This is a genomic window from Pseudomonas sp. HS6 (assembly GCF_023375815.1).
Taxonomy (GTDB): domain Bacteria; phylum Pseudomonadota; class Gammaproteobacteria; order Pseudomonadales; family Pseudomonadaceae; genus Aquipseudomonas.
Genome location: NZ_CP067412.1, coordinates 5,311,042 through 5,425,990, shown reverse-complemented (window position 1 = coordinate 5,425,990; position 114,949 = coordinate 5,311,042). Strand labels below are relative to the sequence as shown.

Here is a 114,949-nt window from a genome sequence, read left to right as displayed (position 1 = left end):
CGAAATACAGGAACAGCAGAATCAGCATCGAGGTCAGCCGCGCGTCCCACACCCACCACGAACCCCAGGTCGGCTTGCCCCAGATCGCCCCGGTGACCAGCGCCACGGCGGTCATCCACGCGCCGATCGGTGCGGCACATTGCAGGGCGACATCGGCCAGTTTCATCTTCCACACCAGCCCGACCACACCGCACACCGCCAGCATCACGTAGATCGACTGAGCGAGCATCGCGGCGGGTACGTGGATATAGATGATGCGAAAGCTGTTGCCTTGCTGATAGTCCGGCGGCGCGAAGGCCAGGCCCCAGACAACGCCAACGGTGATCAGCAACAACGCTGCGATGCTCAGCCACGGCAGAAACTTGCTGCTGATGCCGTAGAACCACTTGGGCGAGCCGAGCTTGTGAAACCAGGTCCAGTTCATACTGTTTCCATCACGGGTGCCGCTCATCGGTGTGAGCAGTCTCAGGGTCTTTGCTGGTTAAATTTTAACCAGACCTCATTATTCGCCGACGCTGATCTTCAGGCCAGCAGCTATTGCAAAAGGTGTCAGGGTTATTGCGAGGGCGGTCAGGCTACCAAGCCACAACAGATAACCCATCGCCGGCATGCCCTGCAACGCCGCCTGCAAGGCGCCACTGCCGAGGATCAACACCGGGATGTACAACGGCAGAATCAGCAGCGCCAGCAACAGGCCACCGCGTTTCAGACCGACCGTCAGCGCCGCGCCCACCGCGCCGAGCAAGCTCAGCACCGGTGTACCCAGCAACAACGAAAGCAGCAATACCGGCAGACACGCAGCCGGCAACCCGAGCATCAACGCCAGTAACGGCGAGAGCAAAACCAGTGCCAGCCCGGAAAAAAGCCAGTGTGCCAGCACCTTGGCCAAGACCAGAAGTGGCAGGGGGTGCGGCGAAAGGACCCACTGTTCAAGGGATCCGTCTTCGAAATCACTGCGGAAAAGCCCGTCCAGCGAGAGCAGGACCGACAATAGAGCCGCCACCCAGACTAACCCCGGGGACAAGTTTTGCAATACTTGAGTTTCCGGTCCGACGGCCAGCGGGAACAAAGCGATGACGATGGCGAAGAAAATCAGCGGATTGGCCAACTCCGCCGGGCGGCGGAACAGCAGTCGGGATTCACGGGCAACCAGCAGGCCGAACACACTCATACCGCCCAATTCCCCAAATTGATGTCGCGATAACCGGCCGGCATCCGGCTCAGCGTGTGGTGGGTAGTGAGCACCACTAAGCCTCCCCCCTCGCAGTGCCCGGCCAGATGATCTTCAAGCTGCGCCACGCCCTGTTTGTCCAGCGCGGTGAACGGTTCATCGAGAATCCACAATGGCGGGCTGTCGAGGTACAGGCGCGCCAACGCCACGCGTCGTTGCTGACCGGCGGACAGGCTGTGGCAGGGAACATCTTCGAAACCGCGCAATCCAACCGCCGCCAGTGCCTGCCAGATCGCGTCGCGTTCGGCGGGTTGATGCAGGGCGCAGAGCCAGGCGAGGTTTTCTTCCGGGGTGAGCAAGTCCTTGATTCCGGCGGCATGGCCGATCCACAGCAGGTTGCGCGCCAGCTCGCTGCGTTGCTCGCTCAGCGGTCTGCCGTTGAGCAGCACCTGACCGTCGGTCGGTTGCATCAGACCGGACAGCAAACGCAAGAGACTGGTCTTGCCGCTGCCGTTGGGACCGCTGATCTGCACCATATCGCCACTGGCCAGTCTCAATTCGAGATTTTCGAAGAGCAGCCTGAGATCACGCTCACACGCGAGGCCAACGGTTTGCAGGACAGGACTGGTCAAGGGTTCACGGGCCTTATACGGTTCAAGTCGGCTCTGGGGCGGCCGTTAAAGAGTTGCAGCATAAATGCAATGACGGCTCAATCCAGAGAGCTGCGTCAAACAATTGCTATGTTTTTTGAACGAACGGAAAGACGGGCGGCATTATACATGGCGTCTCCCGCTCTCCCGAGCGCATTTTCCTCAGGTTGTGTCCGCGTATGACAGGCGAAATGAACATCCTCCCGCTCCCGCCCACCACCCCGGCGACTGCTCGCCCGCAGGTAGGTGAGCTGCTGAAGCTGCTGACGCCGATGGACGGGCTGATTGCTGCCGGCCAGAGCGCCAAGGCCGAGGTGTTGTCGCTCAAACCGGCGGATCAGGCCTTTGAGGTGCTTCTGAAGGTCACTCTCGACAGCGGCCGTCAGACCACCGTGCAGGCGACCAGTCCCCTGCCGCTGCCGCAAGGCACCAACCTGGCCGTCACCCAGCCGTCGGCAGGCAATCTGGCGGTCACCGTGCAACAGGCCATCGCCACGGCTGTCGCCACCCTCACCCGCATCGACACCGCGCAATTGCCGGTCGGCACACTGCTGCAAGGCAAGGTACTGACGAATCAGGCGTTGCCGCAGGTGCCGGGGCAGCCGACAGTGTTCCGCTCGACGGTCAGCCTGCTAAACACGGTGTTGAGCGGCAGCACCCTGAGCCTCGACAGCCCGCAACCGCTGCGCATCGGCACCCTGCTGTCGGCGCTGGTACAGGATTCGCAAACCCTGAAATTCCTGCCGCTGAGCAATCGCCAGGAACAATTGGCGGTCAGCCAGCAACTGGTCAGCCAACAAAGCCGTCAGGGTTCGCTGGACGGTTTGCTGAAAATGCTCCAGAGCCTGCCGCCCGCCGACGATCAGACCTCCAGCGATCTGCGCGCTGCCGTGGACCGGCTGCTGGCCAACCTGCCGGACGTCGAGCAACTGACCACGCCCAAAGGCCTGGCCCAGGCCCTGCTCAACAGCGGCGCATTTCTCGAGGCCAAATTGCTGGCCGGGCAAAATCCGACCCTGACCCCAGACATGAAAGCCGATCTGCTCAAGCTGATCGCGCAACTCACACCCGGCCTGCCCGGCAATACCAACCTGAACGCCATCATCGCCGCCAACACCCTGGCCCAGGCGATGCCGAGCTTTGTGCGCAACGCCCTCGGCATGCTCGGTCAGGTTAGCGCCAAACCGTTGCCGAGCAGCTTCCCGCTGCCGGATCGGCTGCTGCAAAGCCTGGAAGGTGAAGGCGATCTGGAACACTTGCTGCGCCTGGCGGCCGCCGCTGTCTCGCGCCTGCAAAGCCATCAACTGTCGAGCCTGGAGCAGACCGGCGTCACCGACGACGGGCGTCTGCTCAGCACCTGGCAGCTGGAAATCCCGATGCGCAATATGCAGGACATCGTGCCGTTGCAGGTCAAGTTCCAACGCGAGGAAGCCCCGCAGGAAGAACAGAAGAATGACCGCCGAGATAGTGAACGCGAAACCAAACAGCAACTGTGGCGCGTCGATCTGGCGTTCGACATGGAACCGCTGGGGCCGATGCAGATTCAGGCGCAACTGATCAGTGGCAGCCTGTCGAGTCAGTTGTGGGCCGAACGGCCATTCACGGCAAGTCTGATCGAAAACAACCTGAGCGCCCTGCGCCAGCGCCTGCTGGATTCGGGCCTCAACGTCGGCGATCTTGATTGCCACCTCGGCACCCCGCCGCAAGGCAACCAAACCCGTCTCGAACACCGCTGGGTCGACGAAACCGCATGAACGATTCCACTGCTCCACGCCAGGCCATCGCCCTCAAGTACGACGGCAGCCACGCCCCGACCCTCACCGCCAAGGGCGACGAAGAACTGGCCGAAGAAATCCTGCGGATCGCCCGCGAGTGTGAAGTGCCGATCTACGAGAACGCCGAACTGGTGAAGTTGCTGGCGCGGATGGAACTGGGCGACAGCATTCCGCAGGAGCTGTACCTGACGATTGCCGAGATCATCGCGTTTGCCTGGAACCTCAAGGGCAAGTTCCCGGCGGGACAGGACCCGAATGCACCGATGGTCGAGAAGGACATCACCGAGCGCGGTGACGATTACTGAGGTTTCGAAGACGCCATCGCGGGCAAGCCCGCTCCCACAGGGATAGGTGGTGGACACAAAATCTGTGAACGCCACTAATCCTGTGGGAGCGGGCTTGCCCGCGATAGCGATCTGAGCCAGATCGCAAATATCAGTTCTTGTGCAACTTGCGCATCAACTCCGCCTCAGCCTGGGTCAACCCGCAGGACTGGGTCAGCTCATCGACACTCGCGCCCATCCCCACCAGTTTCGCCGCTTGAGCGAAAGACAGGCTGGAAGGATCGCGCTGTTCGAGCTGGGCGAGTTTGTCCGGAATCGGGCCAACGACCGCGCGCAACTCGTGCAGGGCTTCGCCCATGCGCACGTTGCCGTTCTGGTAATCGTCGACACGTTTGGCCAGATCCTTGATGCGCTGATCACGCAGCGCATCGCCCTCGGCCTGTTGCGCAGTGATGACTCGCTGCGCTTTGATGTACGCCAGAAACATCGCCAGCGTGCCTGCCCAGAAAAGGAACAGGACAATGACCGCTACCTCGAGAATCAATCAGATGTTCTCCAGTTCCGACCATTCTTCTTCGCTCATCATCTTGTCCAGCTCGACCAGAATCAGCAACTCGTTGTTCTTGTTGCACACGCCCTGGATGAACTTGGCCGACTCTTCGTTACCGACGTTCGGTGCGGTCTCGATTTCCGACTGACGCAGGTAAACCACTTCAGCGACGCTGTCGACCATGATACCCACAACCTGTTTGTCGGCTTCGATGATGACGATACGGGTGTTGTCGCTGATCTCGCCGCTCATCAGGCCGAAGCGCTGACGGGTGTCGATCACGGTCACCACGTTGCCGCGCAGGTTGATGATGCCCAGCACGTAGCTTGGCGCACCTGGAACCGGAGCGATTTCGGTGTAGCGCAAGACTTCCTGAACGCGCATCACGTTGATGCCGTAGGTTTCATTGTCCAGCTTGAAGGTTACCCATTGCAGGATCGGATCTTCGGAACCCTTTGCCGCCGTCGCCTTGTCGTTCATACCCTAGCCCCTCGAAATACCGCAATGGCGGTGTGTGTCTCGTGTGCCGGCATTGCATGCCGGCGTCTGTCTGTTATGTAAGCGTTATGTCGGTTTGTGGTTCGGCTTACTGCCGGACATGTGTTTTGCCCCACCGCTGGCGATCAACTCGGCCAGTGCGGAGACATCGAGCAAGGCGCACATGTGTTCAATCACCGTGCCGGCGAGCCATGGCCGCTGACCTCGGTGAGTCCTCCATTTGATTTCATTCGGATCCAGGCGCAACGAGCGGCTGACCTGATGCACCGCCAGCCCCCACTCGTAACCTTGTACCGAAATCACGTATTGCAGGCCCTGACGGAAGTCATCGCGATAGCGATCCGGCATGACCCAGCGTGCGGTGTCCAGCACCTTCAGGTTCCCCGCCTGGCTTGGCAGGATGCCGAGGAACCATTCCGGCTGACCGAACAGCGGTGTCAGCTCATGGCCGGCCAGCGAATAGATTGAGCCCAGGCACACCAGCGGCACCGCCAGGGTCAGGCCGGCGACATCGAACAGCAGGCATTCGAACGCTTCCGAGGCCCAGGCCGGGCGGCCATCAGTCTCTACCGGTGGCGGCGTGTTGCTCGGTGGCAGATGCACTTCCACGAGCGGCGCAACCAGTGCCTGCTCGACGACTTGTTCGACCGGAGCTGGCACTGGCGGCTCGACTGGAGTCGGCTCGGGTTGCGCTTGCAGAAGCTGGGTTTGCAGCAACGGCGCGAGGGTCGACACCACACGCACCGGCTCAGGTTCCTTGATCAGCGGTGCCGACGCTTTGGCCACCACAGCGGCGGGCGCTGCAACCGGGGCAACAGGCCGGGCGGCTTTCTGCGCATCGCGAGCCTGTTCTTCAAGCACCGCGGCCTGGAACTCATCGAGCTCGGCGGTGCTTTCAACCACCTCGACCGGTGCTTCGATTTCCTGCGGGATCTCTTCCGTCACATCCTCCAGCAAGCTGTCCAGATAGGACTGCAAAGCCAGTTGCGGACGCGAAGTCAGTTTGATCGGCCGATTCATGCTCAGGCCACCTGCGGAACGAGTTGTTGCGCCAGCAGATGCTTGAGCAGCGCGCGGTAGGCCAGCACACCACGGCTCTTGCCGTCGAATTGCGAAGGCGTGACACCGGCACGGCTGGCGTCGCGCAGACGCGTATCGACCGGGATATAACCCTGCCAGATCTCCTCGGGGAATTTGTCGCGCAGCACGCGCAAGGTGCCCATCGACGCCTGGGTGCGGCGATCGAACAGGGTCGGCACGATGCTGAACGGCAGCGCCTGTTTGCGCGAGCGGTTGATCATCGCCAGGGTGTTGACCATGCGCTCCAGGCCTTTGACGGCCAGGTGTTCGGTCTGCACCGGGATCACCAGTTGCTGGCTCGCGGCCAGGGCGTTGACCATCAGCACGCCGAGCAACGGCGGGCTGTCGATGATCGCGTAATCGAAGTCCTGCCACAGCTGCGCCAGACTCTTGGCGATCACCAGGCCCAGGCCACTCTGCCCCGGCGACTGGCGCTCGAGGGTGGCCAGCGCGGTGCTGGACGGCAGCAGGGAAATGCGTTCGTCGCTGGTCGACAGCAGCAACTGGCCCGGCAGGCCTTGCGGCACGCCACCCTTGTGCAGAAACAGGTCGTAGTTGCTGTGTTCCAGGCTGTCGGGGTCGTAACCGAAATAGCTGGTCATCGAGCCGTGCGGGTCGAGATCGACCACGACCACGCGTTTGCCCGCCTCTGCCAGCAAACCGGCTAAAGCGATGGAAGAAGTGGTTTTACCAACACCACCCTTTTGATTGGCGACTGCCCAGACTCTCATTCGGATTGTTCCTCCCGGCCGAGATGCTCGGCCGAGACATGGCTCAGCGTATTAATGCGGGCGACGGAGAATTGACGGCACTCTCGCGTCCCGGCGTCTTGACCGGGGTCGGTGCAGTTTGTGTGCCAGCACGCTTCAATGCGGCATCCGGTTGCGCATTGGCGGTTCCGGTGCCGGTGAGGCTGCGACGAACATCGAGATTGCGCGACACCACCAGCACCACGCGACGGTTCTTCGCCCGGCCTTCGGCCGTGGCGTTGTTGGCCACTGGCTGGAATTCGCCGTAGCCCACCGAGGCCAGGCGCCCAGGGTTGACACCCTGCATCGCCAGCATCCGCACGATGCTCGCCGAGCGCGCCGAGGACAGTTCCCAGTTGGTCGGGTACTGCGCGGTGCGGATCGGCTGGTCGTCGGTGAAGCCTTCGACGTGGATCGGGTTGTCGAACGGTTTGAGGATCGCCGCGACCTTGTCGATGATGTTGAACGCGATGTCGCTCGGCATCGCATCACCGCTGCCGAACAACAGGCTGGAGTTGAGTTCGATCTCGACCCACAGTTCGTTGCCGCGCACGGTCATCTGATTGGAGGAAATCAGGTCACCGAACGCGGCGCTGATGTCATCGGCGATGCTTTTCAGCGGATCACTGGCACCGGCGATGCCGGCATCGACCTGTTCGGCGTCCTTGACCAGCGGCTTGGCCGGGGTCACGGTCTTCGGCCGTTCATCGCCGATCGGGATCGGCTTGAGCGAGCGGTCGGAGTCGGTGAAGACCCCGATCAGCGCTTCGGAGATGACCTTGTACTTGCCTTCGTTGATCGACGAGATGGAGTACATCACCACGAAAAAAGCGAACAGCAAGGTGATGAAGTCGGCATAGGAAACCAGCCAGCGTTCATGGTTTACATGCTCTTCATGTTGGCGACGACGTGCCATGAGGTTAGTCCCTTAATCCATGAAGCCCTGAAGCTTCAACTCGATGGAGCGTGGGTTTTCACCTTCGGCGATCGACAAAATGCCTTCCAACAACATTTCGCGATAACGCGACTGCCGCAACGCGATTGACTTCAATTTGGCTGCCACCGGCAGCAGGATCAGGTTGGCACTGGCCACACCGTAAATGGTGGCGACGAACGCCACGGCGATGCCGCTGCCCAGTTGCGTCGGATCGGCCAGGTTGCCCATCACGTGGATCAGGCCCATCACCGCACCGATGATACCGATGGTCGGCGCGTAGCCGCCCATGCTTTCAAAAACCTTGGCGGCCTCGATGTCGCGGGCTTCCTGGGTGTAGAAATCCACTTCGAGGATGCTGCGGATCGCTTCCGGCTCGGCGCCGTCGACCAGCAGTTGCAGGCCTTTGCGCGAGTAGGCATCAGGCTCGGCATCCGCCACGCCTTCCAGACCCAGCAGGCCTTCCTTGCGGGCGGTGAGGCTCCAGTTGACCACGCGGTCGATGCCGCCGGCCAGATCGACACGCGGCGGAAAGAAAATCCAGGCGAGGATCTGCATGGCGCGCTTGAACGCGCTCATCGGAGATTGCAGCAGCGCGGCACCGATGGTGCCGCCCAGCACGATCAGCGCCGCCGGGCCGTTGGCCAGCGCGCCGAGGTGACCGCCTTCAAGGTAGTTGCCGCCAATGATGGCGACAAACGCCATGATGATCCCGATAAGGCTTAGAACATCCATCAGATACACGCCTCGACGATGTGCCTGCCGATATCGTCCAGGCCGTACACCGCATCCGCGAGGTCGGCTTTGACGATGGCCATCGGCATGCCGTAGATCACGCAGCTGGCTTCATCCTGAGCCCAGACCGTGCTGCCACCCTGCTTGAGCAGGCGTGCGCCTTCACGGCCATCGGCGCCCATGCCGGTCAACACGACCGCCAGAACTTTGTCGTTGTAGGACTTCGCCGCGGAACCGAAGGTGATGTCCACGCAAGGCTTGTAGTTCAGACGCTCATCGCCCGGCAGGATTTTCACCGCGCCACGGCCGTCGATCATCATCTGCTTGCCACCCGGTGCCAGCAGAGCCAGGCCCGGACGCAGGATGTCGCCATCCTCGGCTTCCTTGACGCTGATGCGGCAAAGCTTGTCCAGACGCTCGGCAAACGCTTTGGTGAAGGCTGCCGGCATGTGCTGGATCAACACGATCGGCGCCGGGAAGTTGGCCGGCAACTGGGTCAGGACCCGTTGCAGGGCAACCGGGCCGCCAGTCGACGTGCCGATAGCCACCAGCTTGTAGGCTTTGCGTTTTGGAGCCGCCGACGAAGCACTGGCCGCCGGAGCGCGAGCCGGTGCAGGCGCGGGTGCCGGACGAGCCGGAGCACTGTGGCTGCCAAAACTCGACGGCGCCGGCGCTGGAGTCGGCGCAGGTGCAGGTGCAGCGGCAGGCGCCGGCGCACTGTAGGCACTGAAACGACGGTTACTGCGCGAGATGCTGTGAACCTTCTCGCACAGCAGTTGCTTGACCTTCTCCGGATTGCGGGAGATGTCTTCGAAATTCTTCGGCAGGAAATCCACCGCGCCGGCATCCAGCGCATCCAGGGTTACCCGGGCGCCTTCATGGGTCAGCGAGGAGAACATCAACACCGGGGTCGGGCAGCGCTGCATGATGTGCCGCACTGCCGTGATGCCGTCCATCATCGGCATCTCGTAGTCCATGGTGATCACGTCCGGCTTGAGGGCCAGGGCCTGATCGATCGCCTCTTTACCGTTGGTTGCCGTACCGACAACCTGGATGCTCGGATCCGCTGAAAGAATTTCCGAGACGCGGCGGCGGAAAAAACCCGAATCGTCCACCACCAGGACTTTGACTGCCATAAACACTCCATTAGGTGCAGCGGGACGTTGTCGCCCCGCTGCCCCGGATTCAAATACGCCGTGCGGCGTAACGCTTGAGCATGCTTGGAACATCGAGAATCAGCGCAATGCGGCCGTCACCGGTAATGGTGGCGCCGGACATGCCCGGGGTTCCCTGCAGCATTTTGCCCAATGGCTTGATCACCACTTCTTCCTGGCCGACCAGCTGATCGACGACGAAGCCGATCCGCTGGGTGCCCACCGAAAGGATCACCACATGGCCTTCGCGCTGCTCTTCGTGAGCGGCGGAGCTGACCAGCCAGCGCTTGAGGTAGAACAATGGCAGCGCCTTGTCCCGCACGATCACCACTTCCTGGCCATCCACCACGTTGGTGGTCGACAGGTCGAGGTGGAAGATTTCGTTGACGTTCACCAGCGGGAACGCGAACGCCTGGTTGCCGAGCATCACCATCAGGGTCGGCATGATCGCCAGCGTCAGCGGCACCTTGATGACGATTTTCGAGCCGGCGCCCTTGGTCGAGTAGATGTTGATCGAACCGTTGAGCTGGGAAATCTTGGTCTTCACCACGTCCATGCCGACACCACGGCCGGACACGTCGGAGATCTCGGTCTTGGTCGAGAAACCCGGGGCGAAGATCAGGTTGTAGCATTCGGTGTCGCTCAGGCGATCGGCGGCATCCTTGTCCATCACACCGCGTTTCACGGCGATGGCACGCAGGACGTTCGGGTCCATGCCTTTGCCGTCGTCGGAGATCGACAGCAGGATGTGGTCGCCTTCCTGCTCGGCGGCCAGGATCACCTTGCCACCACGGGCCTTGCCCGACGCTTCGCGTTCTTCCGGCGACTCGATGCCGTGGTCGACCGCGTTGCGCACCAAGTGGACCAGCGGGTCGGCCAGTGCCTCGACGAGGTTCTTGTCGAGGTCGGTCTCTTCGCCCACCAGTTCCAGGTTGATCTCTTTCTTCAACTGACGCGCGAGGTCGCGAACCAGTCGAGGGAAGCGGCCGAAGACTTTCTTGATCGGCTGCATCCGGGTCTTCATCACCGCGGTCTGCAGGTCGGCGGTGACCACGTCGAGGTTCGACACAGCCTTCTGCATCGACTCGTCGCCGCTGTTCAGGCCCAGACGCACCAGACGGTTACGCACCAGCACCAGCTCGCCGACCATGTTCATGATTTCGTCGAGACGTGCAGTGTCTACGCGAACGGTGGTTTCGGCTTCGCTCGCCGGTTTTTCCGGTGGCGGCGTCGCCGGGGCACGGGCTGGAGCCGGTGCAGCAGCGGCGGCGGGCTTGGCCGGTTCGGCCTTAGGCTCAGGCGCTTTTGCAGCAGGTTTTGCCGCAGCGGCCGGGGCCTTGGCGGCAGGCGCTGCCACAGCAGAAGCATTGCCGGCCGTCACGACGGCACCGGTGGCGACGTCAGTGAACTTGCCTTTGCCATGCAGATCGTCGAGCAGCGATTCGAATTCGTGATCGCTGATCAAATCGCTACCGGCCGCAGCCGCTGCCGGAGCAGCCGATGCAGGCACCGAAGCGATCGCCGATTCCAGCGCATCGACGGCAAAGTTGCCCTTGCCGTGCAACTGATCGAGCAAGGCTTCGAATTCGTCGTCGGTGATGTCCGAGCTGTCGCCCGCCGCCGGAGCAGCAGGTGCAGCGGCAGCCGGTGCCACGGCGTCAGCCGCGAATTGGCCCTTGCCGTGCAACTGATCGAGCAGCGACTCGAATTCGGCGTCGGTGATTTCATCACTGGCCGCTTCGGTTGAAGCAGGCGCAGCGGCAGCCGCCGGGGCTTCGGCTTCGGCCTTGACGGCGTTCAGCGAGTCCAGCAACTGTTCAAATTCGTTATCGGTGATGTCGCCCGAATCGCCTTCGACGACCAGCTCTTCGATCATCTCGGCAACGGGTGAAGCCGGGGCTTCATCCGCCGATTGCGGTTCGGCCAGACGCGCCAGAGCGGCCAGCAGTTCCGGGGTTGCGGCAGTGATCGGGCTGCGATCGCGGACTTCAGTGAACATGCTGTTCACCGCGTCCAGCGCTTCGAGCACCACGTCCATCAGTTCTGCATCTACGCGACGCTCACCCTTGCGCAGGATGTCGAACACGTTCTCGGCGATGTGACAGCACTCCACCAGCTCATTGAGCTGAAGGAAGCCGGCGCCCCCTTTTACAGTGTGGAAACCGCGAAAAATTGCGTTGAGCAGATCTGCGTCATCCGGGCGGCTTTCCAGCTCGACCAGTTGTTCGGACAGTTGCTCAAGAATCTCGCCGGCCTCAACCAGGAAATCCTGAAGGATCTCTTCATCGGCGCCGAAGCTCATTAATGGGGTGCTCCTACAGGTCTAAAAACCCAAAAAACCTATAATTCCAAAACTCTAGAATCCAAGGCTGGATAACAAATCGTCCACATCGTCCTGACCGGACACAACGTCTTCTCGTTTATCGGCATGAATCTGCGGACCTTCACCCTGCGAGAGATGTTTTTGTGGATCTTTTTCAGCGAGCATCGCCGCACGGTCATGTTCGATGCCCGCAAAGCGGTCCACCTGACTGGCCATGAGCACGAGTTTGAGCAGATTGCTTTCGACTTCGGTGACCAGTTGGGTCACGCGCTTGATCACTTGACCGGTGAGGTCCTGGTAATCCTGGGCCAGCAGAATGTCGTTGAGGTTGCTCGACACTGCGCGGTTGTCCGTGCTGCTGCGTGTCAGAAAACCGTCGACCCGACGCGCCAGCTCGCGGAACTCTTCAGCCCCGACTTCACGGCGCATGAAGCGTCCCCAGTCGGCACTCAATGCCTGGGCTTCGTCAGCCAGGCCATTGACCACCGGCGTGGCGCTTTCCACCAGGTCCATGGTGCGGTTGGCCGCCGCCTCGGTCAGCTTGACCACATAGCCCAGACGCTCGGTCGCATCAGTGATCTGCGACACTTCCTCGGCCTGCGGCATATGCGGGTCGATCTGGAAGTTGACGATTGCACTGTGCAGTTCGCGCGTGAGCTTGCCCACTTCCTGGTACAGGCCACGGTCACGGGTCTGATTGAGCTCATGGATCAGTTGCACAGCGTCGCCGAACCTGCCTTTTTCAAGGCTTTCGACCAGTTCGACCGCGTGTTTTTTCAGAGTCGACTCGAAGTCGCCCTGTGAAGATTCGTTATGCTCCATAGCTCCCCCGCGCGTCATCAGCCGATGCGTTCGAAAATCTTCTCGATTTTTTCTTTCAGCGCCTGAGCCGTGAAAGGTTTGACCACGTAGCCGTTAACGCCGGCCTGGGCCGCTTCGATGATCTGCTCGCGCTTGGCTTCAGCAGTCACCATCAGCACTGGCAGGTGCTTGAGTTTTTCATCGGCGCGCACATGGCGCAGCAGGTCGATACCGGTCATGCCAGGCATGTTCCAGTCGGTCACCAGAAAGTCGATGCTGCCGCTGTTGAGTACCGGAATGGCAGTGGTGCCATCGTCGGCTTCAACGGTGTTGGTGAACCCGAGGTCACGCAACAGGTTCTTGATGATCCGCCGCATCGTTGAGAAGTCATCAACGATGAGGATTTTCATGTCTTTGTTCAATTCGACCTCCAAGCAGTCTTAAACGCGCCCAGCACCTGGACGCGCCATTTCAATCAATCCGGCAAAGCACTCGATGACTGTCTGGAGCACAACAGAGCAAGACCGGTGCCGTTCACCACCGCACCAGCCTCGTTCGCAGCGTCCCCACACTGCCTTCAGCGCGCTCGCCACTCCCCCAAACGCCCCCGCAAGCGGGCCGCGCACTGGCTGTGTAACTGGCTGACCCGCGATTCACTGACGCCAAGGACTTCACCGATTTCCTTGAGGTTCAGCTCTTCGTCGTAGTACAGCGCCAACACCAGTCGCTCACGCTCCGGCAAATTGGCAATCGCGTCCGCCAACGCAGCCTGGAAGCGCTCATCTTCCAGATCGCGCGACGGCTCAAGATGAGCACTGGCGCCATCCTCGTGCAGCCCTTCGTGTTCGCCGTCCTGCAGCAGGTCGTCGAAACTGAACAGTCGGCTGCCCAGGGTGTCGTTCAAAATCCCGTAGTAATCGTCGAGACTCAATTGGAGTTCGGCCGCAACCTCGTGATCTTTAGCGTCACGGCCGGTTTTAGCTTCAATCGAGCGAATCGCGTCGCTGACCATACGGGTGTTGCGGTGAACCGAGCGCGGTGCCCAGTCCCCCTTGCGTACTTCATCGAGCATGGCGCCGCGGATCCGGATGCCCGCGTACGTTTCGAAACTGGCGCCCTTGCTGGCGTCGTATTTGGTCGAGACTTCGAGCAGGCCGATCATTCCGGCCTGAATCAGGTCTTCGACCTGCACACTGGCCGGCAATCGCGCCAGCAAGTGATAGGCGATGCGTTTGACCAGTGGCGCGTAACGCTCGATCAGCTCGTACTGCGCGTCACGTGCCGACTTCTTGTAGAAATTCATACCGCTGGCGGTCATAGCACAGGTCCTGCCGTTTGCTGCACGAGGCGCTCGACGAAAAATTCGAGGTGGCCGCGCGGGTTGGCGGGCAGCGGCCAGGTGTCGACCTTCTGTGCGATCGCCTTGAACGCCAGTGCGCACTTGGAACGCGGGAAGGCTTCATAGACCGCACGCTGCTTCTGCACCGCCTTGCGCACGCTTTCGTCGTAAGGCACCGCGCCGACGTATTGTAGGGCGACGTCGAGGAAGCGATCCGTGACCTTGGTCAACTTGGCGAACAGATTGCGACCTTCCTGCGGGCTCTGGGCCATGTTGGCCAGGACACGGAAGCGGTTCATGCCGTAATCGCGGTTCAGCAGTTTGATCAGTGCGTAGGCGTCGGTGATCGAGGTCGGCTCGTCGCAGACCACCAGCAACACTTCTTGCGCCGCGCGAACGAAACTGACTACCGAGTCACCAATCCCCGCAGCGGTGTCGATCACCAGTACGTCGAGATTGTCGCCGATGTCGCTGAACGCCTGAATCAGACCGGCATGCTGGGCCGGGCTCAGGTGAACCATGCTCTGGGTGCCGGAAGCGGCCGGCACGATGCGGATCCCGCCGGGGCCTTGCAACAGCACGTCGCGCAGCTCGCAGCGGCCCTCGATCACATCGGCCAGGGTACGTTTGGGCGTGAGGCCCAGCAGAACGTCGACGTTCGCCAGACCCAGGTCGGCGTCCAGCAGCATGACCCGACGGCCAAGCTCTGCCAGCGCCAGGGACAAGTTCACTGACACGTTAGTCTTGCCGACGCCACCTTTGCCGCCGGTCACCGCGATCACCTGTACGGGATGCATGCTGCCCATGTTATTTCTTTACCTTGTCTTGCATAGACGGAGGCCACATTACTGGCTGCGCGTTCACAACCGGAACAATGCATGGCAGACCATCGATGTAGGTACAAAAACTGTTCATTACCTCAGCCAACCTGCTTGGTCGGACTGTGGTAGATATCAGCGAACATGTCAGCCATGGCTTCTTCGCTGGGTTCTTCCTGCATTTGCACGCTGACGGCGCGGCTGACCAATTGATGACGGCGCGGCAGATGCAGATCATCCGGAATCCGTGGGCCGTCGGTCAGGTAGGCGACCGGCAGTTCATGACTGATCGCCAGGCTCAGCACTTCGCCAAGGCTGGCCGTCTCATCCAGTTTAGTCAGGATGCACCCGGCGAGCCCGCAACGCTTGTAACTGTGATAAGCGGCGGTTAGAACCTGTTTCTGGCTGGTGGTTGCCAGTACCAGATAATTTTTCGACCGAACGCCACGACTGGCCAGGCTTTCCAGCTGCATGCGCAATGCCGGATCGCTGGCCTGCAGGCCGGCGGTATCGATCAGCACCACGCGTTTGCGCAGCAGTGGATCCAGCGCCTGCACCAGGGACTGGCCCGGATCGACGTGGGTCACCGACACATTGAGGATCCGGCCCAGGGTTTTCAACTGTTCCTGAGCACCGATGCGGAAACTGTCCATGCTCACCAGCGCAATGTTCTGCGCGCCGTACTTGAGCACGTAACGGGCAGCGAGCTTGGCCAAGGTGGTGGTCTTGCCCATTCCGGCCGGGCCGACCATGGCAATGATCCCGCCCTCTTCCAGTGGCTCGACTTCCGGTGTGGCAATCATCCGCGCCAGGTGCGCCAGCAGCATGCGCCAGGCCTGACGAGGCTCTTCGATATCGCTGGTCAGCGCCAGCAGGTCGCGGGACAACGGGCCGGACAAGCCGATGCGTTGCAGACGACGATAGAGGTTCGCTTGGGCCGGACGGCTGCCTTGCAGCTGATTCCAGGCCAGAGTGCCGAGCTGCACTTCCATCAGCTCGCGCAGGCTGTTGAGTTCGAAACGCATCGAATCCAGCGCACGCGGATCGACGCCAGCGGCAGCCGGCGCAGGTGCCGGGGCTGGACGGGCCGGAGCAGCGTAAGTCGGTTCTGTCAGAGGCTCGGCAGCCGTCAGCGGCAGGCCGGCGGTCAATGGCAGACCGGAGAACAACTGGCGATTGGTGTTGCCGTCGGCTTCACCACGCATGCTCAGCTCAGCCTGGGCGGTGACGATGCGCGACTGGGTCTTGCGCAGCTCGTCTTCGAGTTCCATGTTCGGAACCCGTGGCGCCAGCGCCGACAATTTGTAATCCAGCGCCGCCGTCAGCTCGACGCCGCCGGCAATGCGGCGGTTGCCAATGATGGCGGCATCAGCGCCCAGCTCATCACGAACCAGCTTCATGGCCTGACGCATATCGGCGGCGAAAAAACGCTTAACTTGCATAAACCACTACCTCAGCCGTTGGGCCCTACTGTCGCAACGATGGTCACTTGCTTGTTGTCCGGAATTTCCTGGTAGGCCAGCACGTGCAGTCCAGGGACTGCCAGGCGGCCAAAGCGCGAGAGCATCGCGCGAACCGGGCCTGCTACCAACAGGATCACCGGCTGACCTTGCATTTCCTGACGCTGCGCCGCTTCGATGAGCGAACGCTGCAGCTTCTCGGCCATGCTTGGCTCCAGCAGAACGCCCTCTTCCGAGCCTTGTCCTGCCTTCTGCAGACTATTGAGCAATATTTGTTCCAACCTTGGCTCCAGAGTGATAACTGGCAGCTCGGACTCAGTCCCTACAATGCTTTGGACGATGGCGCGCGATACGCCGACGCGCACGGCAGCCACCAGCGCGGCGGTATCTTGACTCTTCGCGGCATTGTTGGCGATGGCTTCGGCAATGCTGCGGATGTCGCGCACCGGCACGTGTTCGGCCAGCAGCGCTTGCAACACCTTGAGCAGTTGCGACAGCGACACCACACCCGGCACCAGCTCTTCAGCCAGTTTCGGCGAGCTCTTGGCCAGCAATTGCATGAGTTGCTGCACTTCTTCGTGGCCGATCAGCTCACTGGAGTGCTTGTACAGAATCTGGTTCAAGTGCGTGGCGACCACGGTACTGGCGTCCACCACGGTGTAACCGAGCGATTGTGCCTGGGCGCGCTGACTGACTTCGATCCACACCGCCTCCAGGCCGAAAGCCGGATCTTTGGCGGTAATGCCGTTGAGCGTGCCGTAGACCTGCCCCGGGTTGATCGCCAGTTCGCGATCCGGGTAGATCTCGGCTTCGGCCAGGATCACGCCCATCAGGGTCAGACGGTAGGCGCTCGGCGCCAGGTCGAGGTTGTCGCGAATGTGCACGGTCGGCATCAGGAAGCCCAGATCCTGCGAGAGCTTTTTGCGCACGCCCTTGATCCGCGCCAGCAATTGCCCGCCCTGGTTGCGGTCCACCAGCGGAATCAGGCGATAACCGACTTCCAGACCGATCATGTCGATTGGCGTCACGTCATCCCAGCCCAGCTCCTTGGTTTCCATGGCGCGGGCCGGCGATGGCAGCAGTTCCTGCTGACGCTGAACCTCTTGCAGCGCCTGCACCTTGGCGACGTTCTGCTTTTTCCAGAACAGGTACGCGCCGCCAGCAGCCAGGGCCGCCATGCTCAGGAAGGAGAAGTGCGGCATGCCCGGCACCAGGCCCATGACTGCCATCAGACCGGCCGCCACCGCCAGCGCCTTCGGCGAGGCGAACATCTGGCGATTGATCTGCTTGCCCATGTCTTCCGAACCGGAAGCACGGGTCACCATGATCGCAGCCGCTGTAGATAACAACAGTGATGGCAATTGCGCCACTAAACCGTCACCGATGGTCAGCAAGGCGTAAACCCGACCGGCATCGCCGAAGCTCATGTTGTGCTGGAAGATACCGACGGCCATGCCGCCGATCAGGTTGATGAACAGAATCAGCAGGCCGGCGATGGCGTCACCGCGAACGAACTTGCTGGCACCGTCCATCGAACCGTAAAACTCAGCCTCTTGGGCGACTTCGGAACGACGGGCCTTGGCCTGGTTCTGGTCGATCAGACCGGCGTTGAGGTCGGCGTCGATTGCCATTTGTTTGCCGGGCATCGCATCGAGGGTGAAACGCGCGCTCACCTCGGAAATCCGCCCGGCACCCTTGGTCACCACGACGAAGTTGATGATCATCAAAATCGCGAAGACCACGATACCGACCACGTAGTTACCGCCGATCACCACCTCACCGAAGGCCTGGATCACCTTACCGGCAGCGGCGTGGCCGTCCTGACCGTGGAGCATCACCACCCGCGTCGACGCCACGTTCAGCGCCAGTCGCAACAGCGTCGCCACCAGCAGGATCGTCGGGAACACCGCGAAATCCAGCGGCCGCAACGCGTACACGCAGACCAGCAGCACGACGATCGACAGGGCAATGTTGAAGGTGAAGAACACGTCGAGCAGGAACGGCGGCACCGGCAACATCATCATCGCCAGCATGACCAGCAGCAACAGCGGCACACCCAGATTGCCTCGACTGAGATCGGCAATGTTCGAGCGAGCACTGTTGATTAACTGAGAGCGATCCACCGGTTTTCCCCGTTCCTTTAAAGCAAACTTTTGACGCCCAGAGCGGACGCACGGCGGCTACTGCAAGAAGCCTTCCAACTTTTGCCAAGGCGGGAAATAGAGATTGTGATGAATGCACAAATGGGCGGCGCGCACGCCGTACGCCCGCCCCTGTTAAACGATGATTTCCGAGATGGAATCTCGGCAGTCAACCGGCAACCAGAATGTGCGCTGGAGTAATCGGACCAAAGGAAAGAGCTGCATTATCCAGATAGCGCGTGCCCCTGAACACGCTGCGACCACCGACATCGACAACATCTTCCTCCGTATACATCAGCACCACCATGGTGACAGGCGCGACATCAGTGGACTTCACATGACCTTCCATCAGATTCAACGCCCATTCGAAAAGTATGAATGGCAGGTCGCTGATTTCGATCGGAGGAGCCCCCGCATCCAGTCGAAAGTACTGCCGCGCTGTGATGCGCAACTGGTTGCCGACCACCGTGAACGAGGGTTTTCCATACCGTCGCTCTACGGGCCCGCCATCACTCGCCCACTGGTCCATGTAATAACCACGGTCGGTGAATAGAGCGAATAACGACGGGTTATTGCTGATATTACCGGCCGCACCAAAGAAGTAGTTGTAGGAGTAGTGATACGCAAACCCGCTCAGTTCAGGCCGGATCGCATTGATGGGATTATCCAGATAATTCGGAATGTACTGATTGGCCATGACCAGAAAATTGAGAAAGTCCAGCTTCAGGTCGAACGTCACCTCGTAGAAGATGGCCCGCTCTCCTGCGTCCCTTTCCAGCTTCCCTGAAACGAACTCAATTTCCATACCCGGCAGTTTTCGGTAAACGCGCCTTGTCATGTTCTATCCCCGATTTCAGTTGAATGAGTCATCAGACGCTGCGCTCGCAGAGTGCGAATAGGCAACGGCGCGAGTTCCGGGTTTATGAGGCGCCAGGGAACAACAGGCGTCTACTGTCAGAACTAACAGGTCGCGGGACCTTTCAGACCGACGGCGCCACTCGATCGTGTCTTTTAAACCTTGGCGTTTAAAAGACACCTCCAGACACGCCTTCGAGGCTACGCATCCTTGCGCCGCTGCCTACAGCTACGCCAGAATCGGCCGGCTTGTGCGCCTTGGGGTCGGGTTCTATTGTGGGTCGGTCGCTGACGAATCAGCGATCGGGTTTAGCGACTCGCTCAGATTAAAGGTGCACCAGCGTTCCAGGCTTCGTTGCGGATCTGTTTGTCTGCAATTTCGTTATGGTGGCTGTATGCGGGAGACCCTCGTGGTCTACCCGGGTGCCTTTGACCGGTTCGCTAACCCGCGTACGGCCGCCACCCTTCCTGTTTAGCGACTGGATTTGGCGGCTCCACCACAAAGGAGCTTCACTATGATCAAACCAACACCCAATCCACCCGAAACCGACCCTGCCACGCCCTACGAATCCCTCGATTCCAGAAAGCTTCACGAAGCCGCCGACCGCGCCCTCGATCACTATCTCTGCCCGCCCGGCTCCACGCCACCGCCCCGCAAAACCCGCCGAATGTTTGCCGTCACCGCAGACTTCAAAAACGAAGAACTGCTGGTCGAGCTCTGCGAAACCCTCGCTTCCGCCAGAACCATCGCCAATGACTTCGCCCACCTCATGCCCGCCTCGCAGCGCAGGACATTGATGGGCATCGGGCAACTGATCATGCTCGGGGAGCTGGCAGCGAATCGGGTGCTGAATAATCTGGAACTACCGCCGTCGCCGAACCCCGCGTAAAGGCTTAAGTGATGTGTCGCGGCAACTGACGCCTTCGCGGGCAAGCCCGCTCCCACAGGGATCGGTGGCGCGTGTACCGTCGAGGGCATAACGAAAAACCTGTGGGAGCGGCGGTGCGACGGTTCGACTTGCCCGCGAAGGCGGCCTCACAAGCAACACAGATCATCGGGCATAAAAAAACCGCCACCGGGTTCAACCGGAGGCGGTTTTTTTGCTTCGTCACAATCAGGAATCGCGCCGCAGATCCGGCGGAATCGGCAGGTCGTCCTTGAGCGGCTCCGGGAACTTGCCCTTGCCCGCGCGGTGCTGGCGGATCTGGTAGACGTAAGCCAACACCTGGGCGACCGCCAGATACAGGCCACCAGGGATCTCTTCTTCCAGCTCTGTGGAGTAGTAGATCGAACGCGCCAGGCCCGGCGATTCGAGCAGCATGACGTTGTTGGCCACGGCGATTTCGCGGATCTTCAGCGCCAGGAAGTCGCTGCCCTTGGCCAGCAGCATCGGCGCCCCGCCCTTCTCCGAGTCGTACTTGAGTGCTACGGCGTAGTGGGTCGGGTTAGTGATGACCACGTCGGCATCGGGAATGGCCGCCATCATCCGGCGCTGCGACATCTCGCGCTGGACCTGACGAATCCGCTGTTTGACCTCCGGCCGGCCTTCCTGGTCCTTGTGCTCGTCGCGCACTTCCTGCTTGGTCATCTTGAGCTTTTTCATGCTCTCCCAGAGCTGAACCGGGACGTCGACGGCCGCGATGATGATCAAACCGCACGCCATCCACAAAGTGCTCCAACCCACCAGTTGCAGGCTGTGAATGATCGCACGGTCCAACGGCTCATGGGCAATGCGCAGCAAGTCGTCGACATCGCCGGACAACACCACCAGCGCCACAGCCAGAATGATCAGAAATTTGGCCAGCGCCTTGAGCAGCTCGATCACCGCCTTCATGGAGAACATGCGCTTGAGACCCGCACCGGGGTTCATCCGACTGAACTTGGGCGCCATGGAACCCGCGGCAAACAGCCAGCCACCGAGCGCGATCGGCCCCAGAAACGCAGCCAGCAACAAGGTGATCATGATTGGCTGGATTGCCACCAGCGCAACCAGCCCGGAATTCATCAGGAACTTGCCCATGGAACCCTGATCCATGATCACTTCGCGCGACAGCGTGAAGTTCACACGCATGAGCTCCATCAAGTCCTGCGCCAACATGCCGCCGAAAATCAGCAGCGCACCGGACCCGGCGAGCATGATCGCCAGGGTGTTGAGTTCCTTGGAACGCGCAATCTCACCCTTTTCCCGGGAGTCCTTCTTGCGCTTCTCCGTGGGGTCTTCTGTTTTATCCTGACCGCTCTCGCTCTCAGCCATGACTCAGCGCGCCTTTGCCAGTTCGCGTAGCAGCTGCAAGGCTTCGACGGCCAGCGGCTGATACTGATTGAGAATGTCCGCCAGACCAACCCAGACAATGAACAGACCGAGCACCATGGTCAGCGGAAAGCCGATAGCGAAAATGTTCAGTTGTGGCGCAGCACGGGTCATGATGCCGAATGCGATGTTGACCACAAGCAGCGCAGTGACCGCCGGCAACACCAGCATCAATGCCGCGCCAAGCACCCAACCGAGCTTGCCGGCCAGCTCCCAGTAATGCGCGGTCATCAGACCCGCACCGACCGGCAGTGTAGTGAAGCTTTCCGTGAGGACTTCGAACACCACCAGATGGCCGTTCATGCCGAGGAACAACAGCGTCACCAGCATGGTGAAAAACTGCCCGATCACCGCCACCGACACGCCGTTGGTGGGGTCGATCATCGAGGCGAAGCCCATGCCCATCTGAATCGCAACGATCTGCCCCGCGACCACGAAAGCCTGGAAGAACAGCTGCAAGGAGAAGCCCAACACGGCGCCGACCAGGATCTGCTCGGCAATCAGCAGCAGACCGCTCAGATCCAGCGGACTGACGGCCGGCATCGGCGGCAGACTTGGCGCGATCACCACGGTGATCGCAAGGGCGAGGTAGAGACGGACGCGCTTGGGAACCAGCGTGGTGCCGAACACCGGCATCACCATCAGCATCGAGCCGATGCGAAACAGCGGCAACATGAACGTCGCCACCCAGGTGCTGATCTGCGTGTCGGTCAACTGAAGCAGCGACTGCATGACTCAGCCGATGACCAGCGGAATGTTTTTGTACAGCTGGATGATGTATTCCATGAAGGTCTGGATGATCCACGGACCGCCGACAATCAGGGTCACCAGCATCACCAGCAGACGCGGCAGAAAGCTCAGGGTCTGTTCGTTGATCTGCGTGGCGGCCTGGAACATCGACACCAGAAGGCCCACCAGCAGACTCGGAATCACCAGAATCGCGACCATCATCGTGGTCAGCCACAAGGCTTCGCGAAAAATGTCGACCGCTACTTCTGGCGTCATGGCGAAACACCTCCGAAACTGCTGGCCAGGGTGCCGATGATCAGCGCCCACCCATCCACCAGCACGAACAGCATGATCTTGAACGGCAGGGAAATGATCAGCGGCGACAGCATCATCATACCCATCGCCATCAGCACACTCGCCACGACCAGGTCGATGATGAGGAACGGAATGAAGATCATGAAGCCGATCTGGAACGCGGTTTTCAGTTCAGACGTAACGAAGGCCGGCACCAGGATGGTCAGCGGCGCCTGATCCGGCGTCGCAATATCGGTGCGCTTGGACAGGCGCATGAACAGCTCAAGATCGCTGGAGCGCGTCTGCGCGAGCATGAAGTCCTTGATCGGCACCTGAGCCTTTTCCACCGCTTGCTGGGCGGTGAGTTTCTCCGCCAGATACGGTTGCAGGGCGTCGTTGTTCACCCGGTCGAACACTGGCGCCATGATGAACATGGTCAGGAACAGCGCCATGCCGGTGAGGATCTGGTTCGACGGCGTCTGCTGCAGACCGAGTGCCTGTCGCAGGATCGAGAAGACGATGATGATCCGGGTGAAGCTGGTCATCAGAATGACGGCGGCCGGGATGAAGCTCAGCGCCGTCATGATCAGCAGGATCTGCAGGCTGACCGAATACTCCTGCGCACCGTTGGCGTTGGTGCCCAAGGTGATCGCCGGGATCGACAACGGATCGGCGGCGAACGCCAATGGCGCGGCCAACATCAAGGCCAGGGTCAAGACGATGCGCAACGCACCCATTACTTCGTATCCTTCTGATCCTTGCCGAGGATCTTCAACAGATGCTGGGCAAATTCCGGAGTCGCTTTTTCGGAGGTGGCCGGGACGTCCACCGGTTCCTTGAGTACGTGTAGCGCGGTGATCGTGCCGGGGCTGAGACCCAACAGGATCTGCTCGTTGCCGACCTGAACCAGCATCAGTCGGTCACGCGGACCGAGCGCGCGGGAACCGATCAGCTCGATCACCTGGCCCTTGCCCGCAGGGCCTGCCTGCTGCACCCGGCGCAACAGCCAGGCGAGGAAGAAGATCAACCCCAGCACCAGCAGCAGACCGAACACCAGCTGCGTCAATTGACCGGCGACGCCGCTGTTGACCGCAGGCGTCACCGCCGCAGCGGTGGCAGCGGTGGCAGCCGCCGGCTCGGCGGCCATCACGATCGATGGCAGCGCCAGCACCGAGGCCAGCAAAGAACCCAGAACCTTTTTCACTCAGCGCAGCTTCTTGATGCGTTCGCTTGGGCTGATCACGTCGGTCAGGCGGATGCCGAACTTTTCGTTGACCACAACCACTTCGCCGTGGGCGATGAGGGTTCCGTTGACCAGCACGTCCAGCGGCTCACCGGCCAGACGATCGAGCTCGATCACCGAACCCTGGTTGAGTTGCAGCAGGTTGCGGATGTTGATGTCGGTGCTGCCCACTTCCATCGAGATCGATACCGGAATGTCGAGGATCACGTCCAGGTTCGGACCGTCCAAAGTCACCGGATCGTTGTTCTTCGGCACGCTACCGAACTCTTCCATCGGCAGACGGTTGGAGTTCGAAACGCCAGCGTCGGCGGCCAGCAGTGCGTCGATTTCGGATTGGCCGTCGCCGGTTTCTTCCAGGGCTGCTGCCCATTCATCAGCCAGTGCCTGATCGTCCTGGGCGTTCATATCGTCGTTCATCATTTGTCCTCGGCGGGCAACAATTCAGTTAAATGCGTAAGGGGTGTTGCGCCGCTTCAGCGGCGCTCGATCGGCTCGATCACTTGCAACGCGAGGTTGCCTTTGTGCGAGCCCATCTTGACCTTGAAGGCCGGCACGCCGTTGGCGCGCATGATCATGTCTTCCGGCATCTCGACCGGGATCACATCACCCGGCTGCATGTGCAGGATGTCGCGCAGTTTCAACTGGCGGCGAGCCACGGTGGCACCGATCGGCACGTCGACATCGAGTACGTCCTGACGCAGGGCGTTGACCCAGCGTTCGTCCTGGTCGTCGAGGTCCGACTGGAAGCCGGCGTCGAGCATTTCGCGCACCGGCTCGATCATCGAGTACGGCATGGTCACGTGCAGGTCGCCGCCACCGCCGTCGAGTTCGATGTGGAACGTCGAGACCACGATCGCTTCGCTCGGGCCGACGATGTTGGCCATGGCCGGGTTCACTTCCGAGTTGATGTACTCGAAGTTGACTTCCATGATCGCCTGCCAGGCTTCTTTCAGATCGACGAACGCCTGCTCCAGCACCATGCGCACCACACGCAGTTCGGTCGGGGTGAATTCACGCCCTTCGATCTTGGCGTGACGGCCGTCGCCGCCGAAGAAGTTGTCCACCAGTTTGAACACCAGTTTGGCGTCGAGGATGAACAGCGCGGTGCCGCGCAGGGGTTTGATCTTGACCAGGTTCAGACTGGTCGGCACGTACAGCGAGTGCACGTATTCGCCGAACTTCATCACCTGCACGCCACCGACGGCAACGTCCGCCGAGCGGCGCAGCATGTTGAACATGCTGATGCGGGTGTAACGGGCAAAACGCTCGTTGATCATCTCAAGAGTCGGCATGCGTCCACGGACGATGCGATCCTGGCTGGTCAGGTCGTAGCTTTTGACACTGCCGGGTTCGGCAGCGTTATCGGTCTGTACCAGACCATCGTCGACGCCATGCAACAGCGCGTCGATTTCATCCTGGGACAGCAGATCCTGCACGGCCATGTCGTGTTCCTACTGCAGTACGAAATTAGTGAAAAGCAACTGTTCGATCACCACTTTGCCCAGCTCCTTCTGCGCCACTTCCTGGACGCTGGCCGTGGCCTTCTGGCGCAACATCTCCTGACCGACCGGCGTCGCCAATGTGGCGAAGTCCTGACCGGAGAAGAGCATCACCAGGTTGTTGCGGATCACCGGCATGTGCACTTTGAGCGCTTCAAGATCGGCCTGGTTGCGCGCCAGCATGGTGATACTCACCTGCATATAGCGCTGACGGCCGTTCTGGTTGTAGTTGGCCACGAAGGCTGGCGCCATCGGCTCGAAAATCGCCGGTTGCTTGCCGACCGGAGCGGTTTCCACTGCAGCCGCAGGCTTGCTCTGGGCGCTGTGCATGAAGAACCAGGTCGCCCCCACAGACGCGCCGATAGCCAGCAACAACCCCAGAACGATCGCAATGATCATCTTGAGTTTGCCTTTGGTTGCGGGGTCTTTTACTGCTGCTGCTTCGCTCTTCGCCATGCCAATAATCCGTCACTAATCGGGTTTTCACAGTCGCACGGCAAGGCAAGAGCAAGTGTTATGCCAGAAGTGTCGGTGGGGAGAACGAGAGGGAATCGCGAGTCGATGCAAAACCCTGTGGGAGCTGGCTTGCCAGCGATGGCGGCGGCACATTCAAAACCGATGTGTCAGATTAATCGCTATCGCTGGCAAGCCAGCTCCCACAGGTTTTAGGGTGCTACGTCAGGCGTAATAGTCGACGGCGCTGGAACCGATCACATGAGTGGTGGCGGCAGCCGATTCAGCCACGGCCGCAGGCGTCAACTCTTCTTCGGCCGAGTCCAGGCGACCGCCGGCGGCGCTGGTGCGACCACCCTGCTGGCCCTGCTGCGCCTGTTCCTGGCCTTGTCCCTGCCAGCCACGGTTCTGGTCGGCAACGTTGACATCGACCTGCCCCATGCCTTGCTGCGTGAACATGTCACGCAGACGATGCATCTGGCCGTCGAGCGCTTCGCGAACGCTCGGATGCGCGCTCATGAAGGTCACCTGAGTCTGCTGGTCCGGCACCATGTTCACCCGAATATCCAGGCGACCCAACTCGGCCGGCTGCAACTGGATATCGGCGGCCTTCAAGTTGTTGCTCGACAGGTACATGACGCGATTGACCACTTGCTCGGTCCAGCCGCTCTGATGCATGGCGATCGGCTGGTTCACCGGCACTGCGTTGGCAGTTTTCGGAGTGGCTGCTTGAGTCAGTGCCGCCAGACGGTTGGCGAAGTCATCCACGCGGGTATCGCTGGTGGAGGACTTCAGGTCTTTCAGACCTTCGTCGATCAAGCCACTGAAGGCCTTTTCGCCTCCCTGACTGGTGCTGTCCTTGTCAGCCTGCACATCCAGCATGCTGGCCATGCCGGCGGCGAAGGTCTGGGCCGAAGTCAGTTCGCCATCAGCCTGAGCCTGGGCCGGGGCAGCCTTGGGTTGCGACTGGCTGGACGCGGAGATGTGACCGCTCTGCTCCATCGCCATACGCACGGCCGGCAGAGAATCGAGCGGATCGGCCTCGGGATCGAAATCACTGTCGGCGGCAGGCGCCGCCGCAGTGGCGGCCGCCGGCAGTGCAGCCACCGCAGGAGCCTGAGTCTCAGGCTTCGCTGGCGTGTCGACGGCTGGCGCTGCCACCACCGGCGGCGTGACGACCGGCTGCACGACTTGCATCAGCGCCGGATCCAGTGCCGGGTCCGCAGGGACGGTATCGGTGGCTGGCGAGGCCGGTGTGTCGGACGCATCATCGCTGGCAACTTTGTCATCCGTGGCGGTCGACGACGAGGGGTCAGCGGGCAAAGCTTTGCCGCTATCGGCAACGGCCGACTCGGGAGCGGCAGACGAATCCTTGCCAGCGTCCTTGTTGCCGACACTGGAGGTGTCATTGTCGCGTGCAGGTTTCACCGAATTGTCGGTCGCAACGGAAGGCTTGTTCTGACCCTGATCGGCAAACACCTGCGCGAAGCTTGTAGCCTTGTCCCCGGGCTCCGTGGCCACCACTGACGATTTGGCAGAGGCGGCTTGCGCCTTGGCCTGGGCGGCAGTCTGAAGAAGAATGTTAGGGGTTGCAGGCATGGCACGGTCTCCGCTGCACTGGGATCGTAGGTACAGTTGAACGAGATGATTGCAAGTGCCGGGCCAGTTTCGTCCAACGCTGAATAAAAACGCCGGACGGTTGACTCAATGAGCGGGAGAACGCTGTCGTTCTGCCTCATAGACAGGGCGCACATCCGCAAACTCGTTATGGATGTCAGCCACCATTTTGATGATTTCGGACGGGCTCTTGTCTTTGGCGTGGTGCTCCAGCTCCTGACAAAGCTCGGCAAGACGGGTCGCCCCCATGTTGCTGCTACTGCCTTTGAAGCTATGGGCAACGGACGACAAGGCGTCTGCATCGGCGGTCTTTTGCAATTCACGCAGGCGCGCTTCGGAATCTGCCAGGAACGTATCCAGCAACTCCGGATAGCCATCCTCCATGACTTCTTGCAACGCATTCAGTACGTCGCGATCTACACAGGCATCAGTCACTTGTTCACTCCTTGATCAAGAATGCGCGGATTATGCCAGAGCCTTCCAAAAAAACTCCACGCGAGCACTGCGACCATCATCTGACCAGCTGGCATTTCTGGCCAATTGCCGGATCAGGCTGACGCCACGCCCCGACAGACGGACACCGTCGAGTGGCCGCTCCATCACCCGGGCCACGTCAAAACCTTTGCCACTGTCTTCGACACGAACGATCAGACAACCACCCTCGCCCTCGGGACGAACCTCCAGATGCACGCGCACATAGCCATCCTGCAAGGCATCGAGGCGAGTATTGCGTTGTTCATAGTAGCGGGCGAACCCCGAAGCGTCGCGCTTGAGACTGGAGTCAAGCCCCAGCACTCCATGCTCCAGCGCGTTGGAGTAAAGCTCGGCAAGCACGCTGTACAACGTGCCGCTCTGCGTTCGCAAGCCATGCACCTCAAGCAACAATTGCAACAGATAGGGCAACGGATTGAAGCGCCTGAGGGTGGCGCCTCGAAACTCGAAACTCACCGACCAGTCCAGCGGACACGACTGCCCGCTGTCTGAATACACCGGTGCCGACGGATTGACCTGCGCCATTTCCAGCAGGCTGACCTCGACCATGCTCACATCGTCACGGGCCTCGCCACGAAAATCCTGCAACGCCTGCTCAATCTCGGCGAACAGCCGATCCGGCTGGCGATTGTCGGCAAACACCCGTTGCAAGCGCTCGACACCGAACAACTGATCATCGGCATCACAGGTGTCGATCACGCCGTCGGACAGCAGGAACACACGGTCACCCACCGCCATCGACAGCACTTCGGTTTGATCGTCGAAAGCCTGCGGACTGAGCACACCCAGCGGCAAATGGCGCGCCGCAAGTGGCACCCGCTCGCCCGTGGCGATGCGATGCAGATAACCGTCGGGCATGCCGCCGTTCCAGATTTCCACGCTGCGGCGCTGAAAACTCAGGCAGAGCAACGTGGCGCAGCAGAACATGTCCACGGGCAGGATGCGCTTGAGCTTGGCGTTCATTTCCCGCAGCGTTTCAGCCAGCCCATAGCCCTTTGCGGTCATGCCGTAGAACACTTCCGCCAGGGGCATGGCTCCGACTGCCGCCGGCAGACCGTGCCCAGTGAAATCACCGAGCAACACATGCATGTCACCGGCTGGCGTGTAGGCCGCCAGCAACAGATCACCGTTGAACAGCGCATAGGGTGACTGCAGGTAACGGATGTTCGGCGCACTCAGGCAACCGGAATGCGCAACCTTGTCGAAAACCGCCTTGGCGACCCGTTGCTCGTTGAGCAGGTAATCGTGGTGCCGGGCAATCAGGTCGCGTTGCTCAAGCACTGTGGCTTGCAGGCGACGCAGGCGATCCATCGCCTTGATTTTGGCGGACAGAATCACCTGGTTGTAAGGCTTCGCCAGAAAATCGTCGCCACCCGCCTCCAGACATCGCACCAGCGCTTCACTCTCGGTCAGCGACGTGAGGAAAATGATCGGCACCAGGTTTTCACCTGCCAGCACCTTGATCTGCCGTGCCGCCTCGAAGCCATCCATGATCGGCATCATGGCATCCATCAACACCAGATGCGGTTGCTGACAGGCAAACACTTCGACCGCTTCAGCACCATTGGTGGCCGTCAGCACAGCATGCCCCTGACGGCGCACGATGGTCGACAACAGCAGCCGGTCGGCGGCGCTGTCCTCGGCGATCAGAATCGTCAGTGGTTCTTGCGGCTGCATGGCCGTCAACTGATGTCGAACAGTTTGTCGAAGTTGGAGATGGCGAGGATCTTGCGCACATCCGAATTGCTGTTGACCACCCGCACATCCGAGTCGTCGCCACCGGCGTGATCGCGCAGCAGAAGCAGCATTCCCAAAGCCGAACTGTCGAGATAGGTGGCATCCTTGAGATCCACCACGATGGAGTCGGGCTTTTTATTGAGTCGCTCGTAGGACTCGCGAAACTCCTGATGGCGCCCGAAATCGAACCGGCCCTTGATCGAAATCGTCAGCTTTTGACCATCCGGAGAGACTTCTGTAACGACTGACATGTACTGGCTTCCTTGTCATTGACGAACCTGTACAAGGTTTAGCACTTGCAAGGGTAAGGGGCAAGGCAGGAAGTCGCCGGAAACTGTCAGAGATCAACCCGTCAGTAGGCATCACGGCGCGGCAGGCGCTGGGACAGTTCATCCAACAGCTTCTGTTCGCGTTTGTCTTCGGCTCGCTGGGCTTCGTCACGGTAACGTTGTACAAGTTTGCGCAATCCTTCGACCCGAGCGAACGCCTGCTGCCAGGCGTCGCGGGCCTTGTCCAGATTGTTCTGGTGCCATTGCAGGCTTTGCCGCTGCTGATCGACGGCGGTGTCGAGTTGCGCCAGAAAGCCCTGAAAACCCAGCAGCCATTGCCCGGACACGCCCGTGCTGCCGCGCACGATCCATTGTTCGGAGTAATCCAGACGAAAGGCATGCAAGTCGGCGAGTTTGCTTTCGGCCACCTTCACCTGCCCCTGGAAATAACCCAGGCGCTGCACGGCGGTTTTCTCGGCTTTTTCGGCCATTTCCACCACCGGCGCCAGACGCGCGGCTCGGCTCAGGGCCATGGCCGGTTACCCGCCGGTCGCAGGGGCAAAAATCGTTTCGAGGTACGCCTCGCTTTCACCCAGGCTGATGCTGTCGTTCAGGCCCTGACGCAGGTATCTGACCAGTTGCGGCTGCAGATTGATGGCAAGGTCCGTCTCGCGGTCGCCGCCGGCAACATAGGCACCGACGCTGATCAGATCTCGACTCTGCTGATACCGCGACCACAACTGCTTGAAGTACTGCGCACGGGTCATGTGTTCCGGCGAGACCACCGCCGGCATCACCCGACTGATCGACGCTTCGATATCGATGGCCGGGTAATGACCTTCTTCGGCCAGACGCCGGGACAACACAATGTGCCCGTCGAGCACGCCTCGCGCCGAGTCTGCAATCGGGTCCTGCTGGTCATCGCCTTCGGACAGCACGGTATAAAACGCGGTGATCGAACCGCCGCCCTTCTCCGCGTTACCGGCGCGCTCCACCAGTTTCGGCAGCTTGGCGAACACCGAAGGCGGATAACCCTTGGTCGCCGGCGGCTCGCCGATGGCCAGGGCGATTTCCCGCTGGGCCTGGGCGAAACGGGTCAGGGAATCCATCAGCAACAGGACGTTCTTGCCCTTGTCGCGGAAATATTCGGCGATCCGCGTGCAGTACATCGCCGCGCGCAGACGCATCAGTGGCGCATCGTCCGCTGGCGACGCCACTACCACCGAACGCTTGAGGCCTTCTTCACCGAGGATGTGTTCGATGAACTCTTTAACTTCACGACCCCGCTCACCGATCAGGCCGACGACGATGATGTCGGCCTCGGTGAAGCGGGTCATCATGCCCAGCAGCACCGATTTACCGACACCGGTACCGGCGAACAGGCCCAGACGCTGACCGCGACCGACCGTCAACAAACCGTTGATGCAACGGATGCCGACGTCCAGCGGTTCGCTGATCGGATCACGGTTGAGCGGGTTGATGGTCGGGCCGTCCATCGGCACCCAGTCTTCGGCCTTCATGCCGCCCTTGCCGTCCAGCGCACGTCCGGCGCCGTCGAGCACGCGACCGAGCATGCTCATGCCCATTGGCAAGCGACCGGTGTCGGCCAGCGGCACCACACGGGCGCCCGGCGCAATACCGGCAACACTGCCGACCGGCATCAGGAAAACTTTGCTGCCGGAGAAACCCATGACTTCGGCTTCAACCTGCGACGGGTGATAGCTGTCGTCGTTGATCACCATGCAGCGGGTGCCCATGGCGGCGCGCAGACCTTCGGCTTCGAGGGTCAGGCCAACCATGCGCAGCAGGCGCCCTTCGAGGATCGGCGCAGCGGGAATTTCGGCGACTTCAGCGTAGGTGCTCAGGCGCTTGGCGAAACTGGTGCGTTCAAGGCGCATCGGGGGCGTCCGCGAGCGGCTCGTCGGTGACTGGTGCCGGCTTCGGCGCTTCCGGCAAGTCCAGGCTCAGGTCCGGTTCGGCCGGGTGCAGGGCTTGTTCGTGCAACTGATCGAAAAGCTTGGCCATGACCTGGCTGACGCGGGTTTCGATGCTCGCATCGATCCGGCTGTGTTCGGTTTCGACCCGGCAACCGCCCGGCAGCAGCGATTCGTCCTCGACGATGCGCCAGGTTTCCTCATGACGTTCGCGCAGGGCTTTGACCTGTTCGAAATCCTGCGGATTGACGTACAGCCGCACATTGCCCACGCCCAGCGGCAACAGCTTGAGGGCGTCGCGCATGACGTGTTCGATCTGTGTCGAATCGATGGCCAGTTCGCGCTGGATCACCTGTTTGGCGATGTGCTGCACGAGGTCGACCAGAGACTTTTCGATCTGGGTGTCTTGCTCGGCGATGGGCTCGAACAGGTTTGCCATCAACTGCTCAAGGCTGTTGACCTTGGCCGTCAGGGCGACGTCGGCTTCCTGACGCACCTTGAGGGTGGCGCTGTGGAAACCTTCTTTTTCGCCGATGGCGAAGCCCTCGTTGTAAGCCTCCTGACGGATGCTTTCGAGTTCTTCCAGGGTCAGTGGCTGGACTTCGTCCAGCGGCACTTCTTCCATCTCCGGCGGTTCGGGCTCCGGTTCCGGCTCGGGTTCCGGTGCCGGCGGATCGAAGCTTGGGATTGCCCAGGTTTCGAAACCGCGGACGTCTCGGGCACGGATCAGGTCCGTCACATCGTCGTCGTTCTTGCCCATGGTGTTAGATCATTTCCTCGCCGCCCTTGCCACCGAGCACGATTTCTCCGGCTTCGGCCATACGGCGGGCGATGGTGAGGATTTCCTTCTGCGCGGTTTCCACGTCGCTGACGCGCACCGGGCCTTTGGCCTCGAGGTCGTCGCGCAGCAGTTCGGCAGCACGTTTGGACATGTTCTTGAAAATCTTCTCCTTGACGCCTTCGTCCGAACCCTTGAGGGCCAGCACCAGTACATCGGAGGACACTTCGCGCAACAGCGCCTGGATACCGCGGTCGTCGACATCGGCCAGGTTGTTGAACACGAACATGAGGTCTTCGATCTGACCGGACAGGTCTTCGTCGACTTCGCGGATCGAGTCCATAAGCTGACCTTCGATCGAGCTGTCGAGGAAGTTCATGATGTCCGCCGCCCGCTTGATGCCACCCAGGGTGGTGCGCGAGGCGTTCGAGTTGCCGGAGAACTGCTTCTCGAGGATCTGGTTCAATTCTTTCAGCGCGGCCGGCTGCACAGTGTTCAACGACGAGACGCGCAGGATGATGTCCAGGCGCACCTTGTGGTCGAAGTTGCCCAGCACTTCACCGGCCTGATCCGGATCGAGGTACGCGACCACGATGGCCTGGATCTGCGGGTGCTCGTAGCGGATCACGTCGGCAACGGCGCGCGGTTCCATCCATTTCAGGCTGTCGAGGCCGCTGGTGTTGCCACCCAGCAGAATGCGGTCGATCAGGCCGTTGGCCTTGTCTTCACCCAGGGCCTGGGTGAGCATTTTGCGCACGTAGTCGTCGGAGCCGACGCCCAGGCTGGTCTGGTCGCCGACGATGTCGACGAACTCGCTCATGACCTGCTCGACCTGCTCACGGTGGACGTTGCCCATCTGGGCCATGGCCACGCCGACTCGCTGAACCTCTTTGGGGCCCATGTGGCGCAGCACTTGTGCGGCATCGGTCGAACCCAGGGACAGCAGCAGAATCGCGGCTTTATCGACCCGGGACAGTTTGGCGACGGCGGCTCGGTTATCACTCATCTGCGTTAATCCACTCTTTCACGACCTGGGCCACACGACCCGGGTCTTCTGCCACCAGACTCTTGATTGCGTTCAACTGAGCGTCATAGCCTTCGCTCGGGCTCGGCAGCAGGATGCTGGTCGGGCCGCCGAGGCTGACGCGATCGTTGGACAGTTCACCGTCCAGACCGCCCATGCCACCCAGCTCCACGTCACCGCCCAGACCGGCCAGTTCCTTGCCTTTGCCGCCACCGGTGATGTTGTTGAGCACCGGACGCAGCACGCCGAACACCAGCACCAGGATGAACAACACACCCAGCACTTGTTTGACGATGTCCCAGAACCATGGCTGGGAGTAGAACGGAATATCGGCAATCACTTCGCCGCGCTCGGCGGAGAACGGCATGTTGATCACGCTGACACTGTCGCCACGGCTGGCGTCGAAACCGACCGCGTCCTGCACCAGACGAGTGAAGCGCGCCAATTCGTCGGCGCTCCACGGCGCGCGGGTGGTTTCGCCGTTGGCCGGGTTGATCTTGACCTGATCGTCTACCACTACCGACACCGACAGGCGATTCAGGCGACCCTGCTGCTGTTTGGTGTGGCTGATGGAACGGTCGAGTTCGAAGTTCTTGGTGGATTGTTGACGCTTGTCTGCCGGGTACGGCGCGAGCATTGGCTGGCCGGTGGCCGGGTCCATGATCTGCTGACCGTTGGCGTCAACCAGCGGCTGGCCCGGTTGCACCATACTCGCCGGGGCGGCTGCGCCACCGGTGGTTTGTGGCGCCGAGGCTGGCGACGGCGGCTGGTTGCTCAGGGCACCCGGTACGCCTTGCGGGCCATTGCTGGCGGTACGCTGTTCATTGACCGACTGTTCGCTGCGTAGCGCCGGTTGATCCGGGTTGAACTGCTCGGCGGTCGATTCAACGGCACTGAAGTCCACGTCGGCCGACACTTCAGCCTTGTAGCGATCATTGCCCAGAACCGGTTGCAGAATATTGTGCACACGCTGGGTGAGCATGCTTTCCATGCGGCGGCTGTAATCGAACTGCTTGCCGGCCATGGTCATTTCAGAGTTTTCCGCCTGATCCGACAGCAGGTTGCCCTTCTGGTCGACGACGGTGATCTGCGACTTGCTCAGCTCGGGAACGGAAGTGGCCACCAGGTTGATGATGGCAACCACCTGACCCGGCTCCAGCGAACGGCCGGAGTACAACTCGACCAGTACGGAAGCACTTGGCTTGCGCTCGTCACGCACGAACACCGAACTCTTCGGGATCGCCAGGTGAACGCGAGCACCCTTGACGTTGTTCAGGGCGGAGATGGTGCGGGCCAGTTCGCCTTCGAGGCCGCGACGATAGCGAGTCGCTTCCATGAACTGGCTGGTGCCCAGACCCTGTTCCTTGTCGAGAATCTCGAAACCGATATTGCCGTCGCTGGGAGTGACACCAGCGGCCGCGAGTTTCAGTCGCGCACGGGACAGGTCATCGGCCTTGACCAGCAAGGCACCGGAATTCGGTTCAACGGTGTAGGGAATATCGGCGGAGGCCAGAGTGTCCATGACCTGCTTGGCGTCCATACCGGCAAGGCTGCCGTACAGAGGCCGGTAGTCCGGTTGCTGCGACCACAGCACCACGGCAAAGCCAATCGCCACGCTCGCAGCCAGGCCGACCAACAGGCCCACCTGACGCAGCATGGTCATCTCGGAGAGGTTTTCCAGGAAGGACAGGCCGAACAGCGGCGGTTTGCCGTCTATCGGGGTGGCCTTGGCCGGAACGTTATCGGCGACTGCTTCTGCCATGACTCAATCTCGTCCTTAAACCGGCATCTGCATGATGTCTTGATAAGCCTGAACCAGTTTGTTGCGCACCTGGGTCAGAGCCTGGAACGACACGCTGGCCTTCTGCGAGGAAATCATCACGTCCGTCAAATCGACGCCGCTCTTGCCGATTTCGAACGCGTTGGCCAATTGGCTCGAAGCCTGTTGGGTATCGTTCACTTTGTTGATGGCCTGACCGAGCATGTCGGAAAAGCTGCTGCCCGCCACTTCAGGGACGGCGGCAGTCGATTTCGGCTTCGACATGGCGTCCATTTGCATGGCCTTCATGTCCGTCATCAACCGATTAATTTCAATACCTTGGCTCATGGTCTACTCTCTTGGGCGGCCCGCAATTTTTTGACACTCACTCGGCGGGTACTCAGGTGTTAGCAACAACGGTGCCAGCTCACGGGCACCGCTTCGAGAAATGCGTTTTCAAACGTTTGCGCCATCCGTCAAGTGGCGAACAGATACCCTTCGACGTCCATCCCGGCATCGCGCATTTGCGCCAGTTTGTAGCGCAACGTACGCGGACTGATACCGAGTTTTTCGGCGGCTTCCTTGCGTCGCCCGCGCTCGGTGCGCAGGGTGTCGATGATCATCTGGAACTCGCGACGACGCAGGTCATCGCCCAGCGCCCCGGCCGAATCCGCCTCGATATCGACTTCACGAATGACTGGCGCAGTCGGCGCTGCCACCGGCAGTGGAGCAAACAGCGCAGGGCCCGAAAGGCAGAAATCCTGCGGCTGGATCAAGCCGCCCTGCTGCAGAATCAACGCCCGCTGAACCGCGTTATCCAGCTCGCGCACATTGCCCGGCCATGGATAACCGATCAGGCACGCCTGCGCCTCGGGCGAGAACTTCGCCATCGCATGCTTCATTTTATTGACGTGTTTGGCCAAAAGACGCTCGGCCAGCGGCAGGATGTCGGCGGTTCGCTCACGCAGCGGACGCCAGGCCAGCGGAAATACCGACAGGCGATAGAAAAGGTCTTCACGGAACCGCCCCGCCGCCACTTCGCCCGCCAGATCCCGGTTGGTGGTCGCGACCACGCGGATATCGAGGGTGATCGGCTTGCGTGCGCCGACCCGTTCCACCTCGCGCTCCTGCAGGACCCGCAGCAACTTGGCTTGCAGGCCCAGGGGCATTTCGGAAATCTCGTCGAGCAGAATGGTGCCGCCGTCGGCCTGCTCGAACTTGCCGGCCTGCGCCGCGATGGCGCCGGTAAACGAACCCTTCTCGTGACCGAACAATGTCGCTTCGAGCATGTTGTCCGGGATCGCCGCGCAGTTAATCGCAATGAACGGCTGACGGGCACGATGGGACTGCTGATGGATGTAGCGCGCCAACACTTCCTTGCCGGTGCCGGACTCGCCGGAAATCAGCACGGTGGAATCACTGCGCGCCACCCGCGCTGCCAGATCCAGCAACTGTGCACTGGCCGGCTCGACCGCGATCGGCCCTTCCGTGTCGGCTGCACCGAGATTACCCAAGGCATGGCGCGCAACCAGGTCCAGCAGCGCCTTGGGCTCGAACGGCTTGACCAGATAATCCGCCGCTCCCTGGCGCATGGCATCGACGGCGCGCTCGACAGCGCCGTGAGCCGTCATCAGCAGCACCGGCAATTGCGGCTGGCGCGCGCGCAGCAGGCCGAGCAACTGATGACCGTCCATACCGGGCATGTTGACGTCGCTGACCACCAGACTGAACGCCTCGCACTCCACAGCCTTCAGCGCCTCCTCGGCCGAACCCACTGCGTGATAATCGTGGCCGGCCAGCAGCAACGTATCGGCCAGCGCCTCGCGCAATGAACGGTCATCCTCGACCAGCAGAACCTTGATGCCCATGACCTTCACTCAGCTCCCTGTACAGCGGAAAACATCGGCAGGATCACCTGCGCGCACGTGCCGCGCCCGACCCGCGAACGCAGCTGCAATTGTCCCTGATGAGCACGCGCCACGGCCTTGACCACGGTCAGGCCCAGGCCAGTACCGGTGACCTTGGTGGTGAAAAACGGCTCGCCCAGCCGCGCCAGCACCGCCGGCTCGATACCGCCGCCGTTGTCACTGACGCACAGGCGCAGAGTGTTGTCGCGGGTGTAGCAATGCACTTTCAGGCGCACGTCGCCGCCACTGGCCTGAATCGCGTTTTCAATGAGATTGAGGACTGCGCCGACCAGCGTGTCGCGATTGCACAGCAACTCACCCGCATGGCTGTCGCACTGCCAGCGAATTGGCAGATCCTGCACATGGGTCAGCGCGGCGGCCTGCAACGACTGCATCAGGGCATTGGGCGTGATGCGGTCGGTCAGCGGCAATTCACCGCGAGCGAACACCAGCATGTCGCGCACCTGGTGCTCCAGCTCATGCAGACGCTCTTTGAGACGCCCGGCAAAACGTTGTTGAGTGGCGACCGGCAGCGCCTGCTCAGTCAAATGACTGGCATACAGCAGCGCGGCGGAAAGCGGCGTGCGAATCTGATGAGCCAGCGAGGCGACCATGCGCCCCAACGACGACAGTCGTTCGTGGCGTGCGAGCTGATCCTGCAAGTGACGGGTTTCAGTCAGGTCGTTGAGCAACACCAGCTGCCCCGGCTCGGCGTCCAACGATCGGGTGGCAATCGACAGGCGTCGACCGTTTCTCAGGGAGATTTCATGACCATCGTCTTCACGGGGCGCGAAGCAGCGGGCGATGACATGGCGCCACAACTCGCCTTCCAGCGGTAAACCGAGCAGATCGATGGCGGCCGGATTGGCCTCGCACACGATGCCATGACCGTCGATGACAATGACGCCACCGGGCAACAGATCGAGGAGATTTTGCAGACGGTTGGCCAGACGTTCTTTTTCCGCCAGCTCCTGCATGCGCTGGGCGCTGACCACGGCCAACTCGCCCTTGAGCTCGGTAACCCGCGCTTCAAGCATGCTGTAGGAGTCGGTGAGTTGACTCGACATCTGGTTGAACAGAGCGAACGCCTGCTCAAGCCCCTGCCGACTGGCCTGCTCTACGGACGGCAGTTGCCCCGAGGACTCGGGAACAGAAGACATCTGGGAGGCTTGGGGCATTGTGCTCTCTCGCTTGGCTGACCGTCAGTTAAACGGAACGTTGCGAGGGACGTAGCAATACCCGTGCCTAAAAAAAACTACTTATAAATGAAGCAGTTGAAAAACAGGCGTCAATCATCCGCCTGTTCATCACCTTCACGTCGGCTCATGCCGTACTTGCGCATCTTCTCCACCAGCGTGGTGCGACGGATGCGCAAACGTTCGGCGGCACGCGCCACGATGCCGTTGGCATCATCCAGCGCCTGCTGGATCAGACCTTGCTCCAGACCACCGAGGTAGTCCTTCAGGTCAAGGCCTTCCGGCGGCAGCATGGCGTTGGCGGTGAAGTCCGGCGTGTGGCCGTTGATTGCCACGCGCTCTTCCAGATCGCTGCGCAGGCTGTCGACCATTTGTTCGTCTTCGTCGTCGACGTAGCGGAATTTCTTCGGCAACTCGACCACGCCAATCACCCCGTACGGATGCATGATCGCCATGCGCTCCACCAGGTTGGCCAGCTCACGGACGTTGCCCGGCCAGCCGTGACGGCAGAGGGACATGATGGCGGCGGAGTTGAAACGGATCGAGCCACGCTTCTCGTGCTCCATCCGCGAAATCAGTTCGTTCATCAACAGCGGAATGTCTTCGACGCGCTCACGCAGCGGCGCCATCTCGATCGGGAACACGTTCAGGCGATAGTAGAGGTCTTCGCGGAAGGTGCCGATCTCGATCATGCTCTCGAGATTCTTGTGGGTCGCGGCGATGATGCGCACATCGACGCTCTGGGTCTTGTTGCTGCCCACGCGCTCAAAGGTGCGTTCCTGCAGCACACGCAGCAGCTTGACCTGCATCGGCAGCGGCATGTCGCCGATTTCATCAAGGAACAACGTACCGCCATTGGCCAGCTCGAAGCGGCCGGCACGGCTGGTGATTGCGCCTGTGAAGGCGCCCTTCTCGTGGCCGAACAGCTCGCTTTCCAGCAACTCGGCCGGGATCGCCCCGCAGTTGACGGGCACGAACGGCGCGTCACGACGCTTGGAATGGTAATGCAGGTTGCGCGCAACCACTTCCTTGCCGGTGCCGGACTCGCCGAGGATCAGCACGCTGGCGTCGGTGTCGGCCACCTGCTGCATCATCTGGCGCACATGCTGGATCGCCCGGCTGGTGCCGACGAGGCTGCGGAACAGGTTGGGCTCGCGATGACGGCCGCGCTCGCGGGCCTGGTCGTACATCTCGCGATAGACCTGGGCGCGGTGCAGGGAGTCCAGCAATTTGCTGTAGCTCGGCGGCATTTCGAGGGTCGAAAGTACCCGGCGGCGCTGGTCTTCGGGCAAGTCCACCGAAGAATTATCGCCCATCAGCAAAACCGGAAGGAACTCATCCCAGGTCGAGAGTGTCTTTAACAGGCCCAAAAGCGCACCAGGAGCATTGACCGTCCCGATCAGTACGCAAATGACCTCACGACTAGACGACAAAGAGCCGACTGCCTGCTGCCAGTCATGGCTTCCGCAGGGTAAATTTTCTTCGCCAAGAAAATTTAAGATCACCGCCAGGTCGCGGCGGCGGACGCTATCGTCATCGATCAGCAGAATTTTGGTTTCACGCCACATGCAATAGCAACTTCCCTAGTCAACTCAATGCCCGATACGAGGGGCAAGCGAGACGCTTGCAGGACACCTTGTGCCTGTAGACGCCTGAAATCTGAAAACAGCCACTAGTTAAGTCAAAAAACCGTGCACAGTCAAATTTATGGCGCACATGTCTGGATTAACTGAGGGTTAATTAACCAAACAGATGGTAAACCTTTGCCGCGTTCTGCGCTTGGGTGATCTGCGACATCTCGTCGACTATCGCCTGACGCTCACCCATGGCGACCTCAAGAAGCTCCTTGTAGACGTGGAGCAACTCCTCAAGGTTATTGCGCAACGCCTCCTCATCCAGCGAAGCCTCGACCATGACGTCTTCCATGCAGGAACGGCAAGCCAGGTCCAGCTCGCCAATGGCTTCCCAGTTGCGCTCGGCCAAGGCGCCGACCAACGCGTCACGGGTATCGGCAATTCGCTGCAATACAAGACTCATGGTGCTCTCCTTAAAACTGGGGGCCTGGCGGAGCAATGCCGTCCCAGCCTTCCTTTACGGTGCGCAGCAGGTCGGCCACCTCGTCGAGTATCCGTGGATCACTCTTGGCGTTGGCTTCGGCGAGTCGCTTCATCATATAGATGTAGAGCTGATTGAGCTCACCTACCGAATCCGCGCTGTTTTCCAGATCCAGGCCTTCACACAGCCCCCCAATGATGCCCACAGCCTTGCTGATGGCCGTGCATTTGGCAGCAATATCCTTGCGCTCGATGGCGCCCTTGGCTTGCGCAATTCGCTCCAGGCCACCTTCCATCAACATTTGCACCAAGCGGTGCGGGCTCGCTTCGGACGTCTGGGCGTGTGCGCCGACTTTCTGATATTGCCGAAGGGCTAACATTGGATTCATGTTCTACCTCATTGCCACAATGACTCGTATAACCAGTGTATCGCCAACGAATCACAGAACTTTAGATCAAAAGACAAAAACCCGGCGCACGCCGATGAAGCGTAGCCGGGTTTTTGTCGTGCCTGCTGGTTACTTCGCGGACTGCTGAGCGTTCAGCGAGGTGAAGAACGACGTAATGCTGCTCGCCGTGGCCTTCATCTGCCCTACCAGCAAGTCCATGGCGTTGTATTTTGCAGTCAACGTCTTGGTCATGCCGGCAACGCGAACATCCAGAGCCGTCTGCTGATCGGCAAGGCTACGCGTGTTTTTGGTAAGAATGGCCATGCGCTGATCAAGCAAACTTGGGGTGGACTTATTGTTCGCTGGCGGGTTGAGATACGGATCGACCGCTTTGCTCATACGCGCCAACAGTCCATTGCTGTCGTCGGTACCCGTGAACAACTGCTGAACCTGACCGGTCATGCCTGGCTGGGCCATGGTCTTGTTGAACGCATTGGTATCAAACGTCAGGTTACCGGTGTTGCGGTCGGTCATCACACCCAACTGCGACAGCACGGCCAGCGGACCACCCGCCCCTGGTGCCGTCAATTCGGCACGAACACTGGCAATCAGTGCACGCGGCATCGCGTCACCGGTGAAAGCCGCTTGCACGGTCAGCTTGCCATCTTCGTCCGGCGTCGCCTTGGACAGCGTATCGATGGTGGTCTTCAACGTGTTGTAGGCATCGACAAACTGCTGAATCGATGTCTGCAAGCCCTTGGTGTTGGCATCTACGCTGATAACAGTCGGAGTGGGTGTCGGCGATCCTGGGCTGACAGTTGTCAGATTCAGGGTCAGACCACTGATTGCACCCGTTACGGTGTTGCTCTTACTGCTGACCTGAAGACCATCGATAGTCAACAGGGCATCTTTGGCAACGCCGTTAACCGCGCCCGAATCACCTGCCGCCGGACTGGCGCCCATCGGCTTGGTACCATCGATTTCGAGGCCGGCAATACCGCTGACGGTGAGGTCGGAACCTGCGCCAGTCTTGTTCGAACTGATCACCAGACGCGAAGCACCACTGGCGTCGGTCACGATGTTGGCGGAAATACCGTTGGCACCCTGAGCCTTGTTGATGGCATCGCGGGTGGTCTGCAACGTAGAACCGGCCGGAATGTCGACATTGTAATCAGTGCCATTCTGACTGATTTTCAGGGTACCACTCGGAATGGCACTGGCGGCACCGCCGGCGAAAGAGGCACTGGCAATCTTCGAACCGGTGGCCAACTGGGTCACAGCAACATTGTAACTGCCCGACACTGCAGTGCTGTCGGAAGTAGCATTCAGAACGTTCGTGTTACTCGAAGTCGCGGTAAAGCCGGCAAACGCAGGGTTGGTCGTGCTGCCCAGATTTTTCATCGCCGTCTGGAACGTGGTCAGTGCGCTCTTCAACGAACCGATGCCGGAAATCTTCAGCGTGTTGGCTTTGGTTGCGGTATCGATTTGCGTCTGCTTGGGCGACTTGTCGGCGTTGACCAGCGCAGTGACAATCGCACCGATATCCAGGCCGGAACCCAGTCCGGAACCCGGTAGAATTGGACTTGCCATGTGCATCTCCCTTCAGATTGTTGCCATTCTTTTGACCGCTACACGCGTCCTGAGAACGGACAAACATTATTCATGCCAGCTCTCAGACTTTGGCGTCGAACAATACGTGGCTCGCGTTCGCGAGGCTGTCTGCCAGTTTGAGGGCTTCTGCGGAGGGGATCTGTCGAACGACCTCACCCGTCTCGCTTGCGATCACCTTGACGATGACCTTCCCGGAGTGTTCGTCGATAGAGAACTCCAGATTGCGCTTGATCGATTGAACGAACTTCTCGATCTCCTGCACCGCCAGCTTCAACTTGGTTTCGTCCGTATCCTGACCCTTGGCAGCGACCGGCGCTTCAGTCTTGACAACTTTGGGCGTCTCTGACGGTTTGTCAGCAACCGGCGTTACGGGCTTGGGAGCCGGATAAGACTGGTTAAGCTTTACGCTCATGTCCATGCTCATCACCTCCTAACGTAAAAAGGCGAGAGAGCACGACTAGCGCACTCCCCCGCCCGAACTCATTCCGAAATTACTGAAGCAGCTTCAGTACAGCGGAAGGCAGTTGGTTGGCTTGAGCCAGAACGGAGGTCGAAGCCTGCTGCAGAGTTTGCTGCTTGGTCAGGTTAGCAGTTTCTGCGGCGAAGTCGGTGTCTTGTACACGACCCTGTGCAGCGGTGGTGTTCTCAACGATGTTCTGCAGGTTCTGGATGGTGCTGTTCAGACGGTTTTGCGAAGCACCCAGGCTGGCACGGGTATCACCGATCGCAGCGATAGCAGCGTCGATTGCAGTGATAGCGTTGTCGATGTTGCTGCCAGCGATAGCTGGAGTAGTACCGGTCAGAGCCAGAGTAGCTTTGTCCACGGACAGGCTGACGGCGTCGAATTTCGAGCTCAGTACCAGGTCGATGTGGTTAGCAGTACCGGTGTTTGCGCCAACTTGCAGAGTCACAGTACCAGCCGAACCGTCCAGCAGGTTTTTGCCGTTCAGGTTGGTGGAAGCAGAGATACGGGTGATTTCGTCGGACAGGTCAGCGAATTCGCCGTTGGTTGCGCGCTGGTCAGCAGTGCCGTTGGTGCCGGTACGTGCTTTAACAGCCAGTTCACGCATACGCTGCAGGATGTCGGTAGTAGCTTGCAGAGCGCCTTCAGCGGTCTGAGCAACGGAGATACCGTCGTTGGCGTTCTGGATAGCCTGGTTGCCACCGCGGATTTGCGATTGCATACGAGTGGAGATCTGCAGGCCAGCGGCGTCGTCTTTAGCGCTGTTGATTTTCAGGCCGGAAGACAGGCGCTGCATCGAAGTCGACAGAGCGTCGGAAGCGCGGTTCAGGTTTTTCTGAACGTTCAACGACGTGGTGTTGGTGTTTACTGTTAAAGCCATGACGAATTCCTCGTTGGTTGGGTACTGCGGCTTCCGGCCCTGGCAACCGCCGGGTATGGCCTAGAGAACCTTCGTAATAGTTATCGTCGGGTTTGCAGGTTGCTTGAGGGCTTTTTTGAAAATTTTTGCCATCACCCTGCCACCCCCCGGAAAACAAAGACTTAGCAGCACTTCACCTTCGAAAAAATGACGTCATAAAACCGTCCGCAACGCAAACCTGCGGGCCAGCGCTGTCGGCATTACTCAAGCCGCAGAACTTTCCAGCAACTGGATCAATTCGTACTCCATGAAGTCAGCGAGCCCGAGCCAGTCCTGGCGCTCCTGACAATCAAGCATTTGCGTGAGCGCTTGCGCCCACGACTGCTGGACATCCGGCGAAGCAGACGCCAGCAATTGCTGCGCACCTTCAAAGACATCGACCATCTCCAACGCCGCCTCGACATCGCGCCCCAGCCGAAACAGGCCGGCACAACGCAGGCATTCGTCGACACAGCCTTGCAGTTCATTCATTGCACGAACTCCTGATTGAAATGCGCCCCGGCAATCAAGGCACCTGCGCGGCTGCTGTTGAAAAACTCGACCTGCGGCTGACTGGCGATGTAACGCTCCAGCACACACAGATAACCGCGAAAATTGAGTTGCGTACTGACGCGCTCACCGAAGCCGTCACGCACCCAGTGCCGTGCCTGGTTCACCGGCGGCCCCAGGTCGCCGTCATTCCAGCCGGCATGGGTCTTGTTCATCGGGAAGGCAAAATCGGCGCCGAACAGCGTGATGCGTGCGGCGCCCATCTTCACCGCCAGATCCACGGCCGGATGAATCACGCTGCCGCCCATATGCAACAGCGCCCGTGGGTGCTGCTCACGCAATGCCGCATAGACCGGACTGGCCGAGTAACCGCCATAACGCTTGCCCTTCCATGCCCTCAACACCTCAGGATCACTCATGGGCAGGTACACCAGCGGGATGCCGTCGGACTCCTCGAAAGGCAAATGCCGAAAGCTGATGCGCTGATCGATGCTCACCACATAGTCGGGCACGATCCCGTGCTCGCGCAGTGGCCGGTAGGCGGTGTCGACGCAAATGAACAACGGGCGCTCGGCCCGCTCGCGGATCGCAGCCAGACGTTCGAAATGCTGTTCCAGCGTCGGCCCGGTGCCGATCACATAGATCTCCCGACCGGCACAGGTGCCGAACAACGTCGCCACATCATCGTCTGCTAGCAATACCGGCAAGCAATCCTTCAGACGCTGCTGGATGAAGGGCGACTGCGGATCGAACTCACGATTGTTGAAACTCAAGTGCACTTCGCTGACCAGTCGATCACGGATCTTCGCGTTGAAGTCATCGGCCAGCAGCATTTCGGCGGGCAAGGCAAAAAACGGCGTGCAGATATCCGACAGGTCACCGGCATACAGAAGTTCTACTCGCGGGTCCTCCAGCCATTGCCGCTGATCAATCAGCTGCAACACCAGGGCAAACAGCGCGCCATTGAGAATGTGCACATACAGTCGCTCAAGCACGGCCCGTTCCAGCAGCACGGTCGGTAAATCCCCGAGACCGGTGCCATAGACGTGCAATCGCGGCTTATCCGCCGGCAGGCTGGCGGCCTGGATCCGGGCTTCGTGAATGCGATCATGGCGGCTGGTGAGTTGAATGCCGTTGATACTCAGCGTCGACCCCAGCCCCTGCGTCAGCTCGGCCTCGATTGCCGAACTGTCTTCGCTCAGCAATCGCGCGAACAGCGCCGGCCAGCGTCGCTCGATGATTTCAACGTTGGCCTGGAAAAACTCGCTCATGGCGCCTCGCGCTCCATTCAGGCAAAAAAATAGCGTTCAAGGTTACCCCTTGAACGCTTTTTTTGTATCCGTCGTTTTTAGCGGATTCAAGGACGATAGATAATCGCCGAACCCCAGGACAGACCGACACCGAAACCACTGATCGCAATGCGCTGCCAGTCGGAATCCATCACGTGTTTTTCCAGCAGCAGCGGCACACTCGACGACACGGTGTTGCCGGTCTCGACCATGTCCTTGATGAACTTCTCAGGCTCGCCTTCGAAGCGCCGCGCCACGGCATCGACAATCGCCGCACTGCCCTGGTGAATGCAGAAGGCATCGATGTCATCGGCATTGAGACCCGAATCGTCGAGCAATTCGTGCAAGTGTGCCGGGACTTTGAGCAGCGCGAAGTTGAACACCTGACGACCGTTCATGAAGAACACACCGTCAGTCACTTTCAGGTGCGGCGCACCGGAACCGTCGGTACCGAACTTGGCCTTGCCCAGCGCCCAGGTCGGATCTTCGCCCATCCACGTCGCGGTAGCGGCATCGCCGAACAGCATCGTGGTGTTGCGGTCTTCCGGGTCGACGATCTTCGAATACGGGTCGGCGGTGATCAGCAGACCGTTCTTCAGGCCGGCGGCTTCCATGAAGCCCTTGATCGCGTAGATCCCATAGACGTAACCGGAGCAACCCAGGGAAATATCGAACGCTGCGACGTTGGTCGGCAGGCCGAGCTTGTCCTGGACGATCGCAGCGGTGTGCGGCAGGCCTTCTTCGTCACCGTTCTGGGTGACGACGATCAATGCATCGATGGATTCACGTTTCAGTTCAGGGTTGTTGGCAAACAGCGCATTGGCCGCTTCAACGCACAGATCGGAGGTTTCCTGTTCCGCGTCTTTGCGTGGCAGGAAGGCCGAACCGATCTTGCCGAGGATGAATTCTTCATCCTTCTCGAATTTTGCACCTTGTGCGTAATTGTCCACGCCGGCTACAGGAACGTAGCTCGCAATGCTTTTTATGCCAATCATTACGGCTTCCCAATAATAAACAGCCCAATACCACCGCTCGCAAGGATTTCGAGGGGCGCCGACAAACAGAAAACGGCCGCCACAACGGGCAGCCACGGGGAGCGCAAAGGGCTATCACTGCAACCGATAACGGGCCAGGCGCCATCTCCCCGGTCAATACAATACAGTGAAGATGCGCGTTATGACTCGCAGGTCACGCTATTTTGCCGAATCGGTGCAGATCGGGTTATTCGACCAGCGACCAGTCCAGCGGCGTGCCGCGCTTGATCGGCGCGCGTGCGCGGCGGCCGAGGACGGCGTCGGTGTGCTTGGGCGGCAGACCGAGACCGGGACGAATGGCGCGCAGGTTGGCCGCCGTGAAGGGTTCGCCGGCCGCCATATCAGCCGTGACGTACAGCGACCGGCGGTAGACCACGGACTTTTTCTCAGCCTCGGTCACGCCGTAATGCACCTGACCCATGGCCTGCCAGGCACGCTCGGTTTCCAGCACCAGGCTGGCCATTTCCGCAGGTTCCAGGGAAAAACTCGCGTCCACCCCGCCCGCCGCGCGGTCGAGGGTGAAGTGTTTTTCAACCACCGTGGCACCGAGCGCCACAGCGGCCACCGACACACCAACGCCCATCGAATGATCGGACAGCCCCACCTGACAACCGAACAACTCACGCAGATGCGGGATGGTGCGTACGTTGCTGTTGAGCGGTGTCGCCGGGTAGGTGCTGGTGCATTTGAGCAACACCAGATCCTTGCACCCGGCTTCACGGGCAACGCGCACGGTTTCGTCGAGCTCGGCGATGCTGGCCATGCCGGTGGAAATGATCAGTGGCTTGCCAGTCGCCGCCACACGACGTATCAGCGGTAGATCGGTGTTTTCGAAACTGGCGATCTTGTAGGCCGGCACATCGAGGCTTTCAAGAAAATCCACGGCGCTGTCATCGAACGGCGTCGAAAACGCGAGCATGCCCAGCGCTTTGGCCCGGGCAAAGATCGGCGCGTGCCATTCCCAGGGCGTGTGGGCCTTTTCATACAGATCGTAAAGCGACGTGCCGGCCCACAGGCTGTTCGGATCCTTGATGAAGAATTCGCCTTCCGCCAGATCCAGGGTCATGGTTTCAGCGGTGTAGGTTTGCAGCTTCAAGGCGTGGGCACCGGCCTTGGCCGCCGCCTCGACAATCTGCAAGGCGACGTCCAGCGACTGGTTATGGTTGCCGCTCATTTCGGCAATGATGAACGGCGGTGCGTCGGCACCGATCAGGCGATCGCCAATCTTGAAACTGTTCATGAACGGTGTTCCTTCAAATCCTTGGTGAACGCGCAGGCACTTTGGGTGAACCCGGCATCACGAAATACATTCAATGAGGCCTGGTTGGCCGGCAACACCTGTGCAGTGATTGCGGTCAATTGCGGCCACTGCGCCGCGACGAACGCTTCGCCCCGCGTCAGCAGCGCCCTGCCCCAGCCGAGACCGAAACGCCCCTCCAGCAGATACAGCGAAACTTCGGCTTCAAAGCCGCGCAGATCGTAGCGCAACGCACCGACCGGGCCGTCATCGGCTTCGGCGATCAACAACAGCCGTTGAGGATTGCGCAAACTGGCGCTCAACCAGTTCAGATGCTGCGACCACTCGATCGCGCCGTTCTTCACCGACCAGCGCTGCACGGCGTCGGCGTTGCGCCCGTCGAACATTACCTGCGCATCGTCCAGCGTCGCGACCCGCAACCTGAGTACCGCACCGGCCAGTGCCGCCGCGACCCGCAGCGCACCGCGCCCGTCGACCAGTTGCCGCGAACGCTCGGCCAGGCTCTGGCGCAGATAAAAGTTGTCGACGACAAAGCCGACGGCATCGCGCAGTTGTTCGACGCTGACCTGCTCCCGTGCGCCCATGAACACATGCGCCCCGGCCGCCGCCATCACCTCACCGTTGGCCTGCTGGTTGTTCGACACCGCGATGCAGATCGTCGGCAGGCCCAGGGCTGCGCGCTCCCAACTGGTGCCACCGCCGGCGCCGATGAACAGGTCGGCCTCGGTCATGCGCCGATGAAAATCGCTGACGAAACTGTGCAGACGCCAGTTCCGCCGTGTCTCGGCCAGTGCCTGCATCTCTGCCCACGCCGGGTTGTCGGCGCCGGCGACGAAATCCACTTCAAGCGCCGAAAAATCCGCCAGTGCCAGCATCGCGTGATGAGTCTGTCGCGCCGCGTCGAAGCCGCCGAAATTCACCAGCACCCGTCGCGCCACGGGCTTGATCTCGATGGCCGGACCACTGAACTCCTCGCGCAACATGGCAAAGCGCGGACCGAGCAGCGTTCGACAGCCTGCCGGCAGCAGCGGCTGATAGTTTTCGCTGAGGCCGGAGAGGTTCTGATTGAGCAGCAGATCCACGTTGTAGCGACGGGTCGCCAGATCGTCCACGGCGGCGATCCGTGGCGCGAAGCGCCGGGCAGCGGTCTGCCAGTGATGATCGAGGCCGTAGTGGTCGGCGATGACCCAGTCGAATTCGGCCTGACCTTCCAGTTGCGTCGCCAGCGCATTGATATCCGCCTGCCACGGCAGCATCGACTCGATGGCCTGCTCCGGGTCTTCACCGGCATAGCGATCCGGCAACGCGAACGTCTCGAAGCCTTCGCCCTGCAACGCATCGAGCCGATGGCCGGGCAAACGACGGCAGGCGAACGCGACATGACTGCCTTGGGCGCGCAACACCCGCGCCAGCGTCAGGCAACGGGCGATGTGGCCGCTGCCGATGGTGGGTGAGGCGTCGGCGCGGATCAGCACTCTCATTGCAGCTCCCCGCCAGCCTTGAGTGCGGCGTAGAGGTATTCAGCGCGTTTCCAGTCTTCGGCGGTGTCGATGTCCTGCACCAGATGCCGGGGCAGGATCACCGGCAGGCTGGCTGGCGAATACAGAATCTCGCCAAGCAACCAGGCCTCGCTGCGCCCCCAATAGAACTGGCCGGCATCCTGAAAGGCAGCGGGCAGATCCTGCGAACGGGTATTGCGAAACTCGGGGTACAACGCCGTCAGCGCGCCCTGCCCGTCCAGGGTCAAGGCGCGCTGCACCGGAAAGCCGAAATCGGTGACCGAAAAAGCAAAGGACTTGTCGGGATGCTGCTCCAGCAACTCGAGCCCCTGACACAGGAAACGCGCCTGCAACAGTGGCGCCGTGGCGTACACGCAACAGGCGTAATCAAAGTGCGGCAATTGCTGCAAGGCATGCACGATCACCGCGGCAGTGCCGGTGAAATCGTCGGCCAGCTCCGCCGGGCGCAAGAACGGCACCTGTGCGCCATGGGCCTGCGCCAGCTCGGCGATCTCTTCGTCATCGGTGCTGACCACCACCTGATCGAACAACCCGGAATCCAGCGCCGTGCGAATCGAACGGGCAATCATCGGCACACCGTCGAACGGTTTGAGGTTCTTGCGCGGAATGCGTTTGCTTCCGCCGCGGGCCGGGATGATTGCAACGTTGCTCAAGGGCGTTTTTCCAACAGGAACCAGGTGACGTCGTCCATCGGGAATTGCGGGTCGCGGTGATAACCGAAACCGTAATCCAGCAGTTGCAGATCAGGATAGCGATCGAGCATTTCCCCGGCGAAATCCCGTTTGAACAACTTGCCGCTGTTGCCGCGATAGGACACTTCAACCGGCGAGGGATTGTAGTACTCGGCGATCAGGATGTAGCGCTGGCTCAGCTCGTACAACTGCGCATAGGCAGTCGGCAACAGCGCCGGGGCCAGATGAATCAGCACGCCTTTGCTGAGCGTCAGGTCGTATTGGCGCTCCCGGGGGAAATCGAACAGCGAGCCGTGCCAGATCTTCGCAATCTCCAGCGCCCGGGCCTGGGCACAGGCGTTGGCGTTGATTTCGACACCGAACAGCTCGCAGCGCGGCAACAGCTGACGCAACGCCTGCAAGTTGTTGCCAGCGTTGGTGCCCAGTTCCAGCAGACTGTCGATCCGTCCGGCCCGGGTCAGCGCTTTGGCGAACAACGCCAGATTGGCCGCCACCAGCGGTTGCCCGACGTTGCGGTCAACGTACTGGTTGCCGAACTCGCCCTGCCAGAATTGTTCTTGTTCGCTCAGATCACGCATTGCCGTTTTCCATCCACCGCCGCAGCGGTATTCATTCAGTCAACCGACGCAATTGCTCGACCACGTAATCCTGTTGCTGATCGCTCAGTAACGGAAACAGCGGCAGGCTGATCGCTTCGGCGTAATAACGCTCGGCCTCGGGAAAGTCTCCCTCGGCGAAACCCAGTTCACGATAGTACGGCTGCAAATGCACCGGAATGTAGTGCAGGTTCACGCCGATGCCGGCCGCGCGCAAGCCTTCGAACACCTGACGGTGGCTGAGGTTGATGCGCTCGGTCTGCAAGCGCACCACGTACAGGTGCCAGGCCGATTCGGCGTCCGGCTGGATGCTCGGCACGGTGACCGGCAAATACGCCAGCAAGCGCTCGTAACGCGCTGCCAGTTCCCGACGACGGGCGATGAACTCGTCCAGCTTGCTCAGCTGTGACAAACCCAGTGCAGCTTGCAGATCGGTGATCCGATAATTGAAACCCAGCTCGACCTGTTGGTAATACCACGGGCCGTGGCTGGGCTCGGTCATCTGCTGCGGATCCCGGGTCATGCCGTGGCTGCGCAGGCGTTGCAGTCGCTCAGCCAGTTCCGGGCGATTGGTCAGCACCATGCCGCCCTCGCCGCTGGTGATGATCTTCACCGGGTGAAAGCTGAACACCGTCATCGCGGCAAATTCACCGCAACCCACCGGGCGCCCGGCGTAGCTCGCGCCAACCGCGTGGGACGCGTCCTCGATCACGGTGAAGTTGTAGCGCTCCGCCAGTTCGGCGATTCGCCGCATGTCGCAGCTCTGCCCGGAGAACGCCACCGCCACCAGCACTTTGGGCAAGGTGCCGTCGCGCTCGGCAGCATCGAGTTTGCTGGCCAGAACTTCGGCATCGAGGTTCCAGGTCAGCGGATCGATGTCGACGAAGTCAACGTCGGCGCCGCAGTATCGGCCGCAGTTGGCCGACGCCAGAAAGGTGTTCGGCGTGGTCCACAAGCGGTCGCCCGCTCCCAGCCCCGCCGCCAGACAGGCAATGTGCAGCGCCGCCGTGGCGTTGCACACCGCGACCGCGAAATCCGCCTGGCAACGCTCGGCCATCGCCTGCTCGAAGCGCTCGATGGTCGGCCCCTGGGTCAACCAGTCGGACTGCAACACCTCGACGACCGCGTCGATGTCCGTCTGATCGAGGCTTTGCCGACCGTAGGGAATCATACCGACAGCTTCGCGTGCAGGTCGGCGATCTGCCCCACCGAGAGGAAATGCGGGTTGGTGTCGGAGCGGTATTCGAAATCTTCACCGACCGGCACGCCACGCTCGCCGACTTTGTCCTCGGCGAAATCCACATCGACGCTGGTAAAGCGGATCGAAGGCTGGATCGTATAGTGATCTTCGAACTCCAGCGTCATCCGCGCATCGTCCAGCGGCACCATCAATTCGTGCAGTTTTTCGCCCGGACGGATACCGACATTCTTGTGCGGCAGGTGCTCGGCCATGCCGCGAGCCAGATCGACAATGCGGATCGACGGGATCTTCGGCACGAACACTTCACCGCCGTGCATCCGCGCAAAGCTGTCGAGGACGAACTGCACACCGTGATCGAGGGTGATCCAGAAACGGGTCATGCGCTCGTCGGTGATCGGCAGTTCGGTCGCGCCCTCGGCAATCAGCTTGCTGAAGAATGGCACCACCGATCCGCGCGAGCCCGCCACGTTGCCGTAGCGAACCACGGCAAAACGCGTCTGTTGCTCACCGGCAATGTTGTTGGCGGCGACGAACAATTTGTCCGACAGCAACTTGGTGGCGCCGTACAGGTTGATCGGGCTCGCCGCCTTGTCGGTGGACAACGCCACGACTTTCTTCACGCCGTTGTCGATGGCGGCGGCGATGATGTTCTCCGCGCCGTTGACATTGGTGCGAATGCACTCGGTCGGGTTGTACTCCGCCGCCGGCACCTGTTTCAACGCCGCGGCGTGCACCACGTAGTCTATGCCGCGCATGGCCTGGCGCAGACGCTCGGCGTCGCGCACGTCACCGAGGAAGTAACGCATGCACGGCGCGTTGAACGTCTGCTGCATTTCGTACTGTTTGAGTTCATCCCGGGAGAACACCACCACCCGCTTGGGCTGGTATTGCTCGAGCAGGCGCGCAATGAACTTGCGCCCGAACGAGCCGGTGCCACCGGAGATGAAAATCGATTTACCGTTGAACATGTTCTGATTCCTGTCCGGCAGGCTCAAGCGAGCAACTGCGCCCAGTTGACCGAGGCATTTTCGCCCAGGGTAAAACCTTTGCCGGTCAGGGTCAGGTTGGCGTTGTAAGCCGGATCTTGCGCGAAGGCGTCGCTCCATTTCTCACGCAGTGCCGCCAGTGCCTCCGGAGACTGTGGCAGCTCGCCGGTGTGCAGCACCTGCACCGACGGCGTCCACACGGTGAGGTAACCGGCCTGCCCGACCTTGAGACACAGATCGACATCGCTGAAACCGGCGGCGAAGTTGGCTTCGTCCAGACCACCCAGCGCGTCGAACAGTTCTTTGCGCACCATCAGGCAAACCTTCGACACCGCCGAGTAGTTCTGCTCGACCCCCAGACGTTGCAAGTAACCCGCAGCATTGTGTTTTTCGCCAATGAAGGCCGAGCCTACGCCGCCATTCAGACCGAGGATCAAACCGGCCTGGGAGACCTTGCCGTCGCGGTCGACCAGTTTCGCGCCGACAACACCGACTTCCGGACGCTGGGCGTGGTTGAGCAACGAATCGATCCAGTTCGGATTGACGACTTCGCTGTCAGTGGCCAGCAGCACCAGATATTCACCCTGCGCCTGCTCGCTGGCGGCGTTATACAACGCGACTTCGTTCAGTGGCTGATCCGCACGCAGCACATTCACTTTGCTGCTGCGTAGCGTGCCCAGCCAGTCGTTGACCTGCGCCGACTGATTCGGATTGGCCGCGATCAACACTTCGTAACGGGTGTAACGGGTTCGCAGCAACACACCTTCGAGGCAGCGACGCAGCGCCACCAGATCATCGCCAGCCGGCAGGATGATCGACACCATCGGCTGTCCGGTATGTCGATAATCGACTTGCCAGCTACCCGGCAATGCCGGGGTGACGTTGGCCTTGTAACCGCGATTGGTCAAATGACGCAGCAGCGCCTGACGCTCGTGAGCCACTTCCTCCTGCGCCGGGACCTGGGTGATCAGCAGCGGCTCGTCGAGATGCGCCAGACCGTCGAGGCCACCCTGCTCGATCAAACGCAACAGCAGGTCGAACTCCAGCGCCTTGCTGAAGTCGGCCTGATAACCACCCGCCTCCAGGAAAACATCACGACGAATCAGCCAATGGCGTGCCATCAACGATGGGTTGCTTTGCAACAGGTCAAGATTGAAGCCTGGGCGGAACACATCGATCAGCGCGCCCTCTTCACTGCGCTGGATTTCATCGGTGGCGACGGCGCGAAGGCCTGTGGCCGACATCAATTCCAGGCCGGCGCGCAACAAGCCACTCGCTGTGAACTCATCGCCCACCTGTGCCAGCAGCAGCCAGTCGCAGGGAGACTGGGCGGCACTCTGGTTGAGTTTGTCGACGAGATTGCCCGGGGTAACGCGGACAAAGTGCAGAGTGTTCTGCGCCGTAGTCGCAGCCTGCGGCTCGCCAGTGGTGAAGACCACGATCTTGAAGGCCTTGCTGTGACCTTCGACCAGGCTGTCGAGGGTCACTTGCAACTTCTCGATGTTGTCGTCCAGATCCAGCAGGAAAATGCCGAACTGTGGCCCGCCGTTGTTCGCCGCCAAATGAGCAGCAATCATCACGCGCTGCTCGGCGTCCGGCTCGCGGCACGCCAGCCAGTCGAGCAAACGGCCGGAGCGCATTTTGTTGAAGACCGGGTAGTGATCGACCTTCGACACCGACTCAAGACGAGCATCCCACTCGGCCAGTTCCTGCGCTTGCGTGTCATCGCCGAGCGCCTGCAGCTGCTCGACCAGACGCTTGACCACTCGACGGTTGAACGCGTTGCTGTCATGGGCCTGCCACAAGCGGTCGAGCACACTTTCCGGGGTATCGTTATTGCGTGCCTGCAACAAGTAATCCTGGCGGGTCCAGACGCCCTCGAGCTGTTCCAGTTGCACACGGCCGGCCGGCATCGCGTGCAACAGAAACTCGAACCCGGCCAGCAAGTCGAAAAAGCGCTGGTTGTAGAACGGCATCTCGACGTATTGCAGAGGCCCGAACTTGCGCTCTGGTTGTTTGGATACGTTGTTCCAGATGGACTGGAAAATCAGCTCGGCCGTCAGTGCGCGACCTGTCACCAGGCTATCGGTCATGGCCGCGAAGCTTTCCAGGGCGAACGCCTTGCGCTGCGCCTGGTCAAGGTCTTTGATGCCCGTCGGCAGGGACGCGAGAAATTCGGCGAAGGCTTCACGCTCGGCCACCGACTTGGCATCGACATACGACAGCGCGTGATAGACCTCGGTGTTGTGGTCGGAGAAACCGACGTTGATTTCGCGCACCACATACGGGATGGGCAGAACGCGCGCCTTGGCATTCGCCAGCAGATAATAGGTGTGGCCGATTTCCTGCCACTCGAAACTGGTGCCCGGTGGCAATGCCGCGTACCAGTCCTTGATGATCGAAGTCCGGCACACGCCGTAGAACGGCGGTACGTACTGATGCATGAAGTCGAGGACTCGATCCTCGGCACGCTCCGACGCATAGTCTTCGCAGATTTTCTTGTCGCGGCGGTAGTAGCTGACACTCCCGGCCAGCGCCAGGTACATCAGGCAATAGCCGTGGCACAAACCATAGTCGCGGTTGGCTTCCAGGAAGCTCACCGACTCGGCCAGCGACTCATGCAGGATAAAGTCGTCATCGGCAGCGAACACCATGTAAGGCGTGGTCAGTTGCTCGACACCGTAGGTCAGCTTGGCCTGCATGCCCCAGTAGGCGAACTGCGGCAGATGCTGATAGTCGACCGATGAGAAATCACCTTCCGGGCGCTCGGGAGAAGAGTCCAGCACCAGGACCTTGCAAGGCAGGCTGCTGTAGTACTGCAGCGCTCGACGCAAAAAAGCCGGGCGGTTGTGGGTGATCAGAACCACCGTCAGCAACTCGCTCAATGGCAGCTTGTTTTCAGAACCGTACTTGCCTTGCATAACTTCTCCCACTACCGGCGAAATCGCCCGAAAAACGCTTTGATGATGGAACTGATTAACGAACCCGACGCAGATAACCGTCCGACGCGACGGTGATCAGCAGCTTGTCTTGCATCTGCTGATCGATCTCGAAATCAGCGTTCTCCTTGAGGTAGGCCCAAACAGCTGTTTTCGGGTTGTCACCCGGCCCCCATGGACGATCCGGGAACGCATCGGCCGGCATGTCTTCAACCACGGTGTCCATGACCACGCAGTAGCTGTCCACCGAAACCAGTGGTGCGTACAGACGCAATTCTTCGAGGACATGCTCGTGGGTATGGTTGGAATCGAGTACTACGATCACTTTCTTGCCAGCAGCAGCCTGACGCACCTGTTCGACCACCGCCGGATCGAGACTGGAACCTTCGATCATGCTGATACGCTTGATCATCGGATGGCTTTCGATGGCCTCACGGTTGTGCGCACGGATATCACGATCGATGCCCAGCACTTCACCGTGACCCTGCAATTCCAGCAGCGAGGCGTAGTAAATGATCGAGCCGCCGTGGGCGATGCCACACTCGATGACCAGGTCCGGCTTGATCCGCCAGATCAATTCCTGCATCGCCATCATGTCTTGCGGCAGCTGAATGATCGGGCGGCCCATCCACGAGAAGTGATAGGTGTACTTGTGCTTGGCCGACTGGTTGTAGAACTCTTGGGCCAGCGCCTTCAAGTCCTTGTCCTGGCCTTGGGCAATCACTTCGGCCTGGCACTCCGCCTCGAAGGCTTTGATTACGTTATCGCTCATTGTCCGGTCTCACTGAAAAGTCATTTGATAGTCACGCTGCCAAAGGCATTCGCGTCGAGGCACATCAGTTGGTTCGCTGTGCCTCCAGCAACTGTTGCAAACGGTCGACCACCGCCCAGAAGGCCATGGGTTCGTGTGTCGGATAGGGGTAATGCCCCAGGTTCAAATCGATCGAAGCGCCGCGCTCACTCAGGCGTTGCTCGACCAGAGTTCTTACTGAAATCGCCTGACCGCTGGCGCAGTTGATCGCGCCGTTGAAGTCGCGTTGATGCAGGATCGCGGCGAGGTGATTCGCCGCTGTCCGGATCGGCAGAAAATCTCGCAACTGCTCGCCCGCCGACATGTTGAACGTCGCATCGCCGGCATCGATCGCCCGGTCCAGTGCCGCCAGCAGACTGTTGGGGTTCTGCCCTTCGCCATGCAGATAGAACAGGCGCGCCCACTGCAAAGTGAACGGATGCTCCTGCTGCAGATTTTGCAAAAACAGGTGCAGCGTGTGCTTGGCCAACCCGTAGGGATTGCTCGGCTGCGGCTCCGTGTTTTCGCTGAGCGGACCACTCTGCATGCCGTATTCGAAGCAGGTGCCGGTCACCAGCACCTGCTTCACACCCGCCTCGACCGCGCCTTTGATGAAGCGGTAGTCGGCCATCAGGTTGTGCTCGAAATGGAACAGCGCCCGATAGTTCGGCAATCCCGGCCACGCCAGATGCGCGAGTGCATCGACGCCCTCGGTCAGAGCGCAGAAATCCAGATCCGCCGCATGAATATCTGCACTTACGAACTCGACGTCATTGATCCACGGCATGCTCGCGGCAGTTTGCACATTGCGCGCGACCGCCCGCACCGCACAGCCACGGGCCAGCAACGCCGCGACCAGATGGCGACCGACGAAGCCGGTGGCTCCGGTGACCAGAACCTTCACAGCACGCTCAACTCAGGCACGGCGATCACGAAGCGGCCGTCCCACTGACGCACTTGAGCCAGTTGCTGGCTGACTTCGTGCAACAGGTTCCATGGCAGCACCAGCACGTAATCCGGTTTCTCGATGTCGATCTGTGCCGGCGCGACAATCGGAATGCGGCTGCCCGGCAGGCACTTGCCTTGCTTGTGCGGGTTGGCATCGGCGACCCAGGCCAGCAAGTCCGGTTTGACCCCGGCGTAGTTGAGCAAGGTGTTGCCTTTGGCGGCAGCGCCGTAGCCGACCACACGTTTGCCGTCGGCCTTGGCCTGCAACAGGAAACGCAGCAGGTCATGCTTGATGCGTTCGGCGGCCGGCGCCAGCGTTGCGTAGTACTCGGTGGTTTTCACCCCGGCATCGAGCTCGGCCTGCAACTGCTGTTGCACGGCAGGCTGAACGTCACGGCGTTCACCGTCCTTGCGCTGCACGAACACCCGCAGCGATCCGCCATGGGTGGTCAACTGACTGACGTCGAACACTTCCAGACCGTTGCGCTCGCACAACGTTTGCACGGCGGTCAGGGACAGGTAGGAATAGTGTTCGTGGTACAGCGTGTCGAACTGCGCGCCGGCCATCAGCGTCAGCAGTTGCGGGAATTCGAAGGTAGCGACACCGGTTGGCTTGAGCAGCGTGGCGAAACCACCGAGGAAGTCATTGATGTCCGGCACGTGGGCCAGCACATTGTTGGCGGCCATCAGGTCGGCGGCCCAGCCTTCGCTTTTCAGCTGCGCGGCGGTGTCGCGACCGAAGAACAGTTCACGGATCTCCAGGCCTTTTTCCCGTGCGGCTTGCGCGGTGCTGCGGGTCGGCTCGACGCCCAGGCACTGGATGCCACGACCGGCCACGTACTGCAGCAGGTAACCGTCGTTGGCGGCGACTTCCACCACGCGGCTGTCAGCGGTCAGACCAAAGCGCTCGACCATCTCGGCCACATAACGCTCGGCGTGGGCCAGCCAGGTGCAGGAGAACGAACTGAAGTAGGCGTACTCGGCGTCGAACAGGCTGTCGGCAGAGGTGTAATCCTCGGTCTGCACCAGCCAGCATTGCTCGCACACGGCGACTTTCAGCGGCACCCACTGTTCGGCCTGCTCCAGCCGATCGGCGTGCACGTAGGCGTTGGACGGTGGCGAGGTGCCGAGGTCGATCAGCGGCAGACTCAGCGGTGCGGCGCACCCACGGCAGTTCATAGACGCACTCCAGCAAAGTGTTGATCGAGCGCGGGATGGCTGGAATCACGCGCTGACAAATTATTGACAGGCAACGGCCAGGCAATCGCCAGCCGTGGATCGTTCACCGACAGACCGCCCTCGTGCTCCGGCGCGTAATCGGCGCTGTGCAGGTAAAGCAGTTCGGCATCTTCGGTGAGGGTCTGGAAACCGTGGGCGAAACCGGCCGGAATCAACAGGCTGCGACCGTCACCGGCCTTCAGGTGCTCGGCGTGCCAGTGCAGGAAGGTTTCGGAATCCGGGCGCAGGTCCACCGCCACGTCCCACACTTCACCGCGCAGGCAGGTGATCAGTTTGGCTTCCGGCGCATTGGCATTCTGGTAATGCAGACCGCGCACGCTGCCTTTTTCCCGAGTGCAGGAATGATTGATCTGGCGGATGTGAAACTCGGCGCCGAACGCCTTCAAACTGCCCTCGCAGAACAGCCGGGCGAAGTGCCCGCGCTGATCTTCGAAGCGCTTGTGCTGGACGCTGAACAACCCGGCCAGCGGTAACGGTTTCAAGGAAAACTCGCTCACAGCGCGCCCCGGTACAGGTTCAGTTGGCCGAGGGTCACGGTGCGCATGTCGTCACCGTTCTGCCACGCCAAATGCCAGTCGAGGGTCTGGGTCAGGCATTGCTGCAGCGACCAGCGCGGTTGCCAGCCCAGCACCTGACGGGCGCGGCTGCTGTCCAGGCGCAGCAGGCCGGCTTCGTGCAGGTCACTCTTTTCGAGGCGCAGGCCACGGGCCTGAGGCCAGCGGTTGGAAAGCAGTTCGACCACTTCACCGACGCTGCACATGTCCGCCTCGCCCGGGCCAAAGTTCCACGCCCCGGCGTATTCCGGGCCTTCTTCGTAGAGCCCGGCGGCCAGTTGCAGGTAGCCGGCCAGCGGCTCCAGCGCGTGCTGCCACGGGCGCACGGCTTGCGGGTAACGCAGGGTCACTGGCTCGTCTGCGGACCAGGCTTTCAGTACATCGGGAATCAGGCGTTCAGGGGCGAAATCACCACCGCCCAAGACATTGCCGGCGCGCGCGGTGGCCAGGGCCAGACCGTGCTCGGCGTACTTGTCGGCCGGGAAGAACGACGCGGCATAAGACTGTGCCAGCAACTCGCAGCACGCCTTGCTGCTGCTGTAAGGGTCGTGCCCACCGAGGGCTTCGTCCTCGCGGTAGGGCCACAGCCATTCCTTGTTGGCGTAGACCTTGTCGGTGGTCACCAGCACACAGGCCCGCACACAACCGACCTGACGAATCGCTTCGAGCAGGTTGAGGGTGCCCATGACGTTGCTGGAATAAGTGCCGAGCGGATCGCGATAACCTTCGCGCACCAGCGGCTGGGCCGCCAGGTGCAGGACGATATCAGGCTCGGTGTCGGCAATGATCTCGAGCAAGGCACCGAGGTCACGCAGATCGCCGCGCTGGTCGTTGATGCCTTCGTGTACTCGTGCCAGTTCGAACAGGCTTGGCTCGGTCGATGGATCGAGGGAAAAACCGCTGACTTGCGCGCCGAGGCTTTGCAGCCACAGGGTCAGCCAGCTGCCCTTGAAACCGGTGTGCCCGGTGACCAGAACCCGCTTGCCGCGCCAGAATTCCGGACTCAGGCCCATTGCTTCCATGGGGCCTCCCCGCTCTGCCACAGCGCTTCGAGATGGTTTTTGTCACGCAGGGTGTCCATCGGCTGCCAGAAACCGTCGTGTTCGAACGCCTTGAGCTGCTCCTCCCGGGCCAGTCGGGCCAATGGCTCGGCTTCCCAAGTGGTTTCATCGCCCGCGATGTACGGCAACACTTTGGGCGACAGTACGAAAAAGCCGCCATTGATCCAGCCACCATCGCCACGGGGTTTTTCGGTGAAGCCGAGGACCTGATCGCCCTGGCGCTCCAGCGCCCCGTAACGACCCGGTGGCTGCACCGCTGTCACGGTCGCCAGACGGCCATGGGCCTTGTGGTAATCGACCAGATGACGAATGTTCAGATCGGAAACGCCGTCGCCATAGGTGAAGCAAAACGCCTCTTCATCCTTGAGGTAGCGGCCGGCACGCAACAGACGGCCACCGGTCATGGTTTCCTCGCCGGTGTCGATGAGGGTGACGCTCCACGGCTCGCTGTAGTTCTGATGCACGTCCATGCGGTTCTCGCGCATGTTGAAGGTGACGTCGGAGGTGTGCAGGAAGTAGTTGGCGAAGAAGTCCTTGATCGCGTAGCCCTTGTAGCCGAGGCAGATCACGAAGTCGTGGATTCCGTGGGCGGAATACTGCTTCATGATGTGCCAGAGAATTGGCTTGCCGCCGATCTCGATCATCGGCTTGGGCTTGAGGTGCGACTCTTCACTGATGCGCGTGCCGAGGCCACCCGCCAAAATTACTGCCTTCATCGTCTCCCCTCTTGTTCGTCACCGGGCTGCGCATAGCTTTCTCGAGCCGTGCGAGCCATCTGGCTCAACCTTTTGCCGTCGCGGGCGCCGATGGGATGACCGCGAGCGCTCGTTTTATGGCGATTTACGGGGGACTTGCAGGAAACGCGCCAGCTCTATGAGCACTGCGTCGTCAGGGACACAGGCATGAAAAAGGGATGAGTCTTTCAATCGACTCATCCCTTTCATGTTGCTACCTCAAACGCCAGACAGGAGTTGCCACTCAACCGAACAGGGCGAAGCCATCGCTGTTCGCCGGCAGATCGATGAGTTGACCGTCAGCAGTCTGGATTTGCTCAACGGTATCGAAACCGGCGAACCAGTCCTTCAGACGTACACCTTCCTGCGGGGCTTGTCCCGGGGCGGAGCCAGATCGGTGCAGATAAAGGTCGTCACCGACGCGATCCGCCAAGAGTTCAGTACTGCGGATAAACGACAGCACCAGCTTGTCGCCGCGGCTGGCGCCGTCATCCTGGATCGTCACCAGCGCCGCCGTGCTGATGGTGTAGATATCGTTACCCTCGCCACCGTTGGCCCAGCCACTGGACTGCAGAACCAGCCTGTCGTCCCCGGCACCTCCAAATAAAGAGAAGCCCGTCCCCGTGCCGGTCAACAAATCATTGCCCTCCCCTCCGTCGGCCATGCCATGAACCACCGTAATGACATCACCACCCGCTTCACCGTAAGCCCGACTTCCATGATCGTCGCCAGCAGTGAAGATGGTGTCGTTACCATTCCCTCCGAACAATGTGTCGGCCTGCGGCCCATTGGTCAGCCCTTCGAGCGAAAAAGGCCCGATCTGCGATACCAGACCACCATAGAGATAATCGTTGCCATCGCCACCGTAGATGACGTCATTGCCCAGTCCACCTTCCAGAAAGTTGACCCCGGCATCACCCGTCAGGCTGTCATTGAAGTGACTGCCGACCACACGCTCGATGTTCCTTAATACATCGCCCTCGGCATCTCCTCCCTGATTGATATTGGTCTGCAGGTTGATGGTAACCGCCGTCGTGCTGGTGATGTACCAGGCACTGTCCTGACCTTCACGACCGTCGATGACATCCGCTCCAACGCCGCCAATGAACACATCAGCCAGTCGCGATCCCAGCAACGAGTCATTGAAGTTACTGCCCTGGAAGATCTCAATGTTGGTATAGGTATCGCCAACCGCATCACCGGTGTTGGCGCCCGAAGTCAGATCGATGGTCACAGCACTGTCCGCGAACTCGTAACTGACAAGATCCTGCCCAGCCGCGCCATCCAGCCCCATGGCATTGGGTCCGCCATAAAAGATGTCATTGAAGTTCGATCCTCGGATCGCCTCGATGCCAGTGTAGGTATCACCAGCGGCGATCCCGGAATGCACGCTGGTCTTCAGATTAATGGTCATCGCCACTTTGCTATCCAGGTAACCCGCCGTGTCATAACCCGTACCACCGATGAACTGATCGGCACCCGCACCGCCGTACAGTGTGTCGTTGCCCGAACCACCTGTGATGATGTTGTCGCTGTCGTTACCCCAGCCGGTGTAGGCACCATTACCTATAAAGGTCAGACGCTCGACATTGGCCGCCAGCACGGTGCCGGCCGGATCCCAGAGGTAGAGGGAACTGATTGGGGGATATTGATGAGATACACCGACGTGAAAGATTTGCGCTGAATCCATAATCGACTCGATGCTTCAGGTCGATGTACAGCGCAAGACACCTCGGTCGGCTCCCTCTCCCTCCGGGAGAGGGCTGGGGTGAGGGAAAAATCTACCTGACACCCCGCCGAATCAACTACATCCGCTCACCGCCCCTTCGCCAACTCCATAATCATCCGCGACAACAGATAAATCCGCGGCGCCACGCTCTCCACTTCCGCGTACTCCTCCGGCGTATGAATATTGCCGCCGACAATCCCGAACCCGTCCAGCGTCGGCGTTCCCACCCCAGCCGACAAACTGGCATCCGCCGCCCCGCCGCTGCCTTCTTCGGTCAGCTTGCGACCAATCTCACCGTAAATCCCCTGGGCCATCGCCATCAAACGATCCGACTCCGCCGTCTGCGGCATCGGCGGTAAACCACGTTGCAGGCTGGTAGTGACGATGATCTCGGGAATCAACTTGTCCTGCGACACCCGCGCCAGATCCTTCTCGATCCGGTCGAACTCTTCCGGCACCGCCGCCCGCACGTCAGCCTTGGCCGTGGCCTGATCCGGGATCACGTTGGTACGGTCGCCGGCCTTGAGCACGGTGAAGTTGATGGTGGTTTTCTTGGCCTCGTCGCCGAGCTTGCCCAATTGCAGAATCTGGTGCGCCGCCTCCATCGCCGCGTTGCGCCCCAGTTCCGGCGCGACGCCAGCGTGAGCAGCCTTGCCCTTGACCTCGACCAGTGCAGTGGCACTGCCCTTGCGCCACACCACTAAACCATCCGCCGGACGACCCGGTTCGAGGTTGAGAGTGACGTCGTGAAGCTTGGCGGTTTTCTTGATCAGGTCAGTGGCGACATCCGAACCGGTTTCTTCGCTGGCATCGAGCAGGAAGGTGATTTGCGCGTAGTCCTTGAAGTCGAGGTTCTTCAGAATTTTCAGCGCATAGATGCCGGCGACGATTCCGCCCTTGTCGTCCATCACCCCCGGCCCGTAGGCGCGGCCGTCCTTGATGTGGAACGGTCGCTCGGCGGCGGAGCCTTCCTTGAATACCGTGTCCATGTGCGCCATCAGCAGGATTTTTGCCTTGCCGGTGCCTTTGAGCGTGGCGAGCACGTGGTTGTTTTTTTCCGGGGTGTTCGGCACCAATTCAATAGTCGCGCCAAGCTTTTTCAGCTCATCAATGGCAATTTCGCTGACTGCTTTGAGGCCTTTTTCATCACCGGAACCGGAGTCGATATTGACCAGCCGTTCGAGCAATTTCAGGGCTTCGGGTTTGTATTGTTCGGCGTCGGCCAGCACCTGTTTGTGCGGTTCGGCGAAGGCGCCAGCGGCTGCGAAAGAGAGGGTCAGGCCGAGACCGGCGGCCAGCAGGGAACGAGGTAAGTTGAACGTCATGAATCAATCCTTGTTTCGTGTCGGGTACTGAACCGTACCTGACATCGCCCCAAGGCTCTATCCCGGATGCGACACCCAATCCGTTCAAACCGAATCGAAAACCTCGCGCCGCGGCTTGTCATCGTTGCAGCAAATCACCCGGTTGCGCCCGCTGGCCTTGGCCTCGTAGAGCGCCTCATCGGCGTCATTCAGCCAGCGCGTCGCATCGCCGTGCGCCGGATCGAGCGCCGCCAGGCCAATGCTCAGGCTGACTTTCAACGCCGGGTTCTGTTCGTACACCAGAAAGGAGAAGCGCTCACGCAAGGCTTCCATCGCCTGCGCCGCGTTGAACAGCGGCAAGTCCGGCAGGATTACGCAAAACTCGTCGCCGCCGTAGCGCCCCGCCACATCCGCCATGCGCAGGTTCTGCTTGAGCATCTTGCTCAACTGACGCAGGACGATATCGCCCGCCACATGGCCGTAGGTGTCGTTGATCGCCTTGAAGTGGTCGATGTCGATCAGCGCAATCGCCGCGCCTTTCTGCTGGCGTTTGCAGCGTTGAAATTCGACTTCCAGTTGATCCTTCCAGGCGCCGTGATTGAGCAGACCGGTGAGGCTGTCGGTGCGGCTCAGGGCCAGCAGTTCACGCTTGTGCACGCCGAGCGTGTAGGCCTGGCGGAAGCAGATCCAGCCCAGCGCCAATGGATACAACATCAACAACGGCAGGCAGGCATAGAGCTGCGCCGGCGAGGTGGCCGGGATGAAGGCCGGCGCGAATACCACCAGTCCGACGCCGACGCCCAGCAACTGCGCCGCCGCCCCGGCCAGCAGAAAACGCAGGCCACCGATGGCGACATTGTTCATCGCCATCATCGAAATGGTCGTGGCACTGGGCAAGGGATTGAAATGCATGGCGGCGACCCAGAAGCCACCGAGGAAAGCGTCGATCAAAAGATTACGGTGTTCGGCGTGGTACGGAACCTTGGCCCGACGGGCCCATTGATAGGCGAGGTGCGGCCAGACCAGGCCGTTGAACAGCATCAGCGCCCAGACCCACACCGGCGGATCGAGCGGGTACATCGCAACGCTCACGCACAAAAGCCCCAGGACCAACCCGAGGGTTCGCGATGTGTAAAGCCTCCTGGCCAGTGAAAGTCCCTTTCCTCCCGTTCTTCCCATAAGGGCCTCGAGTACACCGCAAAAGGATGTGCTCGGAGTCTAACAGGGCGACGTTAAATAGCCATCACCGGCCAGCGGCCGAATACCCCGCCATTTCCGTCACACGGCAGGCAAATGATTGGCTATACATGAAAGGAAGAAAATGGAAAAAAGACTCTAAGAAGGAGGCCCATGCAGACCTATCAAGTGTTGATCATCGGCAGCGGGTTTGGCGGCCAGTGTGCGGCGGTCAATTTGCTCAAGGCCGGCATCGACGATTTTCGCTTGCTGGAGCGGCGGGACTTTTTCGGCGGCACCTGGTGCCAGAACACCTACCCCGGCGCAGCGGTCGATGTGCCGTCGCCGCTGTATTCACTGTCGTTCGCGCCCTACCCCTGGACGCAAATGTTCGCCGAACAGGCCGAACTTCATCATTACACCGAACACGTGATCGAGCGTTTCGGCCTGCGCGAGCGGGTGGAACTGCAAGCCAATGTCGGACGGATCGAATGGGACGAGGCCGAAAAACGCTGGGCCGTACACACCGGCACCAAAGGCACGTTCTATGCGCAGTTCCTCATCAATGCCACCGGGCCACTTAGCCAGCCGGTCGTCCCACATTTCCCCGGTCAGGATCGCTTTCAAGGCAAGACCTTTCATACAAACAATTGGGATCACAGCTACGACTATCGCGGTAAACACGTGGCGATCGTCGGCAGCGGTGCCAGTGCGGCGCAGGTGATTCCGACGATTGCGCCGCAGGTCGAGCATCTGCACGTCTTTCAACGCACGCCGCATTGGGTGCTGCCCCGACCCGACCGCAAATTCGGGCCCTTCCAGCGTTGGCTGCTGGGTCTGAAACCGGCCTACAAATTGTTGCGCTGGATGATCTACTGGCAATTCGAAACCCGGGTCATCGCCTTCAAATATTCAAAACCGGCGATTCACATGGTGCAGCACCAGGCCCTGAAATTCCTCAAACGCCAGGTAACGGATCCCGAACTCCAGCGAAAACTGACGCCGGACTTCACCATCGGCTGCAAACGGGTACTGGTCTCCAGCACTTACTACCCGGCGCTGACCCGGCCTAACGTGACGCTGCACAGCCGCGAGCAAGGCATCGCCAGCCTCGACGAAACCGGCATTGTCACCACGGACGGCCAGCACATCGACGTCGATCTGATCGTGTGGTCGACTGGTTACGACGCCACCGATGGCGTGATTTCCTACCCGGCCAGCGGAAAAAACGCCGTGCAACTGCGCGATGTCTGGGCGCAATACCCGCGCGCCTATCTCGGTACCAGCCTGCCGGACTTTCCCAACCTGTTTATCGTCACCGGGCCGAACACAGGCATCGGTCATACTTCGGCGCTGTTCATCATCGAATCGCAGATGAACTACATCCTCGACTGCATCCGCACCGTGCAGGCCAAAGGTTTGCGCAGCATCGAAGTTCGCCCCGAAGCAGAACGTACCTACACTCAGATGATTCATCGGGAGATGGAGCGCACGGTCTGGAAAACCGGCGGCTGCCACAGTTGGTATCAAAGCAAGAGCGGTCATGTGATCGCGATGTTCCCGGGCTTCAGTTTCAGCTACCACCGGTTGACCCGGGCGCTGAAACCGGCCGACCACATTCTGTCTTGAACACGTAAAAGGAAGACGTCGATGCTCTTGCTGTTTGTCGCCCTCGCGGTTTTCGTGGCCTGGAGTTGGTTGAGCTACCCGGCGGTCGGCCACTGGCTCTACGATCTGAGCGCAGCCCTGGAGGCCAAGCTGTACCGGTTGCACAAGATTGAAGTGCCGATCGCCGAAATGACCGTGTCGACCTGGCAAGGCGGGCCTTACGAAGCGTCGAGCAGCATTTTGATGCTGCATGGCTACAGCGCGGAAAAGAACCTGTGGCTGCGCTTCGCCCGGCATTTCGTCAGCCAGTATCGAGTGATCATTCCGGACCTGGCCGGCCACGGCGAAACCGGCTTCAAGGCGGGCGGTGGCTACGACATCGCGGTGCAGGCCAAGCGCATGATCCAGTTGCTCGATGTCTGCGGAGTCGAGAAGGTCCACGTGATCGGCAATTCCATGGGCGGTTACATCGCCGCGTGGCTGGCGGCGACCTACCCGGATCGCATCGCGTCGGTGGCGCTGATCGACCCGGCCGGCGTCACCGCGCCGGAGCCCAGCGACATGGAGCGCCACCTGGCCCGTGGGCACAATCCGTTTCTGATCAATTCCCGGGAAGAATTCCGACGCTTCTATGCGATGACGATGGCCTCGCCACCCTGGGTGCCCGGCCTAGTGCTGGACGCCATTGCCCAACGCTACGAACAGCGACGTGATGAACTGGAGGAGATCTTCCGGGATTTCCGCGCCAGTCCGCCAATGGAGCCGAAACTCGCAGATATCAAATGCCCGGGGCTGTTGCTCTGGGGCCGTAAGGATCGGTTGATCGATGTCAGCAGCGTACCGGTCTGGAGCAAGGGCATCGCCAATCTGCGGGTCGATGTGTGGGACGGCGTCGGTCATATGCCAATGGTCGAACAGCCGTCGAACACGGCACGTTTGTATCGGGAGTTCCTGGGGGAGAATTCGCGTCAGGACAGGTAAACGGTCAGTCGTTGGCAGAATGAAGTTCGTAGGATTCTTCGTTTGCCCGCGTCGGCGAAGGCTGCGATCTTTTCCGACATCCTTTACGTGACCGTGCCAGGAATTTTTTTCATGACCGTGCAGCCTTTCGTCAGCCCCGACCTGATCCGCCAACGCTTCTCCAAAGCGATGTCCGACATGTACCGCGAAGAAGTGCCGCTGTACGGCGCCTTGATGGAACTGGTGGAACAGACCAACCGCGAAGTGCTGGCACGCGAGCCGCAGATCGCCGGTCAACTGCACAGCACCGGCGAAATCGAGCGGCTGGACATGGAGCGTCACGGCGCAATCCGCGTCGGCACCGCCACCGAACTGGCCACCCTCGCCCGCCTGTTCGCGGTGATGGGCATGCAACCCGTGGGTTATTACGACTTGACCCCCGCCGGGGTGCCGGTGCATTCCACAGCATTCCGCGCGGTGCACGAAGATGCGCTGCAAGTCAGCCCGTTCCGGGTGTTCACTTCGTTGCTGCGACTGGAGTTGATCGAAGATCCGGAGCTGCGCGCCTTTGCTCAATCGGTGCTGGATCAGCGCTCGATTTTTACTCCAGCCGCGCTGCGCCTGATCGAGCAGGCCGAATCCGCTGGCGGGCTGAATGAATCCGAAGCCGGGGAATTTGTCCTGCAAGCGCTGGAGACTTTTCGCTGGCACCACAGCGCCACCGTCACCGCCGCGCAATACCAGACCCTCAGCGCCCAGCATCGTCTGATCGCCGACGTCGTCGCGTTCAAGGGCCCGCACATCAACCACCTGACTCCGCGTACGCTGGACATCGACATTGTTCAGGCACAGATGCCGCTGCATGGCATCACGCCCAAAGCGGTGATCGAAGGGCCGCCGCGCCGGCAGCATCCGATCCTGCTGCGCCAGACCAGTTTCAAGGCGCTGGACGAGCCGATCGCCTTCACCGACCAGACGCAAACCCGTGGCAGCCACAGCGCCCGCTTCGGCGAAATCGAACAACGCGGCGCAGCGCTGACACCCAAGGGTCGGGCGTTGTACGACCGCTTGCTGAATGCGGCACGAGATGAATTGGGCGATTTCCCCAACGAAGCCAATGCCTCACGCTACAACACGCTGATGAGCCAGCACTTTAGCGAATTCCCTGACAGCCTCGAGGGCATGCGCGAGCAGGAATTGGCGTACTTCCGTTATTTCCTGACAGACAAGGGTATTGAGGCGAGTCGTCCCATTGATGTTTCGCTGCAAGGGTTGTTACGGGACGGGTACGTGAAAGCCGAGCCGCTGGTGTACGAAGATTTCCTGCCGGTCAGTGCGGCGGGGATTTTTCAGTCGAACCTGGGAGATGCGGCGCAGACGCACTATGGCGAGCACTCCAACCGTCAGGCGTTCGAACAGGCCTTGGGGCGTTCGACCATCGATGAATTGGGGTTATATGCCGAAACGCAGCAGCGTTCGGTTGAGGAATGTCTGGCCGCGTTGGCCCGCTAAAACTGAAAAAAGGTCGTCCGATGCCTCGGACGACCTTTCTGGATTTCAGCGCAACCGCGACAACAAGCTGAAGGCTGTCGCCTCGGACGATGCAGGATTCTGCCCCGTCAGCAGCAACCCGTCTTCCACCGTGTAACTGGCCCAATCCTCGGCCTTGGAAAATATCCCGCCCTTGGCCTTGAGCTCGTCTTCCACCAGAAACGGCACGACATCGGTCAATTGCACCGCGTCTTCTTCACTGTTGGTGAAACCGGTCACGCGTTTGCCTTTGACCAACGGTTGGCCGTCGGCACCCTTGGCGTGACGCAATACACCGGGCGCATGGCAGACAGCCGCAACCGGTTTGCCACTGTTGTAAAACGCTTCGATCAGCGCAATCGAGTGTCGATCTTCGGCCAGATCCCACAACGGACCATGGCCGCCCGGGTAGAACACGGCATCAAAATCTGCCGCTTTGACTGAGTCGAGTTTGACTGTTGAGGCCAGCGCCGACTGAGCGGCGGTGTCCGTGCGAAAGCGTTCCGTGGCTTCAGTCTGCGCGTCGGGCGCATCGCTTTTCGGGTCCAGCGGCGGCTGGCCGCCCTTGGGCGATGCCAGGGTCAGTTGGGCGCCTGCGTCCTTGAACACATAATACGGAGCGGCGAACTCCTCCAGCCAGAATCCGGTTTTCTTGCCGGTATTGCCCAGTTGATCGTGGGACGTCAGAACCATCAGGATTTTCATGCTGTTCTCACTCTGCTTGAGGAATTCTCAACCGCCGTGTGGTCGGCCTGAGTGATTGACCGTAGACGTTTGTGGTTCGTTTCACCCGATCGGCGCTTGACCTCAACTGCGCAAGAAGTTGCGCAGTTGTACGTAATAAAACACCCCTTAAAACCGCTGCAAGCCACGCCGATCATGGCCTCCAGCCAAGTGCGCAAGAAGTTGCGCAGTACTGCGCAACTTCTTGCGCACTTTTCGCCTGAAACACTGCCGTTTTTCATGAAATTCAATGACTGCCAGCGCCATCCCCCCGGTTTTACGAGGCTTCGAAAATGTTGGCACGCTCCTTGATAACAGTCAGGCACCCACCGGGCGATTTCGCCTCCCGGGCACCCTAACTTTATCCGCAAGGAGAGCATCCCATGGCAACACCAGCGTACATGTCGGTTACCGGCGAAAAACAAGGCCTGATCACTGCCGGCGCCTTCACCGCCGACTCCGTTGGCAACACCTACCAGGAAGGCCACGAAGACCAGGTTATGGTTCAGGCTTTCACCCACGACGTGATCATCCCGCGTGACCCACAATCCGGTCAGCCAACCGGTCAGCGCGTTCACAAGCCCGTTGTGATCACCAAGGTCTACGACAAGGCTTCGCCTCTGCTGCAAGCGGCTCTGACCTCCGGCGAGCGCATGAGCGAAATCGTTATCCAGTGGTACCGCACTTCGGCTCAAGGTACCCAAGAGCACTACTACACCACCAAACTGGAAGACGCGATCATCGTCGCCATCAACAACAAAATGCACAACTGCCAGGATCCAGGCAACGCGCACTTCACCCACCTGGAAGAAGTGCAGTTCACCTACCGCAAAATCACCTGGACCCACGAAGTATCCGGTACTTCGGGTTCCGATGACTGGCGTGCTCCAGTCGTTTAATTACGGCTGATCGTTTCAAGCATCGGCCAGCTCTGCTGGTCGATGTTGTTTACGCCCCTCCAGAATTTCGCGTGCGTTGATCCGCTTGGCGGTCATCGACGAACGCCGCTGTACAGCACGAGGAACAAGGGATGTTCGCGCCGGCCAATGAAACCCACTTTGCCCTGACCATCGAAGGTCTTTCCGCCGATTTCCAGGTGTTTACCCTCACCGGTCGGGAAGCCGTCAGCCAGCCTTTTGTATTCGAGGTGGAGCTGGTCAGTGAGCAGCCGTCGCTGGACCTCGAAACCCTGCTGCACAAACCGGCCTTTCTGCAGCTGTCGCCCGACGGCAGCGGCATCCACGGCCTGATCTACCGCGCCGCGCAAGGCGATTCCGGCAAGCGCCTGACGCGCTACTCCGTGACCCTGCGCCCGCAACTGGCGTATCTGGCGCACCGGATCAACCAGCGGATCTTCCAGAACCTCAGCGTGCCGAAAATCATCGGCAAGGTGCTCGAAGATCATGGCATCCAGGGCAACGCCTATGAGTTCCAGACCGGTTCGATCTACCCCGACCGTATCTACTGCGTGCAGTACGACGAATCGGACCTGCACTTCATCCAGCGCCTGTGCGAAGAAGAAGGCATTCACTACCACTTCCAGCACAGCGCCACGGCGCACAAACTGGTGTTCGGCGACGACCAGACGGTGTTCCACAAACTGGCGCCGGTTGCCTACCAGCAAGACTCAGGCATGGTCGCCAGCGACCCGGTGATCAAGCGCTTCGACCTGCGCCTGGAAACCCGCACCAGCCGCACCACCCGCCGCGACTACGACTTCGAAAAACCGCGCATCACCCTCGAAAGCGAAAACCGCGGCGACGCCCTGCCCGACCTCGAGGACTACGACTACCCGGGCCGTTTCGTCGACCGCGAGCGCGGCAAGCACCTGGCCAAACGCGCCCTCGAACGCCATCGCAGCGACTTCCAGCTCGCCGAAGGCAAGAGCGACCAGCCGCTGCTGGTCAGCGGCCATTTCCTCGCGCTGAAAGAACACCCGAAGGCCAAGTGGAATGACCTGTGGCTGCTCACCGAAGTCCTGCACGAAGGCAAGCAGCCGCAAGTGCTGGAAGAGTCGGTGACCAGTGACACCACCGCACTGAAAGACGATTTCCATCAGGGCTACCGCAACCGCTTCCAGGCCACCCCGTGGGACGTGCCGAACCGCCCGCCCCTGCGCCACCCGAAACCGCGCATCCTCGGCAGCCAGAGCGCCGTGGTCACCGGCCCGAAAGGCCAGGAAATCCACTGCGATGAATACGGCCGGGTCAAAGTCCAGTTCCACTGGGATCGTGAAGGCCAGGCCGACGACAAGACCAGCTGCTGGCTGCGCGTGTCTTCCGCCTGGGCCGGCGCCCAGTACGGCGGCATCGCCATCCCGCGCATCGGCATGGAAGTGCTGGTGACCTTCCTTGAAGGCGATCCCGACCAACCGCTGATCAGCGGCTGCCTGTACCACAAGGAAAACACCGTCCCGTACGCCCTGCCGGCGAACAAGACGCGCACCACCTTCAAGACCCTGAGCTCGATGGGTGGCGGCGGCTTCAACGAACTGCGCATCGAAGACAAGAAAGGCCAGGAACAGATCTTCCTCCACGCCCAGCGCGACTGGGACGAGAACATCGAGCACGACCAGAAAATCCGCGTCGGCAACGAACGCCACGACGTCGTGGAAAAGAACAGCTACACGGAATTCAAGGCCGAAGAACACCATACCGTTTACGCAGACCGCAAAGTCGAGGCTCGGGCCAACGACCACCTGACCGTGGGCGTGAATCAGCACATCAAGATCGGCACCGGGCAATTCATCGACGCCGGCCAGGAAATTCACCTGAGCAGCGGCATGAAAGTGGTGCTGGAGGCTGGGGCTGAACTGACGTTGGTGGGTGGCGGCAGCTTCATCAAGATCGATGGCGGCGGCGTGACCATGAGCGGGCCGGCGATCAACATCAACTCGGGTGGTGGGCCGGGGAGCGGCACCGGTGCGGCGCCGTTGATGCCGGGCGTACTGAAACAGGCGGATTCCGACAAGGCTGGCGCGGTGCTGACGCCAGCGCAGATCAACACGCTCAAGCGTAATGCGCCGTTCTGTGAAGAGTGTGAGAAGTGTAAGGCAGGTGCCTGTGCCATCTAATCGAATGACACCCATGGACTGGCTGGCACAACAGCCGTTGCAGAAAGATGAGCGGCTGTATCTGGTCGTCAGCGCCGCCAGTGATGCAGAGCCACTGAAGCCCTTTTATCAGCATGATACGGCTCCGCAACTTCTACCTATCTGGAGCGGAACGCCATACGCCGATTGGAAACCGGTGATGCCGTACCTCGCAGAAATCACCCCGAACGCTGGATTCTTGTCGTGGATCGCTGAAACCGACGCATTGGATTGGGGGTGGCTCGCCGTGTCTACCTGCGATCCAGATCTGGTACTGGAGCATTTACGTAGCCTCACCCAAGTGCGTATGCCAGATGCCACGGAAGTATTTTTTCGATTTTGGGATGGTCGGCATATCTACCCGATCATAGAAGCCCTTGGCCCTGCTACCGGCGAAGTTTTACCGGTATTCGAGCGATATCTGATCAATGGCAAAAGCGTTGAAGTGGGCCGAAGAGCAGTGCCGCCTGCGAAAGAGTGGCCTTGGTGGGAAGTGCCTCAAACGCTGTTGGATGTCCTCGCAAAAAAGGATCACACCACCGTCGTCGAGAACCTGATGCAGTGGCTATCAGAGGACTGTCCAGAGCTTTACTTCGAATTCCCTGAAGCCAACCTGCGTAGAAAGGTCGAGCGCTTCGTACGCCAAAATCCAAATACAGAAGAAATGGCAGAGCGTCTTGCTGCTGAGCTGACAAAGGAAGTCACGTCATGAATACCCCGATTGGTACATTGGTCCTGCGTGTGCTGGACGCCAAAACACCTGACGTGAGCCTGATTCTCAAAGACTTCAAAAACTGCCTGAGTGATTACAAGGATTGGGCTGACGGTTTCTGGACAGGCTGGGCGCTGGATGTCGACCAGACCTTCAAGGTCGGCAATGAAGTCAGCGTCACGAAACGCAAGACCAAAACCGGTGCCGTGGAAACCTATGCGACCTGCCCACTGGTAGGTGATTTCACGCTGATCCATATGTTTGAATCAGCCCGATTCGTCCCTATCGGCAATACTCCAGTGAAACTGGAGCCAGTGACCAAAGGAACCTTTTACGACGACGTTACGGGACCGGTCATCGAAACCATGATCGGCCCAAGCGGCATCAAGGTAGTTGAAGGCTGCAAGAAGGGTCAGACCTACCGCATCACGTTCTTTCCGAATGTCTCGCAGAACGACGTCAAAGCGCTCTATGACTCCTATCAAGGCGTTATCGGCAAGCTTGACGGCTGGCTGCAAAGCGAATGGTCGAGCAAGTTTCAGCCGCAATGGGCGAGCTACTCGGCGGCAGATCGAGCCGGGCGTTCGGTTATTTTGCTTAAACGGGCACTGGATGGTTTTGAGAAAGCTCTGCTTCGTCTGTGGGATGACATCAAAAGCCTGTTCGAGCTGCTCGCTAATCCGCAAAAAAACTACGCGAAACTCAAAAATTATCTGTCGGACATCGAAATCGACAAGCTATATGCCGCGTCGAAAGAGTCCATTGCTTCAGGGTTGCTGATTCTCAGTGACGAGCCGCTGATGTTCATCTATGTCTCGGCGATTGTGGCGTGGGTCGGCATGCTTCCGCCGCAGGTCATCGTCGACGTTATGACGGCGATTGCTTCGGAGTTTCTGATCAACGTACTGGTGGGCATCTGTTTGACAGGTGGTGCCGGACTGGCTGTAAGAGCAGGGACAAAAGTCCTGTCCACCGTCAAATCGGGAGAAGCAGTCAAATACCTGGAAGATCTTGCCTCCACTCTGATGACGCTCAGCAACAAACACGCCCTGCCCGCTCACGCGGAAGTGTCGAAGCCAATCATCGCCAGCGCTAAAAATGTGCCGATGAAGCCCGCAAAAACCGCAGCTTTGAAGATCGATGAGGCCGCCACTGAGGCGCCCAAGCCTAAACCTCAGCCACCGCAGGCCGCACCGAAAAGCCAGATAGCGGAGCAACCAGCCAAAGGCCCGCTGCCGAAAACTTCAGATACACCGAAACAGGAGGTCAAGGACGCCTCCTCATTTCCACGGGACAAAAAGCAGAAACAAACCTCGCTTGAGCCAAAGGAAAAGATCGACGACGCTCCTGATCAATCGAAGACACCTGACGACAAAAGCGCCACCTGTGCCAAGAAAACCTGCACCAATGGCTGTCCGGTTTCGATGGTCACCGGCGAAGAATTGCTGACACTTACCGACGGCGAACTCGGCGGCTTGCTGCCCTTCACCTGGACGCGCCTCTATCGCACCAGTGCGGCAGAAATGGATTGCGGTCTCGGTTTTGGCTGGAGCCATGCCCTCGCCCAACGGGTGGACATCAATGGCGATGAAGTCGTCTGGACCGACCACGAAAACCGTGTAACGACTTTTCCTATGCCGACCGAGAAGCGTCCGGCAATCACCAACAGCCTTTCGGAAGCCGCGATCTTCATCGGCAATGATCCTTCCGAACTGGTGCTCACGCAGGCTGGTGAACGCAAGCAGTTCTATCACTTCCGCTTCAACAGCAAAGGCGCGACGCTGATCGCCATCAGCGACAACTACGACAATCGCCTGCACATAACCCGTGACATCCACGGTCGAATCAAGCGCGTGGATAACGGGGCCGGTCGAGCGCTTCTGGTTCGGTACGACCGCAAACACATCGTCGCCATCGACTATCAGCAATTCCTCCCGGCAGACAATCTGGAAGATGCATGGAGCACCGTCCAGACGCTGGTCACTTACACGTACGATGCTCAACAACGCCTGATCAAAGCCACGAACGCTGCCGGCGAGTCGGAGCGTTACGCCTACAACGAACAGAACGTCATTCTCGAGCGGCAACTCGCCGGTGGCGCCAGCTTCTACTGGGAATGGGAAAAGGAAGGAAAGTCAGCGCGCTGCATCCATCACTGGGCCAGCTTCTCGCAAATGGACGCGCACTACGCGTGGGATGACAAAGGTAGCGTCACGGTTACCAACGCCGATGGTAGCGAAGAGGTCTACACCCACGATGACAAGGCTCGACTCGTCGCCAAGGTCGATCCGGATGGTGCGGAACACCTTAAGGCTTACGACGATCAAGGCCGGTTGATCGCCGAAAAGGATCCGCTGGGGGCGGTCACTGAATACCAATACAACGAGGCCGGTCGACTGGTCGCGGTCATCCCGCCGGAAGACATGCCGACCTCCTACGAGTACTACCACGGCTACGTCCGTGTGATTAACCGTGGTCCGGCCAAATGGATTTACTGGCGCAACGACCAGGGCGATATCACCGAACAAATTGATCCTGATGGAAACTCGACGCACTACAGTTACGATCGCCAGGGACGCTTGCTGGAAATCAGACACCCTGATGGCAGCCGTCATCAACTGGGCTGGAATAACCTCGGCCAGTTGCTGGAGGAGCGACTGCCCGACGGCGGTCAACGCAAATATCGCTACGACGCGCTCGGTCGGCAGATCACACGTCAGGCTGAAACCGGTGCAATCACCCACTACCAGTGGGATGCTGCAAACCGTCTGGCACAGATCACCCTGCCCGGTGGTGCCACCCGCGCGTTTACCTACAACCCGTACGGTCGCGTCACGGCTGAACGCGACGAACTGGGCCGCGTAACCCGTTACGAGTATGCCGATAACCTGCACCTGGTCAGCCGTCGTATCAACCCGGACGGCAGTCAACTGCGTTATCGCTATGACAACGCACGCCTGCTGCTCACCGACATCGAAAACGAACGCGGCGAACACTATCAGCTGGATTACTACTCGAACGGGCTGATCCAGCAGGAAACCGGTTTCGACGGACGCCGCACTGCCTACGAGTACGACCTCAACGGCAAGCTGCTGAAGAAAGCCGAATTCGGCGACGACGGCAGCGAACTGGTCACCGAATACCAGCGCGACGCCGCTGGCCGACTGCTGGTGAAGACCCTCCCCGACAGCGAGGAAATTCACTACAGCTACGACGCACTTGGCCGTCTGGTCAACGTGGACGATGGTCATTGGCCGCTTGCTTATGAATACGATGTGCAGGATCGGCTGATCACCGAGCATCAGGGCTGGGGCACAACGCGTTACGAATACGACAGCGTCGGACAGCTCAATCACTGCCGCCTGCCGGATGGCAGCACACTCGATTATCGCCACCAACCCGGCGGGCACCTGAGCAGCATCGACCTCAACGGCACACGCCTGACTTCCCACCAGTTCAGCGCCGGTCGTGAACAGCAACGTCAGCAAGGTCTGCTGCTCAGCCAATACCAATACGATGAACAAGGCCGCCTGCAAGCGCACAGCGTCAGTCAACGCGACAAAAACCTGTTCCAGCGTCGCTACAACTACGACGCCAACGGTAACCTCGCCGGCATCGACGACAGCCGTAAAGGCAATCGTAGCTACCACTACGACCCGCTGGATCGACTGATCAACGTACGTGGCACAACACCCGAAAGCTTTGCCCATGACCCGGCGGGTAACCTGCTCGGTCAGACCGACATGCCCGTAGCCAACCTGGCCAACGTCAAAGGCAACCGCCTGCTGATGCAAGGCGACCGCCACTACGACTACGACGCTTACGGCAACCTGATCCGCGAGCGGCGCGGCGCTAACCAGAAACTCGTCACTGAATACCGGTATGACTGCCAACATCGTCTGATCGGCGTAAGCCTTCCGGGAGGCAGTACGGCGTCGTACAAATACGATGCCTTCGGCCGCCGTATCGAAAAAACCGTCGACAGCCATACCACCGAATTCCTGTGGCAAGGCGAACGTCTGATCGCCGAAAGCGCCGACAACCGCTATCGCACTTACATCTACGAACCCGGCAGCTTCCGCCCGCTGGCGATGCTCGACGGCGAGGGGCCACGAAAGGCCACGCCGTTCTACTATCAACTCGACCACCTCGGCACACCACAGGAACTCACCGACTACAGCGGCGAGATCATGTGGTCGGCGAAATACCGTGCCTATGGCAACCTTGCGGCACTGGATGTCAGCGAAATCGACAATCCGTTGCGATTCCAGGGTCAGTACTTCGACGCCGAGACGGGGTTACATTACAACCGGCACCGCTACTACAATCCGAACACCGCGCGCTTCCTGACACCGGATCCGATCAAGCTTGCGGGTGGGTTGAATAACTACCAGTACGTACCGAACCCTACGGGGTGGGTAGATCCATTGGGCCTGGCCTGTGGCCCCGAGAACTGCCCAAATGTCACAAAGGATGCACACGGCCGAATAACTGATTGGGAGTTTGATGTCACACCCGATGATATCGGAACTGGTAGCCCCACTAATCAGGCAGCTAGGGATCATGCAAGATCGCTCGGTAATGCTACCGACGATGCTGGACACGCTAGAGGAAGCAAACTGGGCGGCCCAGGTACCGTACTGGATAATATTTTCCCACAAGCACCCTCTATCAATCGTGGACAATTCAGGGTTTTCGAGAAAGGGGTCGCAGAGCACATCATCGAAAATGACGTGAGCGCAAGCGCCAAACTAACTGCGGTATACGAAGGGCAAGAAACCCGACCATACAAGCTTATTTACAAAATCGTGTTCTCAGATGGCACAAAACTCACCAAAGAATTTGACAACTAAAGGAAGCCACCAATGTTTATTATCAAAACAAAAAAAGAAACACCTTCACACATTGGTGGAAATCCGGTTCTTCCTATAGGAGTTGACATACCAAAAAGCAAAAACGGGAAAGCATTAACATTTTTCTTTACGATACAATTTCCAACGACTCACGACTTTTCCGGCTATACCCTAAGTTTTTTCAGTGCAACAGAAGAGTTCGACGAAACCCTATCGATACCTGAAATGCTTAATACTGTTCTTAAAGACGCGGTCGTTCCAAATGGCTTTCTAAAAACCTATCAAAAACTATTTAGAGCATATCTATTCAAAACCGAGATAGCGGCGACCTCTAACGAAGCATCGAACGTAAAACTTCAATATCTTGAATTCTCTGACCAAAAGACTGAAGAAGTTTTTGGATGGGCAGGAAAATCTCCAGAATGGGTACTTGAGGATGAAGCCCCATCAAAATACGAAGGCAGTGATTTTGGATTTTTACTACAAGTCAAGAATGGCCAGACTTTTGAAATCCTGGAAGTGGCACCACCACAAAAAGAAAACAACATATTCGGCGGAACAAAAGATAGAAAAAAACGAGATTATTTTTTCTTTAATGAAAATGAAGTATATTTTTTTGGTCAACACACCGAAAAATACGATGACAATGTGTACATTATCACTCAATGCGATTAATCGCTTATCGAAACTAAAGGAGAACCAAAGGTGAGAGACTTATTTTTTCGAGAAAATAAATCTCTCACCTTTCCCCCGCAAGGCATTCAAAAATGAGCTATTTCGACGAATAACTAAAAGTCAAAGGGGACAGATTTATTTTTCATTAAAGAAAATAAATCTGTCCCCTTTTTATTATTTGGCAATCTGATCCGCCAACGCCGGGGCGCCGGACAAAAACTCGTCACCGAATACATCTACGACTGCCAGCATCGTCTGATTGGCGTTACCCAACCGGGCGGCAGCACCGCGTCATACAAATACGACGCTTTCGGTCGCCGTATCGAGAAAATCGTCGATGGCCATGCCACTGAATTTCTCTGGCAAGACGAGCGGCTGATCGTCGAAAGTGCCGACAACCGCTATCGCAGTTACATCTATGAACCCAGCACCTTCCGCCCGCTTGCCATGCTCGATGGTGAAGGCCCGCGCAAGGCGAACCCGTTCTATTACCAACTCGACCATCTTGGTACGCCGCAGGAACTCACAGACTACAGTGGCGAGATTATGTGGTCGGCCAAATACCGAGCCTACGGCAACCTCGCATCACTGGACGTCAGTGAAATCGACAACCCGTTACGATTCCAGGGTCAGTACTTCGACGCTGAGACGGGGTTACATTACAACCGACACCGCTACTACAATCCGGGGACTGGGCGGTTTTTGACGCCAGATCCGATCAAGCTTGCGGGTGGGTTGAATAACTACCAGTACGTGCCTAACCCTACGGGCTGGGTGGATCCTCTGGGTTTGAATACATGCCCCGGGGGGGATAAATGCATCCCGGGACAAGGAGCTGAAGTACCTGAGGAGAAGGCCAAAGCAAATCAGGGAGATGCATCGCCACCAAAGGCTGCATCAGTCAACTGGAAAGGGTTTTCATCTGGAAAATTACAGCCTCATTATCAAAAACATGTAATTGATCAAAAAGAATTCGGAAACATTTCCCAAACGGAATATTTGAAACAGGCTAAAGAATTTTCCAAGGAGTCCGGAAACTTTAATGAAACCAACGTTGGGAATTTTATAATCAAGCATGATCCAGCTACTGGAAGAATATTCGTTGGACACTTAAAGTCTCGAGAAATCAGAACGTTCTATAGAGATGACGGAAGAAGCGCCGACGCCTTCCAATCCGCTATCGACTTAGCCAAGGGCTTATAGCATGAAAAAAATCAACAGACAGCAAGCAATAAACAAGATCTCTAATGAAACTTTGATTTCGCTCGATCACGGCGAGCGCGAGTCGCTCCTGCTCGACTGGTGGGGAATTGACGATACCAGCCCAGAATTCTTCACTTTATCAGAGCAGTTGCAGCACTCAATCAAAACTAATGACGACTTGCCAAATGACATCAACGATAGCAAATACAACGAACTCATCCAAGTTGCACTAACATCAAAATTTAAAGGCGTCACAAACATATACCTTTCAAAAAAACTAGCTTCGCTAAAGCTTGGCGACTACGAAGTATATGGAGATATTGAGCCTTTAGAAGTTTGCCCCTGCTGCGGCTATCACACACTTCCATCACTTGCAGACTATGACATTTGCGATTTATGTCACTGGGAAGATAACGGTACAACCTCCCTTGACTCTTATAGCAGCCCGAATCATATGACTCTTCGAGAAGCAAAAGAGAGCTTTGCAAAAAAATCCGAAAACCTGCCCTTAGACAAGTGGTTAAGAGGCGAAGCCTCATAAAAAACTAAAAACAATAACCAAAGGGGATAGATATATTTTTTACTTGAAGAAAATAAGCGTGCCCCTTTTCACTTTAGAAGTGCTTCACAAACAAAAATTGAACACAAATTAAACAAAAGGGGACGTTATAAGAATTTACTGGCCAAACCAATTTGAAGGACAAAAATGAGCACCCTGAAGACAATCCCTAGAAGTCAAAGGGGACAGATTTATTTTTCATTAAAGAAAATAAATCTATCCCCTTTTTATCAAGAAAATAAATCTGTCCCCTTTTTATTACATCGTCCTTCCCAGTTGGCGACTCACCTATGTCGCCTCCTATTTAAATTGAGACAAAATCATGGATAGCAAGGCCTTCGATGAATACAACTACTGGCTGGGACAAAGCGAAGATTCTAACTGGAATGAATACATTACAGAACAGGTAGCCAAAGGAGTTCTAGGAAAGTTCAGCGCTGATGACTGGAGCCGGCTTAATGACACGATCCTATCGAGGGAAGAGTATTGGCAGGAGCGAAGTGCTGCGGCTCTTGGAGAGCATCGATCCACTCAGGCAATTGAGATTCTAAAGAAACTTTTGGACTCTTCATTTACCGAGGTACTAATAGCCTCTGCCTCAGAATTGGATTGGAGTGAAGTCCCAATCGAGAAAAAATACACCAAAAAGATACAAGCCATTATTGACACCCTAAACCATGAAGAAATCGAATCCTATCCCGAACTTGAAAACCTTCTAAAAAAGCCAGTAGTGCGCAATTTTAAATAGGAACAAAAGGGGACAGATTTATTTTTCGTTAAAAAATAAATCTGTCCCCTTTTCCGCTCATCGAAACTCCTCCGATAAATAAGTTCATGAAAGTCACAATATCGCGAATAGTTAAAATCCACACAGAGAATACCTTTGTCGAATTCTCCACCCCTTATGGAAAAGGCCTTTCAAGCTTATTCACTCTAGAGGCAAGAGAAAACTGCTCCTACGACATCGAAATAAATATTGATGATGATTTTTATTGGGGTAAAAACATCTTTACCTCAATGAGCAACGCACCCTCAATTCGCCACGAAGCCGAAGAAACCTATATAACAGCAGAGCTGACTTCTATTACCGAAGATGGATGCGGCTCGTTAAAACTTGGCAACTCCATAATTCTCATCTTAATAAAAAACGAAAATAAAGATCTTATTTTGCCGAGCCTTATAGAGATTTCAGCCATTCAAATCACCCTTTACCCAACCAACACCTGAGCAGTGCTCAAAAAGCCCCCCTCAAATACCCCTCGGATATCACTATATTGAACACAAGCAAAATCATCACTCTCGGAGCCAAAATAACTCTCGATGACATTTCCCAGCTTGATCAAACAATCGACATTTCTCTCGAAATAGAAAACTTAAAGGAAGACCTTTTTCAAGCGACTTTCCCATGCGGCCAAATACTCGATATCGGATGGTATCCAGAATTCAGCACTCGCGGTTCCTTTGTAATCTCTCTAATCCACAATCAAGACTGGCAAAATCCGATTCATTGTGAAAAAGCCAAAAACTGGGCAGAACTGAAAATCGCGTTAGTGAACGTATTAAAAAACTTGGAAAGCTAGAATCGAAAAACGCTTCCGACACATGAAGCAAACCAAATGACTAAAGCAACATCACCACTATCCCCCCTCAATCATCCCCTCCAAAACCTCATACTTAACCACCACCCGATTCCCATACAACCGCTCCCTCTCCACCAAAGCCCCCACCTGCCCCTTCTCCCGCACCTCCCGCCAAATCTCATTCTCCCGATACACCCTCTCCCCCTCCCGCACAAACCGGTGCCCCAACTCGAACACGTGATACCGAAACTCCCGCTCCCGATCACACAACAACTCCCCCTCCAACTGCGTCTCCCCGACCTTCAGCTTCAACTGAAAGCTCCGATCCGTCGGGTTGTGCAGTACCAGGTCGATGTAGTTGTAGAAGATCGCCGCGCCGGAGCCGAATGGCAGGACGCGGCCGTCGTCCGGGAAGGGGTCGAAGCTGTGGTTGGCGCGTTCGATGACGACCAGGGGTGAGTGAATGGCCATCCAGTGGATGAGGTTGCTGAGTTGGCAGATGCCGCCGCCGATGCCGGTGCGGGCCTGGCCGAAGGACAGTTCCATGCCTTCGACGTAGCCGCGTTGGCGGGTCGGGCGGCCGACGAGGCGGCAGAAGGAGAAATATTCGCCGGGGGCGATGGTGACGCCGTCGATGGCGGCGACGGCGAGTTTGAGGTTGATGACTTTGTTGTGTTGCAGCGCAAGGTCGGAGTGGCCGAGTTTGCGGATCAGTTTGGAGGTGTGTTTGAGGTAGCGATAGGGCAAGCGCTCGGACGTCGCGGCGGGCCGCGCGTAGCGTTTGCTCGAGCAGTACCAGGCGATGTGACGGAACAGTCTTTTTTGCCACACGCGCAGCCAGTAAAGGGCCGGGTGGTAGAGGGAAAGTGGTTTCATCCGTGGCAAACGGCGCAGGCCGTTGTCTTCCTTGATCTGAAAATGGCGGCGCATCTTACCGTGGAAAGTCGCCGTGCGCGCGGCCTGCGCTTGCGTCGCAAGCCGTAACAAGTCGACTGACCCCAACCGCTCCAAATTAAGCTTGAACTAAGGTTGCGTCCCTACCATCCGGGCCACAAAGCAGCGGGTGCGAGCGTTCTTCGCCGCGCACAAAGCCATTCCATTCGATGTGAGCCTGGATCATGAGAGAGTTTGATTTCCCCTCGGCACAACAGCCCGCGTTCAGTCTTGTATTGGTCAATTACAAAACCCCGGAAATAACCCGGATGTGCCTGGAGTTTCTTCAGGAATACGTCAGGGAACAACAGATTCCGGTGTGGGTGGTGGACAACGACTCTGCCGATGAAAGCCTGGCTTACTTGCGCTCTCTGGACTGGATCAACTTGATCGAGCGCCCTTCCCCTTACAAAGAAGCCGGTCATATTGCCCACGGCAAGGCACTCGATCTGGCACTTGAAAAGGTTGAAACCGATTACCTGTTCTTACTTCACACCGATACTTTCGTCTTCGACAGCACTGTCTTTTCAATGATGATCAACGAGTGTATGCAATCTTTGGATACAGCAGCAGTCGGTTGTGTCGAACAGCTTGATCGGGGTGTTTTAAGAGACACCTGGCGCTTGTCTTCGCGTTATTTCAAACACTATTTTCGGCGGGCAAAACTGCAGTTGGGCCTACGTTCCCGGGAGCCAAAACCCTACCGGGAAACCCACCTGAAAAGCTTCTGCACCTTGTGGAATGCACGGTTGATCAAGGCCCACGGACTGCATTTTTCGATGGACGACCGGGTCCCGGGATACACGCTGCAGGATCGATTAAGCAACCTCGGTTACGGCATCAGATTTCTTTCGCCGCGTACGATCTTCCGCTACCTCGACCACATCCAGGCCGGCACCGTGGCCGCCGCCGGTGGCTACACCAAGAACCACCGCCGCACCACCATGTACCAGCAGACACTCAAGCGTATTCAGATGCAGCAAGGGATGCGACCTGCCAAATCCTGAAAACAATAAAAAAGGGCGACTTCACAGTCGCCCTTTTTTTATCTGAATTCTTTAGCCCGCTCTCCGGAGGAGGTGTTCGCCCAGTGTAATGGCCTGGCAATCCATGCACCGGTAAAGAGCCCTGACACTGGGCGAACGGGAGGGATTTTAATGGAAGTTGGCGGATATGTCGTGCTAATTGAAGATGAATTTTATGTACTAAAACGTTAACGAATATTGATCCTCGATATTTCCCGAGAAACTTTGAGAATTATCGGATCCGAACATTTTATATGACTGCTCTCATACAACTACTTGTACAAGAACAGTCATTCTGTAGAGTCAATACTCAGCTTTCATGTTCACTGGTCACTTTTAATACATCGGTGTAAGTGACCACGACACTCTGTCCGACTTTCAGATCTTTGAGCTTGGCTTGGATTTCAGGCTTTTCAACGTTGAGGGTTTTCGATTGGCCCGAAGGGTTTTCCAGAGTGACCTGGTTTTTCTTCAAATCAATTTTGGTGATTTTCAGCTGCACCTGAATCTGGCGGAATGCCTCGCCACCGGGGTTGCTGCTGCCCACGGCGTTGCGCAGCTCACCGGTACGCTCGGTGGAGCCAGGCAGACCTTTATCCACGTCGGTGTCCAGGAAAGCCGCCACCGAACGGGTGACTTGAATGTCGACCTTGTCGCCAACCTTCAGGTTGCCGAGGTTTTTCGCCTTGTCGCTGAGCTGAACGTGCACCTGGCGACCTTCCGCGCCTTCCAGGACAACCTGATGATTGGCTGGGTCGACCGCGAGTACTTTGGTGGTGACCTGATCGGCCTCGACCGTCGCCGACAACGGAATATCGGCAGCGAACGCCGTGGAAGCGGACAGGACAGTGGCAAGTGCGATGGCGTGCGTCAGTGCTTGGAGCTTCATAAGCGGTACTTTCCCTGTGATGAATGGCAGCACACGGCGTATTCAGTGCCGTGCGTGCCAAAGAGCATAGACGCTCAATCGGCCGCTGCTCCTAGCACAGGGCGAATCAGTACCCGGTCATCTCCAGATAACCTCGCCCGCCCTGACTGCCGCTCAACCGCACCGGCCCTTCCCAGTAAGGAATGCGCAGCCCCATCCAGGCGTTGGGGTTGATGGCATCGAGGGTGATCTGCAGATTCTTTTCCGGAATCCCGATCGACCAGCGCACCGGCATCGAACGGCCAGCAACCTTCGCGGTGTCCTGCGGGGTCAGTTTGATCTGGTCGGCGTGCAGCATTTCGGTCTGGCCATCGGCGGCAATCCAGGTGCCGGTGAGATACGGCGCCCCTTCCTTCTGGCGCATGCGGTAAAGCATGACGTGTTCGCCGTCATCCAGATGCAGAGAGAACCAGTCCCAGCCCGTCTGATTGGCAGTCAGTGGCTGGCTGCTCCACTCGCGGTCGAGCCAGGCCGGGCCGTTGACGGTGTAGGTCTGGCCATCGATTTGCAGGGTGCCGCTGGCCTGGAAAAACGGCTGGCTGTAGTAATACGACGCCTGGCCCTGTTCGGATTTCTGACTGAAGCCGTGATCGCCTTGCTGCACCAGCGGGCGGCTGGAGGTCAGGCGCAATTGGTAGCTGAAATTTTTGTCCTTTGCGCTGAGCTGCATGTCGCCCAGCGGATCGCTCGCCTGACTGACGAAACGCCAGTCATCGATCCACGCCTCGAACGGCGCCGCACGCACCCCGGCCTGCCCGACGCCGCCGCGAGCATAACGCTCGGCGGCATGGTGGACGCTGGCCGACGTCACCGCCGCATGGCCGAGCCAGATCGTTTGATTGGCCCAGCCCGCTTGTTCCGGCGAGGCGTTCAATGCGCTGCGAAAGAGCGTCCACTGCACGCCGTAATCATTGCCCTGGGCATCCTTGAGATTGGCCGTGACATACCACCACTCGATACGAAAACCGTCATGGGCACCGTGATCCGCCGGAAAGCTGAACACCCGCCCCGGCACCACCGGCGTAAAGGCCTGCGCCTGAGCACCCATCCCGGCGAAGCCTTTCTGTTCCGGCACCGGGTTGTCGCAGCCACTGAGCAACAGCGCCAGAAACACGACAACGAAGCTAATCCTCATGGGCAAACGTCCTCAACAGATCCGCCGGTTGCGTGCGGTACAGCGAATACAGCGGCCACGCCGAGGCCAGCAACGTCGCGAGCAACGCCAGCCCGGTCAACTGCAACAACTGCCACGGAAACACCCGCAATGGCAGGCGCCAGCTAAAGGCCTGCACGTTGATCACTGCGTCCAGACACCACGCCAACCCGATGCCCAAGGGCAAGGCCAGCACCAACGTCAGCACCGCCAGCAACCAGGTCTGTCCGAGATTGAGCAGCATCAATTGCCGTCGCGTCACCCCCAACGCCCACAGTGGCGCCAGTTGACCGAGGCGGCTCTGGCTCTGGGTCAGCAGGCTGATGAACAGCGCCACCCCGGCGACGGCGAGCGTCAGGCTGTTGAGCGCTGCCGTCGCGGCGAAGGTTCGCTCGAAGACTTGCACCGACCACCCCTTGAGCCGCGCCTGATCGACGATGCGGCTGTCGTCGAGCTGGAAACGTGCCTGCAAGGCGCTGAGTAACGCGGGGATTTTCGACGGATCGATACGCAGGTTGAAACGGTTCGGCGTCAATTGCGGCCAACTGCGCAGCAGGTGATTGCTGTTGACCAGCACATGGCCCTTGGGATTGCCGTAGTCGGCGTAGATGCCGACGATGCGCGGCGACCACGGCAAACCCGGCGTGGGAATCGTCAGGTGATCGCCCGGCCGTACGTTGAGCCGGCGGGCGAGCTGTTCGCTGAGCATCACCGCATCGTCCGTGGCCAGCGCGGCCCACGGGTCGTCGCCCCTCGACTCAAGCAACGGCCAGTGCTGGCGATAATACGGATGATCGATGGTGCCGAACACCTCCGTCGGCCAGCCTTGCAGCATCACCGACACCTGCCAGTTGGGCAGGATCGCCGTGACGCTGGGTTGCTGTTTCAGCCAGCTGTAGAGCTCGCGGGCCTGGGCCGGATTGCTCGGGTTCAGATAGAGCTCGGCGCTAAGCCGTTGTTCGAGCCAGTCGTTGAAGGTCTGGCGGAAACCGGCGGTCATGCTGCCGGCGCCGATGTTCGCCGCCATCGCCAACAGCAACGCCATCAGCGCCAGACTCAGCGCCGGCAATTGCTGTCGACAGTCGGCGAGAAACCACTGCCCCAGCACCGAACGACTGCGCCCGAGCAAGCCGTTCAACAGCGCACTGAGCACCACCGGCAACGCCAGCGCCGCGCCGAGCAGCAACCCGGCCATCAACACAAACCCACTGGCCAGACTGTTGCCCAACACCAGCGCGATCAATGCAATCGCGGCAAACACCCCGGCCACCCAGCCCTGACGACGCAACCAGCGCGCATGCTGTTCATGCCAGGCTTGCGGATCAGCGACTGCCAGCAACGGCAGACGCGCCGCCCGCAGCAGACTGTTGGCCCCGGCCAGCAACGCGCCGAGCAGACTCAAGCCGATTCCGCTGAACCACCACCAAGGGCTAAGGCGCAATTGCCCCGCTACTTCCGCGCCGTACAACCCGCGCAGGCTCGCGGCGACATCCGGCAGCAACACACTCGCCAGCCAGTAACCGCTGGCGACACCGAACAACCCGCCGATCAATGCCAGCGCACCGAGTTCGACGATCAGGCAAGCGATCAGCATCCGCGCGCTGATCCCGCAGGCACGCAAGGTACGCAGCAATCCACGGCGCTGCTCCAACGCCAGACCGATAGCGGCGTGGACAATGAACAATCCGACGATGAACGAAAGAAATCCCAGGGCATCAAGGTTGAGGTGAAAGCTTTCGGTCAGCCGCGCCAGATTGTTTTCTTCGCCGCCGCTCTTGAGCTGCAACTGACCCTTGAACGCGGCCGGCACGTCGGCGTGAAAACCCTTGGGCAACAGCAGCCGCGACAGTTGATCGGGTTGTTCAAGCACGCGTTGAGCAACACCGATGTCCACCAGCAGCACGCCGGGGGCCATGTCCAGTTGCGCTCGCAGCGGCGGCAACGTCTGACCGGTTTCGGTTGGCGGTGTGGCGCCTTCGGGCAGGTTCAACGCATGTAAGGTCTCGGGAGAAATCCAGGTGCTGCCCGGCGGGCTGAAGAATTCGACAATGCGATCGATCGGCATCGCCTGCCCCGCCACCGCGCTGTCGGCCGGCAGGGACACCGGTTCGATGCCCATCAATTGCAGACGCTGGGATTCATGGCCCTTGAGGATCAACCGGCCCTGCAATACTGGCGATACCGGCCAGCCCTGACGGCGCAGATCGACAAACCACTGCTGGGAAAACGTCGCGCCACTCGGCGTGCTCAGGCTGGCCTGGGGTTCGCCGCCAATCATCTGACTGGCGCGGGCGTAACTGTCCCGTGCTTGGCTGTTGAGCGCCTCGACCCCGATCAACAGGCTGGTGGCCAGCCACAGACCGGTCAGCACGCTGAAAAACTGCACCGGATGCCGCCGCCAGTGGCTGAGCAACGCGATCAGTGTCTGCCGGAAAACCCTCACGTCAGGCGACCGCTGGACAACACCACTCGCTCCGCCAGTCGCGCGGCCACGCGTTGGCTGTGGGTGACCATCAGCAAAGTGGTCGGTGTGTCGTCGAGCAGTTCCAGCAGCAGGCGCAGGACCTCGTCGCTGGTCGCTTCGTCGAGGCTGCCGGTGGGTTCGTCGGCCAGCAACAATTTGGGCCGCGACGCCAACGCCCGGCCGAGTGCGACCCGTTGCTGCTGGCCGCCAGAGAGTTGTTCGGGGTAGCGCTTGAGCAGATCGCCCAGGCCCAGACGCTGCACCAGATGACTCTGCCAACGCGGGTCATGGCGCCCGGCGAGTCGCGCCTGAAACGCCAGGTTGTCTTCGATGCGCAGGCTGCCGATCAGGTTGTATTGCTGGAACACCAGACCGATTTCCGTTCGGCGCCAATTGGCCAGTTGCGCCTCGTTCATGGCGTCGAGTCGATGCTCGCCACTGTGGATGCTGCCGCTGTCGACTTTATCCAGCCCCGCGATCAGGTGCAGCAGCGTGCTTTTGCCGCTGCCCGATTCGCCCATCAGCGCCAGACTGCTGCCGGGTGTGAGCGTCAGGTCGATGCCTTGCAACACGGGCAACGGGCCTTGAGGGGTGAGATAGCTCTTGAAGACGTTTTGAACCTGCAGCATGCTGCCATCCGATCGATCCGTGTGGGACAAGGATAGCGGATGGCGCAGGGTTACTGTCCGGCGGCAACGCTGGTCGGCGCCTCACTTGGCGTGACGATGCTGTTCAGATCAATGTGTTTCCACTCGGGCTTGGCCCCCAACCGAGCGTTGAAGCGGTAGTTGAAGGTGAAATCATCCGCCGTCGGCACGCTCAGCGGTTTGCCGTAGACCGATTCGATCCCCGTCAGGTCGTAGCCCATCAACTGCAACAGGGTCGGGAAGATGTTGTAGTGACTGGAGCGATCCTTGTTCGCCGCCAGTTGGGCTGACCAGTCGAGCGTGTGCAATTGATCGCCCTGAATCACCACCAGCGGCACCAATCCTTCTTCTTCCACCGGGTCGCCGCCGCAATGGGTGTTGAGCCCCGGATTGCCACGCTCGTGCAGGTCCTGGCCGTGGTCCGAGGTGTAGATCAGCAGCGCATTGTTCAGATTGGCCTGGGCAAACACCCGCGAGAAAAACTCGCCGACATTCCACAGCACGGTGTTCTTGTAGGCGTTGCGGTACAGCACCCAGTCATCCGGCTGGCCGTTGAAACCGTCGCGCTTGCCGGTGTCGGCGACTTCGGTGAACTGGCCGCGCGGCAAGGTCGGGCGGTAGGCCATGAAGGCGTCCGGGTATTTGTCGTGCACCGGGAAATGCGCGCCGACCTTGTTGATCACCACCAGCTCCGGTTTGTCGTCGTTGAGCAACTCGATCAGCTTGGCAGCGGCGGCCATGTCGCGGTCGCGCACGCTGGTCTGGTCGAATTGCACGAACTCGTCGATGTCCTTTTTTTCGGTGTCGGTCATCAGGTTCTGCAGGTTGCCGCCCGTGCGCTGGGCGTCGATGTAGACGGTGCGCAGGCCGGCCTTTTTGGCGTACTGCCAGATCGATGGCAGCGTGGTGTTGATGCGCATGTAATCGGCGCGGGTGCCGCCGTAGCGCAGGGTGACGTTGGTGTCGGCGCTGCAATTGGCGATGGACGCCGCATAGCCGTAATTGAAAATCTCGACACCCGGGTGCGCCTGCTTGAGGTTGCTGTGCACGCCGAACGGCGCGTTGATATCCAGGTAGTTGCCGGAAATGCTTTCGTCGATGATCAGCACGATGTCGTGGCCCACCGCAGGTCCGTTGCGTGCCAGCGTCACCGGCTCACGCGGGCCGACGGTGTTGTGCAGCGCTTCGTAGCCGAACAGGTTGAGGTAGGCCAGCGGCGTGTACATGATCGGCAATCCCCGCGCGCCCTCCCCGGCCCGTACGAACAACACCGCGCTGAGCAGCAGTACGCCGCACAACGGCGCCGCGATCCGCCAGGCATTGGGCACGGGGATCGAATGCCGTGGCTTGAGGCCGATGCCAACCAACAGCAACAGTCCATTGAGCGCCCCGTGGACGATTGCGTCCCGGTACTGGTAGGCCGCTTCCTGGATGAATCCGCCGGAATACACCAGCGAGACGAAGCTGCTGTACGTCAGATAATCGGCGGTGACCCGGGTATAAACATCAAAAAAAACCGCCGACACAAACATCGCTAATGCGAATAAGTGCCGAATGAAAGTCTGACGTATATAGGCCGTTAGTAATAATGCGAAAGTCAGCGCCAAAAACATCGCGCCAAAAAGAAGTACTGCTGGGCCGATACCCATGGCGTTTAAACGCTCAAGGTAATATTCGGAATAAAGCAGTAGATAAATAATTAAAAGCAGTTCTTTCAAATATCGAAACATGGCGATTCCGGGGCGCTTGCGACGGGGCATGGTCAATCGCTTGTCGGCCATTTTCTGACACTAGCAGCGGGCCATCAAAGCGCAAGAACTGTCGGACTTTGGCCAAAAGCGTCAAAAAAACATTGACTCAAAACTGACACACCCAAGTCGTTACAGGCCTTGTATTTTGTGGCCTACGACCGTTTATCGTTTTCTTTGAAATGTGAAAAACATGTCAAGGACGGGACAAATCCAGATACAGCAAGTACTTGATGGCCAATCGCCCCCAGAATTGGGGGTGTTATACACCTGCAACATGTCATTTTGCTGACATGCTTTCCCCACGCTGCGCTATACCCCTTTTGACAGTTCCAATTCGATCTTCCTCCACCGTCTTACGAGGCACGCCAATATGGACGTGAGCGTATTTGGTACGGGCTATGTTGGCCTGATTCAAGCTGCGGCACTCGCCGATGTCGGACATCGTGTGTTGTGCGTCGATATTGACCCGAACAAGATTAAACAACTGCAACAGGCAGTTCCGCCTATCAGTGAACCGGGTCTATCGGCAACTTTGGAAGAAAACATCAAGGCCGGGCGTCTGCTGTTCACCACCCAGGCCAGCGATGCCGTAGAACACGCCGAGTTGATCTTCATTGCGGTGGGCACTCCGGCTGACGAGGACGGTTCCGCCGACCTGAGTCACGTGCTCAACGTGGCGCGCCAGATCGCCAGCTTCATGGAGGCCGATCGCACGCTGATCATCAAATCCACGGTGCCGGTCGGCACGGCGGACCAGGTGCTGAAGACCGCCAGTGACGAATTGCACCGGCGGGGCAAAAGCGGCCTGAACGTGCGGATCGTGTCCAACCCCGAATTCCTCAAGGAAGGCAGCGCCCTCGCCGACTGCATGCGCCCCGACCGGATCATCGTCGGCACCCAGGACGATGAAGCACGGGCGCAAATGAGCGAGCTGTACGCGCCGTTCTGCCGTAACCACGAAAAACTGATGTTCATGGACAACCGCAGCGCCGAGCTGACCAAGTACGCGGCCAACGCGATGCTCGCCACCCGCATCAGCTTCATGAACGAGCTGGCCAACCTCACCGAACTGCTGGGCGCCGACATCGAAGCGGTGCGCAAGGGGATCGGCTCCGACCCACGCATCGGTTATCACTTCATCTACCCGGGCTGCGGCTTCGGTGGCTCGTGCTTTCCCAAGGACCTGCGCGCCCTGCTGCACACCGCCGAACACAACGGCATGCCGCTGAAACTGCTGCGCAGCGTCACTGACGTCAACGACATCCAGCGACACATCCTGTTCAGCAAACTCAAGGCGCAATTTCCGCAAGGCCTGGCCGGCAAATCCATTGCTGTCTGGGGCCTGGCGTTCAAGCCGAACACCGATGACATGCGCGAAGCCCCCAGCCGCTATCTGATGGATGCACTGTGGGCCGAGGGTGCCAGCGTGCAGGCCTACGATCCGGAAGCGATGTCCGAGTGCCGGCGCATTTACGGTTACCGCGATGACCTGCACCTGTGCGCCACCCGCGACGACACCCTGGAAGACGCCGATGCGCTGGTGATCTGCACCGAGTGGAAGAATTTCCGCGTGGTGGACTTCGAGCTGCTGGCCGACAAGCTGCGCTCCAAAGTGATCATCGACGGACGCAACCTCTACAACCCGGAGCAAGTGGCGGCCGCCGGCCTGCACTACAGCGGCATCGGCCTGCGGCATATCTCGCCCGACAGGTTGCGCCCATGAAAATCCTCGTCACCGGTGCGGCCGGGTTCATTGGTGCCCATTGCGTGTTGCGACTGATGCGCGACGGGCATCAGGTGGTTGGCCTCGACAACTTCAACGGCTACTACGACCCGCAGCTCAAACTCGATCGCGTGCAATGGGTGCGCGATCAGGTCGGCGATTTCCAGATCGCCCGGGTTGACCTGGCCGATGCCGCCGCGGTCGACGCGCTGTTCGTCCGCGAAAACCCGCAAGTGGTGATCCACCTCGCGGCACAGGCCGGGGTGCGTTACTCGCTGGAAAATCCACAGGCCTACCTGAACAGCAACCTCAGCGGTTTCCTGAACATTCTGGAAAGCTGCCGGCATCACCCGGTCGAGCATCTGATCTATGCCTCCTCAAGTTCGGTGTACGGTGCCAACCAGCACACGCCCTACACGGTTCACGACGGCGTCAATCATCCGCTGTCGCTGTACGCCGCAACAAAAAAAGCCAATGAGCTGATGGCCCACAGCTACAGCTATCTGTTCGGCATTCCTTCTACCGGCCTGCGCTTTTTTACGGTGTATGGACCGTGGGGCCGGCCCGACATGTCGCCGATCCAGTTCGCCCGGGCCATCACCGAAGGCACGCCGCTGAAACTGTTCAACTACGGCCGGCATCAGCGTGATTTCACCTACATCGACGACATCGTCGAAAGCATCGCGCGCCTCACCGACCATCCACCGCACAACCATCCGGAATGGGACCGCGAACATCCCGATGCGGGCAGCAGCATGGCCCCGTGGTGCCTGTTCAACATTGGCGGCCACCACCCGGTGGAACTGAAAACCTACCTGGCGCTGATGGAAAAGCACCTCGGTCAGAAAGCCATTGTCGAGCTCTTGCCCCTGCAACCGGGCGACGTGCTCAACACCTGTGCCGACACCGATGATCTGGCCCAGGCCACCGGGTTCCAGCCCCGGATCGAGCTGGATGAAGGACTGGAGCGTTTCATCGCCTGGTTCCGCGACTACTACCCGACTGCCTATCGCCCACGCGCCGCTCGCGGCTGACCATCAGCGGAGGACTGCATGACTGGACATGAGAAAGGTGTACCGATCCAACAATTGGTTCGAGACAAACGCATGGATCCGGAACAACGAATGCGCCTCGACGCGGCGATCCACCGCCAGGGCCAGGGCTGGGTGACCGGTCGCGAAGGTGGCCGGCCATGGCAACTGTCCCGCACCAACCGGGTGGTGGCGTGCTTCGGCGCGCTGGTCATTCTGCTGATGATTTCCCCGCTGCTGATCGGTCTGGCGCTCGCCATCAAGTTCACCAGCAAAGGCCCGGTGATGTTCGTGCAGAAACGCACCGGCTACCGCGGCCGCAAGTTCGGCATGTTCAAGTTCCGCACCATGGTCGCCAACGCCGAAGAGCTTAAGGAGTCGCTGCGCCACCTCAACAAGCACGGTGCCGACGCCATTGATTTCAAGATCGACAAGGACCCGCGCATCACCCGGATCGGCGGTTTCCTGCGGCGCACCAGCCTCGACGAATTGCCCAACCTGATCAACGTGGTGACCGGCGACATGCGCCTGGTCGGCCCTCGCCCGACTTCGTTCAACGCCTACCGCTACAAGGACAGTCACCTCGCGCGCCTGGCGATCTACCCCGGCATGACCGGCCTGTGGCAGATCTCCGGACGCAGCAACATCGACTTCGACCAGCGCGTTGAGTTGGACCTCAGCTACATCGCCGAGCAGAGCCTTTTGCTTGATCTGAAGATTCTGTTGAAAACCCCTTTCAAAGTATTCAGCGGCCACGGAGCAAGCTAATGGACGGTTCAACCAACAAAAGCCTGAGCATTGCCAGCCCCAGCGAGTCGAACCTGACCTCGACCGTGCTGGACCTGGATCTGCGGATCCTGTTCCTGACCGCCGCCAACCCTGGCGCCGGCACCACCACCAGCGCGCTGGCCCTGGCCAGTCAACTGGCGCAGATGAGCAGCGGTCTGGTGCTGTATGTCGATGCCAGCCAGTCGGCCGGCAACCTCACCCAGCAACTGAACCTGAGCAAGGAGCGTGGTCTGCGCGACTTGCTGTTCAACCCCGACAGCCCGCCGCTGTTGCAGGACTGCGTGGTGCAGGTGTCGAGCCTGCCGTTCCACGTGCTGCCCAACGGCCGGCCGATCCGCACCATGGAGCACCTGACCGCTGAGCGCCTGAGCCCGTTGCTCGACCAGTTGGGCAGTCAGTACCGCTTTGTGGTGATCGACGGCGATGCCGTTTACTCGGCGGCCGACACCCTGGTCATCAGCACGCAGGTCGACGGAGTGGTGTTCGTGGTGCGCGCCGAAGACACCCGCTGGGAAGTCGCCCAGGCCGCCGTGCAACGGTTGACCCAGGCCGGGGCGAAAGTGGTCGGCAGCGTGTTCAACCGGCGCAAGTACTACATGCCCAAATGGCTCTACAAAAACCTGTAAGCAAACGCGAGGGATGACGCCATGAACGCCAAGATACTGGTTCTGCTGATGCTGCCGCTTGCAGGTTGCTCCAGCAATTCGGAAACCCAAAGCATGCCGGTGAATATCCTCACCGCCCCGCCCGCCAACGCCCAAGCCACCGACATGCCCAAGGTCGAACAGACCTTGCGCCCGCAGGATGTGCTGGACGTGATCTTCCACATCAGCACCAGCGGCTCGGACGCTTACCGCGTGCAGTCGGGTGACCAGATCGGCCTGAACTTCACCGCTGCCAGCCAGCTCAACGGCAACCAACTGGTGCTGCCGGACGGCACCATCGAACTGCCGGGCGCCAACACTTCGGTGAAAATCGCCGGGCTGACCAGCGACGAAGCGCGTCAGGAAATCCAGCGCGCCTACCAGCGCAAGCAGCTGTTCCAGCCCAACCGCAATCAGCTGACTGTGCAAATCATCAGCCCGCTGACCAACGAGCAGAACCTGAAAAGCGCCCTCAACCACCCGGCCACCGGCATGAGCCGCGAGATCACCGTGGGCACCGACGGCTACGCGAGCTTTCCGGAAATCGGCGCCGTGCCGCTGCAAGGCATGACCGTCAATCAACTCGAAACCTTCCTCAACAAACGCTACGCGCAACTGCCGGGACGGATGACCGTGGACGTGCTGCTCAAGTCCACGGCGGGCAACGAGATCTACGTGCTGGGTGAAGTCGGCCAGCCAGGCTCCTACCCGATCCGTCGGCCAGTCTCGGTGCTTGAGGCGCTGACCCTGGCTCGCGGCACCAACATCAAGGCGCGTCTGGATTCGGTGGTGATCATGCGCCGCAACGGCAATCAAGTGCAGGCCGTGCATTACGACGTGGAAAAAGCCCTGGCCGGCGATGCCTCGCAGATCGCCTACCTGCAACCGGACGACATGCTCTACGTGCCCAAGACCAAACTGGCCAGCGCCGGCGAGCTCGCGCGGCAACTGGCTGACGTGGTGCTGTTCCAGGGCGTGGGCATGAGCTTCAGCTACCGCCTCGACAACAAAAACGACAACAGCAGCAACTAACCGACTCTCAGGTGACCGACCATGAATCCAAAGGAAAACTACCTGCATGAGTTCTTCAGGATCTTCTTCGCCAACAAGCAACTGGTGAAGCGTGTCTTCCTGATCTTTGCAGTGATCGCGCTGGTGCTGCCGCTGGTGCTCAAACAGAGCTTCGATATCACCGCCCAGGTGATCGTGCAGTCGAAAAAACTCTCACAGGGCGACGCCACCACGTCGCTGACCGTGGACAACGCCACGTTCATCCCGCCGTCACTGGCGGACATGGAAACCGAAAGCAATATCCTGCGCTCGCCGGCGCTGATCCGTCAGACCATCAGCGAACTGCGGGACAAGGGTGAATACACCCCGTCGCCCGGCATCTTCGCCCGTCTGATCGGCGAGCCGTTCAAGCGCTACATCACCTCGCCGCTGCGCCAGTACCTGATCAACCCGCTGCGCAACCTGCTGGGGCTGGAGACTGATCCGGTGCGCGACACCGCCCTCGACGCGTTGACGCAACAGGCCATCGACAGCCTGAAGATCGAGACCCTGCCCGGCTCCAACGTGATCTCGATCGTCTACAGCTTTCCCGATCCGCATCAAGGCACGACGTTCGTTTCCGCCCTGCTGCAAAACTATCTGGTGAGCCGTCAGGCGCTGCAATCGATCGACCTGCCACAGTCGTTCTACGAATCGAAAAAACACCTGTACCAGGTGCGCCTCGATGGTCTGGAGGGCAACAGGCAAGCCTTGTTGGAAAGTGTCGGCGCGTCCGATCCGAAGGAAGAAATCACCTTCCGCCTGAACGCGATCAACACCGAAGAACAGGCGCTGAACCTGTATCAGGATCGCCTGCTGCAAAGCCAACGCTGGCTGGAGTACCTGAAAACCAGCCTGGCCGCCGCCAGCAACAACAAGCTCAACGACTACACCTTCCCCTACACCTTCACCACCACCGTCGACAACGTGGCGTTTGAAGACCGGGAGATCAAACAGCTCGGCGAGCAACTGACCACTCAGGTCAGCCGCTACATGAATGATCTGGCGGTGTTCCAGCCCGGCAGCGAGCCGATGCTGTTGACCCGCGAGCAGATTGCCCGCACTCGCCAGCAGTTCCTCAAAGTCGTCGGCAACCGCATCCAGGAACGTACCAACGACCTGGCCGTGGTCCAGCAGGTGATCGATCAGAAAACTGCGCGCATCGCCGACTTCAAGGCGCGGATCCACGAGTTGCAGCAGACCCAGAGCAAGCTGCGGCAGATGGACACCGAAATCGACGCCCTGCACGCGGCGTTCTCGACCTACGCCCAGCGTTTTGCCGAAAGCAGCACCACCCGCTCGCTGAGCGACGATCTGTCCAACGCGCGGGTGCTGAGCCCGCCGTTCGAACCGACCGAAGCGGCGTTCCCCAAACCGATGCTGATCATTCCGTTCGGCCTGTTCACCGGCCTGCTGCTGGCGATTGCTTTGGTCTACGTGCGTGAGTTCTTCGATCACCGCTTCAAACACCCGGCGCAAATCAGCCACGAGCTGGGCCTGCCGGTACTGCTGGTGATCAACGACCAGAGCACTCAGCCGGGTAATCCGCACAAGAACTGGACCGTACCAAGCTTCGTGCACTGGGTGCGCAATTGAGCACCCCGTCCTCCCCGAACGCCGCCCTGCCGATCATTCATTTGCTCAGCAGCGGCGGTTTCTATGGGGCCGAACGGATGTTGCTGGATCATTGCCTGGCGACACCGGGGCAGCATCAGGTGCTGTTTCTCGATGCGCCGCCGGAACTGATCGAGCGCTTTCGCGAGGCGGGCGTCGATGCCCAAAGTTGCGCCGGGCTCGGCGCCTTGCTCGGACATCTGCGCCAGCGCCGGGCGCAACGTCCGTTGATCAACACCCACAATTTCAAAGGCCTGCTGTTCGGCTGGGTGGGCGCCTCGCTGTTGGGTCTGCCGCTGGTCATCACCCAACACGGCTTCACCCCGCGCAGCCGCAAGCAGAAGTTTTATACCTGGCTGAGCCTGCAACTGTGCCGCACCGCGTCGGTGGATCGAGTGGTGTGCGTGGCCGAAAGCATCGCGGTGCTGCACCGTCAGGCCAGCGTCCGTGCGGAAAAGCTGCAAGTGATCCCCAACGGCCTGCCGGCGGCGGTCGCTGAACGGCTACCGGAGGTCGATCATCAGCGCTGGCTCGCCGGTTACGTTGGCCGACTGAGCAGCGAAAAAGGTCCGGACCTGTTTCTCGATGCGCTGATCCCGCTGTGTCATCAGCATCCGCAACTCGATGCGGTAATGCTCGGTGACGGCCCGGAGCGTGAGGCACTTGAGGCGCGAATCGACGCCGCCGGACTGCAACAGCGCATTCGTCTGCCGGGTTATCAGACCGACATGCGCCACTGGTGGCAGCAACTCGATGCGCTGGTGATCAGCTCGCGCACCGAGGGCACGCCGATGATTCTGCTGGAGGCCATGCAGACCGGGGTGCCGGTGGTGGCGTTCGGTGTCGGCGGGATTCCCGATGTGCTGGAAGACCGGCACAACGGCCTGCTGGCCGCGCCGGCCGACAGCGCCGCTCTCGCCCGCCAGCTCGACACGCTGCTGAGCCAACCCGCGCTGGCGCGCAAACTGCGCGACAACGCCAAACGCACGCAACAGGACCGCTACGACCTCAAGGCCCTGGCCGAACGCTGGTCGCAGCTGTACATCCGCACGGCACGGGAGGCACGCGCATGATTTTCCCGCTCTCGATCGTCAGTCTGCTGGGTCTGGTCTGCATCGCTTTGCTGGCCAGCCCATGGCCCTATCTGGCGCCGGGCGCGGTGCTCGGTCTGGTGGGGTTCGCGGTGCTGTACCGCAAGCCGACCTGGGGGCTGCTCGGCATCGCCGCACTGGTGCCGTTCGAGGGTTTCTTCAAGGACAGTTCGCTGTCCGGCAGCAAGCTCATCGGCGCGTCATTGGCGGTGATCCTGATGCTGCAACTGGCGATGCACCAGATTCCATCGGAACGCCTGCGCAGCAACATCTGGCGTTACCTGATCTGGTTCATGGTCCTGTACTTCCTGAGCCTGCTCAACACCGATGACCTGGGTATGTCGCTGGGGCATCTGCGCGAGCTCAGCGTCGGCCTGATTCTGTTCGTCATCACGTTGTTGATCGGCCGCGAGCTGAACCTCGACCTGTTCGCCCGGCTGGTCACCCTGAGCGTCAGCGCCACTTGCGCCATGGCGATGTTCTCGACCAAATTCCAGGATCAGGGCCGCGCCGCCGGCCTGCTCGAAGACCCGAACGCCTTCGCCCTGCTGATCGCTTTCGCCGTGCCGCTGGGCCTGTTGCTGGTGATTCGCGGCCCGAACCTGCTGCACCGGTTGTTCTGGGGCGCGTGCTGCCTGCTGCTGCTCGGCGGCATGACCAAGACCGAATCCCGCTCCGGGCTGGTGGTGCTGGCGTTGAGTCTGGTGATCGGTTGCTGGCACTACCGCGCGCAACTGTCGCGGATTCGTCCGCGTCACCTCGGTTTCGCGATGCTCGGCCTGGCGATCGTGATTCCGCTGGCGATCTACGCGATGCCCGCTGGCTACATCGCGCGCATCCAGTCGTTGAGCGTACTGAGCGCCGGTGCCCGTGGCCACGATGACGAATCCCTCGGTCGCCGTGCCTCGTACATCGTGGTCGGCAGCCAGATGATCCGCGAAAACCCGCTGCTCGGTTCCGGCCCCGGCACCTTCCCGCTGCACTACGCCACCACCGGTTACGCCAAGGCGTTTTCCGCCAACCGCAAGATCGGCGACCTGTACCGCCGCGCCCACAACACCTACCTGGAAATCTTCAGCGAACTGGGGGTTCCCGCCGGCCTGCTGTTCGTCGGCATGCTCGGCCTGGGCCTGTACAACCTGATCCGCGCCCGGCGCGCCTGGATGCAACGACGCGACTGGGACCAGGCGGACCTGATGACCCACCTCGGCGTGAGCTTCCTGTCGCTGACGCTGTTCCTGATGTTTCTCAGTGCACCGAATCAGAAGTACGTGTGGATCATGCTCGCGCTGACCAGTGTCCTGCGCCTGAAGGCCGAGCAAGCACCGTTCACGGAGGCCCGGGCATGAGCCGGATCAGTGTTGTCATTCCGATGTTCAACGAGGCCCGGCACATTGGCCGCACCCTGCTGGCCGCGCAAAAAGCCGCCCACGCGGCCAGTGTCGAGTGCGAACTGATTGTGGTCGACAACGGCTCCACTGATGACGGCCCGCAGATTGCCCGCCAGTTCGGCGCACAGGTGCTGATCATGCCGGGCCTGCTGATCGGCGCCCTGCGCAATCGCGGCACGGCCATCGCCACCGGGGAATGGCTGGCGTTCATCGATGCCGACATCGAAATGCCCGAAGACTGGCTCACCGGTCTGTTCGCCCTCGAAGCCGAAGGTCACGCCGACGTGTTTGGACTGGACCTGCACACCCCCGCCGCCGCGCCGTGGTACGCGGTGGCCTGGCAACGCCGCACCCAGCGTCCGGTCACCCACGCCGCCCACACCGTGGACTGGCTGCCCAGTGCCAACCTGCTGATGCGTCGGCACTGGTTCGACAAGGTCGGAGGATTCAACGAAACCCTGCGCACCGGCGAAGACAAGGAATTCACCCTGCGCCAGCGCGAACAAGGCGCGCGGCTGCTGTCGGTCAACGAAAGCGTGGCGCTGCACTGGGGCTACGAGATGAACTGGCGCGAATGGATGGGCAAGGAAATGTGGCGCCAGGGCAGCCATCTGCAATTGCTGCGCACCCACGGTTTCAGCCTGCGTCTGTTGCGTTTTCCGCTGTTGTCACTGGCCGCGTGGTTGCTGGATCTGCTGGCGATTTCCGCACTGCTCAACGGATTTCCCCATCACGCGGCGATCATGGTGTCGATGACCCTGGTGCCGGCGCTGGTGCTCAGCATCCGTCAAAGTCGCCAACAGCATGACCTCGGCCTGACCCTGCAATTATGGGGTTTGCATTGGGTGCGCCTGCACCTGGCCGGTGCCGCGTTCATTCTCAGTCTGTGTCATTGGAATGCCAGGAGGCCTGCCCGTGGCTGAGTTCATTTTCTGGATGTGCCTGCTGCTGCCGGTGTACGCCTACATCGGCTACCCGTTGCTGCTGACGCTGCTGGCGCCGCTGTTTCCAGCGTGGCGTCACAGCCCGGCGCCACCGCTGAACATCAGCATCGTGATCGCCGCGCACAACGAGGCGCGGCATATCGAACACAAGCTGCGTTCGCTGCTGTCCCAGGATTATCAGCCGGCCACCCTGCAAATCATTCTGGCCAGCGACGGTTCCACCGACGACACCGTGGCCTGCGCGCACAAGGTCGTCGACCCTCGAATCACCGTGCTCGACCTGCCGCGTCAGGGCAAAGCCGCGACCCTCAATGCCGGCGTGGCGTTGGCCACGGGGGACATTCTGGTGTTCACCGACGCCGACAATCAATGGTCACGGGAAACCCTCGGCTACCTGCTCGCGCCCCTCAGCGACCCGCAAGTCGGCGCCTGCGCCGGGCACATGGTGATCCCGGTCACCGGCGGCGGCTTGAGTGTCGGCGACAGCCTGTACCGGCATTACGAAGGCTGGTTGCGCCGGGTCGAGAACCGCACCGGTTGTATGGTTTCGGCCGATGGCGCGCTGCTCGCCCTGCGTCGTGAGTTGTTCGAGAACGTGCCGGCGGAGGTCAACGATGACTTCTTCATCAGTACCTGCGCGCCGGTGAAGTTCAAACGCATCGTTTACGTGCCCGAAGCGCAGGTGATCGACCACGGCGTCGATGAAGCGGACAAACAGTTCCGCCGGCGTCAGCGGGTCACCGTCGGCGGCCTGCAAAGCCTGGCCCAGCGCAGCGAACTGCTCAATCCGCTCAAGCACGGGCTGTATTCGATTGCATTGATCAGCCACAAATTGATCCGGCGTCTGGCACCTGTACTTCTGCTGCCGTTGCTGCTGAGCAATTTCTGGCTGTGGGACGACCACGGTTTCTATCGCCTGTGCCTGATCGCGCAACTGATCGGCTACGCCATCGCGATTGCCGGCCTGCTGGATTCGCAACACCGCTTACCCAAACCGTTCCGCCTTGCGGCATTCCTGCTGGTGACACTGGCCGGGATGAGCATCGGCCTGTGGCAGTTCCTGCGCGGCCAGCGTTACGCCCAGTGGAACCCTGACCAAAACCGTTGAGAGGGATAGAGCCATGGCGATCAAACAACTGATTAAACGCACCAGCGGCTGGCTCTATCTCAACTCGTCCGTGGGGCGAAACCAGTTGCACGGCGCCGGGGTGATCCTGATGTTGCACCGGGTGCTGGCCAACGACCGCGCCGCCGACCTGCCGCACCGCAACGAACTGTGCGTCGGGCCAAAAGCCTTCGAGCATCTGCTGGTGTGGCTGCGCAAGCATTTCGATTGCGTACCGCTGATGGAAATCCTTCAGCCCAACGCCCTGCGCAGCGAACGCCCGCAAGTGGCGCTGACCTTCGATGACGGCTGGCGTGACAACGCGGCCAACGCCTTCCCGCTACTGCAGAAACATCAGGTGCCGGCGAGCATTTTCCTTTCCACCGACTTCATCGGCAGCCGTCAGCGCTTCTGGTGGGAAAGCATCGGTGAAACCCTGTGGGGCAGCCACGGCGAAAAACCGCGCATGCACCTGATCGACTGTTTGCAGGCGACCCATCACCCGTTGCCGGTGCTGATGGACGACATCGATGTGGATCGTCGCAGCCTGACGTTGCTGCACTACCTGCAAGGTTTGAAGAGTGCCGACCCTTTGCTGCTCGAACGCCTGACCGACGAATGCCCGCCAGAGTCGCAGCCCCAGGCGCTGGACTGGCATCAGGTGCGGGCGATGGAAGCGTCGGGACTGGTGCGCTTCGGCCCTCACGGGGCCAGTCACACGATCCTGACCCAACTCGACGACGTGCGCCTGAGCGAAGAAATCAGCCGCAGCCGCGACGCCCTGCACAACGGCTGCAACCGGCCGTTGCCGGTGTATTGCTATCCCAACGGCGACAACGACGCACGGGTGCGGGAACAGATTGCCAGCCACGATTATCCGTTCGCCCTCGGCACCGGCACCGGGATCTATCGCGGCGCGGGTGATCCGCTGAACCTGCCGCGCTTCGGCGTCAGCCAGCGCACTGCGCGCAATCCGGAACTGCTGTCGTGGCGGATTTTTCGCGGGGCGCGACCATGAGTCGAGGCAGTTACCTCAGGCATCTGGCGCTGAGCATGGGCACCAAACTGGCGATGATCGCCCTGCGCCTGCTGAGGAATGTGTTGCTGGCGCGAATCCTCGGCCCCAGTGAACGCGGGCTGTTCGCCCTGCTCAGCACCCTGCCCGACCTGATCAGCGCAGCCACCAGCGGCGGCTTGAATTCTGCTGTCGGTTATCAGGCTGCCAAGCAGCGGCCAATGGGTTTGCTGCTGGCTCAAGTGTTGGTGTTCGGCTGTCTGCTGGCGGGGCTGTTGACCTTGCTGGTGGTGGCGCTGGTGCGCGAGTTCGGCAGTGAACTGGACGTGACCGTGCAACTCGGCCTGCTGGCGTGGCTGTTGCTGCTGGCGGTGCCGTTGACCGTGCTCAAGAGCGGTCTGCTGACGCTGCACAATGCGTCCGGCGGCGTGGTCGCGTTCAACGCCTTGCGTCTGGTGGAGTCCCTGGCGCCGCTGTTGCTGTTTCTCGCGTTGTTCTGGATGTGGAAAGAAGCAGCGCTGGAAGCGGCGCTGATCAGTTGGCTGGCCGGGATCAGTCTGGTGGTGCTGGCCGGTTGGGTCTGGCTCAAACGTGCGCAACCGTTGCAGTTGCAATGGGACCGCGCCAGCCAGAACGAATTGCTGCGCTACAGCGCCCGCAGCCATCCGGACTTGCTGTTCCAGCAAGTGATTCTGCGTTCCGATTACCTGTTCATCGGCGCCCTGCTCGGCAGTACCGCACTCGGTCATTACGCGATGGCCAGCGCCGCCGCCGAACTGCTGCTGATCGTCCCGGAAGCAGTGACCACGCCGCTGATGAAACGCCTGCTGCAACAGGATGAAGGCATGGACAAAGTCACCCCGCTGGCCCTGCGCCTGACTGCGACAGTGATGCTCGGCGCCTGCCTGACCATGGCCGTGATCGGCGATTGGCTGATCGTCACGTTGTTCGGCGTTGCCTACCAACCGGCGTATCCGGCGCTGCTGGCGTTGCTGCCGGGGCTTTTGGGCCTGTGCTACGCGAGCATTCTGCGGCTCGACCTGCTGGGCAAGAATCGCCCCGGCACGGTGTCGCTGCTGATGGGCCTGGGTGCCTTGCTCAATCTGGCCCTGAACCTGGTGATGATCCCGGCGTACGGCATCGTTGGCGCGGCGGCGGCATCGTCGATTGCGTATCTGGCGGTGACGGTGGCGATGCTGGTGTTGTACTGCCGGTTGAGCGGCGTGCCATTCTGGCAAACCCTGATCATCCTGCCCGCCGACTTCACGCCGATGTGGTTGATGTTGCAGCGTAGGAAGGCCGCATGAAAAGTCTGGCCCTGCTGCTCGGACTCGGCCTGTCGCTGGACGCCTTCGCGGCGTCGATGCGCTGGGGCGACATTCGCGACGGCAGCCTGTACCTGCAAGCGGATCGCCCCGACACCGTGACCGTGCGCTGGGCGCCGGCATGGCAGGCGGACGCCAACGAAGAGCACCTGTACCTGCTCGACGGCCAGGGCAAATTGCAGGGCGACCGCTTCATCAAGGCCAGCGAAACCCGTGGCAGCCAGAGCTGGCCGTTGGCGCCTGGCGCGGCGAGTTATCAACTGGAAATCCCCGGCTACAGCTTCCGCAATTACCGGGTCGAACACGACGAAAACACCGTGGCGCTGTTCGCCCCGGCCAAGGTGCATTTCAGCGCGGAAACCCGCAACGGCGATGAGTTGTATTTCAAAGTCGCACCGGGTGAACACGCAGTGCTCGCCGGCAAATTCCACGGCGGCGTCAGCGCCCTGCAAGCGCAGCGGGTCGGCGACGGCCAACAGCTCTCGCTGGCACTGAAACCGTATCGCGCCTATTGGCAGTTCGATCAGGTCGCACTGCCGGTCAGCGATCGCGAACAAGTCTGGCGGTTGCGTTTGCAAGGCAGTGGCAAAGCGGCGTTCTGGCTCGATGGAACGGCCAATCTGTTCGCGCAGAATCCGCAACAGCTCAAACCGCTGCGCGAAGACGACGGCCAGACGCGCCTGACCCTGCACGACAAAGTCCTCGGCCGCACGCCGGACCTGGGCATCGCCCTGCCCTACGTGATGCCGCCGCCCGCCAGTCATGCCGCGCTCGATGCGCTGAAACCCACAGCGGCCAGTTACTACAGCTTCGTTGACGTGACGGCGAAAAAACCGCAGTTCGAAGATGCGTTTCGTCAGGTCTATCAGGATCGTTTCGGCATTCGCCAGGACATCACCCTGCTCGCCGGCAGTCAGCGTCAGGCCGACTTGCGCGCCGACGTGCAAAGCAACGGCGGCCTCGACGCCTGGCTCGCGAGCACTCGATTGCTTGGCGGCAAAGGCACGCACTACATCGGCTTTGCCGACGAACCGAACCTCAACTACTCGAGTTACGAGCAATACCGTTCGATCTTCACCAGCATGGCCCGCCAGGTGCGCAGCGATCCGGCCAATGCCAGGGCCGGCGTGCGCATTGCGATGCCGGCCAGTTCGCGGCTGGTCAACGGCCCGTTCGCCGACAACGCGGCAAACAAACGCGGTATCGACTGGGCCCGGCGCCTGCTGGGCGAATCTGCCGATCAGGTCGATGCACTGGCCTGGCACGAATGGATGATCCGCGACCTGCTCGCCACTCGCGTCTACCGCGACAGCGTGCGCCGCGCTGCCGATCTGGTCGGCCTCGACGCCAAGGGTCAACCTCGCAAAGCCTTGCTGCTGGATCAGACCAATCTCTCCAGCGGCTCAAGCCTCAGCCCCTACGATCAGGAAACCCACTACACCTCACTGTGGTGGGCCTCGGTGGTGATCAACGCCTCCCAGGACGGTTTGCTGACGATGCTCAACTGGTTCCAGGCCGCCGATGAGCCGGAGTATCCCAAGGGCATGTTGCGCGTCTCGGCGGATGAACAACACTTCGAACTGAAACCGGTGGGCCTGGCCCAGCAGTTCATCCAGCAACACTGGCTGCACAAGGTGTTGTGGCTGGAAAACGATGCGTTTGAAGTCGATGTGCTGGCGATGGCCGGCGACGATCAGCGCGGGTTGCTGGGCGTCAACAAGGGCACGCGCTTGCAGCGTGTCGATCTGGCGGGGGCCAAATGCCCGTTGAAAAACGGCGCCCTGCGCTACTTCGGCGCCGACAACCGCAGCCGCGACGCGCCCTTCCGTTGCCAGGACGGTCGCGTGCGTTTCGAGCTGCCGGGGCAAACCCTGTTTTCTCTGAGCTGGAACGCTTGATGAACCGTCCGTTGATGTTCCGCCGCGCAGGCCTGTGCCGCGCGATGCATCGTCATCAGGAGCAACGACCATGAATGTTCTGCAAAAAGTCAGCGAGCAAATCAAACAGAAGGGCCTGCGTGCCACGTTGGCCAAGGTGTGGAAGCACTACTTCTTTTCCCATCAGGAACTGCTGTGGATGGAGCGCGACCTGGTCAGCCCGGTGCCGCCCCACAGCCTCAAACCCTACCCGCCGCTGCGGGTGGTGAAGATCACGCCGGACAACGCCAGCGCCTTCGCCCGTTACTTCGGCGACCGCGTCGGCACCATGGCGGAACTGGCCAACGAAGGTCACACCGGGCACATGCACCTCGACGACCAGGGCGATGCGGTGGCCTTCATCTGGGGCAGCGCCCGGGACTATTTCGACCGCCATTACTACGGCTGCATGTTCCCGGTGAAACCCGGTGAGTTCTTCGAATTCGGCGGCGAACTGACCCGCGCCTACTGGGGCACCGAACTGTCGGTCGACTTGCAACTGGAGCTGTGGAAAGCCATGGCCGCCCAGGGCTGCGACAAGGTCGTGGACGTCTGCGAGTTCCACAACATCCCGGCGCTCAAGTTGCACCTGCGCATGGGCTACACCGAGCAGGGCCGGATCATGAACGTCTACACCCTGTTCGCCCGCTGGCGTTTCTACCGCGAAACCCGCTACAGCGGCTCGCGTCTGGATGCGCTGCGCAAACCTTCTCGTCCCTCCGTCACAGCAACGGCGACCTGAGCCTATGGCGCGATTCGAATGGCGCACCTCGTTGTGCGCACCTGACTTCCCGGCAGCGGCCTATGAAGCGCTGCGCCTGCGGGTGACGGACCACACGCCGTTCAACAGCCTCGGCTGGTTGAGCGCTGCAGAGCAGACACTCGACGCGAGTGAGCATCTGCACATTTTGCTGGGCTGGGAAGCGGACGAATTGCGCCTGTGCCTGCCGCTGGTGGCCGGCCGTGAGCGTTTTGGCGGGATACCGTTTGCCGTGGTGCGTCACCTCGGTTATCCGCTGGCGGATCGCCTGGCGCTGCTATCCGTGCTTGAGGCCGACAGCCTGCGTCAGGCGTTGTTGCTCATCCGCCAACGGATGCCCCACGCGCTGCTGCAACTCAACGAACTGTCTGAACCGGCGGGCGAAGAAAGTGCCCTTGCCGAATGGATGGCGCACAGCTCGACCGGCGAGCGACGCTTGAGCTGTCGGGTGCCGGTGCACCTGATCAGCGAAGCTGACCTCCAGGAAGTCTCCGGCGATCCGCGCTACAAATTGCGGCGTGCACGCAAACGGATTGCTGCGTGTGGCGCTGTCGTGCGGCGAATCATTCCCGATGCCCTGACCATGGGCCCGCTGTTGCAAGCCATCAGCGAAGTCGAAACCGTCAGCTGGAAGGGCGACGAAGGTGTCGGCATCTTCGCCAGCGAACGCAGCCGCCGCTGCATCGAAAGCGCCTTCACCGCTCTCGCCGCCCAGGGTTTGGTGCGCGTGGTCACGCTGGAGCTGGACGGGCGCTGCATCAGCTACCGGCTCGGCTTGCTCGAACAGGGCCGGCTCTACGATTACAACCTCGCGTTCCTGCCGCAGTACGCCGATCTGGGCAGCGGCCGGGTGTTGCTGGAGGAATGGATTCGCTGGGGACTTGAGGACAACTGGCGCTGGATCGATGCCTCGCGGGTCAGCCTGGAAAACTCCAGTCACCAACTTCACGAACGCATGACCGGGCAACTGGAGCACTGGCGCTGGAGCTTCTATTCCTGGCGCCCGAGCGGCCTGTTGCTGGGGCTTGGACTGCGCCTCTGGCAACGGCTCAAACCGACATTGCAGGAATGGCGAGCCCGGCGTCAGTCGACGCCTCCAAAACTCGAAACCAAACCCGCCGCCACCACCACGGAGGGCGAACATGCCTCGCCAAGTCATAGTCAACGCTGACGATTTCGGCCTGACCCCGAACGAAAACGCGGTGATCTTCAGCGCCTTCCAGGCCGGGGTCATCAGCTCTGCCACAGCCATGGCCAACATGCCGGCATTCGAAGCAGCCTGTGCGATGGCCCGTCATCACTTGCTGGACGGGCGGATCGGCCTGCATTTCAACCTGACGTATGGCCGGCCGCTGAGCCAGGCGATTCTCGCCCGTCGCACCTTCTGCGACAGCCAGGGTGTGTTCGACCTTAACTTGCCACGGCACAGCCTTTGGCTCGGTCGAGCGGATCGCGAAGCGGTGCAGGAGGAGTTGCAGGCGCAGTGGCAGCGCTGTGTCGATCACGGCGTGCGCCCGAGCCACCTCGATTCACACCAGCACGTGCACAACATCTGGCCAATCGGCGAGATCGTCGCGCGCTTCGCTGCCCATCAGGGTGTTCCGGTACGACTGGCGCGCAATCTGGGGCAAAACCTCAGCCTGCCCAAACGCATATTCAAAGGCTTGCTCAACCGTCGCTTGCAAGGACTGGCCGGTGCGACAGCGGACTACGTCTGCACCCCGGTCGACCTGCGCAACGAGCCTGCGCCGACCGACGGTGTGCTGGAAGTCGTCGCGCATCCCAATCAGCTCGGGGCTGATTTCGGTGATGCGTATCTGCAACCTGGAGAGTCCCTGAGCCGCGTGCTAGAGCAGCGGCTGGCGGGCGTTCCACGGGTCTCCTATGCCGACCTGAACAAGGATTTTCTGCGCGGTGCCGCGGCACTCGATTGAGTTACACAACTTGCAATACTTTCGAAGATGGCACTTCGAAATGAACTTGCAGGCTTGATCTATACCCACAAAAGCCAACCACAAAAACACCCGGGCCTCGGCCACGGAGGGCATATGAGCGTCATTGAAAAGCTGCGCAAACGCATCAAGCAAAAAGGCCTGGGCCGCACCTTCGGCACCTTGTGGAAACGCTACGTGTTCTTCCATTGGGAACTGCTGTGGATGGAGCGCGACCTGATCAGCCCGGTGCCGCCGCACAAGCTTCGCCCTTACGAAGGCCTGCGCAAAGTCGACATCACGCCGCACAACACCGGCGCCTTCGCCAAACACTTCGGTGACCGCGTACAGACCATGGCCGAACTCGCAGCCGAAGGTCACACCGGGCACATGTACCTCGACGCGGATGACCACGCTGTGGGCTTCATCTGGGGCAGCATTCGCGACTACCACGACCGTCACTATTACGGCTGCGAGTTCCCGGTCAAACCCGGCGAGTTCTTTGAATTCGGCGGCGAAATGACCCGCGCCTACTTCGGCAGCAGCCTGTCGGTGGACGTGCAGGTTACCCTCTGGCAAGCCATGGCCGCCCAGGGTTGCCACAAGGTGGTGGACGTCTGCGAAACCCACAACATCCCGGCGCTGAAACTGCACATCCGCATGGGCTATCACGAACAGGGCCGTGTGACGCACGTCTACGGACTGTTTGGAAAGTGGCGGTTCTTCCGCGAGACGCGGTATGAAGGTTCGCGACTGGAACCGTTGCGCAAACCGGGACGGCCAGTGGTCACGGCGGCTGCGCAGGCTTAAGACTTGTGGCGGCTGTGCAGCCGCCTTCGTCGGATCGCCGCCCGGAGCAAGCCCGCTCCCACAGGTTTTATGTCGACCACAAAATATGTGATTGCCGTAGATCCCTGTGGGAGCGGGCTTGCCCGCGATAGGGCCAGTCGCCGCACCTCAATTGTCAGGTCAGGACTTCACACCCACCCACGTAAAACACATCGGCATCTGCGCCTCGCGGTTCAGGTATTGGTCATACGCCTCTTCCCGGTTCGAATGCGGGTATTCCTTGAAATGCGCGATGTTCAGCCCGGCGTCGAGGGCGGCAGTGAAGATGGCGCCGAGGTTGTGCACGAACCAGTACGACGGCGCGGCTTGTTGCTCGACCTTACCGACGTAGACGATCGGTTCTTCCTGCACGAATGGTTCTTCGCGGAAATACGAGGTCGCGAGGCGAAACGGATCCTCGGCGTCGGGATCGACCATTTCCAGGAACGGGTGAGTTTCGTAGATCACCAGTTGCCCGCCCGGTTTGAGGGTCGAGGCGACGTGGCGGAAGAATTCGCCGATGTCGGGCATCCAGTTGAGGACGCCGATGGTGATCAGCGCCACGTCGAAGCGATCGCGCAGTGCTTCGGGCAGGTGATGAATATCGGTTTCGACGAATTCGGCCTTGTGCGGCGAGCGGCTGTTGAGCTCACGGGCCTGTTCGAGGAACGCCGCCGACTGATCGACACCAACGACACTTCGCGCACCCAGCGCGAACAGCGAGAGGCTCTCGCGGCCATTGTTGCAACCCAGTTGCACGACGTCCTTGCCATCGACGCCGACCTGCTCCAGCAACCCGCGCAGGGTTTCGTCGAGGCAGGAGAAATCGGCCTGGACGACCTCGGTCAGCAAAGACTGCCAGTCAGGTGAATCCTGATGATGACGGGCCGAATCGTTCCACGCCTGACGATTGCTTTCGATGGCGTTCTTGTTGTTTGGCACTTCCATGGCGCACTCCGGACGATGCTCTTGATTGAGCGGTCCGAGTCTAGTTGAGCCCGATAATCCAGGTTGTTGCGAACTTGTAAGCCAACGGGCGGCTATAGTTAATAGCCTTGGGGAAAACCGCTTCCACAGGTGCTGCCATGCAAACGTTCAACCGGCTGCTGCTATCCGCCTGTCTGCTCGCCGCCACACAGGCGCAAGCCCTCGACAGCAACTTCAATTACTACGGGCCGAACCAGCCCTTCGCCCATCCGGCGCCGCCGTCGCTGAATGCCCAGCCGCCTCGGCCGTTCGATGACACCACGCCGCAGGATTTCGTGGTGATCCCCGATCGCCACGACTTCCACGATTCACAGCTGCCGACCGTGGCCGACGCGACGGTGCGAGTGTTTATCCGCACGTACGACGCCGAGCGCGGCATCTACGTCAACGACGAGGTGCTGGATCCGACGTGCCTGCTGGAATGCCTGAGCCCGCCGAACCCACGGAGTAACGCGGTCTACCACTGACGCTTGTCCGGGCGTGCCAGGCCGAGCTTTTCGATGCGGTAGCGCAGCATGTCGCGGCTCAGGCCCAGCAAGCGGGCAGACTTGGTGACGTTCCAGTCGGTCTTGTCGAGCATCTTGCGCACCATGTCGCGCTCGACCTCCGGCAGGTTCATCGACTCGGTGTTGCTCGCCGGGCGCGGTTCGAAGTGCGGCACTTCGTGATGCTGATGCTGATGCAACGGCGGCTCGTCGACCAGGCTCATGCACACGTTCAACTGGTGCGCGGCAATGGTGTCGCTCGGTGCCAGTAGCACGGTCTGTTCAAGCATGTTGCGTAGTTCGCGCACGTTGCCCGGCCAAGTGTAATTGAGCAGCAGCTCTTCAGCCTGCTGGCTGAAATGCAGGTTCGGTTTGCCGTAGCGCTTGCCGTGGCTGGCGAGAAAATGCCGCGCCAGCAACAGCGCATCGTCGCCACGGGCATACAGGCGCGGCACCTTGATCGAGATGATCCGCAGGCGGAAGAACAGGTCACGGCGGAATTTGCCCTGCTGCACCATCTGTTCGAGGTTGCAGTTGGTGGCGCTGATCACCCGCAGGTTGACCTTGCGCTCCTTCACCGAGCCGACCCGGCGAATGGTGCGATCCTCCAGCAGCTTCAGCAGTTTGGCCTGCAGCACCAGATCCATCTCGCCGATTTCGTCGAGGAACAGCGTGCCGCCGTCGGCTGCCTCGACCAGCCCGACGCGGCGATCCTTGGCGTCGGTGAACGCACCTTTCTCGTGACCGAACAGCTCCGACTCCACCAGGTTGGCGGGGATCGACGCGCAGTTGAATTCAATGAACGGTCCTTTGCTGCGCGCGCCGTCGAAATGCAGCGCACGCGCCACCAGTTCCTTGCCGGTCCCGGTCTCGCCTTCCACCAGCACCGGCGGCAGATCGCCGTTGGTCATGCGCCGTTCGGCTTCGAGCAACTGACCGATGGTGTTCTTCAAATGCTGCATCGGCGCCGATTCACCGATCAGCGCCTGCACCCCGGATTTCTGCGCTTCGCGCTCCTGATAAAACGACAGCGTGCGCTCCATCCGTTCGGTGGCCAGGGCCTTGTCCAGCAGCAGTTTGAGTTCCGGCAACGCGACCGGTTTGGTGACGTAATGAAAGGCGCCCTCCTTCATCGCGACCACCGCATCTTCGACGTTGCCGTAACCGGTCATCATGATCACTTTCAGATCCGGCGCGCTGATGCGCAGCTTCTGGATCAGGTCGTGACCGCTCATGCCCGGCAGCGAGTTGTCGGTCAGCACGATGTCCGGCATGAAGCTTTCCAGTTGCCCCAGCGCGTCTTCAGCCGAATGGCAAACCGTCACCTCGAAGTCTTTGCGCTCCAGGTAGGTCTGAATATTGTCGGCCAACAGTTCGTCATCCTCGACCAGCAGAATGCTGTGTTCCATATTCCCCTCCCGATGCCACTTTAAAGTTGAGACTGACGCGGGTTCCTTCCTGCTCGCGGCTGGTCAGTACAACCGAGCCCTGAAAACGCTCCATGATTCTTTTGACCAACGCCAGGCCAACCCCGAGGCCGCCCTGTTTGGTGGTGAAAAACGGTTTGAACACCAGTTGTTGCTGTTGCGCGCTCATGCCTTTGCCGGTGTCGCCCAGGGTCATGCACACCAGGCCGGCGTGGGGTGCCTCAATATCGACACTCAGCACGCCGCCCTTGGGCATCGCCTCCAGAGCGTTGGCAAACAGGCTATTGAGAATCTGCGTCAACAGCACCCGTTGGCTGACGACCGGCGGGCAGTCTTTCGGGTTGAACCGCACTTCGACCCCGCTACGCCGAATCGATGCATCGAACGCGCCAAGGGTATCTTCGACCGCCGCCAGCAGATCCACGGCTTCGCCGTCATCGTTCATCGGCCGCAGCGACACCAGCAACTCGCGAACCCAGCGCGACATGCGATCGACCTGGCTGATGATGTCGCCGATATTGCGCTGGGCGCTCTGGCTGGCCACTTCCTGGGCCAGTTCGGCGCTGGAACGGATGGTCGCCAACGGGTTGCGCAAGCTGTGGGCCACCGCCGAGGACATCTCGCCCAGTGCGACAAAGGTTTCGTTGCTGATCAGTTGCTGTTGCTGGCTCTGCAGCAAGGTCGAAGCACGCCGAACGATCCAGAACAGCCCGAGGTAAATCGCCGCGCCCCCGAGGATCGTCGCCGCCCAGATTGCGGCGAAACCACGGTCGATGCGGTCTACCAGATCCGCCGGTTCCTTGTAGATCTCGACCATGGCGATGACTTTGCTTTTGTCGGCGTTGAACATCGGGATGTAGTTCTCGATGAACAGGTATTTGGGCTCGCGGGACAGCTTCTGTTCGGGTTTTTCGTCGTCGATCTTGTGGTAGCTGGAAGACACCGGCACTTTCATTTCGAATG

At 60.0% G+C, this 114,949-nt stretch carries 107 protein-coding genes and 1 pseudogene (2 of these 108 running past the window's edge); 35 read left to right on the top strand and 73 right to left on the bottom strand.

Features of this window, described 5'->3' with window-relative positions:
- From JJN09_RS24610 to ccmA, 3 genes are all read right to left on the bottom strand, one after another.
- Window positions 1-424: the 5' portion of a heme ABC transporter permease gene (locus JJN09_RS24610; RefSeq protein WP_025111913.1), read on the bottom strand. Its footprint begins 332 nt before the window's first position; only the first 424 of its 756 coding nucleotides appear in the window; it begins with the start codon at window positions 422-424; its stop codon lies off the left edge, out of view.
- Window positions 425-502: 78 nt separating this feature from the next.
- Window positions 503-1,171: a heme exporter protein CcmB gene (gene ccmB, locus JJN09_RS24605; RefSeq protein ID WP_096822153.1), complete on the bottom strand. Its 669-nt coding sequence runs from the start codon at window positions 1,169-1,171 to the stop codon at window positions 503-505.
- Complete coding sequence (gene ccmA / locus JJN09_RS24600) at window positions 1,168-1,803, bottom strand: cytochrome c biogenesis heme-transporting ATPase CcmA (RefSeq protein ID WP_249484148.1); 636 nt, start codon at window positions 1,801-1,803, stop codon at window positions 1,168-1,170. The genes ccmB and ccmA overlap by 4 nt, the downstream gene beginning before the upstream one ends.
- Window positions 1,804-2,000: 197 nt before the next feature.
- Between ccmA and JJN09_RS24595 the strand changes: the two genes are divergently transcribed.
- Both JJN09_RS24595 and JJN09_RS24590 read left to right on the top strand, forming a co-directional pair.
- Complete coding sequence (locus JJN09_RS24595) at window positions 2,001-3,575, top strand: flagellar hook-length control protein FliK (protein ID WP_249484147.1); 1,575 nt, start codon at window positions 2,001-2,003, stop codon at window positions 3,573-3,575.
- On the top strand, window positions 3,572-3,901 hold the full coding sequence (locus JJN09_RS24590) for an EscU/YscU/HrcU family type III secretion system export apparatus switch protein (protein ID WP_249484146.1): 330 nt from the start codon (window positions 3,572-3,574) through the stop codon (window positions 3,899-3,901). The genes JJN09_RS24595 and JJN09_RS24590 overlap by 4 nt, the downstream gene beginning before the upstream one ends.
- A 130-nt stretch (window positions 3,902-4,031) precedes the next feature.
- Here JJN09_RS24590 and JJN09_RS24585 read toward each other — a convergent pair whose 3' ends face one another.
- The 15 genes from JJN09_RS24585 to JJN09_RS24515 all read right to left on the bottom strand — a co-directional run bounded on the left by JJN09_RS24585 (window position 4,032) and on the right by JJN09_RS24515 (window position 19,267).
- Entirely contained in the window at window positions 4,032-4,424 is a 393-nt protein-coding gene (locus JJN09_RS24585; protein WP_249484145.1) for a DUF2802 domain-containing protein, read from the bottom strand.
- Complete coding sequence (locus JJN09_RS24580; protein WP_007959223.1) at window positions 4,425-4,910, bottom strand: chemotaxis protein CheW; 486 nt, start codon at window positions 4,908-4,910, stop codon at window positions 4,425-4,427.
- An 84-nt stretch (window positions 4,911-4,994) separates the two neighbouring features.
- On the bottom strand, window positions 4,995-5,948 hold the full coding sequence (locus tag JJN09_RS24575; RefSeq protein ID WP_249484144.1) for a CheW domain-containing protein: 954 nt from the start codon (window positions 5,946-5,948) through the stop codon (window positions 4,995-4,997).
- Between the two features lie 2 nt (window positions 5,949-5,950).
- A complete protein-coding gene (locus tag JJN09_RS24570; protein ID WP_249484143.1) occupies window positions 5,951-6,739 on the bottom strand; it encodes a ParA family protein in 789 nt (262 codons plus the stop codon).
- 43 nt (window positions 6,740-6,782) lie between these two features.
- The gene (gene motD, locus JJN09_RS24565) at window positions 6,783-7,673 is read right to left on the bottom strand and encodes a flagellar motor protein MotD (protein WP_096822160.1); all 891 of its coding nucleotides are present in this window, start codon (window positions 7,671-7,673) and stop codon (window positions 6,783-6,785) included.
- A 12-nt stretch (window positions 7,674-7,685) separates the two neighbouring features.
- Window positions 7,686-8,426 carry a flagellar motor protein gene (locus JJN09_RS24560; RefSeq protein WP_096822161.1) on the bottom strand — a complete coding sequence of 247 codons (741 nt, stop codon included), beginning with the start codon at window positions 8,424-8,426 and terminating at the stop codon, window positions 7,686-7,688.
- Window positions 8,426-9,562, bottom strand: coding sequence for a chemotaxis response regulator protein-glutamate methylesterase (locus JJN09_RS24555; protein WP_249484142.1), 1,137 nt, complete (start codon window positions 9,560-9,562; stop codon window positions 8,426-8,428). The genes JJN09_RS24560 and JJN09_RS24555 overlap by 1 nt, the downstream gene beginning before the upstream one ends.
- Before the next feature lie 49 nt (window positions 9,563-9,611).
- Entirely contained in the window at window positions 9,612-11,882 is a 2,271-nt protein-coding gene (locus tag JJN09_RS24550; RefSeq protein ID WP_249484141.1) for a chemotaxis protein CheA, read from the bottom strand.
- A gap of 54 nt (window positions 11,883-11,936) precedes the next feature.
- Window positions 11,937-12,725, bottom strand: coding sequence for a protein phosphatase CheZ (locus tag JJN09_RS24545; RefSeq protein WP_249484140.1), 789 nt, complete (start codon window positions 12,723-12,725; stop codon window positions 11,937-11,939).
- A gap of 17 nt (window positions 12,726-12,742) precedes the next feature.
- Window positions 12,743-13,114: a chemotaxis response regulator CheY gene (locus JJN09_RS24540; RefSeq protein WP_003183998.1), complete on the bottom strand. Its 372-nt coding sequence runs from the start codon at window positions 13,112-13,114 to the stop codon at window positions 12,743-12,745.
- 167 nt (window positions 13,115-13,281) lie between these two features.
- Window positions 13,282-14,022, bottom strand: coding sequence for an RNA polymerase sigma factor FliA (fliA, locus tag JJN09_RS24535; RefSeq protein ID WP_011333070.1), 741 nt, complete (start codon window positions 14,020-14,022; stop codon window positions 13,282-13,284).
- The gene (gene fleN, locus JJN09_RS24530; protein WP_003222917.1) at window positions 14,019-14,849 is read right to left on the bottom strand and encodes a flagellar synthesis regulator FleN; all 831 of its coding nucleotides are present in this window, start codon (window positions 14,847-14,849) and stop codon (window positions 14,019-14,021) included. Before fleN ends, fliA begins: the two co-directional genes overlap by 4 nt.
- A 113-nt stretch (window positions 14,850-14,962) precedes the next feature.
- Window positions 14,963-16,303, bottom strand: a complete 1,341-nt coding sequence (gene flhF / locus JJN09_RS24525; RefSeq protein WP_249484139.1) for a flagellar biosynthesis protein FlhF — start codon at window positions 16,301-16,303, stop codon at window positions 14,963-14,965.
- 11 nt (window positions 16,304-16,314) lie between these two features.
- On the bottom strand, window positions 16,315-18,444 hold the full coding sequence (flhA, locus tag JJN09_RS24520) for a flagellar biosynthesis protein FlhA (protein WP_249484138.1): 2,130 nt from the start codon (window positions 18,442-18,444) through the stop codon (window positions 16,315-16,317).
- A gap of 187 nt (window positions 18,445-18,631) precedes the next feature.
- Window positions 18,632-19,267 (bottom strand): hypothetical protein, encoded by a 636-nt coding sequence (locus JJN09_RS24515; RefSeq protein ID WP_249484137.1) that lies wholly within the window; start codon window positions 19,265-19,267, stop codon window positions 18,632-18,634.
- A gap of 565 nt (window positions 19,268-19,832) precedes the next feature.
- On the opposite strand from JJN09_RS24515, the gene JJN09_RS24510 reads away from it, so the two are divergent.
- Complete coding sequence (locus tag JJN09_RS24510) at window positions 19,833-20,207, top strand: hypothetical protein (protein ID WP_249484136.1); 375 nt, start codon at window positions 19,833-19,835, stop codon at window positions 20,205-20,207.
- A gap of 225 nt (window positions 20,208-20,432) precedes the next feature.
- Here the strand turns inward: JJN09_RS24510 and flhB are convergent, their stop codons facing one another.
- From flhB to JJN09_RS24285, 45 genes are all read right to left on the bottom strand, one after another.
- The gene (flhB, locus tag JJN09_RS24505) at window positions 20,433-21,572 is read right to left on the bottom strand and encodes a flagellar biosynthesis protein FlhB (protein ID WP_249484135.1); all 1,140 of its coding nucleotides are present in this window, start codon (window positions 21,570-21,572) and stop codon (window positions 20,433-20,435) included.
- Window positions 21,573-21,575: 3 nt separating this feature from the next.
- Window positions 21,576-22,361 (bottom strand): flagellar biosynthetic protein FliR, encoded by a 786-nt coding sequence (fliR, locus tag JJN09_RS24500; RefSeq protein WP_249484134.1) that lies wholly within the window; start codon window positions 22,359-22,361, stop codon window positions 21,576-21,578.
- Between the two features lie 3 nt (window positions 22,362-22,364).
- Window positions 22,365-22,634 carry a flagellar biosynthesis protein FliQ gene (gene fliQ, locus JJN09_RS24495; protein WP_096822170.1) on the bottom strand — a complete coding sequence of 90 codons (270 nt, stop codon included), beginning with the start codon at window positions 22,632-22,634 and terminating at the stop codon, window positions 22,365-22,367.
- Window positions 22,631-23,389, bottom strand: coding sequence for a flagellar type III secretion system pore protein FliP (gene fliP / locus JJN09_RS24490; protein ID WP_096822171.1), 759 nt, complete (start codon window positions 23,387-23,389; stop codon window positions 22,631-22,633). The genes fliQ and fliP overlap by 4 nt, the downstream gene beginning before the upstream one ends.
- Window positions 23,389-23,844 (bottom strand): flagellar biosynthetic protein FliO, encoded by a 456-nt coding sequence (fliO, locus tag JJN09_RS24485; protein ID WP_249490848.1) that lies wholly within the window; start codon window positions 23,842-23,844, stop codon window positions 23,389-23,391. Before fliO ends, fliP begins: the two co-directional genes overlap by 1 nt.
- Before the next feature lie 12 nt (window positions 23,845-23,856).
- Window positions 23,857-24,312 (bottom strand): flagellar motor switch protein FliN, encoded by a 456-nt coding sequence (gene fliN / locus JJN09_RS24480; protein WP_249484133.1) that lies wholly within the window; start codon window positions 24,310-24,312, stop codon window positions 23,857-23,859.
- Window positions 24,313-24,368: 56 nt separating this feature from the next.
- Window positions 24,369-25,337: a flagellar motor switch protein FliM gene (gene fliM / locus JJN09_RS24475; RefSeq protein WP_003222890.1), complete on the bottom strand. Its 969-nt coding sequence runs from the start codon at window positions 25,335-25,337 to the stop codon at window positions 24,369-24,371.
- 9 nt (window positions 25,338-25,346) lie between these two features.
- Window positions 25,347-25,850 carry a flagellar basal body-associated protein FliL gene (gene fliL / locus JJN09_RS24470; protein ID WP_085733741.1) on the bottom strand — a complete coding sequence of 168 codons (504 nt, stop codon included), beginning with the start codon at window positions 25,848-25,850 and terminating at the stop codon, window positions 25,347-25,349.
- Between the two features lie 222 nt (window positions 25,851-26,072).
- Window positions 26,073-27,446: a flagellar hook-length control protein FliK gene (locus JJN09_RS24465; protein ID WP_249484132.1), complete on the bottom strand. Its 1,374-nt coding sequence runs from the start codon at window positions 27,444-27,446 to the stop codon at window positions 26,073-26,075.
- Window positions 27,447-27,551: 105 nt separating this feature from the next.
- Complete coding sequence (locus JJN09_RS24460; RefSeq protein ID WP_249484131.1) at window positions 27,552-27,899, bottom strand: Hpt domain-containing protein; 348 nt, start codon at window positions 27,897-27,899, stop codon at window positions 27,552-27,554.
- Window positions 27,900-27,929: 30 nt separating this feature from the next.
- The gene (locus JJN09_RS24455; protein ID WP_249484130.1) at window positions 27,930-29,633 is read right to left on the bottom strand and encodes a fused response regulator/phosphatase; all 1,704 of its coding nucleotides are present in this window, start codon (window positions 29,631-29,633) and stop codon (window positions 27,930-27,932) included.
- Window positions 29,634-29,638: 5 nt separating this feature from the next.
- On the bottom strand, window positions 29,639-29,944 hold the full coding sequence (locus JJN09_RS24450) for an STAS domain-containing protein (RefSeq protein ID WP_119428818.1): 306 nt from the start codon (window positions 29,942-29,944) through the stop codon (window positions 29,639-29,641).
- Between the two features lie 101 nt (window positions 29,945-30,045).
- Window positions 30,046-30,495 (bottom strand): flagellar export protein FliJ, encoded by a 450-nt coding sequence (fliJ, locus tag JJN09_RS24445; RefSeq protein WP_085733745.1) that lies wholly within the window; start codon window positions 30,493-30,495, stop codon window positions 30,046-30,048.
- A 6-nt stretch (window positions 30,496-30,501) separates the two neighbouring features.
- Window positions 30,502-31,860 carry a flagellar protein export ATPase FliI gene (gene fliI, locus JJN09_RS24440; protein ID WP_249484129.1) on the bottom strand — a complete coding sequence of 453 codons (1,359 nt, stop codon included), beginning with the start codon at window positions 31,858-31,860 and terminating at the stop codon, window positions 30,502-30,504.
- Entirely contained in the window at window positions 31,850-32,656 is an 807-nt protein-coding gene (fliH, locus tag JJN09_RS24435) for a flagellar assembly protein FliH (protein WP_249484128.1), read from the bottom strand. The genes fliI and fliH overlap by 11 nt, the downstream gene beginning before the upstream one ends.
- A 4-nt stretch (window positions 32,657-32,660) precedes the next feature.
- Complete coding sequence (gene fliG, locus JJN09_RS24430) at window positions 32,661-33,680, bottom strand: flagellar motor switch protein FliG (RefSeq protein WP_007958288.1); 1,020 nt, start codon at window positions 33,678-33,680, stop codon at window positions 32,661-32,663.
- The gene (gene fliF / locus JJN09_RS24425; RefSeq protein ID WP_249484127.1) at window positions 33,673-35,460 is read right to left on the bottom strand and encodes a flagellar basal-body MS-ring/collar protein FliF; all 1,788 of its coding nucleotides are present in this window, start codon (window positions 35,458-35,460) and stop codon (window positions 33,673-33,675) included. The genes fliG and fliF overlap by 8 nt, the downstream gene beginning before the upstream one ends.
- A 15-nt stretch (window positions 35,461-35,475) precedes the next feature.
- Window positions 35,476-35,805, bottom strand: coding sequence for a flagellar hook-basal body complex protein FliE (gene fliE, locus JJN09_RS24420; RefSeq protein ID WP_096822182.1), 330 nt, complete (start codon window positions 35,803-35,805; stop codon window positions 35,476-35,478).
- Window positions 35,806-35,933: 128 nt separating this feature from the next.
- A complete protein-coding gene (locus JJN09_RS24415) occupies window positions 35,934-37,325 on the bottom strand; it encodes a sigma-54 dependent transcriptional regulator (protein WP_249484126.1) in 1,392 nt (463 codons plus the stop codon).
- Window positions 37,326-37,330: 5 nt separating this feature from the next.
- The gene (locus tag JJN09_RS24410; protein ID WP_249490847.1) at window positions 37,331-38,524 is read right to left on the bottom strand and encodes a PAS domain-containing sensor histidine kinase; all 1,194 of its coding nucleotides are present in this window, start codon (window positions 38,522-38,524) and stop codon (window positions 37,331-37,333) included.
- A 128-nt stretch (window positions 38,525-38,652) separates the two neighbouring features.
- On the bottom strand, window positions 38,653-40,128 hold the full coding sequence (locus JJN09_RS24405) for a sigma-54 dependent transcriptional regulator (RefSeq protein WP_003222863.1): 1,476 nt from the start codon (window positions 40,126-40,128) through the stop codon (window positions 38,653-38,655).
- A gap of 172 nt (window positions 40,129-40,300) precedes the next feature.
- Complete coding sequence (locus tag JJN09_RS24400) at window positions 40,301-40,597, bottom strand: flagellar protein FliT (protein ID WP_249484125.1); 297 nt, start codon at window positions 40,595-40,597, stop codon at window positions 40,301-40,303.
- Window positions 40,598-40,607: 10 nt separating this feature from the next.
- Window positions 40,608-41,003: a flagellar export chaperone FliS gene (gene fliS / locus JJN09_RS24395; protein WP_249484124.1), complete on the bottom strand. Its 396-nt coding sequence runs from the start codon at window positions 41,001-41,003 to the stop codon at window positions 40,608-40,610.
- Window positions 41,004-41,132: 129 nt separating this feature from the next.
- Window positions 41,133-42,593 (bottom strand): flagellar filament capping protein FliD, encoded by a 1,461-nt coding sequence (gene fliD / locus JJN09_RS24390; RefSeq protein ID WP_249484123.1) that lies wholly within the window; start codon window positions 42,591-42,593, stop codon window positions 41,133-41,135.
- 82 nt (window positions 42,594-42,675) lie between these two features.
- On the bottom strand, window positions 42,676-43,032 hold the full coding sequence (locus tag JJN09_RS24385) for a flagellar protein FlaG (RefSeq protein WP_179692264.1): 357 nt from the start codon (window positions 43,030-43,032) through the stop codon (window positions 42,676-42,678).
- A gap of 73 nt (window positions 43,033-43,105) precedes the next feature.
- Complete coding sequence (locus tag JJN09_RS24380) at window positions 43,106-43,957, bottom strand: flagellin domain-containing protein (protein WP_249484122.1); 852 nt, start codon at window positions 43,955-43,957, stop codon at window positions 43,106-43,108.
- A 243-nt stretch (window positions 43,958-44,200) separates the two neighbouring features.
- Window positions 44,201-44,467: a hypothetical protein gene (locus tag JJN09_RS24375; protein ID WP_249484121.1), complete on the bottom strand. Its 267-nt coding sequence runs from the start codon at window positions 44,465-44,467 to the stop codon at window positions 44,201-44,203.
- On the bottom strand, window positions 44,464-45,756 hold the full coding sequence (locus JJN09_RS24370) for a motility associated factor glycosyltransferase family protein (protein WP_249484120.1): 1,293 nt from the start codon (window positions 45,754-45,756) through the stop codon (window positions 44,464-44,466). The genes JJN09_RS24375 and JJN09_RS24370 overlap by 4 nt, the downstream gene beginning before the upstream one ends.
- Window positions 45,757-45,842: 86 nt before the next feature.
- A complete protein-coding gene (locus tag JJN09_RS24365; protein ID WP_249484119.1) occupies window positions 45,843-46,769 on the bottom strand; it encodes a ketoacyl-ACP synthase III in 927 nt (308 codons plus the stop codon).
- A 226-nt stretch (window positions 46,770-46,995) separates the two neighbouring features.
- Window positions 46,996-48,048 (bottom strand): pseudaminic acid synthase, encoded by a 1,053-nt coding sequence (gene pseI, locus JJN09_RS24360; protein WP_249484118.1) that lies wholly within the window; start codon window positions 48,046-48,048, stop codon window positions 46,996-46,998.
- A complete protein-coding gene (gene pseG, locus JJN09_RS24355; protein WP_249484117.1) occupies window positions 48,045-49,547 on the bottom strand; it encodes a UDP-2,4-diacetamido-2,4,6-trideoxy-beta-L-altropyranose hydrolase in 1,503 nt (500 codons plus the stop codon). The genes pseI and pseG overlap by 4 nt, the downstream gene beginning before the upstream one ends.
- Window positions 49,544-50,239 (bottom strand): pseudaminic acid cytidylyltransferase, encoded by a 696-nt coding sequence (gene pseF / locus JJN09_RS24350; protein WP_249484116.1) that lies wholly within the window; start codon window positions 50,237-50,239, stop codon window positions 49,544-49,546. Before pseF ends, pseG begins: the two co-directional genes overlap by 4 nt.
- Entirely contained in the window at window positions 50,236-50,856 is a 621-nt protein-coding gene (locus JJN09_RS24345; RefSeq protein ID WP_249484115.1) for a pseudaminic acid biosynthesis-associated methylase, read from the bottom strand. The genes pseF and JJN09_RS24345 overlap by 4 nt, the downstream gene beginning before the upstream one ends.
- Window positions 50,857-50,887: 31 nt before the next feature.
- Window positions 50,888-52,045 (bottom strand): UDP-4-amino-4,6-dideoxy-N-acetyl-beta-L-altrosamine transaminase, encoded by a 1,158-nt coding sequence (gene pseC / locus JJN09_RS24340; RefSeq protein WP_249484114.1) that lies wholly within the window; start codon window positions 52,043-52,045, stop codon window positions 50,888-50,890.
- Window positions 52,042-53,043, bottom strand: coding sequence for a UDP-N-acetylglucosamine 4,6-dehydratase (inverting) (gene pseB, locus JJN09_RS24335; RefSeq protein ID WP_249484113.1), 1,002 nt, complete (start codon window positions 53,041-53,043; stop codon window positions 52,042-52,044). Before pseB ends, pseC begins: the two co-directional genes overlap by 4 nt.
- A gap of 23 nt (window positions 53,044-53,066) precedes the next feature.
- Complete coding sequence (locus JJN09_RS24330) at window positions 53,067-55,982, bottom strand: TIGR00180 family glycosyltransferase (RefSeq protein ID WP_249484112.1); 2,916 nt, start codon at window positions 55,980-55,982, stop codon at window positions 53,067-53,069.
- A 55-nt stretch (window positions 55,983-56,037) separates the two neighbouring features.
- The gene (locus JJN09_RS24325) at window positions 56,038-56,772 is read right to left on the bottom strand and encodes a cephalosporin hydroxylase family protein (RefSeq protein ID WP_249484111.1); all 735 of its coding nucleotides are present in this window, start codon (window positions 56,770-56,772) and stop codon (window positions 56,038-56,040) included.
- A gap of 64 nt (window positions 56,773-56,836) precedes the next feature.
- Complete coding sequence (locus JJN09_RS24320) at window positions 56,837-57,694, bottom strand: NAD(P)-dependent oxidoreductase (RefSeq protein WP_249484110.1); 858 nt, start codon at window positions 57,692-57,694, stop codon at window positions 56,837-56,839.
- Window positions 57,691-58,917 (bottom strand): class I SAM-dependent methyltransferase, encoded by a 1,227-nt coding sequence (locus JJN09_RS24315; protein WP_249484109.1) that lies wholly within the window; start codon window positions 58,915-58,917, stop codon window positions 57,691-57,693. Before JJN09_RS24315 ends, JJN09_RS24320 begins: the two co-directional genes overlap by 4 nt.
- Window positions 58,914-59,474: a dTDP-4-dehydrorhamnose 3,5-epimerase gene (gene rfbC, locus JJN09_RS24310; protein ID WP_249484108.1), complete on the bottom strand. Its 561-nt coding sequence runs from the start codon at window positions 59,472-59,474 to the stop codon at window positions 58,914-58,916. Before rfbC ends, JJN09_RS24315 begins: the two co-directional genes overlap by 4 nt.
- Entirely contained in the window at window positions 59,471-60,553 is a 1,083-nt protein-coding gene (gene rfbG, locus JJN09_RS24305) for a CDP-glucose 4,6-dehydratase (RefSeq protein ID WP_249484107.1), read from the bottom strand. The genes rfbC and rfbG overlap by 4 nt, the downstream gene beginning before the upstream one ends.
- Window positions 60,535-61,308, bottom strand: a complete 774-nt coding sequence (rfbF, locus tag JJN09_RS24300) for a glucose-1-phosphate cytidylyltransferase (protein WP_179692279.1) — start codon at window positions 61,306-61,308, stop codon at window positions 60,535-60,537. Before rfbF ends, rfbG begins: the two co-directional genes overlap by 19 nt.
- A gap of 262 nt (window positions 61,309-61,570) precedes the next feature.
- The gene (locus tag JJN09_RS24295) at window positions 61,571-63,016 is read right to left on the bottom strand and encodes a calcium-binding protein (RefSeq protein ID WP_249484106.1); all 1,446 of its coding nucleotides are present in this window, start codon (window positions 63,014-63,016) and stop codon (window positions 61,571-61,573) included.
- 125 nt (window positions 63,017-63,141) lie between these two features.
- Complete coding sequence (locus JJN09_RS24290; RefSeq protein WP_249484105.1) at window positions 63,142-64,380, bottom strand: M20/M25/M40 family metallo-hydrolase; 1,239 nt, start codon at window positions 64,378-64,380, stop codon at window positions 63,142-63,144.
- Window positions 64,381-64,464: 84 nt separating this feature from the next.
- Window positions 64,465-65,538, bottom strand: a complete 1,074-nt coding sequence (locus tag JJN09_RS24285) for a diguanylate cyclase (protein ID WP_249484104.1) — start codon at window positions 65,536-65,538, stop codon at window positions 64,465-64,467.
- A gap of 171 nt (window positions 65,539-65,709) precedes the next feature.
- Here JJN09_RS24285 and JJN09_RS24280 point away from each other — a divergent pair, with 171 nt between their 5' ends.
- From JJN09_RS24280 to JJN09_RS24270, 3 genes are all read left to right on the top strand, one after another.
- The gene (locus JJN09_RS24280; RefSeq protein WP_249484103.1) at window positions 65,710-67,164 is read left to right on the top strand and encodes an NAD(P)/FAD-dependent oxidoreductase; all 1,455 of its coding nucleotides are present in this window, start codon (window positions 65,710-65,712) and stop codon (window positions 67,162-67,164) included.
- Window positions 67,165-67,185: 21 nt separating this feature from the next.
- The gene (locus tag JJN09_RS24275; RefSeq protein WP_249484102.1) at window positions 67,186-68,124 is read left to right on the top strand and encodes an alpha/beta fold hydrolase; all 939 of its coding nucleotides are present in this window, start codon (window positions 67,186-67,188) and stop codon (window positions 68,122-68,124) included.
- A gap of 111 nt (window positions 68,125-68,235) precedes the next feature.
- Entirely contained in the window at window positions 68,236-69,615 is a 1,380-nt protein-coding gene (locus JJN09_RS24270; RefSeq protein WP_249484101.1) for a VOC family protein, read from the top strand.
- A gap of 45 nt (window positions 69,616-69,660) precedes the next feature.
- On the opposite strand, the gene JJN09_RS24265 is transcribed toward JJN09_RS24270, so the two are convergent.
- The gene (locus JJN09_RS24265) at window positions 69,661-70,338 is read right to left on the bottom strand and encodes a type 1 glutamine amidotransferase domain-containing protein (protein WP_249484100.1); all 678 of its coding nucleotides are present in this window, start codon (window positions 70,336-70,338) and stop codon (window positions 69,661-69,663) included.
- A gap of 401 nt (window positions 70,339-70,739) precedes the next feature.
- On the opposite strand from JJN09_RS24265, the gene JJN09_RS24260 reads away from it, so the two are divergent.
- The 10 genes and pseudogenes from JJN09_RS24260 (at window position 70,740) to JJN09_RS24215 (ending at window position 83,029) form a co-directional block, all read left to right on the top strand.
- Window positions 70,740-71,255 carry an Hcp family type VI secretion system effector gene (locus JJN09_RS24260; protein WP_007949952.1) on the top strand — a complete coding sequence of 172 codons (516 nt, stop codon included), beginning with the start codon at window positions 70,740-70,742 and terminating at the stop codon, window positions 71,253-71,255.
- Window positions 71,256-71,386: 131 nt separating this feature from the next.
- Complete coding sequence (gene tssI, locus JJN09_RS24255; protein WP_249484099.1) at window positions 71,387-73,429, top strand: type VI secretion system tip protein TssI/VgrG; 2,043 nt, start codon at window positions 71,387-71,389, stop codon at window positions 73,427-73,429.
- Window positions 73,430-73,433: 4 nt separating this feature from the next.
- Entirely contained in the window at window positions 73,434-74,159 is a 726-nt protein-coding gene (locus JJN09_RS24250) for a DUF4123 domain-containing protein (RefSeq protein WP_249490846.1), read from the top strand.
- Window positions 74,156-79,012: an RHS repeat-associated core domain-containing protein gene (locus tag JJN09_RS24245; RefSeq protein WP_249484098.1), complete on the top strand. Its 4,857-nt coding sequence runs from the start codon at window positions 74,156-74,158 to the stop codon at window positions 79,010-79,012. The genes JJN09_RS24250 and JJN09_RS24245 overlap by 4 nt, the downstream gene beginning before the upstream one ends.
- Window positions 79,013-79,024: 12 nt before the next feature.
- Complete coding sequence (locus JJN09_RS24240; RefSeq protein WP_249484097.1) at window positions 79,025-79,687, top strand: DUF1963 domain-containing protein; 663 nt, start codon at window positions 79,025-79,027, stop codon at window positions 79,685-79,687.
- Window positions 79,688-79,864: 177 nt separating this feature from the next.
- A pseudogene (locus JJN09_RS24235) lies at window positions 79,865-80,494 on the top strand (RHS repeat domain-containing protein); the annotation flags it as partial.
- Between the two features lie 397 nt (window positions 80,495-80,891).
- Entirely contained in the window at window positions 80,892-81,431 is a 540-nt protein-coding gene (locus tag JJN09_RS24230; protein WP_249484096.1) for a CPCC family cysteine-rich protein, read from the top strand.
- A gap of 340 nt (window positions 81,432-81,771) precedes the next feature.
- Window positions 81,772-82,197 carry a HEAT repeat domain-containing protein gene (locus tag JJN09_RS24225; RefSeq protein WP_249484095.1) on the top strand — a complete coding sequence of 142 codons (426 nt, stop codon included), beginning with the start codon at window positions 81,772-81,774 and terminating at the stop codon, window positions 82,195-82,197.
- Between the two features lie 86 nt (window positions 82,198-82,283).
- Window positions 82,284-82,676: a hypothetical protein gene (locus JJN09_RS24220; RefSeq protein WP_249484094.1), complete on the top strand. Its 393-nt coding sequence runs from the start codon at window positions 82,284-82,286 to the stop codon at window positions 82,674-82,676.
- Window positions 82,677-82,723: 47 nt separating this feature from the next.
- A complete protein-coding gene (locus JJN09_RS24215) occupies window positions 82,724-83,029 on the top strand; it encodes a hypothetical protein (protein ID WP_249484093.1) in 306 nt (101 codons plus the stop codon).
- Window positions 83,030-83,086: 57 nt separating this feature from the next.
- Here JJN09_RS24215 and JJN09_RS24210 read toward each other — a convergent pair whose 3' ends face one another.
- Window positions 83,087-83,905: a VanW family protein gene (locus JJN09_RS24210; protein WP_249490845.1), complete on the bottom strand. Its 819-nt coding sequence runs from the start codon at window positions 83,903-83,905 to the stop codon at window positions 83,087-83,089.
- A gap of 242 nt (window positions 83,906-84,147) precedes the next feature.
- Here JJN09_RS24210 and JJN09_RS24205 point away from each other — a divergent pair, with 242 nt between their 5' ends.
- Window positions 84,148-84,969: a glycosyltransferase family 2 protein gene (locus JJN09_RS24205; RefSeq protein WP_249484092.1), complete on the top strand. Its 822-nt coding sequence runs from the start codon at window positions 84,148-84,150 to the stop codon at window positions 84,967-84,969.
- A 328-nt stretch (window positions 84,970-85,297) separates the two neighbouring features.
- Here the strand turns inward: JJN09_RS24205 and JJN09_RS24200 are convergent, their stop codons facing one another.
- The 5 genes from JJN09_RS24200 to JJN09_RS24180 form a co-directional block, all read right to left on the bottom strand.
- Window positions 85,298-85,876 (bottom strand): hypothetical protein, encoded by a 579-nt coding sequence (locus JJN09_RS24200; protein ID WP_249484091.1) that lies wholly within the window; start codon window positions 85,874-85,876, stop codon window positions 85,298-85,300.
- Between the two features lie 106 nt (window positions 85,877-85,982).
- Entirely contained in the window at window positions 85,983-87,050 is a 1,068-nt protein-coding gene (locus JJN09_RS24195; protein WP_249484090.1) for a lipocalin-like domain-containing protein, read from the bottom strand.
- Window positions 87,040-89,511, bottom strand: a complete 2,472-nt coding sequence (locus JJN09_RS24190) for an ABC transporter permease (RefSeq protein ID WP_249484089.1) — start codon at window positions 89,509-89,511, stop codon at window positions 87,040-87,042. Before JJN09_RS24190 ends, JJN09_RS24195 begins: the two co-directional genes overlap by 11 nt.
- On the bottom strand, window positions 89,508-90,161 hold the full coding sequence (locus JJN09_RS24185; protein ID WP_249484088.1) for an ABC transporter ATP-binding protein: 654 nt from the start codon (window positions 90,159-90,161) through the stop codon (window positions 89,508-89,510). Before JJN09_RS24185 ends, JJN09_RS24190 begins: the two co-directional genes overlap by 4 nt.
- 50 nt (window positions 90,162-90,211) lie before the next feature.
- A complete protein-coding gene (locus tag JJN09_RS24180) occupies window positions 90,212-91,909 on the bottom strand; it encodes a sulfatase-like hydrolase/transferase (protein WP_249484087.1) in 1,698 nt (565 codons plus the stop codon).
- Window positions 91,910-92,300: 391 nt separating this feature from the next.
- Between JJN09_RS24180 and JJN09_RS24175 the strand changes: the two genes are divergently transcribed.
- From JJN09_RS24175 to JJN09_RS24095, 17 genes are all read left to right on the top strand, one after another.
- Window positions 92,301-93,653, top strand: a complete 1,353-nt coding sequence (locus tag JJN09_RS24175) for a UDP-glucose/GDP-mannose dehydrogenase family protein (RefSeq protein ID WP_249484086.1) — start codon at window positions 92,301-92,303, stop codon at window positions 93,651-93,653.
- Entirely contained in the window at window positions 93,650-94,687 is a 1,038-nt protein-coding gene (locus JJN09_RS24170) for an NAD-dependent epimerase/dehydratase family protein (RefSeq protein ID WP_249484085.1), read from the top strand. Before JJN09_RS24175 ends, JJN09_RS24170 begins: the two co-directional genes overlap by 4 nt.
- A gap of 18 nt (window positions 94,688-94,705) precedes the next feature.
- Window positions 94,706-95,452 carry a sugar transferase gene (locus JJN09_RS24165; protein WP_249484084.1) on the top strand — a complete coding sequence of 249 codons (747 nt, stop codon included), beginning with the start codon at window positions 94,706-94,708 and terminating at the stop codon, window positions 95,450-95,452.
- On the top strand, window positions 95,452-96,099 hold the full coding sequence (locus tag JJN09_RS24160; protein ID WP_249484083.1) for a CpsD/CapB family tyrosine-protein kinase: 648 nt from the start codon (window positions 95,452-95,454) through the stop codon (window positions 96,097-96,099). The genes JJN09_RS24165 and JJN09_RS24160 overlap by 1 nt, the downstream gene beginning before the upstream one ends.
- Before the next feature lie 21 nt (window positions 96,100-96,120).
- Window positions 96,121-97,149: a polysaccharide biosynthesis/export family protein gene (locus tag JJN09_RS24155; protein ID WP_249484082.1), complete on the top strand. Its 1,029-nt coding sequence runs from the start codon at window positions 96,121-96,123 to the stop codon at window positions 97,147-97,149.
- 21 nt (window positions 97,150-97,170) lie between these two features.
- On the top strand, window positions 97,171-98,763 hold the full coding sequence (locus JJN09_RS24150) for a Wzz/FepE/Etk N-terminal domain-containing protein (protein WP_249484081.1): 1,593 nt from the start codon (window positions 97,171-97,173) through the stop codon (window positions 98,761-98,763).
- On the top strand, window positions 98,760-99,854 hold the full coding sequence (locus JJN09_RS24145) for a glycosyltransferase family 4 protein (protein WP_249484080.1): 1,095 nt from the start codon (window positions 98,760-98,762) through the stop codon (window positions 99,852-99,854). Before JJN09_RS24150 ends, JJN09_RS24145 begins: the two co-directional genes overlap by 4 nt.
- On the top strand, window positions 99,851-101,221 hold the full coding sequence (locus JJN09_RS24140) for an O-antigen ligase (protein ID WP_249484079.1): 1,371 nt from the start codon (window positions 99,851-99,853) through the stop codon (window positions 101,219-101,221). Before JJN09_RS24145 ends, JJN09_RS24140 begins: the two co-directional genes overlap by 4 nt.
- A complete protein-coding gene (locus tag JJN09_RS24135) occupies window positions 101,218-102,186 on the top strand; it encodes a glycosyltransferase (RefSeq protein ID WP_249484078.1) in 969 nt (322 codons plus the stop codon). The genes JJN09_RS24140 and JJN09_RS24135 overlap by 4 nt, the downstream gene beginning before the upstream one ends.
- Window positions 102,179-103,315 carry a glycosyltransferase gene (locus tag JJN09_RS24130; RefSeq protein WP_249484077.1) on the top strand — a complete coding sequence of 379 codons (1,137 nt, stop codon included), beginning with the start codon at window positions 102,179-102,181 and terminating at the stop codon, window positions 103,313-103,315. The genes JJN09_RS24135 and JJN09_RS24130 overlap by 8 nt, the downstream gene beginning before the upstream one ends.
- A 13-nt stretch (window positions 103,316-103,328) precedes the next feature.
- Entirely contained in the window at window positions 103,329-104,330 is a 1,002-nt protein-coding gene (locus JJN09_RS24125) for a polysaccharide deacetylase family protein (RefSeq protein WP_249484076.1), read from the top strand.
- Entirely contained in the window at window positions 104,327-105,634 is a 1,308-nt protein-coding gene (locus JJN09_RS24120; RefSeq protein WP_249484075.1) for a lipopolysaccharide biosynthesis protein, read from the top strand. Before JJN09_RS24125 ends, JJN09_RS24120 begins: the two co-directional genes overlap by 4 nt.
- Window positions 105,631-107,550 carry a hypothetical protein gene (locus JJN09_RS24115; protein ID WP_249484073.1) on the top strand — a complete coding sequence of 640 codons (1,920 nt, stop codon included), beginning with the start codon at window positions 105,631-105,633 and terminating at the stop codon, window positions 107,548-107,550. Before JJN09_RS24120 ends, JJN09_RS24115 begins: the two co-directional genes overlap by 4 nt.
- 70 nt (window positions 107,551-107,620) lie before the next feature.
- A complete protein-coding gene (locus JJN09_RS24110; RefSeq protein WP_249484072.1) occupies window positions 107,621-108,310 on the top strand; it encodes an N-acetyltransferase in 690 nt (229 codons plus the stop codon).
- A gap of 4 nt (window positions 108,311-108,314) precedes the next feature.
- Window positions 108,315-109,499, top strand: a complete 1,185-nt coding sequence (locus JJN09_RS24105) for a GNAT family N-acetyltransferase (RefSeq protein ID WP_249484070.1) — start codon at window positions 108,315-108,317, stop codon at window positions 109,497-109,499.
- Window positions 109,471-110,262, top strand: coding sequence for a ChbG/HpnK family deacetylase (locus JJN09_RS24100; protein WP_249484069.1), 792 nt, complete (start codon window positions 109,471-109,473; stop codon window positions 110,260-110,262). The genes JJN09_RS24105 and JJN09_RS24100 overlap by 29 nt, the downstream gene beginning before the upstream one ends.
- Window positions 110,263-110,376: 114 nt before the next feature.
- Window positions 110,377-111,069, top strand: coding sequence for a GNAT family N-acetyltransferase (locus tag JJN09_RS24095; protein WP_249484067.1), 693 nt, complete (start codon window positions 110,377-110,379; stop codon window positions 111,067-111,069).
- 159 nt (window positions 111,070-111,228) lie between these two features.
- On the opposite strand, the gene JJN09_RS24090 is transcribed toward JJN09_RS24095, so the two are convergent.
- Complete coding sequence (locus tag JJN09_RS24090; protein ID WP_249484066.1) at window positions 111,229-112,035, bottom strand: bifunctional 2-polyprenyl-6-hydroxyphenol methylase/3-demethylubiquinol 3-O-methyltransferase UbiG; 807 nt, start codon at window positions 112,033-112,035, stop codon at window positions 111,229-111,231.
- Between the two features lie 137 nt (window positions 112,036-112,172).
- On the opposite strand from JJN09_RS24090, the gene JJN09_RS24085 reads away from it, so the two are divergent.
- Window positions 112,173-112,541, top strand: coding sequence for a hypothetical protein (locus JJN09_RS24085; protein WP_096821338.1), 369 nt, complete (start codon window positions 112,173-112,175; stop codon window positions 112,539-112,541).
- On the opposite strand, the gene JJN09_RS24080 is transcribed toward JJN09_RS24085, so the two are convergent.
- Entirely contained in the window at window positions 112,532-113,968 is a 1,437-nt protein-coding gene (locus JJN09_RS24080) for a sigma-54 dependent transcriptional regulator (protein ID WP_249484064.1), read from the bottom strand. The genes JJN09_RS24085 and JJN09_RS24080 overlap by 10 nt on opposite strands.
- Window positions 113,937-114,949, bottom strand: the 3' portion of a protein-coding gene (locus JJN09_RS24075) for a HAMP domain-containing sensor histidine kinase (protein WP_249484063.1). The gene runs 481 nt beyond the window's last position; only the last 1,013 of its 1,494 coding nucleotides appear in the window; its start codon lies off the right edge, out of view; the stop codon is at window positions 113,937-113,939. Before JJN09_RS24075 ends, JJN09_RS24080 begins: the two co-directional genes overlap by 32 nt.

Excerpts from the sequence above, each read along its gene's own strand:
- fliI (WP_249484129.1), bottom strand. The coding sequence starts at position 31,860 with ATGCGCCTTGAACGCACCAGTTTCGCCAAGCGCCTGAGCACCTACGCT.
- JJN09_RS24180 (WP_249484087.1), bottom strand. The coding sequence starts at position 91,909 with ATGTTTCGATATTTGAAAGAACTGCTTTTAATTATTTATCTACTGCTT.
- JJN09_RS24185 (WP_249484088.1), bottom strand. The coding sequence starts at position 90,161 with ATGCTGCAGGTTCAAAACGTCTTCAAGAGCTATCTCACCCCTCAAGGC.
- JJN09_RS24275 (WP_249484102.1), top strand. The coding sequence starts at position 67,186 with ATGCTCTTGCTGTTTGTCGCCCTCGCGGTTTTCGTGGCCTGGAGTTGG.
- fliG (WP_007958288.1), bottom strand. The coding sequence starts at position 33,680 with ATGAGTGATAACCGAGCCGCCGTCGCCAAACTGTCCCGGGTCGATAAA.
- JJN09_RS24365 (WP_249484119.1), bottom strand. The coding sequence starts at position 46,769 with ATGATTGGCATAAAAAGCATTGCGAGCTACGTTCCTGTAGCCGGCGTG.
- JJN09_RS24315 (WP_249484109.1), bottom strand. The coding sequence starts at position 58,917 with ATGAACTGCCGTGGGTGCGCCGCACCGCTGAGTCTGCCGCTGATCGAC.
- flhF (WP_249484139.1), bottom strand. The coding sequence starts at position 16,303 with ATGCAAGTTAAGCGTTTTTTCGCCGCCGATATGCGTCAGGCCATGAAG.
- JJN09_RS24230 (WP_249484096.1), top strand. The coding sequence starts at position 80,892 with ATGAAAAAAATCAACAGACAGCAAGCAATAAACAAGATCTCTAATGAA.
- JJN09_RS24380 (WP_249484122.1), bottom strand. The coding sequence starts at position 43,957 with ATGGCTTTAACAGTAAACACCAACACCACGTCGTTGAACGTTCAGAAA.
- fliL (WP_085733741.1), bottom strand. The coding sequence starts at position 25,850 with ATGGCGAAGAGCGAAGCAGCAGCAGTAAAAGACCCCGCAACCAAAGGC.
- JJN09_RS24280 (WP_249484103.1), top strand. The coding sequence starts at position 65,710 with ATGCAGACCTATCAAGTGTTGATCATCGGCAGCGGGTTTGGCGGCCAG.
- JJN09_RS24175 (WP_249484086.1), top strand. The coding sequence starts at position 92,301 with ATGGACGTGAGCGTATTTGGTACGGGCTATGTTGGCCTGATTCAAGCT.
- JJN09_RS24330 (WP_249484112.1), bottom strand. The coding sequence starts at position 55,982 with ATGCAAGGCAAGTACGGTTCTGAAAACAAGCTGCCATTGAGCGAGTTG.
- fliA (WP_011333070.1), bottom strand. The coding sequence starts at position 14,022 with ATGACCGCCAGCGGTATGAATTTCTACAAGAAGTCGGCACGTGACGCG.
- JJN09_RS24370 (WP_249484120.1), bottom strand. The coding sequence starts at position 45,756 with ATGAGCGAGTTTTTCCAGGCCAACGTTGAAATCATCGAGCGACGCTGG.
- JJN09_RS24540 (WP_003183998.1), bottom strand. The coding sequence starts at position 13,114 with ATGAAAATCCTCATCGTTGATGACTTCTCAACGATGCGGCGGATCATC.
- JJN09_RS24160 (WP_249484083.1), top strand. The coding sequence starts at position 95,452 with ATGGACGGTTCAACCAACAAAAGCCTGAGCATTGCCAGCCCCAGCGAG.
- tssI (WP_249484099.1), top strand. The coding sequence starts at position 71,387 with ATGTTCGCGCCGGCCAATGAAACCCACTTTGCCCTGACCATCGAAGGT.
- JJN09_RS24165 (WP_249484084.1), top strand. The coding sequence starts at position 94,706 with ATGACTGGACATGAGAAAGGTGTACCGATCCAACAATTGGTTCGAGAC.
- JJN09_RS24385 (WP_179692264.1), bottom strand. The coding sequence starts at position 43,032 with ATGGACATGAGCGTAAAGCTTAACCAGTCTTATCCGGCTCCCAAGCCC.
- fliM (WP_003222890.1), bottom strand. The coding sequence starts at position 25,337 with ATGGCCGTGCAGGATCTGCTGTCCCAGGATGAAATCGACGCGCTGTTG.
- JJN09_RS24285 (WP_249484104.1), bottom strand. The coding sequence starts at position 65,538 with ATGGGAAGAACGGGAGGAAAGGGACTTTCACTGGCCAGGAGGCTTTAC.
- flhB (WP_249484135.1), bottom strand. The coding sequence starts at position 21,572 with ATGGCTGAGAGCGAGAGCGGTCAGGATAAAACAGAAGACCCCACGGAG.
- JJN09_RS24170 (WP_249484085.1), top strand. The coding sequence starts at position 93,650 with ATGAAAATCCTCGTCACCGGTGCGGCCGGGTTCATTGGTGCCCATTGC.
- JJN09_RS24410 (WP_249490847.1), bottom strand. The coding sequence starts at position 38,524 with ATGTCTTCTGTTCCCGAGTCCTCGGGGCAACTGCCGTCCGTAGAGCAG.
- JJN09_RS24345 (WP_249484115.1), bottom strand. The coding sequence starts at position 50,856 with ATGCGTGATCTGAGCGAACAAGAACAATTCTGGCAGGGCGAGTTCGGC.
- JJN09_RS24155 (WP_249484082.1), top strand. The coding sequence starts at position 96,121 with ATGAACGCCAAGATACTGGTTCTGCTGATGCTGCCGCTTGCAGGTTGC.
- rfbF (WP_179692279.1), bottom strand. The coding sequence starts at position 61,308 with ATGAAGGCAGTAATTTTGGCGGGTGGCCTCGGCACGCGCATCAGTGAA.
- JJN09_RS24515 (WP_249484137.1), bottom strand. The coding sequence starts at position 19,267 with ATGGAAATTGAGTTCGTTTCAGGGAAGCTGGAAAGGGACGCAGGAGAG.
- fliD (WP_249484123.1), bottom strand. The coding sequence starts at position 42,593 with ATGGCAAGTCCAATTCTACCGGGTTCCGGACTGGGTTCCGGCCTGGAT.
- JJN09_RS24140 (WP_249484079.1), top strand. The coding sequence starts at position 99,851 with ATGATTTTCCCGCTCTCGATCGTCAGTCTGCTGGGTCTGGTCTGCATC.
- JJN09_RS24195 (WP_249484090.1), bottom strand. The coding sequence starts at position 87,050 with ATGAGGATTAGCTTCGTTGTCGTGTTTCTGGCGCTGTTGCTCAGTGGC.
- JJN09_RS24095 (WP_249484067.1), top strand. The coding sequence starts at position 110,377 with ATGAGCGTCATTGAAAAGCTGCGCAAACGCATCAAGCAAAAAGGCCTG.
- fliS (WP_249484124.1), bottom strand. The coding sequence starts at position 41,003 with ATGAATCCAATGTTAGCCCTTCGGCAATATCAGAAAGTCGGCGCACAC.
- JJN09_RS24415 (WP_249484126.1), bottom strand. The coding sequence starts at position 37,325 with ATGGGCATCAAGGTTCTGCTGGTCGAGGATGACCGTTCATTGCGCGAG.
- JJN09_RS24085 (WP_096821338.1), top strand. The coding sequence starts at position 112,173 with ATGCAAACGTTCAACCGGCTGCTGCTATCCGCCTGTCTGCTCGCCGCC.
- JJN09_RS24135 (WP_249484078.1), top strand. The coding sequence starts at position 101,218 with ATGAGCCGGATCAGTGTTGTCATTCCGATGTTCAACGAGGCCCGGCAC.
- motD (WP_096822160.1), bottom strand. The coding sequence starts at position 7,673 with ATGGCACGTCGTCGCCAACATGAAGAGCATGTAAACCATGAACGCTGG.
- fliE (WP_096822182.1), bottom strand. The coding sequence starts at position 35,805 with ATGAGCCAAGGTATTGAAATTAATCGGTTGATGACGGACATGAAGGCC.
- pseG (WP_249484117.1), bottom strand. The coding sequence starts at position 49,547 with ATGAGAGTGCTGATCCGCGCCGACGCCTCACCCACCATCGGCAGCGGC.
- fliN (WP_249484133.1), bottom strand. The coding sequence starts at position 24,312 with ATGAACGACGATATGAACGCCCAGGACGATCAGGCACTGGCTGATGAA.
- JJN09_RS24250 (WP_249490846.1), top strand. The coding sequence starts at position 73,434 with ATGACACCCATGGACTGGCTGGCACAACAGCCGTTGCAGAAAGATGAG.
- JJN09_RS24125 (WP_249484076.1), top strand. The coding sequence starts at position 103,329 with ATGGCGATCAAACAACTGATTAAACGCACCAGCGGCTGGCTCTATCTC.
- JJN09_RS24555 (WP_249484142.1), bottom strand. The coding sequence starts at position 9,562 with ATGGCAGTCAAAGTCCTGGTGGTGGACGATTCGGGTTTTTTCCGCCGC.
- JJN09_RS24290 (WP_249484105.1), bottom strand. The coding sequence starts at position 64,380 with ATGACGTTCAACTTACCTCGTTCCCTGCTGGCCGCCGGTCTCGGCCTG.
- fliQ (WP_096822170.1), bottom strand. The coding sequence starts at position 22,634 with ATGACGCCAGAAGTAGCGGTCGACATTTTTCGCGAAGCCTTGTGGCTG.
- JJN09_RS24545 (WP_249484140.1), bottom strand. The coding sequence starts at position 12,725 with ATGGAGCATAACGAATCTTCACAGGGCGACTTCGAGTCGACTCTGAAA.
- JJN09_RS24580 (WP_007959223.1), bottom strand. The coding sequence starts at position 4,910 with ATGAACGACAAGGCGACGGCGGCAAAGGGTTCCGAAGATCCGATCCTG.
- JJN09_RS24205 (WP_249484092.1), top strand. The coding sequence starts at position 84,148 with ATGAGAGAGTTTGATTTCCCCTCGGCACAACAGCCCGCGTTCAGTCTT.
- JJN09_RS24270 (WP_249484101.1), top strand. The coding sequence starts at position 68,236 with ATGACCGTGCAGCCTTTCGTCAGCCCCGACCTGATCCGCCAACGCTTC.
- JJN09_RS24080 (WP_249484064.1), bottom strand. The coding sequence starts at position 113,968 with ATGGAACACAGCATTCTGCTGGTCGAGGATGACGAACTGTTGGCCGAC.
- JJN09_RS24100 (WP_249484069.1), top strand. The coding sequence starts at position 109,471 with ATGCCTCGCCAAGTCATAGTCAACGCTGACGATTTCGGCCTGACCCCG.
- JJN09_RS24200 (WP_249484091.1), bottom strand. The coding sequence starts at position 85,876 with ATGAAGCTCCAAGCACTGACGCACGCCATCGCACTTGCCACTGTCCTG.
- JJN09_RS24120 (WP_249484075.1), top strand. The coding sequence starts at position 104,327 with ATGAGTCGAGGCAGTTACCTCAGGCATCTGGCGCTGAGCATGGGCACC.
- JJN09_RS24265 (WP_249484100.1), bottom strand. The coding sequence starts at position 70,338 with ATGAAAATCCTGATGGTTCTGACGTCCCACGATCAACTGGGCAATACC.
- JJN09_RS24375 (WP_249484121.1), bottom strand. The coding sequence starts at position 44,467 with ATGAATGAACTGCAAGGCTGTGTCGACGAATGCCTGCGTTGTGCCGGC.
- JJN09_RS24325 (WP_249484111.1), bottom strand. The coding sequence starts at position 56,772 with ATGAGCGATAACGTAATCAAAGCCTTCGAGGCGGAGTGCCAGGCCGAA.
- JJN09_RS24110 (WP_249484072.1), top strand. The coding sequence starts at position 107,621 with ATGAATGTTCTGCAAAAAGTCAGCGAGCAAATCAAACAGAAGGGCCTG.
- JJN09_RS24560 (WP_096822161.1), bottom strand. The coding sequence starts at position 8,426 with ATGGATGTTCTAAGCCTTATCGGGATCATCATGGCGTTTGTCGCCATC.
- fliF (WP_249484127.1), bottom strand. The coding sequence starts at position 35,460 with ATGGCAGAAGCAGTCGCCGATAACGTTCCGGCCAAGGCCACCCCGATA.
- rfbG (WP_249484107.1), bottom strand. The coding sequence starts at position 60,553 with ATGGAAGCAATGGGCCTGAGTCCGGAATTCTGGCGCGGCAAGCGGGTT.
- JJN09_RS24220 (WP_249484094.1), top strand. The coding sequence starts at position 82,284 with ATGAAAGTCACAATATCGCGAATAGTTAAAATCCACACAGAGAATACC.
- JJN09_RS24455 (WP_249484130.1), bottom strand. The coding sequence starts at position 29,633 with ATGCAGCCGCAAGAACCACTGACGATTCTGATCGCCGAGGACAGCGCC.
- JJN09_RS24115 (WP_249484073.1), top strand. The coding sequence starts at position 105,631 with ATGAAAAGTCTGGCCCTGCTGCTCGGACTCGGCCTGTCGCTGGACGCC.
- JJN09_RS24550 (WP_249484141.1), bottom strand. The coding sequence starts at position 11,882 with ATGAGCTTCGGCGCCGATGAAGAGATCCTTCAGGATTTCCTGGTTGAG.
- JJN09_RS24465 (WP_249484132.1), bottom strand. The coding sequence starts at position 27,446 with ATGCCTGCAACCCCTAACATTCTTCTTCAGACTGCCGCCCAGGCCAAG.
- fleN (WP_003222917.1), bottom strand. The coding sequence starts at position 14,849 with ATGGGCAGCATGCATCCCGTACAGGTGATCGCGGTGACCGGCGGCAAA.
- JJN09_RS24405 (WP_003222863.1), bottom strand. The coding sequence starts at position 40,128 with ATGTGGCGTGAAACCAAAATTCTGCTGATCGATGACGATAGCGTCCGC.
- JJN09_RS24240 (WP_249484097.1), top strand. The coding sequence starts at position 79,025 with ATGTTTATTATCAAAACAAAAAAAGAAACACCTTCACACATTGGTGGA.
- JJN09_RS24595 (WP_249484147.1), top strand. The coding sequence starts at position 2,001 with ATGACAGGCGAAATGAACATCCTCCCGCTCCCGCCCACCACCCCGGCG.
- fliR (WP_249484134.1), bottom strand. The coding sequence starts at position 22,361 with ATGCAGTCGCTGCTTCAGTTGACCGACACGCAGATCAGCACCTGGGTG.
- JJN09_RS24210 (WP_249490845.1), bottom strand. The coding sequence starts at position 83,905 with ATGAAACCACTTTCCCTCTACCACCCGGCCCTTTACTGGCTGCGCGTG.
- JJN09_RS24575 (WP_249484144.1), bottom strand. The coding sequence starts at position 5,948 with ATGAATCGGCCGATCAAACTGACTTCGCGTCCGCAACTGGCTTTGCAG.
- JJN09_RS24090 (WP_249484066.1), bottom strand. The coding sequence starts at position 112,035 with ATGGAAGTGCCAAACAACAAGAACGCCATCGAAAGCAATCGTCAGGCG.
- pseB (WP_249484113.1), bottom strand. The coding sequence starts at position 53,043 with ATGTTCAACGGTAAATCGATTTTCATCTCCGGTGGCACCGGCTCGTTC.
- JJN09_RS24260 (WP_007949952.1), top strand. The coding sequence starts at position 70,740 with ATGGCAACACCAGCGTACATGTCGGTTACCGGCGAAAAACAAGGCCTG.
- fliP (WP_096822171.1), bottom strand. The coding sequence starts at position 23,389 with ATGGGTGCGTTGCGCATCGTCTTGACCCTGGCCTTGATGTTGGCCGCG.
- JJN09_RS24450 (WP_119428818.1), bottom strand. The coding sequence starts at position 29,944 with ATGTCAGTCGTTACAGAAGTCTCTCCGGATGGTCAAAAGCTGACGATT.
- JJN09_RS24590 (WP_249484146.1), top strand. The coding sequence starts at position 3,572 with ATGAACGATTCCACTGCTCCACGCCAGGCCATCGCCCTCAAGTACGAC.
- JJN09_RS24570 (WP_249484143.1), bottom strand. The coding sequence starts at position 6,739 with ATGAGAGTCTGGGCAGTCGCCAATCAAAAGGGTGGTGTTGGTAAAACC.
- pseC (WP_249484114.1), bottom strand. The coding sequence starts at position 52,045 with ATGATTCCCTACGGTCGGCAAAGCCTCGATCAGACGGACATCGACGCG.
- JJN09_RS24400 (WP_249484125.1), bottom strand. The coding sequence starts at position 40,597 with ATGAGTCTTGTATTGCAGCGAATTGCCGATACCCGTGACGCGTTGGTC.
- JJN09_RS24295 (WP_249484106.1), bottom strand. The coding sequence starts at position 63,016 with ATGGATTCAGCGCAAATCTTTCACGTCGGTGTATCTCATCAATATCCC.
- JJN09_RS24510 (WP_249484136.1), top strand. The coding sequence starts at position 19,833 with ATGATCAAACCAACACCCAATCCACCCGAAACCGACCCTGCCACGCCC.
- JJN09_RS24150 (WP_249484081.1), top strand. The coding sequence starts at position 97,171 with ATGAATCCAAAGGAAAACTACCTGCATGAGTTCTTCAGGATCTTCTTC.
- ccmB (WP_096822153.1), bottom strand. The coding sequence starts at position 1,171 with ATGAGTGTGTTCGGCCTGCTGGTTGCCCGTGAATCCCGACTGCTGTTC.
- JJN09_RS24245 (WP_249484098.1), top strand. The coding sequence starts at position 74,156 with ATGAATACCCCGATTGGTACATTGGTCCTGCGTGTGCTGGACGCCAAA.
- fliH (WP_249484128.1), bottom strand. The coding sequence starts at position 32,656 with ATGGGCAAGAACGACGACGATGTGACGGACCTGATCCGTGCCCGAGAC.
- JJN09_RS24105 (WP_249484070.1), top strand. The coding sequence starts at position 108,315 with ATGGCGCGATTCGAATGGCGCACCTCGTTGTGCGCACCTGACTTCCCG.
- JJN09_RS24225 (WP_249484095.1), top strand. The coding sequence starts at position 81,772 with ATGGATAGCAAGGCCTTCGATGAATACAACTACTGGCTGGGACAAAGC.
- pseI (WP_249484118.1), bottom strand. The coding sequence starts at position 48,048 with ATGAACAGTTTCAAGATTGGCGATCGCCTGATCGGTGCCGACGCACCG.
- fliJ (WP_085733745.1), bottom strand. The coding sequence starts at position 30,495 with ATGGCCCTGAGCCGAGCCGCGCGTCTGGCGCCGGTGGTGGAAATGGCC.